This window comes from Variovorax monticola (assembly GCF_051216855.1).
Lineage (GTDB): Bacteria > Pseudomonadota > Gammaproteobacteria > Burkholderiales > Burkholderiaceae_C > Variovorax.
In genome coordinates, this window is the sequence record NZ_JBPJZP010000005.1 from 1 (window position 1) to 110,684 (window position 110,684).

108 protein-coding genes (1 of these 108 running past the window's edge) are annotated in these 110,684 nt (G+C 68.3%); 57 read left to right on the top strand and 51 right to left on the bottom strand.

Going from position 1 to position 110,684, the window contains the following annotated elements:
- The 9 genes from ACSFA5_RS17740 to ACSFA5_RS17780 all read right to left on the bottom strand — a co-directional run.
- Positions 1-150 (bottom strand): GTP-binding protein (locus ACSFA5_RS17740; protein ID WP_260685270.1); only part of this gene is annotated, 150 nt, incomplete at its 3' end.
- A 147-nt stretch (positions 151-297) separates the two neighbouring features.
- Positions 298-2,397 (bottom strand): elongation factor G, encoded by a 2,100-nt coding sequence (gene fusA, locus ACSFA5_RS17745; RefSeq protein ID WP_435445369.1) that lies wholly within the window; start codon positions 2,395-2,397, stop codon positions 298-300.
- Between the two features lie 95 nt (positions 2,398-2,492).
- Positions 2,493-2,966: a 30S ribosomal protein S7 gene (gene rpsG / locus ACSFA5_RS17750; RefSeq protein ID WP_093023827.1), complete on the bottom strand. Its 474-nt coding sequence runs from the start codon at positions 2,964-2,966 to the stop codon at positions 2,493-2,495.
- 149 nt (positions 2,967-3,115) lie between these two features.
- Positions 3,116-3,493, bottom strand: a complete 378-nt coding sequence (gene rpsL, locus ACSFA5_RS17755; protein WP_013543948.1) for a 30S ribosomal protein S12 — start codon at positions 3,491-3,493, stop codon at positions 3,116-3,118.
- 196 nt (positions 3,494-3,689) lie between these two features.
- A complete protein-coding gene (locus ACSFA5_RS17760) occupies positions 3,690-4,859 on the bottom strand; it encodes a D-alanyl-D-alanine carboxypeptidase family protein (RefSeq protein ID WP_435445370.1) in 1,170 nt (389 codons plus the stop codon).
- Between the two features lie 39 nt (positions 4,860-4,898).
- The gene (locus ACSFA5_RS17765) at positions 4,899-5,531 is read right to left on the bottom strand and encodes an alpha/beta hydrolase (protein WP_435445371.1); all 633 of its coding nucleotides are present in this window, start codon (positions 5,529-5,531) and stop codon (positions 4,899-4,901) included.
- A 45-nt stretch (positions 5,532-5,576) separates the two neighbouring features.
- Positions 5,577-5,930 (bottom strand): (2Fe-2S) ferredoxin domain-containing protein, encoded by a 354-nt coding sequence (locus ACSFA5_RS17770; protein WP_435437666.1) that lies wholly within the window; start codon positions 5,928-5,930, stop codon positions 5,577-5,579.
- 26 nt (positions 5,931-5,956) lie between these two features.
- Positions 5,957-7,084: a VanZ family protein gene (locus tag ACSFA5_RS17775; RefSeq protein WP_435445959.1), complete on the bottom strand. Its 1,128-nt coding sequence runs from the start codon at positions 7,082-7,084 to the stop codon at positions 5,957-5,959.
- A gap of 14 nt (positions 7,085-7,098) precedes the next feature.
- Positions 7,099-7,527, bottom strand: coding sequence for a CopD family protein (locus ACSFA5_RS17780; protein WP_435445372.1), 429 nt, complete (start codon positions 7,525-7,527; stop codon positions 7,099-7,101).
- A gap of 341 nt (positions 7,528-7,868) precedes the next feature.
- Here ACSFA5_RS17780 and hemB point away from each other — a divergent pair, with 341 nt between their 5' ends.
- Positions 7,869-8,882 (top strand): porphobilinogen synthase, encoded by a 1,014-nt coding sequence (hemB, locus tag ACSFA5_RS17785; protein ID WP_435445373.1) that lies wholly within the window; start codon positions 7,869-7,871, stop codon positions 8,880-8,882.
- Positions 8,883-8,900: 18 nt separating this feature from the next.
- Entirely contained in the window at positions 8,901-10,064 is a 1,164-nt protein-coding gene (locus ACSFA5_RS17790; protein WP_435445374.1) for a magnesium transporter CorA family protein, read from the top strand.
- A 93-nt stretch (positions 10,065-10,157) separates the two neighbouring features.
- Here the strand turns inward: ACSFA5_RS17790 and ACSFA5_RS17795 are convergent, their stop codons facing one another.
- The gene (locus tag ACSFA5_RS17795) at positions 10,158-10,526 is read right to left on the bottom strand and encodes a DUF4148 domain-containing protein (protein ID WP_435445375.1); all 369 of its coding nucleotides are present in this window, start codon (positions 10,524-10,526) and stop codon (positions 10,158-10,160) included.
- A 214-nt stretch (positions 10,527-10,740) separates the two neighbouring features.
- Positions 10,741-11,067: an alpha/beta hydrolase gene (locus tag ACSFA5_RS17800; RefSeq protein WP_435445376.1), complete on the bottom strand. Its 327-nt coding sequence runs from the start codon at positions 11,065-11,067 to the stop codon at positions 10,741-10,743.
- Between the two features lie 133 nt (positions 11,068-11,200).
- On the opposite strand from ACSFA5_RS17800, the gene ACSFA5_RS17805 reads away from it, so the two are divergent.
- Complete coding sequence (locus tag ACSFA5_RS17805) at positions 11,201-12,115, top strand: LysR family transcriptional regulator (RefSeq protein ID WP_435445377.1); 915 nt, start codon at positions 11,201-11,203, stop codon at positions 12,113-12,115.
- A 42-nt stretch (positions 12,116-12,157) separates the two neighbouring features.
- Here the strand turns inward: ACSFA5_RS17805 and ACSFA5_RS17810 are convergent, their stop codons facing one another.
- Positions 12,158-12,841: a dienelactone hydrolase family protein gene (locus ACSFA5_RS17810; RefSeq protein ID WP_435445378.1), complete on the bottom strand. Its 684-nt coding sequence runs from the start codon at positions 12,839-12,841 to the stop codon at positions 12,158-12,160.
- A 56-nt stretch (positions 12,842-12,897) separates the two neighbouring features.
- Positions 12,898-13,503 carry a 2-hydroxychromene-2-carboxylate isomerase gene (locus tag ACSFA5_RS17815; RefSeq protein ID WP_435445379.1) on the bottom strand — a complete coding sequence of 202 codons (606 nt, stop codon included), beginning with the start codon at positions 13,501-13,503 and terminating at the stop codon, positions 12,898-12,900.
- A gap of 73 nt (positions 13,504-13,576) precedes the next feature.
- Here ACSFA5_RS17815 and ACSFA5_RS17820 point away from each other — a divergent pair, with 73 nt between their 5' ends.
- The gene (locus ACSFA5_RS17820) at positions 13,577-14,323 is read left to right on the top strand and encodes an SDR family oxidoreductase (RefSeq protein ID WP_435445380.1); all 747 of its coding nucleotides are present in this window, start codon (positions 13,577-13,579) and stop codon (positions 14,321-14,323) included.
- A gap of 4 nt (positions 14,324-14,327) precedes the next feature.
- The gene (locus ACSFA5_RS17825; protein WP_435445381.1) at positions 14,328-14,981 is read left to right on the top strand and encodes a MarC family protein; all 654 of its coding nucleotides are present in this window, start codon (positions 14,328-14,330) and stop codon (positions 14,979-14,981) included.
- Between the two features lie 16 nt (positions 14,982-14,997).
- On the opposite strand, the gene ACSFA5_RS17830 is transcribed toward ACSFA5_RS17825, so the two are convergent.
- The 10 genes from ACSFA5_RS17830 to purT all read right to left on the bottom strand — a co-directional run bounded on the left by ACSFA5_RS17830 (position 14,998) and on the right by purT (position 25,706).
- The gene (locus ACSFA5_RS17830) at positions 14,998-15,471 is read right to left on the bottom strand and encodes an EVE domain-containing protein (protein WP_435445382.1); all 474 of its coding nucleotides are present in this window, start codon (positions 15,469-15,471) and stop codon (positions 14,998-15,000) included.
- A 7-nt stretch (positions 15,472-15,478) separates the two neighbouring features.
- A complete protein-coding gene (locus tag ACSFA5_RS17835; protein ID WP_435445383.1) occupies positions 15,479-16,645 on the bottom strand; it encodes an ABC transporter substrate-binding protein in 1,167 nt (388 codons plus the stop codon).
- Positions 16,646-16,688: 43 nt separating this feature from the next.
- A complete protein-coding gene (locus ACSFA5_RS17840; protein ID WP_435445384.1) occupies positions 16,689-18,545 on the bottom strand; it encodes an AMP-dependent synthetase/ligase in 1,857 nt (618 codons plus the stop codon).
- Positions 18,546-18,549: 4 nt separating this feature from the next.
- Positions 18,550-19,323 carry an ABC transporter ATP-binding protein gene (locus ACSFA5_RS17845; RefSeq protein WP_435445385.1) on the bottom strand — a complete coding sequence of 258 codons (774 nt, stop codon included), beginning with the start codon at positions 19,321-19,323 and terminating at the stop codon, positions 18,550-18,552.
- 286 nt (positions 19,324-19,609) lie between these two features.
- On the bottom strand, positions 19,610-20,428 hold the full coding sequence (locus ACSFA5_RS17850; RefSeq protein ID WP_435445386.1) for an ABC transporter ATP-binding protein: 819 nt from the start codon (positions 20,426-20,428) through the stop codon (positions 19,610-19,612).
- On the bottom strand, positions 20,425-21,501 hold the full coding sequence (locus tag ACSFA5_RS17855) for a branched-chain amino acid ABC transporter permease (protein WP_435445387.1): 1,077 nt from the start codon (positions 21,499-21,501) through the stop codon (positions 20,425-20,427). The genes ACSFA5_RS17850 and ACSFA5_RS17855 overlap by 4 nt, the downstream gene beginning before the upstream one ends.
- 92 nt (positions 21,502-21,593) lie before the next feature.
- On the bottom strand, positions 21,594-22,469 hold the full coding sequence (locus ACSFA5_RS17860) for a branched-chain amino acid ABC transporter permease (RefSeq protein ID WP_435445388.1): 876 nt from the start codon (positions 22,467-22,469) through the stop codon (positions 21,594-21,596).
- A gap of 19 nt (positions 22,470-22,488) precedes the next feature.
- Entirely contained in the window at positions 22,489-23,319 is an 831-nt protein-coding gene (locus ACSFA5_RS17865; protein ID WP_435445389.1) for a helix-turn-helix domain-containing protein, read from the bottom strand.
- Positions 23,320-23,428: 109 nt separating this feature from the next.
- The gene (locus ACSFA5_RS17870) at positions 23,429-24,370 is read right to left on the bottom strand and encodes an alpha/beta hydrolase (RefSeq protein ID WP_435445390.1); all 942 of its coding nucleotides are present in this window, start codon (positions 24,368-24,370) and stop codon (positions 23,429-23,431) included.
- Between the two features lie 133 nt (positions 24,371-24,503).
- Complete coding sequence (gene purT / locus ACSFA5_RS17875) at positions 24,504-25,706, bottom strand: formate-dependent phosphoribosylglycinamide formyltransferase (protein WP_435445391.1); 1,203 nt, start codon at positions 25,704-25,706, stop codon at positions 24,504-24,506.
- Positions 25,707-25,902: 196 nt separating this feature from the next.
- Between purT and ACSFA5_RS17880 the strand changes: the two genes are divergently transcribed.
- Genes ACSFA5_RS17880 through ACSFA5_RS17890 form a run of 3 tightly spaced genes read left to right on the top strand, consistent with a single transcriptional unit; the run spans position 25,903 to position 28,960 of the window.
- On the top strand, positions 25,903-26,751 hold the full coding sequence (locus ACSFA5_RS17880) for a 3-hydroxybutyryl-CoA dehydrogenase (RefSeq protein ID WP_435445392.1): 849 nt from the start codon (positions 25,903-25,905) through the stop codon (positions 26,749-26,751).
- A gap of 35 nt (positions 26,752-26,786) precedes the next feature.
- Complete coding sequence (locus ACSFA5_RS17885) at positions 26,787-27,602, top strand: crotonase/enoyl-CoA hydratase family protein (RefSeq protein WP_435445393.1); 816 nt, start codon at positions 26,787-26,789, stop codon at positions 27,600-27,602.
- Positions 27,603-27,622: 20 nt separating this feature from the next.
- Positions 27,623-28,960: a serine hydrolase domain-containing protein gene (locus ACSFA5_RS17890; protein ID WP_435445394.1), complete on the top strand. Its 1,338-nt coding sequence runs from the start codon at positions 27,623-27,625 to the stop codon at positions 28,958-28,960.
- A 15-nt stretch (positions 28,961-28,975) separates the two neighbouring features.
- Here the strand turns inward: ACSFA5_RS17890 and ACSFA5_RS17895 are convergent, their stop codons facing one another.
- The gene (locus ACSFA5_RS17895) at positions 28,976-29,761 is read right to left on the bottom strand and encodes a type III pantothenate kinase (RefSeq protein WP_435445395.1); all 786 of its coding nucleotides are present in this window, start codon (positions 29,759-29,761) and stop codon (positions 28,976-28,978) included.
- Between the two features lie 140 nt (positions 29,762-29,901).
- Between ACSFA5_RS17895 and lysM the strand changes: the two genes are divergently transcribed.
- On the top strand, positions 29,902-30,375 hold the full coding sequence (lysM, locus tag ACSFA5_RS17900; protein WP_435445396.1) for a peptidoglycan-binding protein LysM: 474 nt from the start codon (positions 29,902-29,904) through the stop codon (positions 30,373-30,375).
- Positions 30,376-30,441: 66 nt separating this feature from the next.
- Here the strand turns inward: lysM and ACSFA5_RS17905 are convergent, their stop codons facing one another.
- Positions 30,442-30,849 (bottom strand): rhodanese-like domain-containing protein, encoded by a 408-nt coding sequence (locus ACSFA5_RS17905; RefSeq protein WP_435445397.1) that lies wholly within the window; start codon positions 30,847-30,849, stop codon positions 30,442-30,444.
- 174 nt (positions 30,850-31,023) lie between these two features.
- On the opposite strand from ACSFA5_RS17905, the gene ACSFA5_RS17910 reads away from it, so the two are divergent.
- The 5 genes from ACSFA5_RS17910 (at position 31,024) to qhpR (ending at position 37,681) form a co-directional block, all read left to right on the top strand.
- Positions 31,024-32,133, top strand: coding sequence for a TRAP transporter substrate-binding protein (locus tag ACSFA5_RS17910; RefSeq protein ID WP_435445398.1), 1,110 nt, complete (start codon positions 31,024-31,026; stop codon positions 32,131-32,133).
- A 91-nt stretch (positions 32,134-32,224) separates the two neighbouring features.
- Positions 32,225-32,893 carry a TRAP transporter small permease subunit gene (locus tag ACSFA5_RS17915; RefSeq protein WP_435445399.1) on the top strand — a complete coding sequence of 223 codons (669 nt, stop codon included), beginning with the start codon at positions 32,225-32,227 and terminating at the stop codon, positions 32,891-32,893.
- A 61-nt stretch (positions 32,894-32,954) separates the two neighbouring features.
- Positions 32,955-34,865: a TRAP transporter large permease gene (locus ACSFA5_RS17920; RefSeq protein WP_435445400.1), complete on the top strand. Its 1,911-nt coding sequence runs from the start codon at positions 32,955-32,957 to the stop codon at positions 34,863-34,865.
- Between the two features lie 292 nt (positions 34,866-35,157).
- On the top strand, positions 35,158-36,519 hold the full coding sequence (gene gorA / locus ACSFA5_RS17925; protein ID WP_435445401.1) for a glutathione-disulfide reductase: 1,362 nt from the start codon (positions 35,158-35,160) through the stop codon (positions 36,517-36,519).
- Between the two features lie 100 nt (positions 36,520-36,619).
- Positions 36,620-37,681: an AraC-like transcriptional regulator QhpR gene (gene qhpR, locus ACSFA5_RS17930; protein WP_435445402.1), complete on the top strand. Its 1,062-nt coding sequence runs from the start codon at positions 36,620-36,622 to the stop codon at positions 37,679-37,681.
- 79 nt (positions 37,682-37,760) lie between these two features.
- Here the strand turns inward: qhpR and ACSFA5_RS17935 are convergent, their stop codons facing one another.
- From ACSFA5_RS17935 to fabG, 3 genes are read right to left on the bottom strand one after another with little or no spacing between them, the layout of a single operon-like run.
- On the bottom strand, positions 37,761-39,065 hold the full coding sequence (locus tag ACSFA5_RS17935) for an aspartate aminotransferase family protein (protein ID WP_435445403.1): 1,305 nt from the start codon (positions 39,063-39,065) through the stop codon (positions 37,761-37,763).
- 23 nt (positions 39,066-39,088) lie between these two features.
- Positions 39,089-40,645 carry an APC family permease gene (locus tag ACSFA5_RS17940; protein ID WP_435445404.1) on the bottom strand — a complete coding sequence of 519 codons (1,557 nt, stop codon included), beginning with the start codon at positions 40,643-40,645 and terminating at the stop codon, positions 39,089-39,091.
- A gap of 19 nt (positions 40,646-40,664) precedes the next feature.
- Positions 40,665-41,438, bottom strand: coding sequence for a 3-oxoacyl-ACP reductase FabG (gene fabG / locus ACSFA5_RS17945; protein WP_435445405.1), 774 nt, complete (start codon positions 41,436-41,438; stop codon positions 40,665-40,667).
- A 223-nt stretch (positions 41,439-41,661) separates the two neighbouring features.
- Here fabG and ACSFA5_RS17950 point away from each other — a divergent pair, with 223 nt between their 5' ends.
- Positions 41,662-42,678: a phosphotransferase enzyme family protein gene (locus tag ACSFA5_RS17950; protein ID WP_435445406.1), complete on the top strand. Its 1,017-nt coding sequence runs from the start codon at positions 41,662-41,664 to the stop codon at positions 42,676-42,678.
- 39 nt (positions 42,679-42,717) lie between these two features.
- Here ACSFA5_RS17950 and ACSFA5_RS17955 read toward each other — a convergent pair whose 3' ends face one another.
- Positions 42,718-43,626 (bottom strand): ketopantoate reductase family protein, encoded by a 909-nt coding sequence (locus ACSFA5_RS17955; protein WP_435445407.1) that lies wholly within the window; start codon positions 43,624-43,626, stop codon positions 42,718-42,720.
- Positions 43,627-43,654: 28 nt separating this feature from the next.
- Positions 43,655-44,569, bottom strand: a complete 915-nt coding sequence (locus ACSFA5_RS17960) for a LysR substrate-binding domain-containing protein (protein WP_435445408.1) — start codon at positions 44,567-44,569, stop codon at positions 43,655-43,657.
- A gap of 187 nt (positions 44,570-44,756) precedes the next feature.
- Between ACSFA5_RS17960 and ACSFA5_RS17965 the strand changes: the two genes are divergently transcribed.
- The 8 genes from ACSFA5_RS17965 (at position 44,757) to ACSFA5_RS18000 (ending at position 52,832) form a co-directional block, all read left to right on the top strand.
- The gene (locus tag ACSFA5_RS17965) at positions 44,757-45,524 is read left to right on the top strand and encodes an ABC transporter permease (protein ID WP_435445409.1); all 768 of its coding nucleotides are present in this window, start codon (positions 44,757-44,759) and stop codon (positions 45,522-45,524) included.
- Between the two features lie 7 nt (positions 45,525-45,531).
- Positions 45,532-46,560 carry an ABC transporter ATP-binding protein gene (locus ACSFA5_RS17970; protein ID WP_435445410.1) on the top strand — a complete coding sequence of 343 codons (1,029 nt, stop codon included), beginning with the start codon at positions 45,532-45,534 and terminating at the stop codon, positions 46,558-46,560.
- A 32-nt stretch (positions 46,561-46,592) separates the two neighbouring features.
- Positions 46,593-47,672, top strand: coding sequence for an extracellular solute-binding protein (locus ACSFA5_RS17975; protein ID WP_435445411.1), 1,080 nt, complete (start codon positions 46,593-46,595; stop codon positions 47,670-47,672).
- 16 nt (positions 47,673-47,688) lie between these two features.
- Entirely contained in the window at positions 47,689-48,510 is an 822-nt protein-coding gene (locus ACSFA5_RS17980; protein WP_435445960.1) for an ABC transporter permease, read from the top strand.
- Positions 48,461-49,009, top strand: coding sequence for a TIGR00725 family protein (locus ACSFA5_RS17985; RefSeq protein WP_435445412.1), 549 nt, complete (start codon positions 48,461-48,463; stop codon positions 49,007-49,009). Before ACSFA5_RS17980 ends, ACSFA5_RS17985 begins: the two co-directional genes overlap by 50 nt.
- A 34-nt stretch (positions 49,010-49,043) precedes the next feature.
- Complete coding sequence (locus tag ACSFA5_RS17990; protein WP_435445413.1) at positions 49,044-50,561, top strand: AMP nucleosidase; 1,518 nt, start codon at positions 49,044-49,046, stop codon at positions 50,559-50,561.
- A gap of 127 nt (positions 50,562-50,688) precedes the next feature.
- Positions 50,689-51,699, top strand: a complete 1,011-nt coding sequence (locus ACSFA5_RS17995) for a Bug family tripartite tricarboxylate transporter substrate binding protein (protein ID WP_435445414.1) — start codon at positions 50,689-50,691, stop codon at positions 51,697-51,699.
- Between the two features lie 137 nt (positions 51,700-51,836).
- Positions 51,837-52,832, top strand: coding sequence for a Bug family tripartite tricarboxylate transporter substrate binding protein (locus ACSFA5_RS18000; protein ID WP_435445415.1), 996 nt, complete (start codon positions 51,837-51,839; stop codon positions 52,830-52,832).
- 12 nt (positions 52,833-52,844) lie between these two features.
- On the opposite strand, the gene ACSFA5_RS18005 is transcribed toward ACSFA5_RS18000, so the two are convergent.
- Positions 52,845-53,540: an ArsR/SmtB family transcription factor gene (locus ACSFA5_RS18005; protein WP_435445416.1), complete on the bottom strand. Its 696-nt coding sequence runs from the start codon at positions 53,538-53,540 to the stop codon at positions 52,845-52,847.
- Between the two features lie 82 nt (positions 53,541-53,622).
- Between ACSFA5_RS18005 and ACSFA5_RS18010 the strand changes: the two genes are divergently transcribed.
- Positions 53,623-54,777, top strand: a complete 1,155-nt coding sequence (locus ACSFA5_RS18010; RefSeq protein ID WP_435445417.1) for a cytochrome P450 — start codon at positions 53,623-53,625, stop codon at positions 54,775-54,777.
- Here ACSFA5_RS18010 and ACSFA5_RS18015 read toward each other — a convergent pair.
- Positions 54,735-55,733, bottom strand: coding sequence for a flavin-nucleotide-binding protein (locus ACSFA5_RS18015; protein ID WP_435445418.1), 999 nt, complete (start codon positions 55,731-55,733; stop codon positions 54,735-54,737). The genes ACSFA5_RS18010 and ACSFA5_RS18015 overlap by 43 nt on opposite strands.
- Entirely contained in the window at positions 55,730-56,404 is a 675-nt protein-coding gene (locus ACSFA5_RS18020) for a glutathione S-transferase family protein (RefSeq protein ID WP_435445419.1), read from the bottom strand. Before ACSFA5_RS18020 ends, ACSFA5_RS18015 begins: the two co-directional genes overlap by 4 nt.
- Positions 56,405-56,516: 112 nt before the next feature.
- Between ACSFA5_RS18020 and ACSFA5_RS18025 the strand changes: the two genes are divergently transcribed.
- Positions 56,517-57,407 carry a LysR family transcriptional regulator gene (locus ACSFA5_RS18025; RefSeq protein WP_435445420.1) on the top strand — a complete coding sequence of 297 codons (891 nt, stop codon included), beginning with the start codon at positions 56,517-56,519 and terminating at the stop codon, positions 57,405-57,407.
- Here ACSFA5_RS18025 and ACSFA5_RS18030 read toward each other — a convergent pair.
- From ACSFA5_RS18030 to ACSFA5_RS18040, 3 genes are read right to left on the bottom strand one after another with little or no spacing between them, the layout of a single operon-like run.
- Positions 57,404-58,018 carry a hypothetical protein gene (locus ACSFA5_RS18030; RefSeq protein WP_435445421.1) on the bottom strand — a complete coding sequence of 205 codons (615 nt, stop codon included), beginning with the start codon at positions 58,016-58,018 and terminating at the stop codon, positions 57,404-57,406. The two genes, ACSFA5_RS18025 and ACSFA5_RS18030, sit on opposite strands and share 4 nt — an antisense overlap.
- Positions 58,015-58,713 (bottom strand): hypothetical protein, encoded by a 699-nt coding sequence (locus tag ACSFA5_RS18035; protein WP_435445422.1) that lies wholly within the window; start codon positions 58,711-58,713, stop codon positions 58,015-58,017. The genes ACSFA5_RS18030 and ACSFA5_RS18035 overlap by 4 nt, the downstream gene beginning before the upstream one ends.
- Positions 58,710-59,552: a hypothetical protein gene (locus ACSFA5_RS18040; protein WP_435445423.1), complete on the bottom strand. Its 843-nt coding sequence runs from the start codon at positions 59,550-59,552 to the stop codon at positions 58,710-58,712. Before ACSFA5_RS18040 ends, ACSFA5_RS18035 begins: the two co-directional genes overlap by 4 nt.
- 130 nt (positions 59,553-59,682) lie before the next feature.
- Here ACSFA5_RS18040 and ACSFA5_RS18045 point away from each other — a divergent pair, with 130 nt between their 5' ends.
- From ACSFA5_RS18045 to ACSFA5_RS18090, 10 genes are all read left to right on the top strand, one after another.
- Complete coding sequence (locus ACSFA5_RS18045; protein ID WP_435445424.1) at positions 59,683-60,648, top strand: ATP-binding cassette domain-containing protein; 966 nt, start codon at positions 59,683-59,685, stop codon at positions 60,646-60,648.
- Positions 60,649-60,651: 3 nt separating this feature from the next.
- The gene (locus ACSFA5_RS18050) at positions 60,652-61,482 is read left to right on the top strand and encodes an ABC transporter permease (protein WP_435445425.1); all 831 of its coding nucleotides are present in this window, start codon (positions 60,652-60,654) and stop codon (positions 61,480-61,482) included.
- Positions 61,483-61,594: 112 nt separating this feature from the next.
- Entirely contained in the window at positions 61,595-62,338 is a 744-nt protein-coding gene (locus ACSFA5_RS18055) for a DUF3348 domain-containing protein (protein WP_435445426.1), read from the top strand.
- Positions 62,335-64,905 carry a DUF802 domain-containing protein gene (locus ACSFA5_RS18060; RefSeq protein ID WP_435445427.1) on the top strand — a complete coding sequence of 857 codons (2,571 nt, stop codon included), beginning with the start codon at positions 62,335-62,337 and terminating at the stop codon, positions 64,903-64,905. Before ACSFA5_RS18055 ends, ACSFA5_RS18060 begins: the two co-directional genes overlap by 4 nt.
- A complete protein-coding gene (locus tag ACSFA5_RS18065) occupies positions 64,905-65,576 on the top strand; it encodes an OmpA family protein (RefSeq protein ID WP_435445428.1) in 672 nt (223 codons plus the stop codon). The genes ACSFA5_RS18060 and ACSFA5_RS18065 overlap by 1 nt, the downstream gene beginning before the upstream one ends.
- Positions 65,569-66,213 carry a DUF2894 domain-containing protein gene (locus tag ACSFA5_RS18070; RefSeq protein ID WP_435445429.1) on the top strand — a complete coding sequence of 215 codons (645 nt, stop codon included), beginning with the start codon at positions 65,569-65,571 and terminating at the stop codon, positions 66,211-66,213. Before ACSFA5_RS18065 ends, ACSFA5_RS18070 begins: the two co-directional genes overlap by 8 nt.
- A 78-nt stretch (positions 66,214-66,291) precedes the next feature.
- Positions 66,292-66,747 (top strand): MarR family winged helix-turn-helix transcriptional regulator, encoded by a 456-nt coding sequence (locus ACSFA5_RS18075; protein ID WP_435445430.1) that lies wholly within the window; start codon positions 66,292-66,294, stop codon positions 66,745-66,747.
- A 55-nt stretch (positions 66,748-66,802) separates the two neighbouring features.
- On the top strand, positions 66,803-67,228 hold the full coding sequence (locus ACSFA5_RS18080; protein WP_435445431.1) for an organic hydroperoxide resistance protein: 426 nt from the start codon (positions 66,803-66,805) through the stop codon (positions 67,226-67,228).
- Positions 67,229-67,493: 265 nt separating this feature from the next.
- Positions 67,494-68,609: a DUF2855 family protein gene (locus ACSFA5_RS18085; RefSeq protein ID WP_435445432.1), complete on the top strand. Its 1,116-nt coding sequence runs from the start codon at positions 67,494-67,496 to the stop codon at positions 68,607-68,609.
- A 33-nt stretch (positions 68,610-68,642) separates the two neighbouring features.
- Positions 68,643-69,677, top strand: coding sequence for a serine/threonine protein kinase (locus ACSFA5_RS18090; protein ID WP_435445433.1), 1,035 nt, complete (start codon positions 68,643-68,645; stop codon positions 69,675-69,677).
- On the opposite strand, the gene ACSFA5_RS18095 is transcribed toward ACSFA5_RS18090, so the two are convergent.
- Positions 69,668-70,570, bottom strand: a complete 903-nt coding sequence (locus ACSFA5_RS18095; RefSeq protein ID WP_435445434.1) for a LysR family transcriptional regulator — start codon at positions 70,568-70,570, stop codon at positions 69,668-69,670. The two genes, ACSFA5_RS18090 and ACSFA5_RS18095, sit on opposite strands and share 10 nt — an antisense overlap.
- Positions 70,571-70,662: 92 nt before the next feature.
- Between ACSFA5_RS18095 and ACSFA5_RS18100 the strand changes: the two genes are divergently transcribed.
- The 3 genes from ACSFA5_RS18100 to ACSFA5_RS18110 are packed head-to-tail and all read left to right on the top strand — an operon-like array spanning position 70,663 to position 74,591.
- A complete protein-coding gene (locus tag ACSFA5_RS18100; protein ID WP_435445435.1) occupies positions 70,663-72,399 on the top strand; it encodes an acyl-CoA dehydrogenase family protein in 1,737 nt (578 codons plus the stop codon).
- Between the two features lie 34 nt (positions 72,400-72,433).
- Positions 72,434-73,411 (top strand): Bug family tripartite tricarboxylate transporter substrate binding protein, encoded by a 978-nt coding sequence (locus ACSFA5_RS18105; RefSeq protein WP_435445436.1) that lies wholly within the window; start codon positions 72,434-72,436, stop codon positions 73,409-73,411.
- Positions 73,412-73,439: 28 nt separating this feature from the next.
- On the top strand, positions 73,440-74,591 hold the full coding sequence (locus ACSFA5_RS18110; protein WP_435445437.1) for a CaiB/BaiF CoA transferase family protein: 1,152 nt from the start codon (positions 73,440-73,442) through the stop codon (positions 74,589-74,591).
- Here ACSFA5_RS18110 and ACSFA5_RS18115 read toward each other — a convergent pair.
- Positions 74,577-75,917, bottom strand: a complete 1,341-nt coding sequence (locus tag ACSFA5_RS18115) for a UDP-glucose dehydrogenase family protein (RefSeq protein WP_435445438.1) — start codon at positions 75,915-75,917, stop codon at positions 74,577-74,579. The two genes, ACSFA5_RS18110 and ACSFA5_RS18115, sit on opposite strands and share 15 nt — an antisense overlap.
- A gap of 96 nt (positions 75,918-76,013) precedes the next feature.
- Here ACSFA5_RS18115 and ACSFA5_RS18120 point away from each other — a divergent pair, with 96 nt between their 5' ends.
- The 4 genes from ACSFA5_RS18120 to ACSFA5_RS18135 are packed head-to-tail and all read left to right on the top strand — an operon-like array spanning position 76,014 to position 80,005.
- A complete protein-coding gene (locus ACSFA5_RS18120) occupies positions 76,014-77,039 on the top strand; it encodes a glycosyltransferase family 2 protein (protein ID WP_435445439.1) in 1,026 nt (341 codons plus the stop codon).
- A gap of 40 nt (positions 77,040-77,079) precedes the next feature.
- Positions 77,080-78,123 carry a hypothetical protein gene (locus ACSFA5_RS18125; RefSeq protein WP_435445440.1) on the top strand — a complete coding sequence of 348 codons (1,044 nt, stop codon included), beginning with the start codon at positions 77,080-77,082 and terminating at the stop codon, positions 78,121-78,123.
- A complete protein-coding gene (locus ACSFA5_RS18130) occupies positions 78,113-78,874 on the top strand; it encodes a hypothetical protein (RefSeq protein ID WP_435445441.1) in 762 nt (253 codons plus the stop codon). Before ACSFA5_RS18125 ends, ACSFA5_RS18130 begins: the two co-directional genes overlap by 11 nt.
- 3 nt (positions 78,875-78,877) lie before the next feature.
- Complete coding sequence (locus ACSFA5_RS18135; protein ID WP_435445442.1) at positions 78,878-80,005, top strand: glycosyltransferase family protein; 1,128 nt, start codon at positions 78,878-78,880, stop codon at positions 80,003-80,005.
- A 27-nt stretch (positions 80,006-80,032) separates the two neighbouring features.
- On the opposite strand, the gene ACSFA5_RS18140 is transcribed toward ACSFA5_RS18135, so the two are convergent.
- From ACSFA5_RS18140 to htpG, 4 genes are all read right to left on the bottom strand, one after another.
- A complete protein-coding gene (locus ACSFA5_RS18140) occupies positions 80,033-81,700 on the bottom strand; it encodes a hypothetical protein (protein WP_435445443.1) in 1,668 nt (555 codons plus the stop codon).
- A gap of 149 nt (positions 81,701-81,849) precedes the next feature.
- Positions 81,850-82,836, bottom strand: a complete 987-nt coding sequence (locus ACSFA5_RS18145; protein ID WP_435445444.1) for a Bug family tripartite tricarboxylate transporter substrate binding protein — start codon at positions 82,834-82,836, stop codon at positions 81,850-81,852.
- A 73-nt stretch (positions 82,837-82,909) separates the two neighbouring features.
- The gene (locus ACSFA5_RS18150; protein ID WP_435445445.1) at positions 82,910-83,512 is read right to left on the bottom strand and encodes a hypothetical protein; all 603 of its coding nucleotides are present in this window, start codon (positions 83,510-83,512) and stop codon (positions 82,910-82,912) included.
- Positions 83,509-85,545 (bottom strand): molecular chaperone HtpG, encoded by a 2,037-nt coding sequence (gene htpG, locus ACSFA5_RS18155; protein ID WP_435445446.1) that lies wholly within the window; start codon positions 85,543-85,545, stop codon positions 83,509-83,511. The genes ACSFA5_RS18150 and htpG overlap by 4 nt, the downstream gene beginning before the upstream one ends.
- 454 nt (positions 85,546-85,999) lie before the next feature.
- On the opposite strand from htpG, the gene ACSFA5_RS18160 reads away from it, so the two are divergent.
- The 7 genes from ACSFA5_RS18160 (at position 86,000) to ACSFA5_RS18190 (ending at position 92,050) form a co-directional block, all read left to right on the top strand.
- Positions 86,000-88,120 (top strand): carboxypeptidase-like regulatory domain-containing protein, encoded by a 2,121-nt coding sequence (locus ACSFA5_RS18160; protein ID WP_435445447.1) that lies wholly within the window; start codon positions 86,000-86,002, stop codon positions 88,118-88,120.
- A gap of 45 nt (positions 88,121-88,165) precedes the next feature.
- A complete protein-coding gene (locus ACSFA5_RS18165) occupies positions 88,166-88,777 on the top strand; it encodes a hypothetical protein (protein WP_435445448.1) in 612 nt (203 codons plus the stop codon).
- Complete coding sequence (locus ACSFA5_RS18170; protein ID WP_435445449.1) at positions 88,770-89,363, top strand: hypothetical protein; 594 nt, start codon at positions 88,770-88,772, stop codon at positions 89,361-89,363. Before ACSFA5_RS18165 ends, ACSFA5_RS18170 begins: the two co-directional genes overlap by 8 nt.
- Positions 89,364-89,365: 2 nt before the next feature.
- Entirely contained in the window at positions 89,366-89,902 is a 537-nt protein-coding gene (locus ACSFA5_RS18175) for a hypothetical protein (protein WP_435445450.1), read from the top strand.
- Positions 89,899-90,735, top strand: coding sequence for a fimbrial biogenesis chaperone (locus ACSFA5_RS18180; RefSeq protein WP_435445451.1), 837 nt, complete (start codon positions 89,899-89,901; stop codon positions 90,733-90,735). The genes ACSFA5_RS18175 and ACSFA5_RS18180 overlap by 4 nt, the downstream gene beginning before the upstream one ends.
- Positions 90,736-90,812: 77 nt before the next feature.
- Positions 90,813-91,406 (top strand): hypothetical protein, encoded by a 594-nt coding sequence (locus tag ACSFA5_RS18185; protein ID WP_435445452.1) that lies wholly within the window; start codon positions 90,813-90,815, stop codon positions 91,404-91,406.
- Between the two features lie 119 nt (positions 91,407-91,525).
- Positions 91,526-92,050, top strand: coding sequence for a DUF3761 domain-containing protein (locus ACSFA5_RS18190; protein ID WP_435445453.1), 525 nt, complete (start codon positions 91,526-91,528; stop codon positions 92,048-92,050).
- Between the two features lie 108 nt (positions 92,051-92,158).
- Here the strand turns inward: ACSFA5_RS18190 and ACSFA5_RS18195 are convergent, their stop codons facing one another.
- From ACSFA5_RS18195 to ACSFA5_RS18220, 6 genes are all read right to left on the bottom strand, one after another.
- Complete coding sequence (locus ACSFA5_RS18195) at positions 92,159-93,196, bottom strand: ABC transporter substrate-binding protein (RefSeq protein ID WP_435445454.1); 1,038 nt, start codon at positions 93,194-93,196, stop codon at positions 92,159-92,161.
- A 67-nt stretch (positions 93,197-93,263) separates the two neighbouring features.
- Positions 93,264-93,602, bottom strand: coding sequence for a hypothetical protein (locus tag ACSFA5_RS18200; RefSeq protein ID WP_435445455.1), 339 nt, complete (start codon positions 93,600-93,602; stop codon positions 93,264-93,266).
- A gap of 154 nt (positions 93,603-93,756) precedes the next feature.
- Entirely contained in the window at positions 93,757-95,142 is a 1,386-nt protein-coding gene (locus tag ACSFA5_RS18205; protein WP_435445456.1) for a sensor histidine kinase, read from the bottom strand.
- Positions 95,139-95,795 (bottom strand): response regulator, encoded by a 657-nt coding sequence (locus tag ACSFA5_RS18210; RefSeq protein WP_435445457.1) that lies wholly within the window; start codon positions 95,793-95,795, stop codon positions 95,139-95,141. The genes ACSFA5_RS18205 and ACSFA5_RS18210 overlap by 4 nt, the downstream gene beginning before the upstream one ends.
- A 149-nt stretch (positions 95,796-95,944) precedes the next feature.
- Positions 95,945-96,778 (bottom strand): pseudouridine synthase, encoded by an 834-nt coding sequence (locus ACSFA5_RS18215; RefSeq protein ID WP_435445458.1) that lies wholly within the window; start codon positions 96,776-96,778, stop codon positions 95,945-95,947.
- Between the two features lie 128 nt (positions 96,779-96,906).
- Positions 96,907-98,100: a hypothetical protein gene (locus ACSFA5_RS18220; protein WP_435445459.1), complete on the bottom strand. Its 1,194-nt coding sequence runs from the start codon at positions 98,098-98,100 to the stop codon at positions 96,907-96,909.
- 284 nt (positions 98,101-98,384) lie between these two features.
- On the opposite strand from ACSFA5_RS18220, the gene ACSFA5_RS18225 reads away from it, so the two are divergent.
- From ACSFA5_RS18225 to ACSFA5_RS18250, 6 genes are all read left to right on the top strand, one after another.
- Positions 98,385-99,455: a bifunctional nicotinamide-nucleotide adenylyltransferase/Nudix hydroxylase gene (locus ACSFA5_RS18225; RefSeq protein ID WP_435445460.1), complete on the top strand. Its 1,071-nt coding sequence runs from the start codon at positions 98,385-98,387 to the stop codon at positions 99,453-99,455.
- Between the two features lie 65 nt (positions 99,456-99,520).
- On the top strand, positions 99,521-100,966 hold the full coding sequence (locus ACSFA5_RS18230) for a nicotinate phosphoribosyltransferase (protein ID WP_435445461.1): 1,446 nt from the start codon (positions 99,521-99,523) through the stop codon (positions 100,964-100,966).
- Positions 100,967-101,307: 341 nt separating this feature from the next.
- The gene (locus tag ACSFA5_RS18235) at positions 101,308-102,483 is read left to right on the top strand and encodes an MGDG synthase family glycosyltransferase (RefSeq protein WP_435445462.1); all 1,176 of its coding nucleotides are present in this window, start codon (positions 101,308-101,310) and stop codon (positions 102,481-102,483) included.
- Positions 102,480-102,983: a hypothetical protein gene (locus ACSFA5_RS18240; protein ID WP_435445463.1), complete on the top strand. Its 504-nt coding sequence runs from the start codon at positions 102,480-102,482 to the stop codon at positions 102,981-102,983. The genes ACSFA5_RS18235 and ACSFA5_RS18240 overlap by 4 nt, the downstream gene beginning before the upstream one ends.
- Entirely contained in the window at positions 102,980-103,540 is a 561-nt protein-coding gene (locus tag ACSFA5_RS18245; RefSeq protein WP_435445464.1) for a dual specificity protein phosphatase family protein, read from the top strand. Before ACSFA5_RS18240 ends, ACSFA5_RS18245 begins: the two co-directional genes overlap by 4 nt.
- An 86-nt stretch (positions 103,541-103,626) precedes the next feature.
- Positions 103,627-104,757: a zinc-binding dehydrogenase gene (locus ACSFA5_RS18250; RefSeq protein ID WP_435445465.1), complete on the top strand. Its 1,131-nt coding sequence runs from the start codon at positions 103,627-103,629 to the stop codon at positions 104,755-104,757.
- Positions 104,758-104,972: 215 nt separating this feature from the next.
- On the opposite strand, the gene eutC is transcribed toward ACSFA5_RS18250, so the two are convergent.
- The 3 genes from eutC to hisN all read right to left on the bottom strand — a co-directional run bounded on the left by eutC (position 104,973) and on the right by hisN (position 108,014).
- Entirely contained in the window at positions 104,973-105,749 is a 777-nt protein-coding gene (gene eutC, locus ACSFA5_RS18255) for an ethanolamine ammonia-lyase subunit EutC (RefSeq protein WP_435445466.1), read from the bottom strand.
- Positions 105,746-107,140: an ethanolamine ammonia-lyase subunit EutB gene (locus ACSFA5_RS18260; protein WP_435445467.1), complete on the bottom strand. Its 1,395-nt coding sequence runs from the start codon at positions 107,138-107,140 to the stop codon at positions 105,746-105,748. Before ACSFA5_RS18260 ends, eutC begins: the two co-directional genes overlap by 4 nt.
- Before the next feature lie 94 nt (positions 107,141-107,234).
- On the bottom strand, positions 107,235-108,014 hold the full coding sequence (hisN, locus tag ACSFA5_RS18265; RefSeq protein WP_435445468.1) for a histidinol-phosphatase: 780 nt from the start codon (positions 108,012-108,014) through the stop codon (positions 107,235-107,237).
- A 129-nt stretch (positions 108,015-108,143) separates the two neighbouring features.
- Between hisN and ACSFA5_RS18270 the strand changes: the two genes are divergently transcribed.
- Together ACSFA5_RS18270 and ACSFA5_RS18275 are read left to right on the top strand one after the other, a co-directional pair.
- A complete protein-coding gene (locus ACSFA5_RS18270; RefSeq protein ID WP_435445469.1) occupies positions 108,144-109,226 on the top strand; it encodes an ABC transporter substrate-binding protein in 1,083 nt (360 codons plus the stop codon).
- 181 nt (positions 109,227-109,407) lie between these two features.
- Positions 109,408-110,684, top strand: partial view of a LamG-like jellyroll fold domain-containing protein gene (locus ACSFA5_RS18275; RefSeq protein WP_435445470.1) — the 5' portion only. Its footprint extends 724 nt past the window's final position; the window shows 1,277 of its 2,001 coding nt (coding positions 1-1,277); it begins with the start codon at positions 109,408-109,410; the stop codon falls past the right edge of the window.

The window sequence follows — 110,684 nt, forward strand, 5'->3', positions numbered from 1 at the left end:
GATCTGGTCGTACGCCTTGGCTTCGCCGCCGAACTTGGCCGACAGCACCGTGGCGATCGCAGCCGTCAGCGTGGTCTTGCCGTGGTCGACGTGACCGATCGTGCCCACGTTCACGTGGGGCTTGGTGCGGGTGAACTTACCTTTTGCCATTTTTCAATCCTTGAAAGAGCACTGCCCGTGATGGGTTTAATGTCTGCATCGCATTGCTGGTTCCTTCGCCACGGGCAGCGAGGGGCACACGATCGCAGACAGATTCAGTCGGGACAAAGCAAGAACTTGCCTTGCCCCGCAAAGACCTTACTTGGCGCGAGCGGCCACGATGGCTTCAGCGACGTTACGGGGAGCTTCAGCGTAGTGCTTGAACTCCATCGTGTACGTGGCGCGGCCTTGCGACATCGAACGCAGCGTGGTCGAGTAGCCGAACATTTCCGACAGCGGCACTTCGGCCTTGATGGTCTTGCCGCCACCGATCATGTCTTCCATGCCCTGGACCATGCCGCGGCGCGAGGACAGGTCGCCCATCACGTTGCCGGCGTAGTCTTCAGGCGTTTCGACTTCCACGGCCATCATCGGCTCCAGGATCACGGGGCTGGCCTTGCGGGCGCCTTCCTTGAAACCGAAGATCGCGGCCATCTTGAACGCCATTTCGTTCGAGTCCACGTCGTGGTACGAGCCGAAGTGCAGCGTGACCTTGACGTCGACGACGGGGTAGCCCGCCAGAACGCCTTGGGTCAGCGCTTCTACAACGCCCTTTTCCACTGCGGGGATGTATTCGCGAGGAACCACACCGCCCTTGATGGCGTCGACGAATTCGAAGCCCTTGCCCGCTTCCTGCGGCTCGAGCTTCAGCACGACGTGGCCGTACTGGCCCTTGCCGCCCGACTGGCGAACGAACTTGCCTTCGGCATCTTCGACGGTCTTGCGGATCGTTTCGCGGTAGGCCACTTGCGGCTTGCCCACGTTGGCTTCCACGCCGAACTCGCGCTTCATGCGGTCCACGATGATTTCAAGGTGGAGCTCGCCCATGCCGGCGATGATGGTCTGGCCCGATTCTTCGTCGGTCTTGACGCGGAACGACGGGTCTTCCTGAGCGAGACGCTGCAGGGCGATGCCCATCTTTTCCTGGTCGACCTTGGTCTTGGGCTCGACGGCCTGCGAGATCACCGATTCCGGGAACACCATGCGCTCGAGCGTCAGGATGGCGGCGGGATCGCACAGGGTTTCGCCCGTGGTCACCTCCTTCAGGCCGATACAGGCAGCGATGTCGCCGGCGCGAATTTCGCTCACTTCGACGCGGTTGTTCGCGTGCATCTGCACGATCCGGCCGATGCGCTCTTTCTTGCCGCGCACCGGGTTGTAGACGCTGTCGCCCTTGGTCAGCACGCCGGAGTAGACGCGCACGAAGGTCAGCTGGCCGACGAACGGGTCGGTCATGAGCTTGAATGCGAGCGCGGAGAACTTCTCGTTGTCGTCGGCCTTGCGGGTCGTCGGCACTTCGTCTTCGTCCATGCCCTTGACCGGCGGAATGTCGGTCGGTGCGGGCATGTATTCGACGACGGCGTCGAGCATGGCCTGCACGCCCTTGTTCTTGAAGGCCGAGCCGCACAGCATCGGCTGGATTTCGCCGGCGATGGTGCGCTGGCGGATGCCCGCCTTGATTTCGACCTCGGTCAGCTCGTTGCCTTCGAGGTACTTGTTCATGAGCTCTTCGCTCGCTTCGGCAGCGGCTTCGACGAGCTTTTCGCGGTACTCGGCGCACACATCGGCCAGGTCGGCCGGGATTTCGCCGTACTTGAAGGTCACGCCCTTTTCTTCGTCCCAGATGATCGACTTCATCTTCACGAGGTCGACGATGCCCTGGAAGCGCTCTTCGGCGCCGATCGGGATCTGGATCACGACGGGGTTGGCCTTCAGGCGGTCCACCATCATCTGGCGCACGCGCAGGAAGTCGGCGCCGGTGCGGTCCATCTTGTTGACGAACGCGAGGCGCGGAACCTTGTACTTGTTGGCCTGGCGCCAAACGGTTTCGGACTGGGGCTGCACGCCGCCGACCGCGTCGTACACCATGACAGCGCCGTCCAGCACGCGCATCGAGCGCTCGACTTCAATGGTGAAGTCCACGTGGCCGGGGGTGTCGATGATGTTGATGCGGTGTTCGTCGAACGTGCCCGCCATGCCCTTCCAGAAACAGGTGGTGGCAGCCGACGTGATCGTGATGCCGCGCTCCTGCTCTTGCTCCATCCAGTCCATCGTGGCGGCACCGTCGTGCACTTCACCGATCTTGTGGTTCACACCGGTGTAGAACAAGATGCGTTCGGTCGTCGTGGTCTTGCCAGCGTCGATGTGCGCGGAGATGCCGATGTTGCGGTAGCGCTCGATGGGGGTCTTGCGAGACATGATTTACTTTCGGGTTAAATGCGTTGAGCGCTGGGCCCCGAGCACGGGCACAACGCCCGACACTCGACACCCAACGCCCAAGCGAAGTTTGATTTTTAGAAGCGGAAGTGGCTGAATGCGCGGTTGGCTTCTGCCATGCGGTGCACTTCATCGCGCTTCTTCATGGCGCCGCCACGGCCTTCCGTGGCTTCCATCAGTTCGTTGGCCAAACGCAGGGCCATCGACTTCTCACCGCGCTTGCGGGCAGCTTCCTTGATCCAGCGCATCGACAGGGCAAGACGACGCACAGGACGCACTTCGACCGGCACTTGATAGTTCGCACCGCCCACGCGGCGCGACTTCACTTCGACCATCGGCTTCACGTTGTTGATGGCAACGGTGAACGCTTCGAGAGGGTCCTTGTCCGGATTCTTCTTTTCGATGAACTCGAGGGCACCGTAGATGATGCGCTCGGCGATAGCCTTCTTGCCGCCTTCCATGATCACGTTCATGAACTTCGACAGCTCGACATTGCCGTACTTGGGATCCGGCAGGATTTCACGTTTGGGGACTTCGCGACGACGTGGCATTTTTTAACCTCTTTGCTTCAGTTGGCACCGTTTCCGGTACCGCGAGAGCCAGTTAGAACTCTCACTTACTCGACCCGATATTGGGTCACTTCGTTCGACAAGCCCGCCAAGGCCATCGAACACCGTTTGTTTTCTGACGACAGGAAGGCTTAAGCCTTCTTGGGACGCTTCGCGCCGTACTTGGAGCGCGACTGCTTGCGGTCTTTCACGCCTTGCAAGTCGAGCGAACCGCGCACGATGTGGTAACGAACACCGGGCAAGTCCTTGACACGACCGCCGCGAACCAGCACGACGCTGTGTTCCTGCAGGTTGTGGCCTTCGCCGCCGATGTAGGAGATGACTTCGAAGCCATTGGTCAGACGGACCTTGGCAACTTTACGAAGCGCCGAGTTGGGCTTCTTTGGCGTCGTGGTGTAGACGCGGGTGCAGACACCGCGACGTTGCGGCGAGTTCTGCATGGCAGGGCTCTTCGAATTGATCTTTTCGACCGTTCGACCCTGACGCACCAGTTGATTGATGGTTGGCATGAATGAATTAGTCCCAAAACAACCCGGCCCTGGTTGCAAAACCGTCCTTGGTCGTGACTCAAGGAAGCCGGGAATAACGAAAACGTGAAACCCTTCGGAAAATTCCGAAAAGCCCACGAGTATAGCAAACGTACCTGAAACGGCAACGTCCGCGGCAATCGGCGCGGGCTGGAGCGGCTTCAGCCGCCCTGCCGACTTACTTGATCCAGAGGCGCACGGCGTCCCAGGCGCGGCCGAAGATGCCCGCCTGCTCGACCCCTTCGAGGGCCACCAGCGGCACATCGGCCACCGGCTGGTCGTCCAGCGTGACCTTCAGCGAGCCGACGGCCTGGTACTTGGTGAAGGGCGCCACCAGCGGATCGGGGCGCGACACCTGCGTCTTGATCTTGCTGGCGCTGCCGGCGGGCACCGCCACCACGATGGCCTCGGGGCGACCCAGCTTCAGCGTGTTGGCCTTGCCCTTCCAGACCGCCGGGGTCGCGGCAGGCTGGCCGGCGTCGAACAGGCGAACAGCGTCGTAGGCGGTGTAGCCCCAGTTCAGCAGCTTCTGCGACTCGTTGGCGCGCACGGTCTCGCCGGTGGCGCCCAGCACGACCGACAACAGGCGGCGCCCGCCCGTCAGGTTGGGGAACTCGCGCTTGGCGGTGGCGATCATGCAGTAGCCGGCGGCTTCCGTATGCCCGGTCTTCAGGCCGTCGACGGTCGGGTCGCGGAACAGCAGCAGGTTGCGGTTGGTGTCGTTGGTCGAGGGCGTGCCCGGGTAGCGGTACTTCTTGATCGCGTAGTACTTGGCTTCTTCGGGGAAGTCGCGCACCAGGCGGGTCGCCAGGATGCCTAGGTCGCGGGCCGTGGTCGTGTGGCCGGGTGCGGTCAGGCCTTCGGGGTTCTTGTAGCTGGTGTTCTTCATGCCCAGCGCCTTGGCCTGGGCATTCATCAGTTCGACGAAGTGCTCCACGGTACCGCCCACGCCCTCGGCCAGCGCTACCGTGGCGTCGTTGCCCGACTGCACGATCAGCCCCTTGATCAGGTCCTCCACCGGCACCTGCATCTTGGGGTCGATGAACATGCGCGAGCCGGGCATCTTCCAGGCACGCGGGCTGACGGGCAGTGTCTGCGTCAGCGTGATCTTCCTGGCCCGCAGCGCGTCGAACACGATGTATGCCGACATCAACTTGGTCAGCGAGGCCGGCTCGACAGGGCTGTCGATGTCCTTCTGCGCCAGGATCTGGTTCGCGGTCACGTCCATCAGCAGGTAGCTGCGCGCGGCAATTTCAGGGGGCGCCGGCACTTGGGCTGCGGCGATCAGGCTGACGGATGCGACGACGGTAACGACCAGCACGCGGAGCGCACCAAGAAAACGAATCATGGGAGTTTGGAAAGAGACGGAAACAAGCCTGCAAGGCTTTCAGACAATGCCCGCGCGCAGATGGCGGACAACGAGACTTTTCAGCAGCGGCAATTGTCCGTGAAAGAAGTGACCGCCCCCGGGGACGACTGTCACAGGAAGTGACTGCGGGCGCGCCCAGTCCATCACGGCGGACAGCGGCACCGTGTCGTCGGCCTCGCCGTGGACCACCAGCGCGCGTTCGTGCGCTTCGGCCGGCAGCGCGGCCACCGTGTTGCGCGCCGCGGCCGTGCCGACCAGCACGATCTGCCGCAGGTCGCGCTCGCTCCAGAGCTGCTGGACCGCACCGCTCGCAACGAACGCGCCGAACGAAAAACCGGCAATCGCCAACGGGCCTTCGGGGGCCAACTGGCCAACGACATTCAGCATGTCTTCGAGCTCGCCGCGCCCTTCGTCGTGCACGCCCTCGCTGGCGCCCACGCCGCGAAAATTGAAGCGCACCGTGGCCCACCCGCAAGCGACGAAGGCACGCGCCAGGGTCTGCACGACCTTGTTGTCCATCGTGCCGCCGAACAGCGGATGCGGATGTGCGATCACGGCAATGCCGCGCGCGGCTTCGGCTGGCTGGTCGCGCTGGACCTCGATCGCGCCGGCGGCGCCCTGGAGGCTGAGTTTTTCGGTCTGGGAGTTCATTGGCACAAGGTACGCGCGGTACGAGCGGGGACGTATCGGAAAAGTTCAGCGGCCGACATCGGCCGGCAGCACCAGGCGCTCGACGACCTTGCCGTTCTTCAGGTGCGACTCGACGATCTCGTCGATGTCCTCGCCGTCGACGAAGGTGTACCAGACGGCCTCGGGATACACCACCGCCACCGGCCCGCCCGCGCAGCGGTCGAGGCAGCCGGCCTTGTTGACGCGCACCTTGCCGGGCCCCGACAAGCCCTCTGCCTTGACCTTCGCCTTGCAGCGGTCGAAGCCTTCCTGCGCGTTGTGCAAGGCGCAGGAGTCTTCGCCGTTCTTGCGCTCGTTGAGGCAGAAGAAGATGTGGCGGCCGTAGTAGCCGGACGGTGTGGCGGGGGTGGGGCTGGACATCGGCCGATTTTAGTGACTGAGGGCTTTCACGCCGCCGTCTCGCCGACCGGCTTGCTGCGCCGCGACAGCGCCGCCACCACGTACGCGAGCACCGCAAACGGCCACATCCATCCCAGCCACTGCGCGAGCCCGTGGAAGCGAATGAAGCGCCCCTGCTCCCACGTGGCCAGCGTCTGCGCGAAGTACGCGCTCTCGGGCGCCTGGTTCAGCAGGCTCAGTTGCAGCACGAGCCCCACCAGCAGCAAGGCCGCGCACAGGCGGCGCGGTGCCAACAGCAGCAGAACGCCGGCAAACAGCGCGGCCGCCATGCCGACCTGCACCGGCAGGTCGAGCCATGCCCAGGCATGGTCGGGCCCGTAGCTCAGCGCCGCGGAAAGCGCCGAGGCTGCAATGCCGCCCGACAGGATCAGCGGCAGCGCCACGGCGCGCTGCACCACCGAGCGCGCCACCAGGTAACCCAGCAGGCATGGCACCAGCGCGCCGAGCATCACGCACAGCAGCTCGACCGCCGGCACCAGCGGTTCGAGTTCGAACTGGCGCATGGGCAGCCAGTCGATGAAAGGCGTGTCGAGCAGCCACTCGGAGATGGCCACCTCGAGCCGCTCGAACACCTGCCCCAGCCCGAAAGTGACGGCCGCCGGAAACAGCAGCGCGAACGGCCAGAGCGCCAACAGCACCAGGCCGCCGCGTGCGTCCTCCACGAACCAATGCGAACGCGCCCGGCTCCAGTGCGCGACCGCGCCCATCCGCTCGAGCCCCGCGGCCAGCACCGCGCCCAGAACGGCGCCCGTGGTGTTCAGCCCCAGGTCCACGTTGGAAGGAATGCGCGCCGGCAGGTAGCTCTGCAGGGTCTCCATGGCAAAGGCGATGGCCGCACCCGCCGCGGTGGCGCGCAGCAACGCGCGCCACACGCCCGCGCCCGGGCGCGTGCGCAGCACCACCAGCGCGCACAGGAACCCGAAGGGCACGTAGCCCGCGACGTTGATCGCGAAGTCGAAGCCCGTCCAGTACTTGGGCCAGGGCGCCGACAGGTAAGCCCAGGGGGCGATCCCCTGGTCTCGCCAGTCGGCGAAGGGGTACAGGCTGGCGTAGACGATCAGCGCCGCATAGGCGAGCGCAAGGGGCAGTGCAGCGGACTTGTGCGGCCTCTCCACCGTGTGCACCGGGCTCAGAACGGCTTCACGACCACCAGAATCACGATCAGCAGCAGCAACACCACCGGCAGTTCGTTGAACCAGCGGTACCAGCGGTCGCTGCGCCGGTTCTGGCCCGCCGCGAAGCGGCGCAGCAGCACGCCGCAGCCGTGGTGGTAGCCGATGGCCACCAGCACCAGCGCCAGCTTGGCGTGCATCCATGCGTTGCCCGGCCCGCGGCCGATGCCGTAGCCCAGCCAGAGCCACAGGCCGAAGCCGATTGCGGGGACCGCCAGCATCGTGGTGAACCGCAGAAGCTTGCGCGCCATGAGCAGCAGCCGCTCGCGCTCGGCCACCGACTCGGGCGGCACCATGGCCAGGTTGACGAAGATCCGCGGCAGGTAGAACAGCCCCGCGAACCAGCTGGCGATGAAGACGATGTGGAGTGATTTGACCCAGAGCATGCGGGCCAGTTTAGTGGCGCACCCTCTGCGGCAACCCGGTAACACCCATGCCTGGCGGAACTTAGGCAAAAAAAAGCCCGACGTCTGCACGTCGGGCTGGGAAGCCCTTTTGCTGTCACACATCAAGGCACCCGCTCAGGGAGGAAAAGCGGGGAGCGGCAAGCCGCCCGATTCAGAATTTAACAAAGACGAAACAAGGTTTCAAGCGAATGAGGCATTTTCTTTAACATTTCAAACAAAAAAACGAGAACCTTGGTTCTACGAATTCCCGTGGTTGTCAGACAACTGGACGCTTGACGCAAAGTGCCCCGAAATGTGGCTTCAGGCACAATTTTGGGCATATGACGTCTTCCACTTCTCCCCTGGCCATGTTTCCCGCCGGTCGACCGCGGCGCCTGCGCCGCGACGCATTCACTCGAAACCTGGTGCGAGAGCATGCGCTCACTGCGCACGACCTGATCTATCCGGTGTTCGTGCAGGAAGGCGAAAGGCGCCGCGATGCGGTCACCTCGATGCCCGGCGTCGATCGCCTGAGCCTCGACCTGCTGCTGCCCGTGGCCGAGCAGTGCGTGGCAGCCGGCATCCCGGTGATGGCGCTGTTCCCTGTGATCGACGCCGGACTGAAGACCCCCCACGGCGACGAAGCCTTCAACCCCGACGGGCTGATTCCCCGCGTGGTGGCCGCCCTGAAGGCACGCTTTCCCGAACTGGGCGTGATGACCGACGTCGCGCTCGACCCGTATACCAGCCACGGCCAGGACGGCCTGCTCGACGACACCGGCTACATCCTCAACGAGCCGACCGTCGAGGTGCTGGTCAAACAGGCGCTCACGCAGTCGCAGGCCGGCGTGGACATCGTGGCGCCCAGCGACATGATGGACGGGCGCATCGGCGCCATCCGCACCGCGCTCGAAGCCCGCGGCGACGTTCACACGCGGATCATGGCCTACAGCGCCAAGTACGCCAGCGCCTTCTACGGCCCCTTCCGCGACGCCGTCGGCTCGGCCTCCACGCTGGGCAAGGCCGACAAGAAGGTCTACCAGATGGACCCCGGCAACAGCGACGAAGCCCTGCGCGAAGTGGCGCTCGACATCGCCGAAGGCGCAGACATGGTGATGGTGAAGCCCGGCATGCCCTACCTGGACATCGTGCGCCGCGTGAAGGACGAGTTCCATGTGCCAACCTTCGCCTACCAGGTGAGCGGCGAGTACGCCATGCTCAAGGCCGCCGCGCAGAACGGCTGGCTCGACCACGACGCCGTGGTGCTCGAAAGCCTGCTGGCCTTCAAGCGCGCGGGCGCCGACGGCGTGCTGACCTATTTCGCGCTCGACGCCGCCCGGCTGCTGCAGAAGTAACCGCGCGCTGGCACCGGCATGCGCATTTTCGAAATCGACCGCTCGCAGGTCAGCGAGCACCCTGCGCTGGCGCCGCTGAGCGTGCCGGGCGCGTGCGGCGCCGGCGGTTATCTATGGATCTCGCTCACCCGCGAGGAATTCCGCAGCTCGCTCGCCGAGGTGCAGCAGATCCTGCAGACGCTGTGCCTGACACAGCTGGTCGACCTGCATGTGGCCGACCTGCTCAACGACCAGCTGCCGTCGCACTACGACTACACCTCACTGTACGACGTGCTGGTGTTCCGGCGCCTGGCGAACGGCCAAGGCCAGAACCAGGCGGCGGGCAACGGTAACAACAACGGCAGCGAGACACGGTCGGGGCCGCCCCCGCCCCGCAGCGGACCGCCGGTGCTGCGCCGCGTGGACACCCGACCGGTCGGCTTCGCCGTGTTCGACCGGGTGCTGCTCTCGGTGCACCCGGAAGACGGCGCGGTGCGCGACGGCTTCGCCGCGCGGCTGCTGGCCGCCGGCTCGCCCGACGGCCGCGGCGCCCCGGCGCTGGACGTTCGCGCCACCTCGGCCCGCCTTCCGGCCAGCCCTTCGGACCTGATGCTGCGCGTCATCAACCAGATCGTCGACGGCTACCTCGACCTGCGGCGCGAGCTCACCAGGCAACTCGACCACTGGCAGACCGAGCTGATCGACCCGCGCAGCCGCTTCACCAACTGGGGGGCGCTGATGGAGGCGCGCCAGTCGCTGCACCACCTCGACGAGATCTGCGAGGACCAGCGCGCCGCCATGCAGGACTGGATCGACTCGCTCGAGACGCTGCCGCCGCCCAAGGGTGAAACCGAGCAGCGCGAGCGCGAGCTCATCCTGATCCGCAGCCGCGACGTGCTCGAGCACATCGAGCGCGTGGTGCACCACGTGCATCGGCTGGAGCAGAACGCGGAAACGGCGGTGCAGATGCACTTCAGCGTCCAGGGCCACCGCGCCAACGACATCATGCGGGTGCTGACGGTGCTCACCGCCGTGTTTCTGCCGCTCAACCTGATCGCCGGCATCTTCGGCATGAACTTCGAGTTCATCCCGCTGTTGCACAAGGCAGACGGCTTCTGGATCGCGATGACGTCGATGCTGGTCATCGCGGTGCTGCTGGTCCTGATCTTCTGGCGCAAGCGCTACCTGGCGCGCACGCGCTGACCGCACGCCGGCCGGCCGCCCCCAAAAAAAGAGGGCCACGCTTTCGCGTGGCCCTCTTTTGACTTCGGCGAAGCCCCGAAGGGCCTGCTTCAATTACTTGGCGACAGCGCCCGAACCTTGCTGGGCTTGAACGCGAGCGTCCAGCGGGTGCTGCATGGTCGAGACGACCTTGCTGTTCACACGCGAGCCCGAGCTCACGTTCTGGTCCGGTGCGTAGGCGGTGCGAACGGCTTCGGCTTCGACCAGGCTGCGGTCCTTCGACACGGCAACGGTTTCCGCGCCGCGCGAACCGCGGGTCACGTTCTGGTTCGGAGCCGATGCGGCGCGCACGCCTTCCGCGTTCACGTCGTCACGGCTCTTGGTCGAGACGGCGGTGTTCACGCCTTGGTACGTTTCAGCTTGGGCGCCGGTAGCGGCAAGCAGGGTCAGGGCGGCAGCGGCGATGATTTGCGAGGTCTTCATTGTCAGTTCTCCTAGTGTGTTCGGATGGTTCGTCCACCAGGCTTGCTGGTTCGCTTGCCTGTGCGGCGAGTTTCCGGGCGAACACGCGCAGCAGAACACGCCGTTCAGAGACACCGTGTTTCCTCTATTGAAACAATCGCGTCATGAAGGCATGCAAGCAACAAAAAGCCGGGCCCGGTTCGCACCGGCCCGGCCTGTCGAAGAGAGCTTGGGCTCAGGGCCTTGCGGCCTTGAACTGCGGCGGCACTTCGCTGTTGACGAAGGCGCGGCGGTCCAGGTTCTGGTTCGGCGCGTGGGCGGCGGCCACCGCCTCGGCCCTGATCGAGGCCCGGTCACGCGAACTCGGCCGCGACGTCAAGGGCGCCGCGACGACGTCGCCATAGACATTGCCACCACGGGCGGCGGCATCGGCACCCGCCAGGACATCGGTCCTGCTGGTCATGGCCGCCAGCGGCTGCACCGGGGCGAAGCCCTGGGCCCGCGCACCGGAGGCGGCGAGCAGCGACAGGACAGCGGCGGCAATGAGGTTCGAGGTCTTCATTTCAGTTCTTTCCAACAACCCGACCTGGCGGGCGTCGTCGGCGTGTAACCGAAGTGTCGCCTGAACCGGTCGGTAAAAACCCGGGAGAATCGAACCATCGCGTTCTCCAAACGGAAACAATGGGCCCATTCACATGGACAGTCTCGATCTGATCAGAACCTTCCGGGAAGTGGCCTCGCACGGCAGCTTTTCCCAGGCAGCCAAGAGGCTCGACATGTCGAAGGCCACCGTCAGCAAGTATGTGGCCGAGCTGGAAACCCGCTTCGGCGTGCGCCTTCTCAACCGCTCCACGCGCTCCGTGAGCCTGACCGACGCCGGCCAGCTTCTGCTGGAGCGCAGCACCCCGATGCTCGAGATGATCGAGCTCACCCAGTCCGAGCTGCAGGACCGCGCCAGCCAGCCCGGCGGGCGGCTGCGCATCTCGGCCCCGCACGGCATGGGCAGCGGCGAGTTCCCGAACCTGCTGGCCGACTTCATGCGCTACTACCCCGACGTGACGATCAGCCTCCAGCTGACCAACCGCACCGTCGACCTGGCCGAAGAAGGCATCGACGTCGAGCTGCGCAGCGGCCCGGTGGAAGACGCCAACCTCATCGTGCGCAAGCTTCGCCTCATGAACATGGTGGTGTGCGCCTCGCCGGTCTACTGGAAGAAGCACGGCAAGCCCGAGCATCCGCGCGACCTGGCCACCCACGAGGCACTGACTTTCTCGCTGCTGGGCCAGCAGCCGGTCTGGCGCTTCGACGACAACGGCACGCCGCTCGACGTGCCGGTGAAAAGCCGCATGGACTGCACCGAGGGTGCGCCGCTCATCCGCGTGGCCATGCACGGCTTCGGCGTGATCTACCTGCCGTCGATCCTGGTGCAGACGCACCTTGACCACGGCGAACTGGTGCCGGTGCTGCAGGACTACGCACGCAAGGACATGTGGCTGTCGGCCGCCTACCTGCAGCGGCGCCACAACAGCGCCGCGCTGCGCGCCCTGCTCGACTTCCTGCAGACCCGCGTGGGCCCGGGCAGCACGCCGCGCAAACCGAGCCATGCATGAAAAAACCCGGCGCTGCCGGGTTTTTTCATGGGGCCGCCGAAATCAGCCGACGTGCTTGGCGAAGAACGCCAGCGTGCGCTCGCGCGCCAGCCTGGCCGCTTCGGCATCGTACGAGCCGCGCTGGTCGCAGTTGAAGCCGTGGCCGACCGGGTACACGTGCACTTCCACTTCCGGATGCGCTTTCTTGAACGACTCGATGGTGTCCAGCGGAATCCAGTGATCCTGGTTGCCGAAGTGCGCCAGCACCGGCACCTTCGGCTCGCGCGCCGTTTCCTCCGGCGAGGTCATGCCGCCGCCGTAGTAGGGCGCCGCGGCCGCCAGGCCCGGCAGCAATGCGGCGGCGCGCCACACCAGCAGGCCGCCCCAGCAATAGCCCACGATGCCGACCTTGCCGGCCTTGGCCGCGTAGGCGATCGACGCCTCGATGTCCTGCAGCACGCCGGGCGCGGGCAGCGCCTCGACCGCGGTCTTCAGGCCGAAGCCGTTCTTCATGTCGTCGTCCGAGTAACCCAGCTCGACGCCGGGCTTCACGCGGTGGAAGGTGGCCAGCGCCACGGCCAGGTAGCCCTCGGCGGCATAGCCGTCGGCCACCGAGCGGATGTGCGAGTTCACGCCGAAGATTTCCTGCACCACGACCACCGCGCCGCGCGGCTTGCCCGCGGGTTCGGCCACGTAGGCGGGGAAAGTGAAGCCGTCCTTGGCCGTGAGATCGATGAATTGACCCATGTCGTCTTGCTCCTTGATGGCAAACAAATGAATGAATGAATGCCGGGGTTGCTGAATCAAGGGCGCAGCGCCCGCTCGACGAAGTCGAGCCGGTCCTGCCCCCAGAAGATTTCGCCGTCGATCACGTAGCTCGGCGCGCCGAACACCTGGATGTAGATGGCTTCCTGCGTGTAGGCCTCGTAGCGTTCCTGCACCGCCTGGCTCTGCGACTGCTCCGCGCGCTTGGCCGGCAGGCCGCATTCGGCCACCAGCGCTTCGAGCACCTTCGGGTCGCCGATGTTGCGCTCCTGCACCCACACGGCCGCGAACACCGCGGCGCACATGCGCAGCGCCGCCTCGGTGCCGTCGTGCAGGTCGACCGCGATGATGGCGCGGGCCGCGTCGTCGCCGGCCACCGGAAAGAACTTGGGCTTGGGGTTCAGCGGCAGGCCCAGGTGGCGCGAAAAGCGCGCCAGGTCGACCAGCCGGTAGGCCTGGCGCTGCGGCGCGCGCTTGCCCAGCGGCAGCCCGCCCGACACCGGGAACACGCTGCCCAGGTCGATCGGCCGCACGCGCACCGTGGCGCCGGCGGCCGCGGCAATCGCCGCGAAGCGGGAATGTCCCAGATAGGTCCATGGGCTCTGTGGCGCAAAGTAGTAGTCAACCGTCTTGCCGATGCTCATGCCCGTGTCCCCCGATGATGTAATCCAGCCGACGGTTTTAACTGACACGCAGTTTCTCTGCAGGAGGTAGGTTTTGGACCAGGTGCTCTTGATCACGGGCGGCGGGCGCGGCATCGGTGCCGCCACCGCCCTGCTCGCCGCGAAGCGCGGCTACGCGGTGGCCGTCAACTACGCCAGCAACTCGCTGGCCGCCGACGAGGTGGTGCGCACCATCCGCGCGGGCGGCGGCACCGCCATCGCCGTGCAGGCCGACGTGGGCGACGAGGCGCAGGTGCTCGCCATGTTCGAGAAGATCGACGCCAAGCTCGGCCGCCTCACCGCGCTGGTCAACAACGCCGGCGTGGTCGACATGCAGGCGCGCGTCGACGAGATGAGCGTGGCCCGGCTGGAGCGCATGTTCCGCATCAACGTGATCGGCAGCTTCGTCTGCGCGCGCGAGGCCGTGCGCCGCATGAGCACCCGGCACGGCGGCACGGGCGGCGCCATCGTCAACATCTCCAGCGGCGCGGCGCGCCTGGGCTCGCCGGGCCAGTACGTGGACTACGCGGCCAGCAAGGCCGCCATCGACACCTTCACCATCGGCCTGGCCAAGGAAGTGGCCGACGAAGGCATCCGCGTGAATGCGGTGCGCCCCGGCCTCATCGACACCGACATCCACGCCTCCGGCGGCATGCCCGACCGTGCCTTCGAGCTGGCGCCCAGCGTGCCCATGAAGCGGACCGGCACCGCCGACGAGATCGCGGGCGCCGTGCTGTGGCTGTTGTCGGCCGAGGCCAGCTACACCACCATGGCCCTGCTCGACGTCACCGGAGGACGGTAGCCCCATGAGCACCTCGATGGACCTCATCAAGCCGCTGGTCACGCTGGTGGCCATCGTCAACCCGCTGGCCATCGTGCCGTTCTTCATCCACTACACGCAGGGCTACAGCGACGCGCAGCGCCGCCACACCGTGCGCATGTCGGCGTTCAGCGCGTTCGTGGTCATCGCGGTGAGCGCGCTGCTCGGGCTGCAGCTGCTGTCGTTCTTCGGCATCTCGATCGCCAGCTTCCAGGTCGGCGGCGGCCTGCTGCTGCTCATGAGCTCGCTGTCGATGCTCAACGCCAAGCCGGCCGAGAGCAAGACCAACGTCGAGGAGCTGCGCGCCACCGAGGTCAAGGCCTCGATGGGTGCCTCCATCGCGGTGGTGCCGCTCACCATTCCGCTGCTGACCGGCCCGGCCACCATTTCCACCGTGGTGATCTACGCCGAAAAGACACAGCACCTGTGGGAGCTCGCGGTGCTGGTGGGCTACGGCGTGGTGGTGGCGCTGGCCACGGCGCTGGCCTTCTCGCTCGCGCAACCGATCGCGCGCGTGCTGGGCAAGACGGGAATCAACATCATGACGCGGCTGATGGGCCTGATCCTCGCGGCCCTCGCGGTCGAGGTGATGGCCGACGGGCTCGGCAAGCTGTTTCCGATCCTGACGCGAGCAGCCTGAGGCGCCCCCCGGAGGCTCAGCCCAGCATCTTCTCGATGATCTTCCAGTGCGCGGGCTCCACCGGCGTGATCGACAGCCGGTTGCCCTTGCGCAGCACCACCAGCTCGGCCAGTTCGGGCTTTTCGCGCAGCTCGGGCAAGGCCAGCAGGCGCGTCTTGCGCAGCGCCTGCACGTCCACCAGCAGCCAGCGCGGATCGTCGGGCTTCGACTTGGCGTCGTGGTACGGCGACTTCGCATCGAACTGCGTCGGGTCGGGCTTGATGCCCGAGGCCACGCGCGCGATGCCGGCGATGCCCGGCTCCGGGCAGCTCGAGTGATAGAACAGCACGCCGTCGCCGACGGCCATGCCGTCGCGCATGAAGTTGCGTGCCTGGTAGTTGCGCACGCCGGTCCACGCCACGGTGGCGCCGGGCGCGGCGAGCGCATCGTCGATCGAGACCTCGTCGGGCTCGGACTTCATCAACCAGTAGCGGGGGGAAGGGCTGGGCATGGTCCCGTCATGGTGTCACATAGTCCGACACCACCACCCACTTGCCGTCCTTGATCTGCGACAGCCGCGACTGGTCGTTGCCCAGGCGCTTGGTGGCGGTGTAGGTGCTCTTGGGGCTGCCGAACATGTCGGGCTCGAAGGTGATGCTGTCCATCGCCTTGATGAAGCTGTCGGTCGTGAGGTTGGGGCCGGCCTTGGTCGCCGCCTTGATGAACGAGTCGACGATCACGTAGCCGTACACCGAGAACACCGTCGGGTCTTCGTTGAACTTGGTCTTGTACTTGTTGGCCCAGAAGCGCAGCGGCTGCGACTGCTCGTCGGTGTAGGGGTTCTGCACCGTCATGGTGGCGTACACGCCGTCCATCGCCTTGCCGCCCAGCTTGTGAATGAGGTCGGTGTAGGCCGCGCTGGAGCCGATGAAGGTCGGGTTGAAGCCCGTCTTGCGCGCCTCGCCCACGGTGCCGATGGTCTCGCGGATGATGGTGCCCAGCACCACCAGGTCGCAGTTGGCGGCCTTCATCTTCGCGACCTGCGAGCTGAAGTCGGTGGCGCCGCGCTTGAACGATGTTTTCTCGGCCAGCTCCATGTTCGCGGCCTTCACACCGGCCTCCGCGCCGCGCTGCACCTCCAGGCCGAACTCGTCGTCCTGGTAGATGGTGCACACCTTCTTGGCGCCCTTGTCCTTGATCATCTTGGGCAGCGCCAGGCGGATCTGGTCGTAGTAGGTGGCCGCGAACGAGTACTTCAGCCGGTTCAGCGGCTCGTACATTTCGCGCGCCGCGGTGATGGGCATGTAGTTGACGATGTTCTTGTCGAACTGCACCGGCATCGCCGCCATGTTCTGCGCCGTGCCGATGTGGCCGGCCATGATGAAGATCTTTTCCTGGTTCACCAGCTTCTGCGCGGCCAGCACCGCCTTCTTCGGGTCGTAGCCCGAGTCTTCGACGAACAGCTTGAGCTTGCGCCCGTTCAGGGTGCCCTGCTCGTTGAGTTCGTCCACGCGCAGCTGCATGCCGTTGCGCGCCTGCTTGCCGAAGCCCGCGAGCGGCCCCGACAGGTCCTGGATGGTGCCGATGCGGATCTCGTCCTTGCTCACGCCCTGCTGCTGCTGCGCAAACGCGTGCGTCGCGACCAGGCCCCCCACGGCCAGCGTCGTCAGTGTCTTGAGCTTCATGCGGTTGTCTCCTCGGGTTGGCGAAAAAAACAGGCCGGCAATGTCACCGGTACATGGCTTCGATGCGCTCGGCGTACTTGGTCTGCACCAGCTTGCGCTTGAGCTTCATGGTGGGCGTGAGCTCCTCGTCCTCTGCGCTCAGCTGCGTCTCGAGCAGGAAGAACTTCTTGATCTGCTCCACGCGCGCGAACCTGGCGTTGACGCGGTCGATCTCGCCCTGGATCAGGTCCTGCACTTCCCGCGTGCGCGTCAGGCTCTCGTAGTTGCTGAACGGCACGTCGTTGTCCTGCGCGAACTTCTCGACGTTCTCCTGGTCGATCATGACGATCACCGTGAGGTAGGGCTTCTTGTCGCCGATGACCACCGCGTCGGTGATGTAGAGGCTGAACTTGAGCTCGTTCTCCAGCTCGCTGGGCGTCACGTTCTTTCCCCCCGCCGTGATGATGATGTCTTTCATCCGGTCGGTGATGCGGAAATACCCGTCCCCGTCCATCACGCCCACGTCGCCGGTGTGCAGCCAGCCCTCGGCGTCGATGGTCTCGGCGGTCTTCTCGGGCAGGTTGAGGTAGCCCATGAAGACATTGGGGCCGCGCACCAGGATCTCGCCGGTGCCCGCGTCGATGCGCACCTCGTTGTAGCCCGTGGCCGGGCCGATGGAGCCGGGCTTGATGCGGCTGGCCGGCACCGCGGTCGAGGCGCCGCACGACTCGGTCATGCCCCACACCTCCAGCATCGGCACGCCCAGGGCCAGGTACCACTTCACCAGCTCGGGCGAAATGGGCGCCGCGCCGGTCACCAGGAAGCGCGCACGGTGAATGCCGATGAGCTTGCGCGCGTTGTCCAGCGCCAGCACCCGCGCCAGCCTGAACTTCAACTTGAGCGCCGCGCCCACGGGCTCGCCCGCCAGCACGCGCGCGGCAATCGCCTCGCCCACGCCGATGCTCCACTTGTAGGCGGCCTGCTGCAGCGGGCTGGCCTCCTTCAGCGCGATCATCACGCCCGAATAGAACTTCTCCCACACGCGCGGCACGGCGGTGAACACGGTGGGAGCGATCTCGCGCACGTTCTCCGGCACCGTCTCGGGGTTCTCCACGAAGTTGAGGATGGAGCCGGTGTACATCGCGAAGTATTCGCCGCCCATGCGCTCAGCGATGTGGCACAGCGGCAAAAAGCACATGCGCTCGTCGGTCTCGTCCTGCGCAATGAGCGTGTTGTAGCCGCGCGCGGTGTACACCAGCCCGGCGTGGCTGTGCATCGCGCCCTTGGGCTTGCCGGTGGTGCCCGAGGTGTAGACCAGGATGGCCAGGTCTTCGGGCCGGCACGCCGCCACGGTGCGCTCCACGCACTGCGGGTCGGCGGCCAGGCGCGCGCGGCCGAGGGCGCGCAGCGCGTCCAGGCTCATCACGGCCGCATCGTCGAGCTCGCGCAGGCCTTCCATGTCGAACACCACGATGCGGCGCAGGCCCGGCAGGCCGGCGCGCACTTCGAGCGCCTTGTCGAGCTGCTCGTCGTCTTCCACGAAGAGCACGGTGGTGCGCGAGTCTTCGCACAGGTAGTGCACCTGCGAGGCCGCGTCGGTCGGGTAGATGCCGTTGGACACGCCGCCGCAGCTGAGCACGGCCAGGTCGGCGAGCACCCATTCGATGACGGTGTTCGACAAGATCGATGCGCACTCGGCGGGCACGAAGCCGATGGCCTGCAGCCCGGCCGCGATTTCGCGCACGGCGTTGGCCGTCTGGTGCCAGCTCCAGGTGCGCCAGATGCCCAGTTCCTTCTGCCGCATCCAGACGGTGTCGCCGCGTTGCTTCACGGCGTTCCAGAACATGGCGGAGAGGGTGTCGCCCGGCACGACGATGTCGAGCCGCGGGGCGAAGGTGTCGAGGTCCCAGAGTCCTTGCATGGCGCTATCTCCAGGTCTTCTTCTTTTTCCAGCGCCGCTCGCCGCGCACGCCGTCGTCCTTCACGCCGAGGTAGAACTCCTTGATGTCGTCCTTCTCCCTCAGGCGTTCGCAGGTGTCTTCCATCACGATGCGGCCGTTCTCCAGCACGTAGCCGTGGTCGGCGGCGTTGAGCGCCATGTTGGCGTTCTGCTCGACCAGCAGGATGGTGGTGCCGCGCTCGCGGTTGATGCGCACGACGATCTCGAAGATCTCCTTGGTCAGCTTCGGGCTCAGGCCGAGGCTGGGTTCGTCCAGAAGAATGAGATGCGGCGCGGCCATGATGGCGCGCGAAATGGCCAGCATCTGCTGCTGGCCACCCGACAGCAGCCCCGCGTCCTGCGTGGCCCGTTCGCGAAGAATGGGAAAGTAGGTGTAGACCGTCTCCATGTCGCGCGCCACGCCGTCGCGGTCCTTGCGGGTGTAGGCCCCCATCAGCAGGTTGTCTTTCACCGACAGCAGCGCAAACACCTCGCGGCCTTCGGGCACGTGGCTCAGGCCCTGCTGCACGATGTAGGCCGGGTCTTTGGCGGTGATGTCCTTGCCCTGGAATTCGATGCTGCCTTTGCGGGGGTCGATGATTCCGGAGATGGTCTTGAGGATCGTCGTCTTGCCTGCGCCGTTGGAGCCGAGCACGGTCGCGATCTCGCCTTGTCTTACTTTCAGGCTCACGCCTCGGATGGCCTTGATCGGGCCGTAGGCGCTTTCCACGTTCAGGAGCTGGAGGACTGCGTCGCTCATTTCGTCGTTCCAAAGGCAGTGGCAGAGGCCCTGACGCCGTAGACACGTACAGGGTGAACACTCCACCCCCGAGCCCGGTGCGCGGTGCGGGGTGGGCGCCCCCTCTGTGCCGCCGAGGAGCGCAGCGTTTCGCGGACAAGGGCTCGCAGCTGTTTGAGCGAAGCGAGTTCTGCGAGACCCCGCGAAACGCGAGCACCGCAGGGGAGCCGCGAAGCGGCCGGCACAGTGGGGGCGACCGCACCGCACCGCGCACCGGGCGCCTCCAAGGAAGTAACGAACAACGAACTCACGCCGCCACCCTCCTCAAGCTGCTCACGTCGTCCACGGTCCCCAGGTACGCCTCGACCACACGCGGATCGGCTTGCACCTCCCCAGGCGACCCGGTAGCCAGTACCTCGCCCATGTTCATCGCCAACACCCGGTCAGACACTTTGGAAACCAGCGACATGTCGTGCTCGACCATCAGCACCGACACCCCCAGTTCATGCTGGATGTCCTGAATCCAGAATGCCATGTCGGCGGTCTCTTCCACATTCAGTCCGGAAGAAGGTTCGTCGAGCAACAGCAACTTGGGCTCCGTGCACAAGGCACGTGCCAACTCGACCACCTTGCGCACGCCGTAAGGCAGGCCCGCCACCATCGAATCGCGGTGATGCTGCAGATCGAGCAGCTCGATCACCTGCTCCGCCTTCTCGCGCGCCGCCATCTCCGCACGCCGCGTGGCGGGCGTGAAGAACACCTCGCTCCAGAAGCCCGTCTGCCGGTGCGTGTGGCGCCCGATCAGCAGGTTGTGCAGCACCGTCGCATGCTCGAACAGCTCGATGTTCTGGAAGGTGCGCGCAATGCCCAGCGCGGCAATCGCATGCGGCGCTTGCTGCGTCAGCGCGATCGGCCCGCGCGCTTCGCCGTGCCATGTGATCTCGCCTGTCGTCGGCGTGTAGATGCGGCTGATCAGGTTGAACACCGTCGTCTTGCCCGCGCCGTTCGGACCGATCAGCGTGAACACCTCGCCGCGGCGAACGTCGAAGCTCACCTTGTTCACCGCCAGCACGCCGCCGAAGCGCACGCTCAGGTCCCTGGCCGAAAGAAGGATGTCGTCGCTCATCTCAGCCGGTCCGATTTGGCAAAGGACTTCTGCCGCTTGAACAGGCCCCTGCGGTAGAACGGAAAGAGCTGCAGCCAGGTGCGAATTTTCAGCCAGCGGCCGTACAGCCCCAGCGGCTCGAACAGCACGAACGCGATCAGCACCAGGCCGTACACCAGCCCCTGCAACCCCGGCGCCTGCCCGACGACCGCCGGCAGCCAGTCCTTGCCCATCGATATCAACTGCGGCATCGCGATCAGGAAAATCGCGCCCAGGAACGCGCCGTGCACCGAGCCGAGCCCGCCGATCACCACCATCAGCAGCAGGTCGATCGACTGCAGGATGCTGAACTGGTCCGGCGAAATGAAGCTCAGCTTGTGCGCGTACAGCGCACCGCCCAGCCCCGCGAGCGCCGCCGAAATCGCGAACGACATCGTCTTGTAGCGCGCCAGGTGAATGCCCATGCTCTGCGCCGAAATCTCCGAATCGCGAATGGCCACGAACGCGCGCCCCGTCGGCGAGCGCAGCAGGTTCAGGATGCCCAGCGTGCCGAGCACCGCCACCACCAGGCACAGAAAGTAGAAGCCGTCGCCCGAGCCCAGCGACCAGCCGAAGAGCTGCGGCGACTTCACGTGCAGCCCTGCGTTGCCGCCCGTCACGCTCTCCCACCGCGCGAACACCTCCTCGACGATGAAGCCGAACGACAGCGTCGCGATGCCCAGGTAGATGCCCTTCACGCGCAGCGCGGGCAACGCGACCACCACGCCCACCGCTGCCGACAAGGCAGCCGCGGCGATCAGCGCGAGCGGAAACGGCACGCCCATGTTCGTCAGCACGCCCTGCGTGTAGGCACCGGTGCCGAGGAACGCCGCATGCCCGATGGAGAACTGCCCCGTGAAGCCGGCCAGCAGCATCAGGCCCAAGCCGACGATGCCGTAGATCAGCACGAAGGTCAGTTGCGCCAGCCAGTACTCCTCGATGATCCACGGCGCGGCAATGAGGAACGCGACGAGCAGGCCGTACCAGAACACATGGCCGCCGTGCCGCGCGAGGCGGATGTCCTGGTCGTAGCTGGTCTTGAAGATGAAGCGCATATCAGGTCCGCCGCCGGGCCGCCCCAAGGCGGACCTGCGCCCCCTTGGGGGGCAGCGAGTACACGAAGTGACGAGCGTGGGGGCGCATGTTTCTAAACCTTCTTGCGCAGCTTTTCGCCGTAGAGACCGTTGGGCTTGATCATGAGCATCAGCAGCACCACGATGTACGGCGCCGTGTCCTTGAACCCGTCGGGCAGGTAGAAGCCCGCGAACGACTCGACGATGCCGATGACCAGACCGCCGACGATGGCGCCCGGCAGGCTGCCGAAGCCGCCCACCACCGCGGCCGGAAAGGCCTTCAGCCCGATGAAGCCCATGTTCGCGTGCACGAAGGTGATGGGCGCGAGCAGCATGCCGGCAATCGCGGCGACGGCGGCCGCCAGCCCCCACACCAGCCCGTTGAGCCGCTTCACCGGAATGCCCATGTAGTAGGCCGCCAGCTGGTTCTGCGACGACGCCTGCATCGCGATGCCCAGCTTGCTGTAGCGGAACATCGCGAACAGCAGGCCGCACAGGATGGCCGTGGCGACGATGATCGCCAGCTGCTCCAGGTTGACCACCAGTTCGCCCAGCTTCCAGATCTGGTCCTTGTAGGGCACGGCCAGCGTGTGGGTCTCGGTGCCGATGCCCGGCACCATGGTGATGAGGCCGCGTGCCACGTAGGCGATGCCGATGGTCAGCATCACGATGGTGAACTGCGGCTGCCCCAGGATCGGGCGGATCACCACCAGCTCCAGCAGCACGCCGAAAGCCGCCATCGCCACGATCGCCAGGATGGCCGCGAGCCAGAACGGCAGGCCGAACAGCGACATGCCCGCGAACGCGCCGAAGGCGCCGAGCATCATCAGGTCGCCCTGCGCGAAGCTCACGGTTTCGGTGGCCTTGTAGATGAGCACGAAGCCCAGCGCGATCAGCCCGTAGATGCAACCTTGCGCAATGCCCGAGAGCAGGAGTTGAAGGATCTGCATGGGGCCTTTCTTCCTGCGCTCAGTGCCTGAAGCCGCCGGCCGCGTCGTGCAACGCGAGTCGGCGCGAGCCGGCCAGGATGTCGCTGGGTTTCAGGCCGTACACCTGGCGAATCGAATGGCTGAAGTGCGTCGAGTCGGGGTAGCCCGTGTCCAGCGCGATGTCGGTCAGCGTGCCGGTCTGGCGCACGTAGCGCAGCAGGCTGCGCGCGCGCTTCCAGGCGCGAAACGCGCGAAAGGCCATGCCGGTTTCCTGCTTGAACAGGTGCAGGAAGCGCGAGAACGACAGGTGCACCGAAGCCGCGCAGTCCTCGGCCGACATGGGCGCGGCCGGGTCGTCGTTGATGGCCTCGGCCACCTTGCGGATGCGTGCATCGAGCGTGCGCGGCGCGAGGCTTTCGCCGAAGAACATCGCATCGAAATCGAAGCCCTCGAAGTCGGTGCCCCGGCCCGAAGCGGCCAGCAGGTGCGCATGCGCATCGCGCACACGCTGCACGAAGGCCGGTGCCTCGACCGGGCCGCAGTGCTGCAGAAAGGCCGGCATGCGCGCGGGGTCGACCGACTCCGACTCGATGAGCAGGCTGAAGATGAGCGGATGCGCGCTCTCCACCTGGTGCGGCACATGCGGGGGCACCACGATGAGCTCGCCCGTCTGCCAGGCCCCGCCGCCGATGCGGATGCGGTTGGGCGGCGCGCCGGCGGGCGACACGCACACGCCGTGGCCGCCCATGGTGCGCTCGGCCGCCGCGCCGAGCAGGCCGGCATAGAACACGCGGTGCGGCGTGAGCCACATCAGGCGTTCGCCCTGCCTTGCGGCGCCCCGCTCAGGCGGCGTCGTCCTCGTTCGCTGCATGGTTTGTCTCCTGCAATCGGTGGACTGCCACTCTGCGGTGGCGTCTGGGTTGGCTGGATCGTAGCGGCGAGGGCCGCTCGCGCGATATCGATTTGCGCGGGGACTTTCCCTAGGCCTGCGCGAACGCGCGGCGCAGTTCCGAGGCACACAGCGCGACCGCGGTGTTGGCCTCGTCGAGCACCTTGCCCATGGGGACGAAGCCATGGATCTGGCGCTCGAAGCACACGTACGCGGCGTGGTTGCCGGCGGCCGTGAGCGCCTGCGCATACGCCGCGCCTTCGTCGCGCAGCGGATCGTGGCCGGCGGTGATCACCAGCGCCGGCGGCAGCGCCGACAGGTCGGTGTGCAGCAGCGGCGAAGCGCGCCAGTCGAGGTCGTGCGCGGGGTCGGTGATGTAGTGGTCGTGAAAGTACGCCATGGTGTCGCGGGTCAGCAGGTAGCCCTGCCCGTTCGCCTGGTGCGACGGATGGCCGCGGCGCATGTCGGTGGCGGGGTAGATCAGCAGCTGGTAGGCAAGGGGCAGGTCGCCCGCGTCGCGCGCGGCGATGGCGACCACCGCCGCGAGGTTGCCGCCCGCGCTGTCGCCGCCCACGGCCATGCGGCTCGCGTCCAGCCCCAGCGTGGCGGCCTCGCGGCGCACCCAGCGGGTGGCGGCCAGCACGTCGTCCACCGCGGCGGGAAAGCGGTGCTCCGGGCCCATGCGGTAGTCGACCGCGACCACCGCGCAGCCTGCGCCGTTGGCCAGTTCGCGGCACAGCACGTCGTGCGTGTCGAGGTCGCCGATGACCCAGCCGCCGCCGTGGAAGTACACCAGCACCGGCAGCGGGCCGGCGCCCGAGCCCAGCGGCCGGTACATGCGCACCGGAATGGGGCCGTGCGGGCCGTCGGCCGCCAGGTCGCGCACCTCGGCCACTTCGGCGGGCAGCGGTTGCGTGGCGGTGCGGCGCTCGCGGTAGAAGGCCCGCGCATCGGCGGGCGACAGGGTGTGGGTCGGCGGAATGCCGCGCGCCTCGATGAAGTCGAGCAAGGCGCGCGCCTGGGGGTGCAGCATGGTGTCTCCGGGAGGGTCGAGTGGGTGTGTCTCGATCTTCCTGCACGATGCCCGCGCCGTGGCGGCGCGGCTTGCGAAAACTGGCTACCCGCCTGCGGAGCGCGGGTTCATCCTAGGCAACTTCAGGGCGCGATCAAGCCTTGCGCGGCTTCACGCGCGAAGCAGCTTCCTTGGCCAGCTTGCGCGCCGTATCGGTGTCGGCCGCATGCACCAGCGCCACGCCCATGCGGCGCTTGGTGAAGCTCTCGGGCTTGCCGAACAGGCGGATGTCGCTGCCGGGCACCTGCAGCGCCTCGGCCACGCCGTCGAAGGCGATGCCGGTGGCGTCCACGCCGCCGTAGATCACCGCGCTGGCACCCGGGCTCTTGAGCGTCGTGTCCACCGGCAGGCCGAGGATGGCGCGCGCATGCAGCTCGAACTCGTTCTGCCACTGCGTGGCCATGGTGACCATGCCGGTGTCGTGCGGGCGCGGGCTGACTTCGCTGAACCACACCTCGTCGCCCTTCACGAACAGTTCGACGCCGAACAGGCCCTGGCCGCCCAGGTCGGCCGTCACGGCCTGCGCAATCTCCTGCGCCTTCTGCAACGCGGCGGGCGCCATCGGGTGCGGCTGCCAGCTTTCCACGTAGTCGCCGCTCACCTGCACGTGGCCGATGGGGTCGCAGAACTTCGTTTCCACGGCGCCGGCCGCGTCCTTGGCGCGCACGGTCAGCAGCGTGATCTCGTAGTCGAAGTCGATGAAGCCCTCGACGATCACGCGGCCGTGGCTCACGCGGCCGCCGGCCATGGCGTAGTCCCAGGCCTTCTGCACGTCGGCCGGGCCGTCGATCTTGCTCTGGCCCTTGCCGGAGCTGCTCATCACGGGCTTGACGATGCAGGGGTAGCCGATGCCGGCATCGATGGCGGCCTGCAGCTCGGCCAGCGAGTCGCAGAACTTGTAGGGGCTGGTGGGCACGCCCAGCGTTTCGGCGGCCAGGCGGCGGATGCCTTCGCGGTCCATCGTGAGGCGGGCGGCGCGGGCGGTGGGAATGACGCGCACCACGCCGGCGTCTTCGAGCGCCTGCAGCGTCTGCGTGGCGATGGCCTCGATCTCGGGCACCACGAGGGTGGGCTTCTCGGCCTCGATCAGCGCCTTCAGCTGCGCGGGGTCGCTCATGGTGATGGTGCGCGCGTGGTGCGCCACCTGCTGGCCGGGGGCGTTCTCGTAGCGGTCCACCGCGATGGTCTCGACGCCGAGGCGCTGCAGGGCGATCAGCACCTCCTTGCCGAGTTCACCGGAGCCGAGCAGCATCACGCGGGTGGCGGAGGGGGAAAGGGGGGTGCCGAGGGTGGTCATGGTCGGAAGTCGCGAAGAGAGAGACAAAGAGAGAGGGAAAAAGCAACCGCAGGACTGTAAGCCACCCACGCGCCGGGCGTGTCACACGCGGCAACGGCGCGGCCGTGGGGCTGATTCACAATCGACGGCCTGCCGTGGCGCCAGCCACGTGCACCCCCGATTTCCCCCCTTTTTTGTTTCTTCAAGGAGTTCTCTCATGGCTATCCAGACTGTCGGCATCATCGGCGCCGGAACAATGGGCAACGGCATCGCGCAGGCCTGCGCGGTGGCCGGCGTGAAGGTGGTGATGGTCGACGTCGCCCAGGCGGCCGTCGACAAGGGCCTGGCCACCGTGTCGGGCAGCCTCGACCGCCTGATCAAGAAAGAAAAGCTCACAGCGGAGCAGAAGACCGCCGCGCTGGCGCTCATCACGGGCTCGACGAACTACGACGACCTGAAGGGCGCGCAACTGGTCATCGAGGCGGCCACCGAGAACCACGCGCTCAAGCTGAAGATCCTGAAGCAGGTCGACGCGCTGCTCGCGCCCGAGGTGATCATTGCCTCGAACACCTCGTCGATCTCCATCACGCAGCTGGCCGCCGCCACCTCGCGCCCCGACCGCTTCATCGGCATGCACTTCTTCAACCCGGTGCCGATGATGGCGCTGGTGGAGCTGATTCGCGGCTACCTCACGAGCGACGCCACGCACGACGCGGTGAAGGCGCTGGCCGTGACGCTGGGCAAGTCGCCCATCACGGTGAAGAACGCGCCGGGCTTCGTGGTCAACCGCATCCTGGTGCCGATGATCAACGAGGCCTTCTTCGTGCTGTCCGAAGGCATTGCCACGGCCGAAGACATCGACGCCGGCATGAAGCTGGGCTGCAACCAGCCCATCGGCCCGCTGGCACTGGCCGACATGATCGGCCTCGATGTGTGCCTGGCGGTGATGGAGGTGTACCTCGAGCAGTTCGGCGACTCCAAGTACCGCCCCTGCCCGCTGCTGAAGGAAATGGTCGCCGCCGGCCAGCTGGGCCGCAAGACCGGCCGCGGCGTCTACACCTACTGAGCCCCACGACAAAAACAACTCGGAGACAAAAACACATGACCGCCACCCCCAGCTCCCCGCCCGCCGAAGGCTGCATCGACACCCAGGTGCTCGACCACGTGCTGCTGATCGGCATCAACCGCCCGGCCAAGCGCAACGGCTGGACGCCGCCCATGTTCAAGCAGCTGGCCGAGGCCTACACTCGGCTGGACGACGACCCTGCCCTGCGCGTGGGCGTGCTACATGCCTTCGGCGACCACTTCACGGCGGGGCTGGACCTGCCGGCGGTCATGGAATACATGAAGCGCGGCGAGAAGGCCGTGCCCGCCGGGCTGGTGGAGCCGCACGACTTCGGCCTGCCCGACTACCGCCGCCGCACCAAGCCGATGGTGGTGGCCGTCAAGGGCATCTGCTTCACGGTGGGCATCGAGCTGATGCTGGGCGCCGACATCGTGGTGGCGGCCGACAACTGCCGCTTCTCGCAGATGGAGGTGCAGCGCGGCATCATGGCCACGGGCGGCGCCACGCTGCGCATGGCCGAGCGCGCCGGGCTGGGCAACGCGATGCTGCACCTGCTGACGGCCGACGAGTTCGACAGCGCCGAGGCCTACCGGCTCAACTTCGTGCAGAAGGTGGTGCCGGCCGGGCAGGAGCTCGACGCGGCGCTGGCCATTGCGCAGCGCATCGCGGCGCAGGCGCCGCTGGCGGTGGTGGCCACGCGGCTCAACGTGCTGAAGGCGATCGAGCACGGGCCGCTGTCTGCGGTGAGCGAGTTCATCGAGACGCAGAAGCGCCTGTCGAACAGCGAAGACGCCGCCGAGGGCGTGCGCTCCTTCGTCGAACGCCGTCCCGCGCGCTTCAGCGGCCGTTGATCTTTTTCATCGCTCCCACCATGTCCCTTTTCATTCGCACGGCGCTCGCCGCCGCTCTCACCCTGCTCGCAGTGAACACCACCTCCGCCCAGACGCCCGCGCCCGCCGCGCTGCCCGACCCCGCGGCCACCTCGGTCGACGCGCTGGGCTGGATGAAAGGCTTTCCGCCCCCGCCCGACAAGCTCATCACCTTCGACAACCCGGCCGGCGGCGTGTTTCCGCGCACGCGCTGGAGCTTCTCGCATGTGCGCGAGACCGTGCCCACGGCCAACGTGTGGCGCGGCAGCGGCGCGGCGAGCCCGCTGCCTTCGGCCACGTCGCCGGTGCAGATCGAGACCGTGACCTTCAAGCCCCTGGGGAGCACGAGCAGCGACCCGACGCTGAACTTCGCCCAGATGATCTCCGGCACCTACACCGATGGCGTCCTCGTGATGCACCGCGGCAAGGTGGTCTACGAGAAGTACTTCGGCGCGCTCACGCCCGAGCGCCCGCACATTGCCATGTCGGTCACCAAGTCCTTCGTCGGCACGCTGGCGGCCATCCTCGCGGACGAAGGCAAGCTCGACCCGGCCGCGCTGGTCACCACCTACATTCCCGAGCTGAAAGACACCGCTTACGGCGACGCCACCGTGCGCCAGGTGATGGACATGACGGTCGGCGTGCACTACTCCGAGAACTACGCCGACCCCAAGGCCGAGATCTGGGACTACGCCCGTGCCGGCGGCATGCTGGCGCAGGGCCCGGGCTACGCCGGCCCCAAGTCGTTCTACGAGTTCCTCGCCACGCTGAAGAAGGAAGGCGAGCACGGCGATGCCTTCGCCTACAAGACGGTCAACGCCGAGGTGCTGGCCTGGGCGCTGCGCCGCGTGAGCAACCAGTCGCTGGCCGAGCTGCTGAGCGAGAAGATCTGGCGGCGCATCGGCGCCGAGCAGGACGCCTACTTCATGGTCGACCGCATCGGCACCGAGTCGGGCGGCGGCGGCCTGAACACCGTGCTGCGCGACCTGGCGCGCTTCGGCGAGACCCTGCGCAACGGCGGGCGTGCCTCCAACGGGCAGCAGGCCATTGCGAAGGCGGTGGTGCAGGACATCCAGCGCGGCGGCGACCCGGCCAAGTTCGTCAAGGCCGGCTACCCGCTGCTGCAGGGCTGGAGCTACCGCGACATGTGGTGGGTGTCGCACAACCCGCACGGCGCATACATGGCGCGCGGCATCCACGGCCAGAGCATCTACGTCGACCCGAAGGCCGAGATGGTGATCGTGCGCTACGCGGCGCACCCGGTGGCGGCCAACGGCGCCAACGACGTGCTCACGCTGCCCGCGTTCCAGGCGATGGGCGAGGCGCTGATGCGGCCTTGAACCGCGGCGGGCTCTTCAGGCGGCCGCGCGTTCCCGGGCGATCACCAGCAGCCCGTCCATGATCAGACTCTCGACCAGCTCGAAGTGCCCGTTCATCACGGGCGCCATCTTCCAGCCCGCGCCGCCGGTCATGTAGCAGGCCGGCTCGGCGCCGCAGTGCGAGCGCACGTGCTGCACCATGCGCTCGACCGCGCCGGCAATGGCGTAGGTGCCGCCGCTGGTGAGCGCGTCGCTGGTGTTGGTGGGAAATTCGCGCACCTCGCCAGTCGGCACATGCAGCCCGGCCGTGCCCGACTCCAGCGCGCGCAGCATGATGCCGTGGCCCGGCAGGATCAGCCCGCCCAGGAACCTGCCTTCGGCATCGATGGCCTCGACGGTCACCGCGGTGCCGATCATCACCACCACCATCGGCAGCGGTTCGCGACCGGCACGCCCGGCCAGCATGCGGTGGCGCGCGCCGATCATGGCCACGAAGCGGTCGGCGCCCAGGCGCGTGGGGTGGTCGTAGCCGTTGACGATGCCGGCCTCGCCCGCGCTCGGCATCACCCAGCGGGGTGTGCAGTCGAAGCGCTCGTCGATCTGTTCTTCGGCGCGGCGGCGCACCGCGTCGCCGGCCACCACGCAGCCCAGCATGGACGCGGGCGCCGGCAGGTCGGCCCAGGGGCCGTCTGCCAGCCGTTCGATGTGGTCGAGAAATTCGGCGCCCTGCGCCTGCAACGCGGCACCGGGGCGGGCCGAGTCGTAGAGCGCCCATTTGAGGCGGGTGTTGCCGATGTCGATGGCGAGGAAGGGGGAGGACATGCGCGGGATTATTGCGACTTTGTGACCGGCCCTGTCAGCGGGCTGGTCGCATACGCGGCATGGGCCTACGACCGGGCACCGCGTTGCGCGCCTACATTTGCCCCTCGACCTTCCATCCACCACGGCACAAGGAGAACACCATGGGATTGCTCAGCTTCATCAAGGAGGCCGGTGAAAAACTGTTCGGCGGATCGTCGGCCCACGCCGCCACGCCGGACGCACCTGACGCAAACACGTCCGCAGCGGCCGCCATCAAGACCTACATCGAAACGCAGAATCTCGGCCTCACTGCGCTGGTGGTGACCTACACGGCCAGCACGGGCGTGGTCACGCTGGCGGGCAATGCACCATCGACGGAAGCCAGCGAGAAGGCTTCTCTCGCGGCAGGCAACGTGGCGAACGTGACCAGCGTCGACAACGACCTGGTGGCCCCGGCCGCGCCGCCTGCGCAGTACCACGACGTGGTGCGCGGCGACACGCTGTCGGCCATCTCGAAGAAGTACTACGGCGACGCCAACAAGTACAACGCGATCTTCGAGGCGAACAAGCCGATGCTGAGCAACCCGGACAAGATCTATCCGGGGCAGAAGCTGCGGATTCCGGCGCTGAACTGACGCCCGGTACGCGCTCTGTCGCGAAGGCCCGCCGAGGAATCGGCGGGCTTTTTGCATTGCAAGGCCTCAGTTCTGCTTCCACGGCAACCCGCGCTTGCGCCACCCACCGACCTGCCCCCGGTGCCCGCTCTCGTCCGGGTTGCCCTCGAACCCCTCGAGGATGTTGTAGGCCTCCACACCGAGTTCGGTCGCGCGCCTGGCAGCGGCCACGGAGCGCACGCCGCTGCGGCACAGCAGCACCACCTTCCTGCCGCCGGCAGCCGAGGCACGCACACCGTCGTCGAACGCGGGGTTCATCGCCATGCCCGGCCACTGCTTCCAGGCCAGCGGCACGCCACCCGGTACGTAGCCCACCCATTCGCGCTCGGCGTCGGTGCGCACGTCGACCAGCACGGCCTCGCCGCTGGCCATCCACTGGGCGGCCAGCTCGGGCATCACGTCGCCGGCATAGCCCTTGTTCTCGGGTTCAGTCATCTCTTTGCTTCCTTGCAGTGCGGGTTTTCAACTAGCGGAATTTTTCACCGCTTCGTGAAAACCCTGTTTGTCGCGTGTTCCAGCGCGCCAAAGATGGGGGCTTGGGCCTGTCAAACCATAACTCCAAGACGGCGGCCTGGGTTTTCCCAGTCAGAACCAATTGGAGAGAGACACATGTCAGACAGCAAACTGCCCCGCCGCCGCGGGCTGCTCAAGGGCGCCGCCGTGGCCGCGGGCGCCATGTCCGTGCCCATGATCAGCATGGCGCAAACCACTTCGCTGCGCTTCCAGAGCACCTGGCCGGCGAAAGACATCTTCCACGAGTACGCCAACGACTTCGCCAGGAAGGTCAACGACATGGCGGGCGGCCGCCTGAAGATCGAGGTGCTGCCCTCGGGGGCCGTGGTGCCCGCCTTCCAGCTGCTGGAGGCGGTGAACAAGGGCACGCTGGACGGCGGCCACGGCGTGGTGGCCTATCACTACGGCAAGAACTCGGCGCTCGCGCTGTGGGGTTCGGGCCCGGGCTTCGGCATGGACGCCAACACCGTGCTGGCCTGGCACAACTACGGCGGCGGCAAGGTGCTGCTCGAGGAGATCTACAAGAGCCTGAACATGGAGGTGGTGTCGTACCTCTACGGCCCCATGCCCACGCAGCCGCTGGGCTGGTTCAAGAAGCCGGTGGCCAAGGTCGAGGACATGAAGGGCCTGAAGTTCCGCACCGTCGGGCTGGCGGTCGACATGTTCACCGAGATGGGCACGGCGGTGAACCCGCTGCCCGGCGGCGAGATCGTGCCCGCGCTGGACCGCGGTCTGATCGACGCGGCCGAGTTCAACAACGCCTCGAGCGACCGCACGCTCGGCTTTCCCGACGTGGTGAAGAACTGCATGCTGCAGAGCTTTCACCAGTCGGGCGAGCAGTTCGAGGTGCTGTTCAACAAGGGCAAGTACGCCGCGATGCCGCAGGAGCTGCGCTCCATCATCGACTACGCCGTGCAGGCCGCCAGCGCCGACATGAGCTGGAAGGCGGTGCAGCGCAACTCGCAGGACTATGCCGACATGAAGAAGGCCGGCATCAAGTTCTACAAGACGCCCGACGCGGTGCTGCGCGCGCAGCTCGCGGCGTGGGACAAGACGGTGGAGAAGAAGGCCGGCGAGAACCCGCTGTTCAAGAAGGTGCTCGACTCGCAACGCGTGTTCGCCGAGCGTGCGCTGCAGTGGCAGAACGACTACAGCGTCGATTTCAAGATGGCCTACAACCACTACTTCAGTAAAAAGAAGGCCTGAAGGTTGTCTCGGTGACAGTTCGCGCCAGCCCTCCGAGACACTTCGGAGGGCTGGCTTTTCGATGCGTGCTTTTCTGCTTGCCCGGGCCTTCATGACCATCCAACGCTTTCTCCACGCCGTCGACCGGTTCAGCATGCTGGTGGGCAAGACCTTCTCGTGGCTCATCGTGGCGCTGATGCTGCTGGTGTGCGGCGAGGTGTTCAAGCGCTATGCGCTCAACGCGCCCACCGCCTGGATCTTCGACGCCAACAACATGCTCTACGGCACGCTCTTCATGATGGGCGGCGCGTACACGCTCTCGCAGGCCGGCCATGTGCGCGGCGATTTCTTCTACGGCAGCATGAAGCCGCGCACGCAGGCCGCGCTCGACCTGGTGCTGTTCGCGCTCTTCTTTTTGCCCGGCGTGGTGGCGCTCACCTGGTCGGGCTGGACCTACTTCGGCGAGTCGCTCGCAATGCGCGAGCAGACCTTCAATGCCGACCCGATACCGGTGTACCCGTTCAAGTTCGTGATTCCGCTGGCCGGTGCGGTGCTGCTGGTGCAGGGCATCGCGGAGATGGTGCGCTGCGCGCTGTGCCTGAAGACCGGCGTGTGGACGCCGCGCCTGAAGGACGCCGAAGAAATGGACGTGGTGGGCGAACAGCTCGCCGGCAGCAGCCATGTCGACGAGGCAGACAAGCGCGAGGTGATCGAGCGAGCCCGGTCCATCGAGCAGGCCGCGCAGCAGCGCAAGAGCGACACGACCGGAGGTGCGCAATGAGCGCCGCGCCGGGCCGCCCCAGGCAAGCTCGCACCGCAGTGCGCAGCACGGAGGTTTCGACATGAGCGAACCCGCACTGGGCATGCTGATGCTCGGGCTGATCGTCGTGGTGATCATGCTGGGCTTTCCCACGGCGTTCACGCTGATGGGCCTGGGCATGTTCTTCGGCTTCATCGCCTTCTACGACCCGGCCTCGCCGTGGCTGGACAACAAGGTCTTCGACCTGATGGTGCAGCGCGCCTTCGGGGCCATGACCAACGAGACGCTGCTGTCCATACCGCTCTTCGTGCTGATGGGCTATGTGATGGAGCGCGGCGCGCTGGTCGACAAGATGTTCCACAGCGTGCAGCTGGCGTTCCGCCGCGTGCCGGGCTCGCTCGCGGTGACCACGCTGATCGTCTGCACCTTCTGGGGCATCGCGAGCGGCCTGGTGGGCGCGGTGGTGGTGCTGATGGGCGTGATCGCGATGCGCCCGATGCTCAACGCCGGCTACGACACGCGGCTCGCAGCCGGCGTGATCACGGCCGGCGGCACTCTGGGCATCCTGATTCCGCCCTCGGTGATGATCATCGTGTACGCGGCCGTGGCCGGGCAGTCTGTGGTCAAGCTCTATGCGGCCGCCATGTTCCCGGGCTTCTTCCTCGCGTTTCTGTACCTGATCTACGTGATCGGCTGGGCCGTGCTGCAGCCGAAGGTCGCGCCCAGGCTGGCGCCCGAGAAGCAGCGCGCGCCGGTCACGCCGTGGGTCGCGCACATCGCGCAGAGCTACTCGCCGCGCATGCTGCCCGCGCTGTTCGCGGCCGTGGTGTCGCCGGGTCGCGCACTGCGCGGTGCGGCCGAAGGCGTGCGCATCACTTGGTGGATGTTGCTGCGCAGCCTGCTGAATGCGCTGGTGCCGCTGGCGCTCGCGGCGGCCACGCTGGGCTCGGTGTGGTGGTACGTGACGATCCACTCGCAGCAGGACAACAACGCGCCGGTCGCACAGCAGCAGGCAACGCAAAGGACAGAGGCCCCTGCAGCGGCCGCGGTCTTGCCCGAGGCCTCCGGCACCGGTCTCGCCGAGCCGCCGACCGACGACGCACCGAAGGAGTCCGGCGCGGAAGGCGGTCTGCAGGAGCCGCCCGGCGGCGACACCGCAGCGGCCGTTCCGGCGACGGAAAGCGGCCTGCAGCAGCTCGGCGATGCTGTCGACGCACCGAAGACCGCCGCGGTGCCCGAGGCCTTCTACACCGGCTTCCTGCTCGCGAGCCTGTTCACGCTCGCGCTGCTCGGCTGGTACTACTGGCACATGGACGCGGAGCAGTTCGAGATCCTGCGCATGCTGGTGTCCTCGGTGATGCCGCTGGCCACGCTCACGCTGGTGGTGCTGGGCGTGATTCTTTTCGGCATCACCACCGCCACCGAGTCGGCGGCGGTGGGTGCGGCCGGGGCGTTTCTCATGGCCTGGCAGGCCGGCACGCTGGACTTCAAGAAGACCAAGGAGGCCGTGTTCCTCACGCTCAAGACCACCTCGATGGTGTGCTGGCTGTTCGTGGGCTCGGCGCTGTTCTCGGCGGTGTTCGCGCTGCTGGGCGGACAACGCATCATCGAGGAATGGGTGCTGGGCATGAACCTGTCGCCGCTGCAGTTCCTGCTGCTGTCGCAGGCGATCATCTTCATCCTGGGCTGGCCGCTGGAGTGGACCGAGATCATCGTGATCTTCGTGCCCATCTTCCTGCCGCTGCTGGCGCACTTCCAGATCGATCCGCTGCTGTTCGGCGTGCTGGTGTTCGTGAACCTGCAGGCGGCGTTCCTCTCGCCGCCGGTGGCGATGTCGGCCTTCTACCTGAAAGGAGTTTCGCCGCCGCACGTGACGATCAACCAGATCTTCGCGGGGATGATGCCGTACATGCTGATCGTCATTCTGTGCATGGTGTTCATGTACATCTGGCCGGGGTTGACGCTGTGGCTGCCGCGGTACCTGTACGGGTGATGAAAGTTTTCCCTGAGCGGTGCTGCGTTGGCACGATGGGTGAGCGGCGATGACATCGCTGCGAGCCTAGGCCGATCGGCGATGAAGCGCCACGATAAAAATTTCATCCGAAACGTTCGACAGGCGGCAGGGCGCCGATGAAAAAACTATCCCCGCGGCAACACGCGCCTCCCGGGCCTCGGGGTTGAACACCGACGCCCAGACCTTCTTCACCGCCGCTTCGCACACAAGCCCCGCCGAAAACGCCGCCTTCGGCCCGCCGCTACAGTCGGCGGCCTAGGAGCAAGCTTTCATGCCCACATTCGACTTCGATCTCTTCGTCATCGGCGGCGGCAGCGGCGGCGTTCGCGCCGCGCGCATGGCCGCAAACACCGGCGCCCGCGTCGGCCTGGCCGAGGCCGCCGACCTGGGCGGCACCTGCGTCAACGTGGGCTGCATTCCCAAGAAGCTCTACAGCTATGCCGCCGGCTACGGCGAAGCCTTCGAGGAAGCCGCGGGCTACGGCTGGACGCTGCCCGAGGCGCCGAAGTTCGACTGGGCGCACCTGAAGCAGCAGCGCGCCAGGGAGATCGGCCGGCTCAACGGCATCTACGGCTCGCTGCTGAAGAACTCGGGCGTCACGCTCGTCACCGGCTGGGCACAGCTCATCGACGCCCACACCGTGGAAATCGACGGCAAGCGCCACACCGCGAAACACCTGCTGGTGGCCACCGGCGGCACGCCCTTCGTGCCCGACATTCCGGGCCGCGAGCACATCGTGACGTCGGACGCGATGTTCGACCTCGAGCCCTTCCCCAAGCGCCTGCTGGTGGTGGGCGGCGGCTACATCGCCTGCGAGTTCGCATCGATCTTCAACGGCCTGGGCGCCAAGGTGACGCAGCTGCACCGAAGGGCGCACCTGCTGACCGGCTTCGACGACGACGTGCGGCAGTTCCTGGCCAGCGAAATGGGCAAGGCCGGCGTCGACGTACGGCTGAACTGCGAGGCCGCATCGGTCGCGCGCAGTGCGCACGGCGCGCTCACCGTCACGCTGGCGCGCGGCGAGCAGGTGGAGGCCGACACGGTGCTCTTCGCCACCGGCCGCGTGCCCAACACCCAGGGCCTGGGCCTGGAGGCCGCGGGCGTGAAGCTGGACGACAAGGGTGCCATTGCGGTCAATGCGCACTACCGCACGTCGGTGCCGTCGATCTACGCGGTGGGCGACGTGTCCACGCGCGTGCAGCTCACGCCGGTGGCACTGGCCGAGGCGATGGTGGTGGTCGACGAGCTGTTCGGCAAAGGCAAGCGCCGCATGGACTACGAGTTCATTCCCACGGCCGTGTTCACCCATCCGAACATCGGCACCTGCGGCTACGGCGAGACCGAGGCGCGCGCGAAGTTCGGCGACATCACGGTGTTTTCGAGCGAGTTCAAGTCGCTGCGCCACACGCTGTCGGGCAGCAGCGAGCGCACCTTCATGAAGCTGGTGGTCGACAAGGCCAGCGACCGCGTGGTCGGCCTGCACATGGTGGGCGCGGACGCGGGCGAGGTGGTGCAGGGCTTCGCGGTGGCGATGCGCGCGGGGGCGACCAAGGCGATCTTCGACAGCACCATCGGCATCCACCCCACTGCAGCGGAAGAGTTCGTCACCATGCGCGAACCCATGCCTGGCTAGCGTGCAGCGGCGCGCAAACTGGAATACTTCTTGCGTGATGGCGATATCTTCTTCGGCGCATCTCGCACCCCACTGGGCTGGAATATCTGTCAAGGCGCACATGCATCCCCCCGAAACCCGATACCCCCTTGCGCGACGGGCCGGCGTGCTGACCAGCGCGGCCACCGGGCTGATCGATTTCATTCAGCGAAGGGGGGGCGATGCCGATTGCATCCTCGGGCGCGCGGGCATCGACCCTGAACATCTCCTGCACCCGACGCGCAGCCTCGACCTCCAGCGCTACTGCCTGGTGTTGGAAGAAGCCGCGGCACAAACCGGAGACGACAATTTCGGCCTGCGCTACGGCCACCAGTTCAAGCCTGATTCGCTGGGCCTTCTCGGCTACATAGGCATGAGTTCGGCCAGCCTGGGCGATGGGTTGCGCAACGTCGCGCAGGCGTTTCCGCGCCACCAGCAATGCAGCCTGCTGCGCTTTGTCGAGGACGGTGAGTTCTGCCGGCTCGACTACCAGGTCCAGCACGGCAGCATCGTGCGCAAGCGCCAGGACGCCGAACTGTCGCTGGGCATGTTCCTGAACTTGATGCGGCATGCGCTGGGCAGCCAGTGGGCGCCGGAGCATGTGCATTTCGAGCACCCCCGCCCGCCTTCGTGGCACGAGCACCGCAAGGCCTTCGAGGCGCCGGTCTTCTTTGGCCAGGCAATGAATTCACTGGTCTTGCGGCGCAACGTGCTGGACCGTCCGATGCCGACACGGGACAGCCGGCTGCTGGCGCTCCTGATCGACAACATGAAGTTGCTGGCCACGGCGAACGAGAGCCAAGCGACGCACGACATCGTCGATGAGGCCAAGACCCGGATCCAGCAGCTGCTGCCCACGGGCGCGCCGACCTTGGCGCAAGTGGCTAACGCGATGCATCTGCCCGCATGGACACTGCAGCGCCGCCTCGGCGAGCAGGGTCTGAGCTTTTCCACGCTGGTCGAACAGATGCGCCGCGAGCTTGCGGCCTATTACCTGCAGCAGTTCAGCCTGCCGCTGTCAGACGTGGCGCCGATGCTCGGCTACTCGGAGCTCAGCGCTTTCTCACGCGCATTTCGCCGCTGGTTCGGTGCCAGTCCGCGCCAGTGGCGGCAATCCTCGGTCGAGCGGCTCACCACGCACTGACGCCCGAACGCCTGACGACGACCGTGCACTCCGAGGACCACTCCGCCCGTCCAGGATGCCGGCCCCCGAAAGCACACCTTCAGAGCACATGCGCCAGCGCGTCCAGGAATGCCTCGGCATCCGATGGGGCCAGACAAAGCGGCGGCCTGATCTTGAGGATGTTGGCGTGTTGCCCCGAAGCGCCAATGAGCATGCCTTCCGCCCGCATGGCGTTGACCAGCCGGCGTGCGCCCGCGGTGTCCGGTGCGCCGGTGGCAGGGTCGATCACATCCACACCGATGAACAGGCCCGCGCCCCGCACCGCCCCGAGCGCCGGCTGCCGCGCAGCCAACGCCTCCAGCCCGCCCTTGATCGCCGCGCCGACGCGCGCGGCGTTGGCCTGAAGGTCTTCCTCCTCGAGGACCTCCAGCACTGCCAGCCCCGCAGCGGCCGACACCGGATTGCCGCCGAAGGTATTGAAGTACGCCGCCTGGCGGGCGAAACGTTCCAGCTGTCGAGGCCGTACCGCCACGCCGGCCAGCGGATGGCCGTTGCCCATCGGCTTGCCCATCGTGACGAGGTCCGGCACCAGCCCGTGGCGCTGGAAGCCCCAGAAATGGCCGCCCGTGCGGCCGAAGCCTGGCTGCACCTCGTCGGCGATGAACACGCCCCCCGCCTCGCGCACCGCATCCACAGCCTCGGTCAGGAAGCCAGGCGGGTCGGCAAACACGCCGTCGCTGGTGAACAGTGTGTCGACCAGCAGCGCTGCCGGCCGGATGCCGTGGCGCTGCATGTCCGCCAGCGCCTCGCGCACGTCCTGCGCAAAACGCGCGCCTACCTCGGCCGGGCGGCCCGGCAGATGCAGTGGCGGCGCCACCACGCGCGCATTGCGCGACACCTGCACATGGCCGCCCATCGCCGGTGACAGCTCAGCGATGGCGGCGGTGATGCCGTGGTACGCGTAGCGCGTCACGATCACGCCGCTGCCGCCCGTGTAGTCGCGCGCAATGCGCAACGCCAGGTCGTTGGCCTCGCTGCCCGTACAGGTGAACATGATCTGGCCCAGTTCGCAGGGCATGGTGGCGAGCAGCCGCTCGGCATAGTCGAGCACCGTCTCGTGGAGGTAGCGCGTGTGCGTATTGAGTTCGCCGGCCTGCCGCGCCAGCGCAGCCACTACCTTGGGGTGGCAATGGCCGACCGATGGCACGTTGTTGTACAAGTCCAGATAGCGTCGCCCGTCGCAGTCGAACACCTCGGCGCCGCGCCCTCGCACCAGGTGCAGCGGGGTGTCGTAGAACAGCTGGTAGGCCGGCCCCAGCAGGCGCTGTCGGCGCGCCACCAGCGCGCGTTCCTTCGCGGGCAGGCTACCGAGCGTGGCGGCCTCGAATGCATTGACTTTGAGCATGCCGGTTTCTTTCTTGAAGGCATTCAGCCGCGTTGCTCGTCCATGACGATGCGGCCGATGACCCGGTACTTGTCGGCGTCGAACACCTTGAAGTACAGCGCGATGCCCGCGCCCGCGGCAAAGCTCGCCAGCACGATGGCGGGAATGAGCTTGTAGAGCAGGGAGTCGACCGCGCCGCCGGCTGCAAAGCCCATGTGGGTCCACAGCAGGTAGACCACGTAGAGCATGCCCAGGCCACCGGTCAGCGGCGCCAGCAAGGTCTTGAACCAATGGGCGCGAGAGCGGTGTTCCGTACGGCCGTGGAAGTAGGCGACGACCGCGAATGCGCACAACGCCTGCACGATCATGATGCCCATGGTGCCGAGGATGGCCAGCAGGGTATACATGTCCGCGTAGGGATCCTTGCCCAGCGCCCAGAACGACAGCACGATGGTCGTGGCGATCAGGCTCTGCACAGTGGAGGCCACGTGCGGCGAACCGTAGCGCGGATGCGTGCGGCCGATCGTGCGGCCCAGCAATTCGAACAGGTTCTCGCGGCCCAGCGCGTAAAGGTAGCGCGAGGCGCAGTTGTGAAAGGCCATGCCGCAGGCGAACGACCCCGTCACCACCAGCAACTTGAAAAGCAGCACGGCCCATTCGCCCAACAGTTGGCGCGTGGGGCCATAAAAGAGCTCCGCGGCGGTGGCCGGGTCCTGCGCCAGGCGGATCGCCTGCGTCGGGCCGGTGGCGGCGATGACCATCCAGGACACGAAGACATAGAACACGCCGACGCCGACCACCGACAGCATGGTCGCCAGCGGAATGATGCGCTTGGGGTCGCGCGACTCCTCCCCGTACATGGCCGTGGACTCGAAGCCCACCCAGGACCAGAAGGCAAAGAACAGCCCGATGCCGGCACTGGCACCCGCCACGCCCTCTGCGGCGGTGAAGGCCTTGAGCGGGTTGATCACCTCGGGGTGCAGTCCTGTCGCGCCGCCACCGTGCAACAGCACGGCGAAGGCCGTGAGCCCCAGCATCAGGACCTCCAGGATCAGGCAGACGCTCAGCACCCGCGCCGTCAGCCCGAGGTCGAAGTAACACAGGATCGCGTTGGCCGCGAGCATCGCCAGCGCGAACACCACCCATTGCAGCCGCAAGCCCGTCGTGTCGGCCACCAATGCCTGGCAGAAGAAAGCGAAGATGCCCACCAGAGCCGCCTCGAAAACGACATAGGTCAAGGTCACGGTAGTGCCCGAAGCCATGCCGACGATGCGACCCAGGCCATGCGAGATGAAACCGTAGAAGGCGCCGGTGGCGGTGATGTACTTGGCCATCTGCGAGTAGCCCAGCGCGAACAGCGCCAGGATGACGGTGGCCACCAGATAGCCAGCCGGCGCGTTGTAGCCGTTGCCCGAGCCCACGGCGATCGGCACGTTGCCGAGCATGGCGGTGATCGGCGCGGCGGTCGCCACCGTCATGAACAGCACGCCGAACAGGCCGACGGCGTCCTTGCGCAGGCGCTGAACGCCGACAGTTGCGCACGCGGGCTGCGACCGGTCCTGGCCAGCGGCCTCGGCGGTGGCGTTGATCGGGGTGCTCATCGTGCTGTCTTTCAATGTGTCAGGCCAGAGCCTGGAAGGATTCGGGAAGGATCTGACCGCCATCGACTACCAGACTCTGCCCGGTGACGTAGCTCGCTTCGCGCGAGGCGAAGAACAATGCGGCGTTGGCGATGTCGTCTACCGTGCCCAGACGCTGCAGCGGAATCGCGGCGGCCGTAGCGGCCAGGTATGCCTCGCCCATGTCCTGCAGCCCCTCGGTGAGGATGTTGCCGGGCAGCACGGCGTTGACGGTGATACCGTCGCGCGCCAGTTCGATGGCCGCTGTGCGCATGAAGCCCAGCTGCGCCGCCTTGCTCGCGGCGTAGTGACTCCAGCCGGGATAGCCGGTGATCGGCCCGGTGATGGAAGAGGTGAGGATCACCCGGCCCTGCCCGGCCGCGCGCAGATGCGGCAACGCCGCCTGCACGCACAGGAAGGTGCCTTTGGCATTGGTGGCAAGCACGCGGTCCCAGTCCTCCTCGGCCAGCGTGTCGATGCGACCCGAAGGGAAGATGCCGGCATTGCAGCACAGCACGTCCAGCCCTCCCAGGGTGTCGGCGGTGAAAGCCAGCATGGCGCGCACGGACGCAGCATCGGCCACGTCGGCAGCCACGCCATGAACCTTTGCATCGCCCTCGCGCAGCCCGGTCACGGCCGCGTCGAGCTTGTCGGCCTGCCGACCGCTGATGACCACACGAGCTCCCTGACGGGCGAACCCGCGCGCAATGCCCAGGCCGATGCCGCTGCTCGCACCGGTTACCAACACGCGCTTGTCGCGCAGTGAGATGAACATGGGACCGACTCCATCCGTTGAACAGGTGGCCATCGTGCATGGGCCTTCGCGCCCTCACTTGACCGGCGGCAACAACCTGCGTGTCCGAACATCAAGTCATGCGGAGCCGCCGGCCACGTTGTCGCCGCCGGAGCGTTTCCTGCGGCGCACGGTCAAGCGCCGCGCCTGCCCCGACGCGATGCTGATGCTCTTGCCGAACCACCGGACTCACCGAACGCCCGCCATGACCGTCGCCACCGCAGCCGCCCTTGCCCGACCACCCACCCTCGACGACCTGGCTCAGGCGGCCCGGGCCGCTCTGGCCTGCTACGCCCCGCGCTACCACGGCAGCGTCCGGTTGCTCAGCCTCTCGGAGAACGCGACCTACGCCGTGCGAACGCCAACCGGTGAACGCTTCGTGCTGCGCCTGCATCGGCCCGGCTACCACAGCCCGGCCGCCGTGCGCAGCGAACTGGCCTGGCTCGCCGCGCTGCGGAAAGACGGCCTGGAAGTGCCGCGCGCCTTGCCGGGTGCCGACGACAAGCTGCTGCAGCAAGCCAGCGTGCCTGGCACACCGCCCCGCATGGCCGTGCTGTTCGACTGGATCGAAGGACAGGAGCCAGACTCGCGCCGGAACCTGCAATCCGCTTTCGAGCGCCTGGGCGCGATCAACGCACGGCTGCACGCGCAGGCCCGCCGCTGGAGCCCGCCGCCGGGTTTCGAGCGGCTCACCTGGGACCACGACACCATGCTCGGCACACGCGCCCATTGGGGCGACTGGCGGCAAGCGCCTCACCTGCCGCGCGGCGACGTGGCCATGATCGAGGAGACCATCGGCGCAATCGGCAGCCAGCTCGCGGCCTACGGGCGCGGCGCGCAGCGCTTCGGCCTCATCCATGCCGACCTGCGCCTGGCCAACCTGCTCGTCGACGAAGAGCACACACGCGTGATCGACTTCGACGACTGCGGCTTCGGTTGGTACCTGCACGACCTGGCATCTGCTTTGAGCTTCCACGAGCACCGCGCCAAGGTACACGTGTGGATCGCGCATTGGTTGCGCGGCTACACCCGCGTCGCCAGTCTCGAGCAGCCCGACCTCGACGTGATTGCGGCACTGCTCGTTCAGCGCCGCCTGCAGTTGCTGGCTTGGACCGGCACGCACGCCGAGACCCGGCTCACCCGCAGCCTCGGGCCGGACTGGGTGGCCCAGGCACTCCCGCTGTGCCGTGCCTACCTGAACGGCCGGCTGCGCTTCGGCTGAACGCGCGGCATTGCCGGGAGGCCCCGGCTCCACGTTCCGCTAAGCCAGGGACACCTGCCGTTTTCCTTCGAGCAGCTTCACCAGCACGAACAGCACGCGGTTGGCGGGCGTGGCCACACCCAGCGCCTCGCCGCGCCGCACCACCAGCCCGTTGAGGTGGTCGATTTCGCTGAGCTTGCCGCGCGCCAGGTCCTGCGCGGTCGATGAATATTGCGAAGGCATGGTCCGCGGAATGCCGCGCACGGCAGCGTCGGTGTCGCCGGCCACCTCGATGCCTTCGGCCTTGGCCACGGCCAGGCATTCGGCCACCACGTCGCGGACCACGTCGGTCACGCCGGTGCCCTCGATCAGCACGCCGTAGGGCATCTGGGCAATGGCCGAGAGCGCGTTGTAGGCGCAGTTGAGCGTGAGCTTGGCCCACAGCGCGCCGCGCACGTTGCCGGAAACCTCCGTGGGCACGCCGGCCGCGATCAGGTGCCCCGCCACTTCGTCGCTGCGCCGCGACGGCGCGATCACCAGCTCGCCGCGGCCGTGGTGCTTCACATGGCCCGGCCCCGCCATCTCGGTGGCCACGTAGACCACGGCGGCCGCCACCTCGTTCGACGCCAGCACCTGGCGCACGCGCGCGTCGTTGTCCACGCCGTTCTGCAGCGTGAGCACCAGCGCGTCGGGCGCGAGGTGCGGCGCGATCTGCGCGGCGGCGGCTTCGGTGTCGGTGGACTTCACGCAGAACAGCACCAGGTCGGCGCCCTGCACGGCGCCGGCCTCGGTGCTTGCGGCGAGCGGCACGTGCGCGTCGAAGGTCTTGGTCTCCAGCCGCAAGCCCTTCGCCTGGACGGCCGCCACATGCGACGCCCGCCCGACCAGCACCACCTCGTGGCCCGCGCGCGCCAGCATGGCGCCGTAGTAGCAGCCGACCGCGCCGGCACCCATCACTGCGACTTTCATCGGTTCGATTCCTTGGTGGTTGAAAAGATCATGCCTCGGCCTCCACGCCGCGCGAGGCCACGCCCTCGTCGAGCAGCCAGGCGCGAAACGCCGCGAAGGCCGGCAGGTCGAGCCGGTCGGGCCGGTAGCACAGGTAGTGCCCCTGGTTCACGTTCACCGGCGTGCCGCACGGGCTCAGCAGCGCGCCTTCGGCCAGCTCCTCCTGCACCAGCAGCTTGGGTACCAAGCCGATGCCCAGGCCGTTGAGCGCCGCCTGGATCAGCGCCGAGTACTGCGCGAAGCGCGGGCCGGCCACCGTCTGCACCTCGGGCACGCCGTGCTGCGCGGCCCACTGGCGCCAGGCGGTGGGCGCGCCCTCGTGGTGCAGCAGCGTGTGGCCCAGGATGTCGGCGGGCTGCGCGATGCGGTGGCGCCCCTCGACCAGCGTGCGCGCCACGATGAGCACGAACTCGCGCCCCGCGATGTATTCGGACACCACCCCCGGCCAGCCGTCGGGGCCGTAGCGGATGGCGGCGTCCACGCCGGCCGGAATGCCGTCGCTGGGCTCCAGGTGGCGGCTGAAGCTCAGCATCACATGACGGCTCTTCTGGCTGAAAGCCGGCAGGCGCGGAATGAGCCACTTGGTGAGGAAGGTGGGCACGCTCGCCAGCGTCAGCAGGCCGGCGCCGGCATCGCCCGAGCGCGCCTCGAAGGTCGCGGTCTCGATGGCGCGCAGGCCGCCCGAAATCTTCTGCCAGTACACACGGCCCTGGGGCGTGAGCTGCACGCCGCGTCCGTTCTTCTGCAGCAGCTCGCGGCCCAGGAAGGCCTCGAGCCCCGCGATCTGCTTGCTGACCGCGCTCACGGTGATGCACAGAGCGCCGGCCGCCAGCGTGATGCTCTGGTGCCGCGCCACGGCGTCGAAAGCCAGCAGCTCCTGGATGGTGGGGCAATCACGCTTCATGCGGCCTGGCCCCGGTGTGTGAAAGCTGCGTGAAAAACATTTTCCAATTGCTCAAGTGTCGTCATCCAACATTCACCCATGGGTGCCCATGTGCTTCCTAGAATTCGAGGCATTGCTGCGGCGCGCCCTGCGCAGACAGTAGCGCATCCGGAAAGTATGCCGGCTGCTCAAGACACTGGAGACAACCTTGGTTCGCGGCATTTCGCTCATCTACGGCCTGTACCTGCTGCTGCCCATCGCGCTGCTGATGATCGGCAGCCTGGGCGGCAACTGGACCAACACGCTGCTGCCCACGGGCATCACGGGGCAGTGGTATGTCGACCTGTGGCTCGACACCTCGTTCCGCAAGGCCTTCGTCAGCAGCCTGGTGGTGGCCATGTCGGCCTGCGCCATCAACACCGTGCTGGCGCTGCCGCTGGCCGTTGCGCTGTACCACGGCGCGCGGCGCGGCGGCAGCCTGGCGGCGCGCATCGTGAGCGCCACGCCGGTGGCGGTGCCGCCGATCACCATGGCCTTCGGCTACATGATCGTGTTCAACACCGACCTGGCGCCCTGGCTGGGCTCGATGCCGCTGCTGATCGCGGCGCACGCCATCCTCACGCTGCCCTACCTCACCCACACGCTGCTGGCCGACCTGCGCCACCTCGACCTCGGCCGGCTCGAACAGGCGGCCGCCACGCTCGGCGCCTCGGGCTGGCAGCAGTTCACCGGCATCGTGCTGCCCAGCGTGCGCCAGAGCCTGATCAGCGGGCTGGTGATGGTGGCGGCCATTTCGGTGGGCGAGTTCGGTGTGTCGAACCTGCTCACGAGCTTCCAGAACCGCACCTACCCGGTCGTGCTGCTGCAGGCCTTCTACGGCGCGACGGGCTTCGCGTGCGCGGCCACGGTCATTCTTCTTGTGCTGGCGAGCGCGTCGGCCCTCCTGTCTTCTTCTTTGGTGAAGCAACGCGCGTAACCCTGCCATGAGCCTCCTTCTGGACAACGTCAGCTACAACTACCCCGGCAGCACGCACGGCCTGCACGGCGTGTCGCTGGACGTGCGCACCGGCGAACTGGTCGCGGTGATCGGGCCCAGCGGTTCGGGCAAGTCGACGCTGCTCAAGCTGGTGGCGGGCCTGGAAACCGGCCACACCGGGCGCATTGCGCTGGGTGGAGACGACATGTCGCGCACGCCGGTGCACCAGCGCCACATCGGCATGGTGTTCCAGAGCTACGCACTGTTTCCGCACCTGAGCGTGCTCGACAACGTGGCCTACGGGCTCAAGCTGCGCAAGGTGGGCACGGCCGAGCGGCGCCAGCGCGCGCAGGACCTGCTCGACATCGTGGGGCTGGGCGACCACGCGCAGCGCGGCATTGCACAACTCTCCGGCGGGCAGCAGCAGCGCGTGGCACTGGCCCGCGCGCTGGCCATCGACCCGCGCGCCCTGCTGCTCGACGAGCCGCTGTCGGCGCTCGACGCCAGCGTGCGCGGCCACCTGCGCGACCAGATCCGCGCCATTCAGCAGCGCTTCAACGCCACCACGCTGCTGGTCACGCACGACCAGGAAGAAGCGCTGGTGATGGCCGACCGCGTGGCCATGCTGAAAGACGGCCGGCTGCTGCAGATCGCCACGCCGCGCGACATCTACGAGCACCCCGCGAGCCGCGCGGTGGCCGAGTTCGTCGGGCTCTCGACGATCCTGCCCGCGAAGGTGAGCGGCCCGGACCGCATCGACCTGGGCTTCGCCGAACTCGCCGCGCCCACCGGCACGCGGGCCTTCGGCGCGGCGGTGCATGTGCTGGTGCGCCCCGAGCACGTCCGCCCCGACCCGGCGCCCGGCAGCGTGAACCTGCTGGCGGGCCGCACCGGCGCGCAGCGCTACCTGGGCGCGCTCACACGCTACGACTTCGAGGTGCCGGGCGCGGGCAGGCCCTTCCTCGCCGAGTCGGCATTGCCCGCCGCGCAGGCCATTGCCATTGCGCCCGAACACCTTCGTTTGCTCGACCACTGATCTCTCTTCTCCCTTTCCTCCAAGGAGTCACCATGCAACGCAGACATCTGATCCAGGCCGCAGGCGCACTGTCGCTGGCCAGCCTCACGGCACGCACCGCCTTCGCCTTCGACGGCCCCGAGCTCTACGCGGGCGAGAAGGCGCTGTACGCCGAGGCGCAGAAGGAAGGCCTGTGCGTGTCCTTCGACACCGGCCCCGAGTGGGCCAACTGGAAGGCGCTGTTCCGCGACTTCAAGAAGCGCTACCCCGAGATCGAGCTGACCTACAACGACATCGGCTCCGCTGCCACCGTGGTCGCGCTGGAAAAGACCAAGCGCCGCCCGCAGGCCGACACCGCCTACTACTTTGCCGCTTCCGCCGTCGATGCGGCGAAGAAGGACGTGGTCGCGCCCTTCAAGCCCGTCAACTTCGACAAGTTGCCGCCCGTGTTCCGCGAGGCCGAGGGCCGCTGGTTCACCATCCACACGCTGAACATCGCCTTCCTGGTGAACAAGAAGCTGGTGAAGAACGTGCCCACGGGCTGGGCCGACCTGCTCAAGCCCGAGTTCAAGAACACGGTGGTCTACCTCGACCCGCGCTCCACCGGCATCGGCCAGGTGCTGACCTTTGCCGCGGCCTACGCCAACGGCGGCAGCGTGGACAACGTGCAGCCCGGCACCGACTACCTGGGCAAGCTGCACTCGGCCGGCAACGTGCTGCGCGTGGAAGGCACCACGCCGTACGCCAAGTTCCTGAAGGGCGAGATTCCGGTGTGGATCAGCTACGAGAACGACGGCCTGAAGGCCAAGCACGTCGACGGCATGGGCGACGCGGTCGAGGTCGTGATTCCGAAGGAAGCCAGCGTGGCCGCGCCCTACGCCATCAGCCTGGTGAAGAACGGCCCGAACCCCAACGCCGGCAAGCTGTGGCTGAACTTCGTCATGAGCGAGGCGGGCCAGACGCTGTTCGCGCAGGGCTTCGTGCGCCCCGCCGTGCCGGGCACGCCGCTGTCGGCCGACATCGCGGCCAGGATGCCCGCCGCCCCGCAGATCCGCCCGCTCGACGTGGTGAAGGCTTCGGAGCGCAAGGCCGAGGTCGACAAGCTCTGGGCGCTGGCCGCGCTGGGCAAGTAGGAAGAAGACCGTCGTGATGCAACGCTTTGGCGCCTGGCCCGCATGGGCCTTCATGGCGCTGTTCTTCGCGGTGCCGCTCGCGGCGCTGCTGCCCGAAGCCTTCGGCGAGGGCGGCAGCGCGTTCGGGCGGCTGTTCGGCAACCCGCTCTTCTTCGGGGCGCTGCGCAACACGCTGGGCCTGGGGCTGGCGGCGGGCGCGGTGTCGGCGCTGGTGGGCACCTGCATCGCCATCGAGCTGGCGCGCCAGCCCGAAGGCCGGCGCCAATGGATGATGACCTTGCTGGGCCTGCCGCTGGCGTTCTCGGGCCTGGTAATCGCCTACGGCTTCATCCTGGCCTTCGGGCGCGCGGGCTTCGTCACGCAGCTGCTGGCGGGGCTGGGCGCCGACCCGGCGGTGATCGGCAGCTGGATCTACAGCGTGGCCGGCCTGGGCTTTGCCTATGCCTACTACCTGATTCCGCGCGTGGCGCTGTCGCTGTACCCGGTGTTCGCCAACCTCGACCTGCGCCCGGCGCAGGCGGCGCGCACGCTGGGTGCGTCGAAGGCGCGCGCCTTCTGGGACACGGTGGTGCCCGAGGTGATGCCCTCGGTGCTGTCGAACGCCTGCATGGTGGCCGCGATCGCGATGGGCACCTACGGCACGGCGCTGGCGCTGGTGGGCACGCAGCTCAACATCCTGCCGCTGATGCTGCTGGCGCAGGTGGGCGACGGCGGTTCCGATTTCGCGGTGGCGGCGGCCTTGTCGCTGGTGCTGATGGTGGTGTGTGTGATCGTGATGGGAGTGGGCGATGTCTTTACGCGAAGGCGCGAGCGCGGTGCTGTCGGCGCCGGTCACTGAGGCGCTGACGCGCCTGGCGCAGCGGCAGTGGGGCCCTGCGCGCCACCGCCAGCCGGTGGCGATCCTGGGGCCGGGCGACGGCGGGCCGGCCGAGTGCGAGGCCGCCTATGCGGTGGCGCATGCGCTGGCCGGCGCGGGCATGGCGGTGGTCTGCGGCGGGCGCGGCGGCGTCATGGCCGCGGCCTCGCGCGGCGCCGTGGAGGCCGGCGGCATCGCGGTGGGCATCCTGCCCGAGGAAGACGACCGCAACGCCAACGAGTGGCTCAGCGTGGCCATCCCCACCGGCATGGGCGAGATGCGCAACGGCATCATCGCGCGCAGCGGCGTGTGCCTGATCGCCATCGGCGGCAACATGGGCACGCTGTCTGAAATGGCGATGGGGCTGAAGTGGGGCAAGCCTGTGTTCGTGATGCACGGGGATGTGGAACTGCCCGGTGCTGTTCAGGCTGTGGATGTGAACGACATGCTGGTGAAGGTGCTGGACTGCCTGCTGGACTGAGAGGCCGGCACGCGTGGCATTGCACAATGCCGTCATGCCCTACATGCCCACCTTCGTCGCCCCCGCCCGCTTCACCGACGCAGCCGCCGCGCTCGATCAGGTCAAGGCCATCTACCAGGGCGGCATCGCCCACCTGCGCGAGTCGATGCTGCGCTTCGTGGCCGGGGAGGCACTGCCCGGCCGGGTGCGGGCCTGCTACCCGTTCGTGCGGGTGCACACGCACACGGTGTCGCGCCACACGCCGCCGGCCAACGCAGGCCTGAGCTACGGCTTCGTGGCCGGGCCCGGGCGCTACGAAACCACGCTCACGCGGCCCGACCTGTTCTCGCGCTACTACCTCGACCAGTTCCGCCTGCTGCTGGAGAACCACCAGGTCGAGATCGAGGTGGGCACCAGCACGCAGCCCATTCCCATTCACTTCTCGTTCGCCGAGAACGACCACATCGAAGGCACCATGAGCAACGAGCGCCGCGCGCTCATGCGCGACGTGTTCGACCTGCCCGACCTGGGCGTGATGGACGACGGCATCGCCAACGGCACCTACGAGGCGCGCGACGGCGAGGCGCAGCCGCTGTCGCTGTTCACGGCGGCACGCGTCGACTACTCGCTGCACCGCCTGCGCCACTACACGGGCACGGCGCCCGAGTGGTTCCAGAACTTCGTGCTGTTCACCAACTACCAGTTCTACATCGACGAGTTCGTGCGCCTGGGCCACGAGGCCATGGCCGACGAGAACAGCGAGTACGTGGCCTTCATCGAGCCCGGCAACGTCATCACGCGCCGGCGCGGCCTGGCGCCCGGCCAGAGCGACACCTTCGCCCACCTGCTCGACGGCAGCCAGGGCACCGCCCCGCCGCGGCTGCCGCAGATGCCGGCCTACCACCTGGTGCGCGAGGACTACAGCGGCATCACCATGACCAACATCGGCGTGGGCCCGGCCAATGCCAAGACCATCACCGACCACATCGCCGTGCTGCGCCCGCACGCCTGGATGATGCTGGGCCACTGCGCGGGCCTGCGCAACACGCAGCAGTTGGGCGACTACGTGCTGGCCCACGCCTACGTGCGCGAGGACCACGTGCTCGACGAGGAGCTGCCGCTGTGGGTGCCGATTCCGGCGCTGTCGGAGATCCAGCTCGCGCTCGAGCAGGCGGTGGCCGACGTCACCCGCTACGAAGGCCCCGACCTGAAGAAGATCATGCGCACCGGCACCGTGGCCAGCACCGACAACCGCAACTGGGAGCTGCTGCCCGGCAACCAGCCGCAGCGCCGCTTCAGCCAGAGCCGGGCGGTGGCGCTCGACATGGAAAGCGCGACCATCGCGGCCAACGGCTTTCGCTTTCGGGTGCCCTACGGCACCCTGCTGTGCGTGAGCGACAAGCCGCTGCACGGCGAGATCAAGCTGCCCGGCATGGCCAACCACTTCTACCGCGAGCGCGTGGAGCAGCACCTGCGCATCGGCATGCGGGCCATCGAGATCCTGCGCGAAGAGGGCTCCACGCGGCTGCACAGCCGCAAGCTGCGCAGCTTTGCCGAGGTGGCGTTCCAGTAAAAACACCCCGCCGGCCTGTTGCCGCAGGGCGCGGGCGTCCATCGGGGTTTGTCCCCGCCCGCCGGGGTGGGGGATTGCGGTGTTTCACAGACATCATCCGGACTACCCACAGTCAACCGGAAAAAAGATGCCGCAGTCGCCTTCCGCTTTTGTCTCGCGCCGACACTTCTCGGCATGGATCGCGGCTTCGGCCGCTGTTGCCGGCACCGGGGGCGCCGCACTGTGGCCCGGCAGCGCCACCGCCGCCGACGCCCCGCTGAGCGCCAGGCTGCGCATCGTCATTCCCGCCGAACCAGGCGGCGGCTGGGACCAGACCGGCCGAGGGCTCGGCGCGGCCATGCTCGCCTCGGGCGCTGTCGGCAGCGTGGTGTACGACAACATTCCCGGCGTGGGCGGCACGATCGCCCTGGCGAAGTACGTCGAAAAGTACAACGCCGACCCCGACACGGTGCTGATGAGCGGCATGGTCATGGTCGGTGCGCTTGCGCTGCAAAAGCCCGCCGTCACGCTGGCCGACATGACCCCCATCGCCCGCCTCACCAGCGATTACGAGGTGGTGGCGGTGAGGGCCGACTCCCCCCTGAAGACCACCAGCGACCTGATCGCGCAGCTGCGCGCCGATGCCGCCGCCACCGTCATCGCGGGCGGCTCGGCCGGCGGCGTGGACCACATGTTCGCCGGCCTGCTGGCGCGCGCGGCGGGGGCCTCCGCGTCGCTGGTCTACCTGGCGCACGCCGGCGGCGCGCAGGTGGTCGAGGCGCTGGAGTCGGGCAAGGCTGCGGCCGGCATCTCGGGCCACAGCGAGTTCGCAGAAGGCTTCGCCAGCGGCAAGCTGCGCGCCATCGGGGTGTCGGCCAAGCGGCCGTTCCTGGGCATTGCGTCGGTGCGCGAACAGGGCGTGGACGCCGACCTCGCCAACTGGCGCGGCGTGTTCACCGGCAAGAAGGTGCCGCCGTACCGCAAGACCGCGCTGCTCGAGGTGGTGCGCCGGGCGACCGCCACCGATGTGTGGCAGAAAACCATCAAAGCCAACAACTGGGAAGCCTTCTGGCTGGAGGGCAAGGATTTCGAGAACTTCCTGGCGCTCGACACGGCGGCAGCCGGTCCCTTGATTCAGCAACTCAAGCTGAAAGCCTGAGCCGCCAGGCGCACCGGAGCTACCGCGCGAGGCCGCTGCGGCTCGGCGACCCGGGTTTTCCCTAGGCAAACAATGTGAAGGGCTGACGCGGTTCTCGGACATCATCCGGTTACTTTTATAGACAACTGGAAACAAAAATGCCGCAGTCCGTGCCCGTCGGCCTCTCTCGCCGCAGCCTCGCCGCATGGATGGCCGCAGGCGTGGTGCCCGCCGCGCTGTGGCCACGGATGTCGCGCGCGGCCGAGCCGCAGCTCGCACCCAAGCTGCGCATCGTCATTCCCGCCAACGAAGGCGGCGGCTGGGACCAGACCGGCCGCGCGCTCGGCGCGGCCATGGTGGCCGCGGGCGCGGTGGGCGAGGTCAACTACGAGAACATCGGCGGCAAGGGCGGCACCATCGGCCTGGCGAAGTACGTGCAGAAGTACGACTCCGACCCCGACACCCTGTTGATGAGCGGCATGGTCATGGTCGGCGCGGTCGCGCTGCAGAAGCCCGCCGTCACCCTGGCGCAGGTCGCGCCCGTGGCGCGGCTCACCAGCGACTACGAAGTGGTGGCGGTCAGGGCCGACTCGCCCATCAAGACCCCCAAGGACCTGATCGCGCAACTGCGCGCCGACGCCGCGAAGACGGTCATCGCGGGCGGCTCGGCCGGCGGCGTGGACCACATGTACGCCGGCATGCTGGCGCGCGTGGCGGGCAACGCGGGCTCGCTGGCCTACCAGGCGCACCCGGGCGGCGCGCAGGTGGTCGAGGCGCTTGAAACGGGCAAGGCCGCGGCCGGCATCTCGGGCTACAGCGAATTCGCGGACCACCTGGCCAACGGCAAGCTGCGCGCCATCGGCGTGTCGGCCAAGCGGCCGTTCCAGGGCATTCCATCGGTGCGCGAACAGGGCGTGGACGCCGACCTCGCCAACTGGCGCGGCGTGCTCACCGGCAAGAAAGTGCCCGCCGAGCGCCGCGCCGTGCTGCTCGAAGCGGTGCGCCGCGCCACCACCGCCGACCTCTGGCAAAAGACCATCAAGCGCAACAACTGGGACGCGTACTGGATGGCGGGCAAGGACTTCGAGAGCTTCCTGGACCTGGACACCGCCATGGCCGGCCCGCTGATCTATCTGCTCAAGCTGAAGGCCTGATCGCGCGCAGCTTCAGGCGAAGAGCTCCGGCATCTCACGCTGCGCCTTCGGCGTCAGCGTGAGCGCGCGCCCGTCGAGCGCCTGGCGCACCCAGCCCCGGCGCAGCGACAACTGCAGCCATGCGGCCCCCAGCGCGCCGCCCAGATGCGCGCGGCGCTCGCTCCAGTCCAGGCACGCGCAGGCGAAGCGGCGGCGCGAGCGGCGCACCGCATCGACGTCGACCCCCAGGCTCTGCAGCGCGATCGCGCCCTCGGGCGTGAGCTCGTAAGAGCCGCTCTGCAGGCCGCTGAGCCAGCCTTGCGCATGCAGCCGGTCGTGCAATGCCACGCCGGCCGTGCCCGCCATGTGGTCGTAGCAGGTGCGCGCGCTGCGCAGGCGGCTCGGCGTGCTGGGCTCGAACGCGGGTGCGCGCGGGGCGCCGGCCAGCACCATCAGGCTTTCGAGGGCGGCGGCGACGTCGTGGCCGGCCAGGCGAAAGTAGCGGTGCTTGCCCTGCACCAGCAGCTCGACCAACCGCTCGTCCTTCAGCCGCGCGAGGTGCGCGCTCGCGGTGGACGCGGCCACTTCGGCCACGGTGGCGAGTTCGGTGGCGGTGCGCGCGTGGCCGTCCATCAGGCAGCTCAGCATGCGGGCGCGCGCCGGCTCGGCGATGGCGCCGGCCAGGCGGGCCAGCTGGAAGTCGGCGGAAGGCGAAGCGGTGGTGTCCATGCGGCCATCGTAGAGCGACAGCACACGCCACACTTCGTTCGCGGGCGAAGTGTGATGGCGGCTTCGATCGCACACTGCGGCCATGAACCCCGACACTCCCGCCGACCCGGTCGCGGCCGCCACGCATGCCGACCCGTATCCGTACTACGCAACCCTGCGCGAAGGACCGCCGCTCGCATGGAACGATGCGCTGCGCGTGTGGGTCGCGAGCCGCGCGGACGTCATTGCGCAGGTGCTGCAGGCGCACGGTGCGCTGCGCGTGAGGCCCGCGGCGGAGCCGGTGCCGCGCGCCATCGCGGGCAGCGCCGCCGGCGAGGTGTTCGGCCATCTGGTGCGCATGAACGACGGCGCGGCGCACGCCGCGCACCGGCCCGCGCTGCAGCGGGCGCTGGCCGGGCTCGACCTGCACGCGGTGCGAGAAGCCGCCTTGCAGGTGGCGCGGCGCGTGCCTCGGCAGCAGCCGCTGTCGGACACGCTGTTCTCGGTGCCCGTGCAATCGGTGGCGCACCTGCTGGGCTTTGCCGACGACGCCTTGCCGCAGGTCGACCGGTGGATGCGCGACTTCGTCGCCTGCCTGTCGCCGCTGTCCACACCGGCGCATCTGCAACACGCCGGCACGGCGGCGGGCGCGCTGATGACACGCTTCGAAGCGCTGGTGGCCGGCACGCCGCCGCGGCACGGCACGCTGCTGCACGGCGTGCTGGCCGAGAGCGAAACGCCGTCACGCGCGCTGCTCGCGAACCTGGTCGGCCTGCTGTCGCAGACCTGCGACGCCACGGCGGGCCTGCTCGGCAACAGCCTGGTCGCCGTGATGCGCGAGCCTTCGCTGCGCGAAGCGGCACGCACGCGCGACGGGCTGCAGACCCTCGTGGAAGAGACGGCGCGGCACGATCCCTCCGTGCAGAACACGCGGCGCTTCGCGGTGGAACCTGTCGCCATCGCGGGCACCACGCTGGCCGCTGGCGACGTGGTGCTGGTGCTGCTGGCCTCGGCCCACCGCGACCCGCTGTTCAACCCCGAGCCCGACCGTTTCATGCCCGTGCGCGCCCAGCGCCGCATGCTCGGCTTCGGCCATGGCGTGCATGCCTGCCCGGGCCAGGCCCTGGCCTGCACGCTGGCGGCGGCCGGCCTCGAAGCGCTGCTGGCCCGCATGCCCGCAGCCGACCTTGCAGCGCAGCGCCTGCGCGGCTGGGGCTACCGGCCGTCGGCCAACGCGCGCATTCCGGTGTTCCACTGACCGGTTCCCGCGAGGTGCGGCGACAGTTGCGCGTCGCCCCAGCGCAGCGGCAACGCCGCCGGTCGGCGCAGCGCATGCGTCACATGAAAGCGCATCAGCCGCTCCGCGCCTTCGAAGGCCTCGACCTCGGGCCCGTTCCAAACGATCTCGGCCGTCGCCGCCACGTGCAGCAGGTCGCCGCTGTCGAAGTCGATGAACAGCAGCCCCGCGCGCGGGTGCGCGGCCAGGTTGCCCAGCGTGTTGAAGAAGCGGTTGCCGTTGAAGTCGGGCACGGTGAGCGTGTCGTCGCCGTCGATGCGCACGAAGCCCGGGCGCCCCCCACGGTGCGACACGTCGACGCCGTGCGAGCTCGCATCGGCCTCGTCGCCGGCCGCCGCTTCGTTCGGGTAGGCGGTGGCGATGAACAGCGTGTCGGCGCTGCCGATGAGGCGGTGCGCAGCCAGGTCGAGCTTGTCGAGCCATTGCGCCGGCTGCACGGGCGGCGCATGGCCCCGGTTCGAAGCCGGCACGGGCTCGCGCGCCTGGATGTAGCGCGGGCAGTTGCCGAAGCTCTGCTGCACCGCGACCGTGAAGCCCGCGGCGTCGAGCGCCTCGACCGTGCCGTTCATGCGGTTGCGCCGCCGCGTGTGCGGCTGGATGCCGAGCAGGCCGAGCGTCGCGCCTGGCGTCAACGCGCCGGCGAGCGGATCGCCCGCCGCAGGCAGCGCATCGACGCGCAGGTGCGTGGCGTCGGGCGAGTGCATGAAGCCGGCCGGCGCGGCCAGCACGCTGGCCCAGGGCTGCAGCTCGGCGTCGAGGCTGCCGACCACCAGGAACGGCAGCTGCGCAAAGAACGCGCGGTGCTGGTCGGGCATGTGGTCGCGGATGACGCGCGGGCCCGCGAACTCCATCTGCTCGCGCGAGCCACCCAGGGCCTGCATGGCCCGCTCGCCCGCATGAAACGGCGCGGCGATCATGCGACCGCCGCAGGCCCGACGGCCGTGCGCACCATCGGAACGAAGCCGGGCAAGGCTTCCACGCGCTCGAGCCAGCCGCGCACGTTCGGATAGGTGGCAAGCGACACGCTGCCTTCGGGCGCATGCGCCACATAGGCGTAGTTCGCGATGTCGGCCAGCGTGGCGGCCGGCCCCGCGAGAAAGGCCTGCTGCCGCAGGTGCAGTTCCATCACCGACAGCAGTGCATGCGAGCGCGTGACGGTGTCGGCGCGGTCGGTGGCCGGGTCGAACAGCGCCATGATCCGCGCCGCCGCCGGGCCGTAGGCCAGCGGGCCGGCGGCCACCGAGAACCAGCGCTGCACGCGCGCAGCGCCTACCGCGTCGCGCGGCATCCAGCGCGCGGGGTCGCTCGCATAGCGTTCGTTGAGGTAGACCAGGATCGCGTTGGAGTCTGCCAGCGTGAGCTCGCCGTCCTCGATCACCGGCACCTGGCCGAAGGGGTTGCGCGCGAGGAACTCGGGCGCGCGGTTTTCGCGCCGGGGCACGTCGATCTCGATGTTCTCGAAGGGCAGCCCGAGCAGGGTGAGGAACAGGCGCACGCGGTGCACGTGGCCCGACAGGGCGGAGCCAAAGAGCTTGATGGGCTTGATGGGCCGGGCGGGTGGTGCAGGGCGGGTGGCGGTGGTGTTCATGGCAAGGTCTTTCGGAAGTGGCGGGGCGTGGCGCCGATTCTTCTCTCTTGCGCTCGATGAATGAATAGCCATTCCTGTATTTGACTGCTGCGTTTTCCGGTTTAATCGGCCCATGGATCGCTTCAAGGCCATGCAGACCTTCGTTCAGATTGCCGACCAGGGCAGCATGACCCGCGCCGCCGAGGCAATGGGCACCTCGCTGCCCGCGGTGGTGCGCGCGCTGGCCGCGCTCGAGGCGCACCTGGGCGTGCGCCTGTTCCACCGCACCACGCGCCGGCTGTCGCTCACCGAAGAGGGCCGCCACTACCTGCCCAGCGCGCGCGACGTGCTGCTCGCGGCCGACGCCGCCGACCTGGCGCTCCGGGCCGAGGCCAGCGAGCCCGCAGGCCAGCTCACCATCACCGCGCCGGTGCTGTTCGGCCACATGTACGTGGCGCCCGCCATCGTGCGCTTCATGCAGCGCCACGAGAAGGTGCGCTGCAGCGTGCGGCTGTACGACCGCAGCGTGAACCTGCTGGAAGAAGGCATCGACGTGGGCATCCGCATCAGCCCGCTGGAAGACTCGTCGCTGGTGGCGCAGACGCTGGGCACCATCCGCCGCGTGGTGGCCGCGAGCCCGGCCTACCTGGCGCAGCACGGCGTGCCGCGGCATCCGCGCGACCTGGAAGGCGCGCCCTGCGTGCGCGGCCGGGTCGACATGCCGTCGCAGTGGCTGTTTCGCGAAGGCGGCAAGACCATCGGCGTCACGCCAGACCCGCGGCTGGAGTTCAACCACAACGCGCCCGCCATCGAGGCCTGCGCGGCGGGCATGGGCTTCGGCACCTTCTTCTCGTACCAGGTGATGCCGCACGTGGCGCAGGGGCGGCTCGCGCTGGTGCTCGAAGACTTCGAGCCGCCGCCGCGCCCGGTGAGCGTGATCTACCCGAACGCGCGGCTGCTGCCGGCGCGCACGCGGGCCTTCATCGCGTGGATGAAGACGGAGTTCAGCGGGCTCAGGCTTTAGCCGGGGCCGCCGGAGGCAGCGGATGGCAGCAGGAACGGCGCAAGCCAGTCTGGCTGGGGCGGCTCGCGGCTGTCGTGCAGGCAGATTTCGGCGTCCTGCTTCAGCAGCGGCCACCCGTCGCGCGCGAGCTGGCTGGTCAACGCCCGCACGCGCGCGCTGAACTCGGCCAGCGGCTCGCGGCTGCACAGCGTGACGAAGCAGGTGTCGGCGTCCTCGCGCAGGCTGTCGCGCGACAACCGCGCACCATGCACCTCGCACAGGCGCCGCAGGTCGGCCATGTCGTGCAGCTGCCGCAGCTTGCCGCGCCACTCGAAATACCGGCCCGGGTGGCCGAAGCGTTCGGAGTCCTGCACCGGGGCGTCGACCTTCACGTCCATCACGGCCATGCCCGCGCGCGCCAGCCACTGCGCCAGCGCCATCGCTTCGGCCCGGGCCTCCTCGAGATCGGCGCGCAGCCAGGCCGTGGCCGATGGTTGGCGTTGCTGCACGCCGTGGTGGTGGTCGATGAGCAGCGGCCGCAGCCCGACCTGCTCGCAGGTCGCGACAAAAAAGGGAATCTGGGAATCGGGCAGCGCGCCGCAGGTCAGGTGCAGCTCCAGCATGCCCTTCATCGCGCCACCGCCGGTTCGGGCAGCGGCTTGCCGTCGCACAGCGCGGCAGCGTCGAGGGCCATGCTGTGCACCGCCTCTTCGAGCCCGAGGTTCAGCACCGACATGAACTCGCCGTTGCCGCTGGCGAAGTTGGTGCGCGTGCCCATGCCGTGGTATTGCCGCACGGCCGTTGCTCCGCCGGGCAGGCGGTAGCTGACCTGGAGCACGACGTGCGAGACGAGGTTCAGGCCCGCCGACCATGCATGCGCCAGGCGCAACGCCACGTCCGCGGTGACCTGCCCCGAGGCGCCGTTCGCGGTGACCTGCACGGCTCCGCCGTTCGAGGCGGGGGCGCCCAGCACCGGCTGGAACCCGTAGCGGCGGGTCGACTGCAGCGCGCCGCGCGTCCACGCCGTGGCGTCGCCGCTGCGCAGCGACTGCACCGAGCGGGGCGTGGCATGCACCGTGGGCAGCATCACGGTGAGGTTGCCGGCGTTGGCCTTGTTGCTGCGCACGTCCTCGACGGCCGGCAGGTACAGCATGCAACCACGCACCAGCCGCGGCGTCACGACCGGCACGCCGTCGGGCCGCTCGGCCGGCTCCGACGAGGTCTCGAACACCATGGGCAACGGCTCGCTCTCGGTGACCGCATGCGACAGGCCCGGCAGGGCGCACAGCGCGGCCAGGGCCAAGGCGCCTCTTCGTCCGGCCGTCATGGCGCGGCGCTCCGCACCGAATACAAGGCGCCGTCCTGGTCGCGGAACAGCACGCGCCCCGGTTGCTCGTCGAAGCCGGCGCCGGCCAGCGTCACCCAGGAGCCGTTGACGTTGAAGCGCGCGGTCTTCACGCCGGCGGTGCGGGCGCCGGCAATGTCCATCGCCACGGCGTGCAGGGTCTGCACCACCGACTCGCGCATCACGCCGCGCAGCACCTGGCCGTCGCTGGCCGTGAGCCTGCGCAGGACAGCGGCGCGCGCGGTGCCGCCGATGGGTGTCTGGAAGATGACCGAGGTGCGGTAGCTCGGCTCGCTGGCCCCGTCCTGCCACAGCAAGGCGGTGGTGCGCGTGGTGAAGGCGCCCAGGCCGGGCTCCAGCGCGTACTGCAGCAACAGCACCATGTAGGCGGGCCCGGAGCGGGTGGCGGCGATGCGAGCCTCATGCTCGGGCTTGGGCGGCATGGCCGCGAGCACCTGCGAGGAGCGGACCTTCAGAGGAAACGCGGTCGGCTCGGCCAGCGCCGCATCGAGCGCCTTGCCGGCCTCGGCGCGGTAGTCGTAGTCCAGCAGCGGCCCGACGATGGCCTGCACCTCGGCGCTCATGTCCTTCTGGCGCGACTGCTGCACCGACGAGTCGATGATCGCGCCGATGAGCCCGCCGCCCGTGGCCGCGCTCACGCCGGGGGCCTGCGCGGAGAACATGAAGCTCTCCTGCGCGACGACCACGCGCAGGTCGACCGTCTGGACCTTGGCGCGGTCCGCGGCCGCCAGGGGCCGATGAAAGGGGGCACAGGCGCCGAGCAGCAGCAACACCGACAGCGCGAGCCAGAAACGCAGCATCGTTGGGCCTCCCCCCGCGAAATGCAAACTGGCGTCGATTGTGCCGCCGGCGAAGGGCCCGGGTTGCGTGACGTGTCCATCGATTGAAGCGAGGGGAACGGCTGTTGCGTGCCTGCGTCAGAATGGCCGCGTGCCGCCCTCTTCCTTCTCTTCCTCCCCTTCCCCCCTTTCCCCTCCCCCGCTCTTCCAGGTCAGCCACCTGCGCAAGCGCTACGGCGACACCACGGTCGTGGACGACCTGTCGTTCGAGATCGCGCCGGGCGAATGCCTGGGCGTGATCGGCCCGAACGGCGCGGGCAAGACCACCACCATCCGCATGTGCCTGGGTCTCACCGCGCCCGACGGCGGCGAGATCTCCGCGCTGGGCCTGCAGATGCCGCGCGACGCGCTGGCCATCAAGGCGCAGTTGGGCGTGGTCACGCAGTTCGACACGCTGGACCCCGACTTCAGCTGCGCCGAGAACCTGGTGGTGTACGGCCGCTACTTCGGCTTTGCCAAGGCGCAGGTGCGCGCCCGCGTACCGCAGCTGCTGGAGTTCGCGGCGCTTTCGCACAAGGCCGACGCGAAACCCGGCGAGCTGTCGGGCGGCATGCGCCGGCGCCTGTCGCTGGCGCGCGCGCTGGTGAACGACCCCAAGCTGCTGCTGCTCGACGAGCCCACCACCGGCCTCGACCCGCAGGCGCGCCACCTGATGTGGGAGCGGCTGCAGGTGCTGCTGCAGCAGGGCAAGTCGATCCTGCTGACCACGCACTTCATGGACGAGGCCGAGCGCCTGTGCTCGCGCCTGCTGGTGCTCGACCACGGCCGCAAGATCGCCGAGGGCAAGCCGCGCGACCTGATCGCCGAGCACCTGGAGCCCGACGTGGTCGAGGTGTACGGCAACGGCGCGGTGGCGCTCGCCGAGTCGCCCGAACTCAAGGCGATGGCGGCACGTGTCGAGGTGAGCGGGGAGACCGTGTTCTTCTACACGCAGGACGCGCGGCGCCTGCTGGATGCGCTCACGCAGCACGGCGGGCTGCGCACCTTTCACCGGCCCGCGAACCTGGAAGACCTTTTCCTGAAACTCACGGGTCGCCAGATTCGCGAGGACGGCTAAGCCATGAATACGACAACGACCACTCACTCCGCCACCGCCACGCCTTCGGTGTGGCGCGCGCCCGAGCTCTCCATGCGCTGGTGGCCCGTGTTCCTGCGCAACCTGCTGGTGTGGCGCAAGCTGGCCATTCCGAGCCTGATCGGCAACATCGCCGAGCCGCTGATCTGGCTGGTGGCCTTCGGCTACGGCATGGGCGCGCTGGTGGGCCAGGTGGCGGTGGACGGCGTGAAGGTGCCCTACATCCTGTTCCTGGCCAGCGGCTCGATCTGCATGAGCGCCATGAACGCGGCCAGCTTCGAGGCGCTGTATTCGGCCTTTTCGCGCATGCACGTGCAAAAGACCTGGGACGGCATCATGAACGCGCCGGTGGGCCTGGACGACATCGTGCTGGCCGAGATGCTGTGGGCGGCGTTCAAGTCGATCTTCACCGTCACGGCCATCCTGTTCGTGATGCTCGGGCTGGGCATCAGCCACAGCCCCAAGCTCGTCGTCGCGTGGCTGGTGCTCATCGGCGCGGGCATCACCTTCTCGTCGATCGCGCTGATCTTCAACGCGCTGGCCAAGGGCTACGACTTCTTCACCTACTACTTCACGCTGTTCATGACGCCCATGATGTTCCTGAGCGGCGTGTTCTTTCCGCTGGAACAACTGCCTTCGGCCGTGAAGGCGGTGGCGGCCTGGCTGCCGCTGACCAATGCGGTGGCGCTGGTGCGTCCGCTCTTCATGGACCAGTGGCCCACCGACTGGTGGCTGCACGCGGGCGTGCTGGCGGTGTATGGGGTGGCGGCTTTCTGGATTGCGCTGGCGCTCACGCGCAGGCGCTTCAGGGGCTGAAGGGTAGGCCAAACGGGCCGTCCCACCGGCGCGTCAGGGGCTGTAACCGGGGCGGCCGGCGCGGGTCTTCGGTGTAGACTGCCAGGTTTTTCGGACTGCGGTATCTGGCTGTATGGCGCAAGTTTCAGGGCGCACAGGATTCAACGGCTCGGCGCTCGTTCGCTTGCTTTCACGGCTGTCTGAAGTCGACGTTCGCGAACCCCGGCAAGTCACCGCCGACCGGCTGAGCCAATGGTTCGGCTGGACCGACGCCATCTCTCTTTCCGCCGCATTGAACGGCAACCCGGCGGCCTCGCCGTCCGGTGCACTCGCGTCCTCCGACGCAGAAGAAAACGAATGCAACCGCGTGCGGGCCGCGCTCACGAGCGCCATCGCGCAGGACAGCGCCTTCCTGCCGGCACCGGCCTCCGCGCAGTTCACGCAGTTCACCAAAGCCTCCCAGCCCAAGGACACCGCCATCGACACTCCGGTCGCCCCGATCGCCCCGATCGCTTTCGCGCCGTACCGCCAGCGCTACCTCGCCCGGCAACAGGCGATGGACGCGGCCGTAGTCCCGCTGCGCGGCCGGCTGCGTGCCAGGCTGGCGGGCACCTCGCCCGCCATGGCGCGGCTGGCCGGGGTCGACGTGGTCATGGAACAGGTGCTCGGCGCGCAGGAGCGCACCCTGCTGGCCAGCGTGCCCACGCTGCTCGAAAAGCATTTCAAGCGCCTGCGCGACGCCTCGCCCGACGGCTGGCTCGACACCTTCCACCAGGACGCACGCGACCTGCTGCTGGCCGAACTGGACTTCCGATTTCAACCGGTCGACGGGCTGCTCGAAGCCCTTCGCACCAGGCACAAAGACCTTCCTCCATGAACAGATTCCTCCATCACGCGGTCATTGCCGCAGGCCTGGCCATCGTGGTCTGGGCCGGCGCGGGCTACATCGGCTCGAACCCGCTGGCGCTGGGCGTGACAGTGCTCGTCGGCGCGTTCTACGTCATGGGCGCGCTGGAGCTGCACCGCTTTCACCAGGCCACGTCCACGCTGACGAAGGCCGTGGCCGACCTGTCCGCGCCGCCGCCCAACCTGGGCGCCTGGCTGGCCCAGCTGCACCCTTCGCTGCAGAACGCGGTGCGCCTGCGCGTGGAAGGCGAGCGCGTGGGCCTGCCCGGCCCGGCGATGACGCCGTACCTCGCGGGCTTCCTGGTGCTGCTGGGCATGCTGGGCACCTTCCTGGGCATGGTCGTCACGCTCAAGGGCACGGGCATCGCGCTGGAAAGCTCGACCGACCTGCAGTCCATTCGCGCCTCGCTGTCCGCCCCCGTGAAGGGCCTGGGCCTGGCGTTCGGCACCTCGGTGGCGGGCGTGGCCGCATCGGCCATGCTGGGCTTCGCCTCGGCGCTGAGCCGGCGTGAACGCATGCAGGCCGGGCAGTTGCTCGACAGCAAGATCGCGACCACCCTGCGGCCCTACTCGCAGGTGCACCAGCGCGAAGCGTCCTTCAAGCTGCTGCAGCGCCAGGCCGAGGCCATGCCCGAGCTGGTCGGCCAGCTGCAGGCCGTGATGGCCGCCATGGAGCGGCAGAGCCTGGCGCTCAACGAGCGCCTCGCCGCGGGGCAAGACAACTTCCACATCAGGACCGAGGCCGCCTATGTCGGGCTGGCCGCGTCGGTCGACAAGTCGCTGCAGCACAGCCTGACCGAAAGCGCGCGCATCGCGAGCGCGGCGATCCAGCCGGTGGTCGAGGCCACCATGGCGGGCATCGCGCGCGAGACGGCCTCGCTGCACGACACGCTCGCGCAGACCGTGCAGCAGCAGCTCGACGGCCTCTCCACCCGCTTCGAGGCCACCACCGGCCGCGTGGCCGACACCTGGAAACTCGCACTCGCCGAGCACCAGCGCACGACCGAGGCGCTGTCCAGCGATGTGCGCGGCGCGCACGACCGCCTGGCCGAGACCTTCGGCGAGCGTTCGGCCGCGCTGGTCGAGAGCGTGGCCGCGCGGCTCGAAGGCACCGTGGGCACCGTGTCCGACACCTGGGGCGGCGCGCTGGCGCAGCATCGGCTCACGAGCGAGCAGCTGTCCGCCGACACGCAGCAGGCGCTGACGGCGGCGGCCGCCACCTTCGCGCAGCACTCGGCCTCGCTGCTGGGCACCGTGGGCCAGGCGCACACCGACCTGCAGACAGAACTCGCGTCGCGCGACGAACAGCGGCTTGCCGCATGGACGCAGTCGCTGGCGTCGATGGCCGGCACGCTGCAACACGAATGGCAGCAGGCCGGCGCCCACACGCTGGGCCAGCAGCAGCAACTGCTGGACACCATGGCGCAGACCGCGCGCGACATGTCGGCCCGGACCGAAGCGCACGCGAAGAACACCACCGCAGAAATCGCCCAGCTGCTGCAGGCCGCCGCCGAGGCGCCCCGCGTCGCGGGCGAAGTGATGACCGCGCTGCGCCAGAAGCTCGCAGACAGCATGGACAGCTGGCAAGCCACGCTGGCCGAGCACCAGCGCACGACCGAGGCGCTGTCGGCCGATGTGCGCGGCGCGCACGACCGCCTGGCGCAGACCTTCGGCGAACGCTCGGGCGCGCTGGTCGACAGCGTTGCGGCGCGGCTCGAAAGCGCCGTGGGCAGCGTGGACCTGGCACACGCCGAGCTGCAGACCCAGCTGGCCTCGCACGACGAGCGGCGCCTGTCCGCATGGACGCAATCGCTCGCGTCGATGGCGCAGGCGCTGCAGCACGAATGGCAGCAGGCCGGCGCGAACACGCTGGGCCAGCAGCAGCAACTGCTGGACACCATGGCGCAGACTGCGCGCGACATGTCGGCACAGAACGACGCGCACGCCAAGACCACCACCGCCGAGATCGCCCAGCTGCTGCAGGCGGCTGCCGAGGCACCCCGCGTCGCGGCCGACGTGGTGGCCGAGCTGCGCCAGAAGCTGTCGGACAGCATGGCGCGCGACAACGTGATGCTCGAAGAACGCAGCCGCATCCTCGGCACGCTGTCCACGCTGCTGGACGCCGTGAACCATGCCTCCACCGAGCAGCGCGCGGCGGTCGATTCGCTGGTGGCCGCGTCGGCCGACGTGCTGGAGCGCGTGGGAAGCCGCTTCACCGAGAAGATCGACGAGGAAACCCACAAGATGTCGGCCGTGGCCGCGCAGATCACCGGCGGCGCCGTCGAGGTGGCCAGCATGGGCGAGGCCTTCGGGTTCGCGGTGCAGCTGTTCAGCGAATCGAACGACAAGATGGCCGCGCAGCTGCAGCGCATCGAAGGCGCGCTGGGCAAGTCGATCTCGCGCAGCGACGAGCAGCTGGCCTACTACGTGGCGCAGGCGCGCGAAGTGATAGACCTGAGCATCATGTCGCAGAAGCAGATCGTCGAAGACCTGCAGCGCATCGCCGACCGGCAGGCCGCCGTGGGCAGCGACGCGTGATGCAGGACGAGCTCGACGGCGGCACCGACAGCGTGGACGGCGCAGGGCCCGGCGTGCCGGTGTGGGCGGTGTTCGGCGACCTGATGTCGGGCCTGCTGGGCGCGTTCGTGCTCATCCTGGTGTGCGCGCTGGGCATGCAGCTCGAACTGGCCAGCAAGCTGGAGACCGAGGTGCAGCAGCGCCAGGCCGAGACCAAGCGCCGGCAGACGCTCGAAGAGGCGCTGGCGGCCCCGCTGGCCGCGGGCCGCGTGACGCTGAACGACGGGCGCATCGGCATCAGCGGCAACGTGCTGTTCGCCTTCAACTCCGCCGACCTGCAGCCCGAAGGCCGGCAGCTGCTCAAGAGCCTGGCGGGGCCGCTGGCGGCGTACCTGCGCTCGCGCGACGAAATTCTGATGGTGAGCGGCTTCACCGACGACCGGCAGATGCGCGACAACGCGCGCCAGTTCGCCGACAACTGGGAGCTGTCGGCGCAGCGCGCGCTGACGGTGACGCGCGCCTTGATCGAGTCCGGCGTGCCGTCGTCGTCCATCTTTGCTGCGGCCTTCGGTGCCGAGCAGGCGGTGGCCTCAAACGCCGACGCCGACGGCCGCTCGAAGAACCGGCGCGTGGAGATGGCGCCGACGCCCCGGCCCTCGCGCACCCACACGGGCACCAAGGTCCGTGAGTAGCGACGCCGCCCCCGACGCAGGCGCGGCGCTGGCCGCGTGGCGCGCGCGTGGCGACGACCGCGCCGACCCGGTGCGCTTTCGCTTCATCGAGGCGATGGCCCGCCGCGCCGACGCACACGACGGCGAGGCGCGGCGCATGCTCGACGAGCGGATCGGCCAGTTGCTCGCGGCGTACGGCGAGGCGCTTCGCCAGCGGCTTGGCGCGATCGCCCCGCCGGAAGAAGCACCATTGGCACGCAGCGCGCTCGCAGAGCTCATCGACCACCTTGCGGTGCTTGCGCCTGCTTCGGGCGAAGGCCTTGCAGCGAGCGGTGCCACGCCCGACCTGAAGGCCGTCACCTACTTCCGCAGCACCTGGTCCAAACTCAGCGCCGACCGGCGCCTGACGCAGTCGCTGGCCAAGGTGCCGGACAACGCCGGCCCGCTGAACTCGCACCACCTGGTGCACCGCGCGCTCATCCTCATGCGCGAACTCTCGCCGGAGTACCTGAACCGGTTCATGTCCTACGTCGATTCCCTGTTGTGGATCGACCAGGCCAATGGCAGCATGGCAGCCGCGGCGGCAGCGAGCGCGCCGCGCGCCGACAACACGAAGAAAACCGGTCGAGAGAAAACAGGCCGCGGCAAGCCGGCCTGAACGCCGCGGTGCTGCCGCTGAAACCGACACTTTCAATTTATATTGCACGCAATTCAATTGCTCACTACAATTCAACCCATGCGCTCCACCCCCGTCACCGCCGACGACATGCTCAAGCTGGACAACCAGCTGTGCTTTGCGGTCTATTCCGCCTCGCTGGCCATGACGCGCCTGTACAAGCCGCTGCTCGAAAAGCTGCAGCTCACCTACCCCCAATACCTGGTCATGCTCTCGCTGTGGGAGCAGGACGGCCACACGGTCTCCGCGCTCGGCGAGCGGCTGTCGCTCGACTCGGGCACGCTCACGCCGCTGCTCAAGCGCCTCGAAGCCAATGGCTACGTCAGCCGTGTGCGCGACGTGGCCGACGAGCGGCGCGTGCACATCACGCTCACCGCCGCGGGCCGCAGGCTGAAGACCAAGGCGGCCAACGTGCCGGCCTGCCTCCTGGCCGCCACCGAATGCTCGGTGCCGGAACTCATTGCGATCACGCAGCAGCTGCAAACGCTGCGCGACCGCATCAAGAAAGCCGCGTAGCCCTTCGCGCGGCCAACGTTCACCCTGTCCCTTCACTTCATCAAAGGAAATCACCATGACCACCAAGCTCGACAAAGTGCTCTACACCGCAGAAGCCCACACCGTCGGCGGCCGTGACGGCGCAGGCAAGTCCAGCGACGGCGCCATCGACGTCAAGCTGAGCTCGCCCGGCTCCGGCAAGCCCGGCACCAACCCCGAACAGCTGTTCGCGGTCGGCTACGCCGCCTGCTTCATCGGTGCGATGAAGGCCGTCGGCCCGAAGATCGGCGTGACGGTGCCTGACGACGTGTCCATCGACTCCAGCGTTTCCCTCGGCCCGACGAACGGCGGCGCGGCTTACGGCGTTTCCGTGAAGCTGGCGATCACGCTGCCGGGCCTGGACGCCGAAGCCAAGCAGAAGCTGGTCGACACCGCCCACCAGGTGTGCCCGTACTCGAACGCGACGCGCGGCAACATCGACGTCGAACTCACCATTGCCTGACCTGGGCTCGCCCCCAGGCTTCGCGCACTTCGTGTCGCTGCTCCTTCCCCCTACCGGGGGCAACACCTGAGGCCCGGCAAAGCCGGTTCCTCGGTGTTCCCTTGAAGGAGACTGTCCATTCCTTGAAAGCGATCCGGTCACAAGCCAGGTCGCTTTTTTTGTGCCCGCCGATGTCTCACGGGTGACGCCGAAACGCGCTGCACGCTAGCGCCTTTCATCCGGCTTGGCTAACGTCGCGGGCACATCCACTGCCGGAGCTTCACCCATGCGCACGACCAGCCTCCTGATTCGCAAAGACCAGCTCGCCACCACGCGCCTGCACACCGCCGACGACGAAGCCCTGGCCGACGGCCAGGTGCGCGTGCGCATCGACAACTTTGCGCTCACCTCGAACAACATCACCTACGCCGCCTTCGGCGATGCGATGAGCTACTGGCAGTTCTATCCGACCGGTGAAGAAGGCTGGGGCAGCATCCCCGTGTGGGGCTTCGCGAGCGTGGTGCAGTCGCTGCACCCGGGCGTGGCGGTGGGCGAGCGGCTGTACGGCTACTGGCCGATGGCCTCGGGCGCGGTGCTCAGCCCCGGGCGGCTGTCGGCCGAGCGCTTCGCCGACATGGCGGAGCACCGCGCAGCGCTGCCGGCCGTCTACAACCAGTACTTCCGTTGCGCGAGCGATGCGCTCTACACGGCCGACACCGAAGACATCCAGGCGCTGCTGCGCCCGCTGTTCATCACCTCGTGGCTGATCGACGACTTCATGGCCGACAACGACTTCTTCGGTGCGAAGACGATGCTGCTGTCGAGCGCGTCGAGCAAGACGGCCTATGGCACCGCATTTCAGTTGCACCAGCGCAAGGGCATCGAGGTGATCGGCCTCACGTCGCCCGCCAACGTCGCCTTCTGCGAAAGCCTGGGCTGCTACGACCGCGTGCTGACCTACGACGCGCTCGACAGCATCGCGGCCGACACGCCTTGCGTGTACGTCGACTTCGCGGGCAACGGGGCGCTGCGCAACGCGGTCCACGAACGCTTCATCCACCTGAAATACAGCAGCTCCATCGGCGGCACGCACGTCGAGCAGCTCGCGGCCAAGGGCGCGGGCAAGGACCTGGCCGGCCCGCGCGCCACGCTGTTCTTCGCGCCGGCGCAGATCAAGAAGCGCACGGCGGAGTGGGGCGCCGACGAATTCGGCAAGCGCATGGTCGCGGCCTGGCACGCATTCATCGCCGAGGTCACTGACGCGAAAAGCCCCTGGCTGCATGCCGAACACCACCACGGCGGCGACGCGGTGGCTGCCGCCTATGCGCAAGTGCTCGCGGGCAAGGGCGACCCGCGCAGCGGCCATGTCCTTTCTCTTTACAAACAACCTGTAGGCGCCTGAGACCGCCGCTCGCCGTGTGGCGACAATCGCCGCATGACTCTTTCCTCTGCAGCGCCCGCGAACACCCATCCTTACGAGAGCCTCACGCCCGACGTGGTGCTCGACGCGCTCGCAACGCTCGGCCTGTACGGCGACGGCCGGCTCACCGGCCTGAACTCCTATGAAAACCGGGTCTACCAGGTGTTCCTGGAAGACCGCAGCGCGGTGGTGGTCAAGTTCTACCGCCCCGGCCGCTGGACCGACGCCGAGATCCTCGAGGAGCACGGCTTCTCGCTCGAACTGGCGGCCGGCGAAGTGCCCGCCGTGGCGCCCCTGGCCTTCGACGGCAAGACCCTGCACCACCACGCCGGCTTCGCCTTCAGCGTGAGCCCGTACCGCGGCGGTCGCTCGCCGGAGCTCGACGACTTCGAGGTGCTCGAATGGGTGGGCCGCTTTCTGGCGCGCATCCACACCGTGGGCAGCGCGAGGCCATTCGAGGCCCGCCCCGCGCTCGACCTGCAGACCTTCGGCCTCGACTCGCGCGACTGGCTGCTGGAAAACGACAAGATTCCGCTCGACATGCAGCGCGAATGGGAAAAAACCTGCAACGAGGCGCTGGACATGGTGCGCGCAACCGCCCTCGCGCTGCAGCCGCCGGCCTCCGACTTCAAGCCGCGCAAGCTGCGCCTGCACGGCGACGTGCACCCAGGCAACATCTTGTGGACGCCCACCGACCGCCCCGGCGGCGGCCCGCACTTCGTCGACCTGGACGACGCGCGCACCGGCTTCGCGGTGCAGGACCTGTGGATGCTGCTGTCGGGCGACCGCGCGCAGCGCACCTCGCAGCTGTCGGGCCTGCTCGACGGCTACGAGCAGTTCCGCGAGTTCGACCGGCGCGAGCTGGCGCTGATCGAACCGCTGCGCACGCTGCGGCTCATTCACTACAGCGCGTGGCTGGCGCGGCGCTGGGAAGACCCGATCTTTCCGATCAACTTTCCGTGGTTCGGCTCCAGCGACTACTGGAAGGGCCAGATCCTCGTGCTCGAAGACCAGTGCGAGCAGATGGCGGAAGAGCCGCTCTACGCCTGAAGCCTGGCGGCGGCTTCGATGCTGTCCGCCACGCCTTGCAGCAGCCGCTCGACCAGCACATTGGCCGGCCCGTTGCGCCAGATGCCATAGGCCTCCGACTGCGCCACCTCCCGGTCGAGCGGGCGGAACACCGCGCCGCGCAGCGCCGAATGCCGCATCGCCTGCGGCACCAGCGCCACGCCCATGCCCTGCGACACCAGCGACACCACCGCCAGCCAATGGCGCACCTCGTGGCGCACCTCGGGCAAAAAGCCCGCGTCGGCGCAGATCGACAGGATGCGCTCGTGGTAATCGGGTGAAGCCTCGCGCGAGAACAGCACGAAAGGCTGGTCACGCAGGTCGGCCGGGGCCAGCACGCGCTTGCGCGCCAGCGCATGGCCAGAGGGCAGGCAGGCCACGAAAGGCTCCGACAGCAGCAGCCGGTGCTGCAGCTCCTGCGGCACGCGGCGCGTGTGGGCAAAACCCAGGTCGAGCCGGTCGTTCAGCAGCTCGGAAATCTGCACGCCGGAGTTGAGCTCGCTCAGCGTGATGCGCACCGCCGGGTGCTTCGCCTGGAATGCGCGCAGCGCCTGCGGCAGGCCCCGGTACAGCATGGCGCCGACGAAGCCGATGCGCAGCCGCCCCGCCGAGCCCAGCGCCACGTCGCGTGCCTCGATGGCGGCTTCTTCGGCCTGCAGCAGCACGCGACGCGCCGAGATGCGCAGCGCGTCTCCCGCGGGCGTGAGCCGCACCTCCTTGCTGTTGCGCTCGAACAGCCGCGCGCCCACCGACTCCTCGAGCTGCCGGATGGCCACCGACAGCGGCGGCTGCGAGATCGACAGGCGCCGCGCCGCGCGCCCGAAGTGCAGCTCGTCGGCAAGCACGGAGAAGTAGCGCAGGTGTCGAAGTTCCATGGATAGTCAGATCGAATAGAACAAGACCAAATCGATATTAGACACGGATCGTCGTGGCTTCAACAATGCGGCGAACCAGGAGACAAAAAGCCATGTCAGAGCAAGTTGCACACGCTGCCACCGCCGCGCCGCAAGGCGCGCGCCCCGATTTGCATCCCATTCCCGACCGCCACGGTCAGAACCTGTTCACCACCGACACAGAGCTGCACGCCCTGCTCGCGCTCTACCTGCCCGCCGACCTGCGCGCGCACATGCAGCCGCACTTCGAGCGGCTGGGCGGCATGGCGGGCGGCCTGCTCGACGAGCTGGCCGGCACCGCCGACCGCAACCCGCCCACGCTGAAGCAGCGCACGCGCACCGGGCTGGACGAGCAGAAGGTCGTCAAGCACCCGGCCTACGTGGAGATGGAGCGCCTGGCGCTCAGCGAGTTCGGCCTGGCCGCCATCTCGCACCGCGACGACACGCTGGGCTGGCAGGGCAAGATGCCGCCGCTCGTGAAATACGTGCTGACCTACCTGTTCGTGCAGGCCGAGTTCGGCCTGTGCTGCCCGGTGTCGATGACCGACTCGCTCACGCGCACGCTGAAGAAGTTCGGCACGCCCGAGCTGGTCGCCAAATACCTGCCACGCCTGACCTCGCTCGATTTCGACGAGCTGGCCCAGGGCGCGATGTTCATGACCGAGCAGGCCGCCGGCTCCGACATCGCCGCGACCGCCACGACCGCGCGGCAAGAGTCCGACGGAAGCTGGCGCATCACAGGCGACAAGTGGTTCTGCTCGAACCCCGATGCGGACTTCGCGATGGTGCTCGCGCGCGCCGAAGACGGTGCGCCAGGCATGAAGGGCGTGTCGCTTTTCCTGCTGCCGCGCCGGCTGGACGACGGCAGCCTGAACCACTACCGCATCATCCGTTTGAAAGACAAGCTGGGCACGCGCTCGATGGCCAGCGGCGAGATCCGCCTCGAAGGGGCGTTCGCGCACCTGGTGGGCGAGGCCGGCCGCGGCTTCGTGCAGATGGCCGACATGGTCAACAACTCGCGCCTGTCGAACGGCGTGCGCGCTGCGGGCCTGATGCGGCGCGCGGTGGCCGAGGCCGAGTTCATCGCTTCGCAGCGCCGCGCATTCGGCCGCACGCTGGAACAGATGCCGCTCATGCAGCGCCAGCTCGACAAGCTGCGCCTGCCGGCCGAGCAGGCACGCACGATGGTGTGCCAGACCGCCCTGGCGCTGGCCCGCTCCGATGCGGCCGAGCCCGATGCGTACGCGCTGCTGCGCATCCTCACGCCGCTCATCAAGTTCCGCGCCTGCCGCGACGCGCGCAAGGTGACGGGCGACGCAATGGAAGTGCGCGGGGGCTGCGGCTACATCGAGGAGTGGAGCGACGCGCGGCTGGTGCGCGATGCGCACCTGGGCTCGATCTGGGAAGGCACCAGCAACATCGTGGCGCTGGACGTGATTCGCGCGGTGAAGCGCGAAGGCTCGCTGCCGGTGCTGCGCGCGCACTGCGAGAAGCTGCTCGACGACGCGGCGCTCACTCCCGCTTTTTCAAAGGCCTTGCACGATGCGTTCGCACGCGCTGCCGCGCTGGCAGAAACCGCCGCGCGCGAAGGCGGCGACGTGCTCGCACGGCAAGCCGCCTCCGCGCTCTACCACTGCACCAGCGCCATCGCCATGGCCTGGGAGGCGGCGCACGGCGGCTCCGCCGCGCGCCTGCGCTGGTCGCAGCTGGTGCTGCTGCACCGCGTGCTGCCGCGCGACCCGCTCTCGCCCGACGCCATGCCCGCGGACTGGAACGGCGCCCACGTTCAACCCGCAAGCGCGCTCGCCTGAGCCACTGGTCCATTCACAAAAACGGAGACATCCCTTGAAACGCTCGACCTTCCTTCTGGCCGCCTGCGCCACGCTCTTCTCCGCATGGCCCGCCGCCCATGCCGCCGACGCCTTCCCCTCCAAGCCCCTGATGCTGGTCGTGCCCTTCCCGCCCGGCGGCCCGACCGACGCGATGGCGCGCACGCTCGCCGCCGAGATGAAAGACCGCCTCGGCCAGCCCATGATCGTGGAGAACCGCGCGGGCGCGGGCGGCAACATCGGCGCCGAATACGTGGCCCGTGCCGAAGCCGACGGCCACACGCTGATGTTCGGCACCTCGGGCCCGCTGGCCATCAACAAGAGCCTGTACCGCAAGATCAACTACGACCCGGTCAAGAGCTTCGCGCCCGTCATCCAGGTCGGCTACCTGCCCAACATCCTGGTGGTGAACCCTGCCCTGCCGGTGAAGACGGTGCCCGAACTGGTGGCCTATGCCAAGGCCAACCCGGGCAAGCTCAGCTATGCCTCGTCGGGCAACGGCGCATCGTCGCACCTGGCGGGTGTGCTCTTCAACTCCGTGGCCGGTACCGACCTGCAGCACATTCCGTACAAGGGCACGGGCCCGGCGCTGAACGACCTGCTGGGCAACCAGGTGAGCATGACTTTCACCGACATCCTCACGGCGCTGCCCTACGTCAAGGCCGGCAAGCTGCGTGCGCTGGGCGTGGCCACGCTCGCACGTTCGCAGGCGCTGCCCGACGTGCCCACCATTTCCGAGCAGGGCTACAAGGGCTATGACGTGAGCGTGTTCTTCGGCATCGTCGCGCCGGCCGGCACGCCGGTCGACCGCATCGCCAAGCTCAACCATGCGTTCGCGGAGGTGTTGAACTCGCCGAAGGTGAAGCAGATGTTCGCGTCCCAGGGTCTCGAGGCATCGGCCGATACGTCGCCGCAAAAGCTCGGGCAGTTCGTTGCCGCGGAGTCTGAAAAGTGGAAGAGCGTCGTTCTGAAATCAGGGGCGCAGCTCGATTGATTTGCGGTCGCTTGCACGGAACACCGAAATGACCCAAGCCCAAGGCGCCCTCGCAGGCATCCGCGTCCTCGACATCTCCCGCATCCTCGGCGGCCCGTACTGCGGCCAGATCCTCGGTGACCACGGTGCCGACGTGCTCAAGGTCGAGCCACCGCAGGGCGACGACACGCGCACCTGGGGCCCGCCCTTCAAGGAGGGCGTGGCCTCGTACTACCACGGCCTGAACCGCAACAAGCGCGTGCAGCACCTCGACTTCTCGACCGACGAAGGCCGCGACGCACTGCTCGCGCTGGTGGCCGAGGCCGACGTGCTGATCGAGAACTTCAAGACCGGCACCATGGAACGCTGGGGCATCGGCCACGAGACGCTGTCGCAGCGCTTTCCGCGCCTGGTGTGGTGCCGCGTGTCGGGCTTCGGCGCCGACGGCCCGCTGGGTGCGCTGCCGGGCTACGACGCCGCCGTGCAGGCCATGACCGGCATCATGAGCATCAACGGCGAGGCCGACGGCGGACCGCTGCGCGTGGGCCTGCCGGTGGTCGACATGGTGACCGGGCTCAACGCGGTGATCGGCGTGCTGCTCGCGCTGCAGGAACGCAACCGCAGCGGACGCGGGCAGTTCGTGGAGGCGGCGCTGTACGACAGCGGCCTGTCGCTGCTGCACCCGCATGCGGCCAACTGGTTCATGGACGGCACCGCGCCGCGCCGCACCGGCAACGCGCACCCCAACATCTACCCCTACGACGCGCTGGCCACCGGCACCGACCCCGTGTTCGTGGCCGTGGGCAACGACCGCCAGTTCGCCAGCCTGTGCCGCTGCATCGGCCTGCCCGCGCTGTCGGACGATCCGCTCTACCGCACGGCCGGCGCGCGCTCCGTGCACCGCGACGGGCTCAAGCAACAGCTCGAGGCCGCGATGGCCGCGTTCGACGGCCGCGCGCTGGTCGACCGGCTCATGGCCGCCGGCGTGCCCGCCGCGCCGGTGCTGACGGTGGACGCCGCGCTGCAGCATCCGCACACGCTGCACCGCGAGATGGTGGTCGAGATGCCGGGCGGCTACCGCGGCATCGGCGCGCCGGTGAAGCTAGGCCGCACGCCGGCGAGCTACCGGCATGCGCCGCTCACGCCCGGCAAGGCCTTCCTGCCCCTCGACACCGCAGCCGAAGACTCAGCGGAACATTGACGACCGGCCGCGGCCGATGCCGTAGTACGCGATGCCCGCGGACTCGGCCTGCGCCGCGTCGTAGAGGTTGCGGCCGTCGAAGAGGGCCGGCGTGCGCAGCGCCTGCGCGATGCGTGCGAAATCGGGTTGGCGAAACTCCGGCCATTCGGTGACCAGCGCCAGCGCATCGGCGCCCTGCAGCGCCTCGTCGGCCGTCGCGCACCAGCGCACGTCGCCGCGCTCGCCGACGATGCCGCGCGCGGCAGGCATCGCCGCCGGGTCGTACACCCGCGCGCGCGCACCGGCCGCCCACAGGCGCTCCAGCAGCACCAGGCTCGGTGCGTCGCGCATGTCGTCGGTGTCGGGCTTGAAGGCCAGCCCCCACACCGCGATGGTCTTGCCCGCGATACGGCCTTCGAAGTGGTGCGCCATCAGGTCGAACAGCCGGCCCTTCTGCGCGTGGTTGGTCGCCTCGACCGCCGAGAGAATGCGCAGCGTGTGCCCGTCGCGCTCGGCCATGCGCTGCAACGCCCGCACGTCCTTCGCGAGGCACGAGCCCCCGTAGCCCGCGCCCGCCTGCAGAAAGTCGGGCCCGATGCGGCGGTCCGCACCGATGCCGCGCCGCACGCTCTCGATGTCGGCGCCCGCCTGCTCGGCCACGCGCGCCATCTCGTTCATGAAGCTGATGCGCGTGGCCAGCATCGCGTTGGCCGCGTACTTGGTGAGCTCGGCCGAGCGGCGGTCCATCACCAGCAGCTGCTTCGGGTCTTGAATGAACGGTGCGTAGAGCCGGGTCAGCAGGGCGATGGCCCACGGGTCCTGGGAGCCGATCACGATGCGGTCGGGCTGGCGGCAGTCGCGCACCGCCGAGCCTTCGCGCAGGAACTCGGGGTTCACCGCCACCGCGATGCGATGGTGCGCGCCGCGCTGCGCCAGCTCGCCGGCCAGCACGGCCTCGACCTGGTCGGCAGTGCCCACGGGCGCGGTCGACTTGCACACGACCAGCGCCTCGCGGTCGCGGTGCCGCCCGATGCCGGCCGCCACGGCCATCACATGGCGCAGGTCGACGCGCCCCTGCGCATCGGCCGGCGTGTTGACCACGATGAAGATCACCTCGCCATGCAGGCAGGCCGCGTGCGCGTCGGCGGTGAAGCGCAGCGTGCCGGCGGCCAGGCCTGCCCCCACCAGCGCCTCCAGGCCGGGTTCGTGCAAGGGCATCAGGCCGCGCTGCAGGCCCTCGATGCGCGCCAGGTCCGCGTCCGCGCACAGCACCTCGTGGCCCGCCTCGGCCAGGCTGGCGGCGAAGCTCAGGCCCACGTAGCCGGCGCCGAAGAGACTGACCTTCATGGGCACGCCCTTGATGTGGCGCACTGGCCGCTGGCGCGGTTGTGCGATAAAAGCAGGATGGAAGCTTTCAAAACCATGTCCGGACAGGAAAATTCGATGATGCCCCATCAAGTTGCCGCGCGTTGCGCGCTGGTCCTGGAGACCAACAACCTGCGCGGCGGAGCGGACGCCGAAGCAAAGACGGCCACCAGCCTGCAGCGCCTGGTCGCCCTGCTGGCGAAGCAGAAGCTGCCGCTCACCGCGCTGGCGCAGGTGGTCGTCACGCACGACGGGCTGAGCCCCGCCACCTGCGAGGCCGTGAGCGCGCTCGCGGGCCGCCCGGTCGACTTCGTGCGCATCGACACCACCACCGGCTACTACGACGCCAAGAACGTCGGCTTCGAGGCCACCGATGCGCAGCGCTGCACCCACGTGGTGTTCGCCGACGCCGACTGCCTGCCCGACGACGACTGGCTGCTGCAGATGCTGCTGCCGTTCACGCAGGCCGATGCGCCCGCCGTGGTCGCCGGGCGCACCAGCTACGCGGCCAACGTGGTGGGCACCGCGCTGACGACCATCGACTTCATGTACTTTCCGAACGCAGACCACGCCGGCGCCACGAGCAACTTCTACGCGAACAACGTGGTCTTCCGCCGCGAGGTGTTCGCGCAGCACAGCTACCAGGCGCTGGACGGCGTGTACCGCGCGCACTGCCAGGTGCTGGGCATGCGGCTGAAGGCGGCCGGCGTGCCCATTCACTACGCTGCCAAGGCCCACACCGAGCACCGCCTGCCCGACACGCGTGCCGAGGCGCTCAAGCTGCGCTGGATGCGCGGGCAGGACACCTATTCGCTCACGCCGCACCTGCTGCGCAGCTATGTGTCGCCGCGCTGGCAATGGCTGGCCAGGAGCGGGCCGATCGGGCCGCTGGCCGTGCTGTTCACGCGGCTGGGTTTCAGCGTGAAGGCGCTGAACCGCCAAGACCTTCCACCGCTGCGCGGCGTGCGCTGGCTGGCGGGCGTGGCGCTCATCGTGGGTTTCTCGGCGGTCGACATGCTGGGCGCGTTCGCGCGCGGCATCGGCTGGCACACCACCGGGCGCACCCATGCGGACGCACAGGCGCTCTCCTATCACCGGCCCTGAGCGCGGCCCTTCTCCCGCACAAGAACAACAACACAAGACCATGCCCATCCGCTCTTCCTTCATCGCCCGGCCCACCGCCCGTGGTGCTGCCCGTCGTGCCGCGCTCGGCCTCGCGCTCGCGGGCGCCTTCTCGCTGGCCGGCGCCGCCGACTTCACCGGCCGCGGCGTCTTCAACTTCAGGTCCGACGCGGGCTGCCCCTTCGCCGCGCTGGCAGGCGTCGGCAACGACTGCAACCGCCTTGCGCTGGACGACCCCGACACCCGCGCCGCGCTCGACGGCGCGGCGCACACCATTCGCTTCACCAACACGCGCAGCTACGCCGAGAAGACCATCGTCGGCGACGTGCTGCTGCAGGGCTCCGGCCAGGCGCGCAGCGGCCAGCGCGTGCCGCTGACCTTCCATGCGCTGCTGAGCCGCTCGGGCACCGACTGGTCGGTGAGCAGCCATGCGCACTCGCCCGTGGGCGACGAGTTCAGCGACATCCGCATCGACCCGTTCCAAGTGGCGGTGAACGACGCCGGCGCCGAGCGCGTGGTGCTCAGCGCCGACCAGGTCGTCGCCGCGCTCGCCAGGCCCTCGCTCACCGCGCGGCTGGCCAACGTGCTGGTGCAGGTGGACGACAACCGCACCGACGGCGCGAAGGACGCCGACATCACCATCGGCCTGGGGCTGAGCAAGGCCTCGAAGTCGGTTGCGCGCGCGCGCTTTCGTGCGCCGGCCGCCAGCAGCCGCGCGCTGGCCGACGCGATGCAGCAAGGAAACTGGACGCTGGAGCTGCAGGCGCTGAGCGGCCAGATTCCGCGCCAGGTGGTGCAGCGCGACCTGTTCCTGTACGGGCTCGAATCGCAGTCGCTGCTGCAGCCGCTGTTGCAGCGCGGCTTCCACAAGAACGAGAAGCTGGTGCTCGGCGCGGCCAACGGCAAGGGCTATGTGCGCTACGACGGGCAGCAGCGCGAGTTCGCGGGCGCCGACGCGGCCGCGCGCGCGTTCCTGCAGGACAGCTTCATCGGGCTGGTGCTGGGCTGGCAGCAACAGCAGCAGCCACCCGTGCAGGCGGCGAAAGCGAAGGCCGATGGACGCTGAACCTGCCATCGCCGCACCGGGCTTCGACTGCCTCGCCCCGCCCGCGCTGCGCGGCTGGCCGGCGCTGCAGGCGCGGCTGGTGCACCACGTGAAGCGCGCCGCATTGCGCCAGCTGCACGCGAGCAACGCGGGCGAGATGCTGCTGCTGCGCTTCTACCTGGTGGGGGAAGAGTCTTCAGAGCAGGCGCTGCAGCGCGAGCTGCGCATCGCCCCGCCCGACTGGCTGGTGCGCCAGCTCGACCAGCACCTGGCCGACGAGCAACTGCACGCGCGCCTGTTCGCGCAGGCCATCGTCGAACGCGGCGGCCACGCGCAGGCCGCTGCATCGCCCGAAGAAGCGCCGCGGCCCGACTGGCTGAGCCGGCGCAAGCTGGCGCGCTGGCAGGCGCTCATTCGCCGCCATGCGCCGCACTTCGCGCACGGCGGGCTGGTGCCGGCCTATGCCATCGGCCTCGCGGCCGAGCAGATGGCCTCGCGCATCCTGCAGCGGCATTGCGCGCTGATTGGCGGGCAGCATGCGCTGCACCCGCTGCTGACACGCGTGCTGGCCGACGAAGACCGCCACATCCGCCTGTGCAGCCACACGCTGCAGCGCTGCGTGGCGCCGCACGAGCAGGCGCGCCTGGCGCAGCTGATGCGCGAGGTGCGCGACACCGAGCGCGGCTTCGGCATCACCGGCGCGCTGGGCATGTGGCTCTCAGGCGCGGCCCTGCGCCTGCGCCCCGGCGCGGCGCGGCCGATGCACGCCTGAGCGATGCCCGCGCGCATCGTCTACCTCGCGACCGCGGACGCGCGCGGCCACCTGATGCGCGCCCAGTTGCTCACGCACGCGCTGCGCGCGGCCGGCGTGCAGGTGCAGGTGCTCACCACGTCCGACGAGGGCGCGCGCTTTCTTGCCGGCTTCGGCATCGACGCGCCGGTGCTCTCGCGCCACTACGCGGTGCAATTCGACGCGCAGCAGAACATGCTGCGCCGCGAGACCGACCGCAACGTGGCGCACTACATGTTCCATCCCGGGCGCATGCTGCGCGACGTGTGGCGCCTGCGCGCGCATTTCCGCCATGCCGACCTGGTGGTGAACGACTCCTTCCATCCCGCGCTGCTGTGGATGGGCTGGCTGCCGTTCTGGCGGCGCAAGGTGGTGCATGTGTACGGCGCCAGCCTGCGGCACGCGCTGGAGACGAACTTCAAGGGGCGCATGCCGGGCCCCGTCGCCAAGCTGTTCGGCGGCATCGTGGCCTGGCAGATCGACCGAAGCCGCGCGCGCATCGAGCATGACTTCGCCTACGGCGAGCCGCAGCATGACGGCCGCGGCCGCCACCGGCTGGCCACGCCGGTCGCGGTTGTCGACGCGGTGGACCGCAGCGATGCGGCACGGCACGTGGCCGCCGTCTACCTCAATCCGCATTTCGAAGACCCGGCGCTGGCCGACGGCCTGGAGCAGGGCCTGGCCAGCGCGGGCGTGCCGGCGCACTTGGTCGGCGAGGGCTATGCGCAGCGCGCGCAATGGCATGCGCGCGACGAGCACTGGATCGAGGCGGCCGCGCACAGCGCCTTCATCGTTTCCGCGCCGGGCATGGCGGCGCTGTCGATCGCGTCGGTCTACCGCAAGCCCATCCTGCTGCTGCTGACGGACCAGCCCGAGCAAGCCATCAATGCGGGCCGCGCGGCACAACTGGGCCTGACGCACCGCGTGGTGGTGTGGCGCGGCGATGCGCCGAAGTTCGCGCGTGCGGTGGCCACGGCGGCTGGCGAGTTGCTGGCCTTGCCGCAGAGCGCAGGGAACGCTGACGAAGGCCGGCAGGGTGCCATCGACAGGCTCCGTAATTGGACGGCGCTGCTGTGCGCGCTGGCCACTTCGGGACGCTCGCCGCCGGGGTGAGTTCGGGGCGCGTTCACGGGCCGATGGCTACCCCACGACCCCGCGCGCCGAATCGACCACCGCACGAAATACGCGCGTCATCGCGCGCACCGGATGCATCTCGGACCACGGCTTCGAGCTCGTCTTCGGCGGCGCCGAAATCACGCCACGGCCCATGCGCAGCGACACCTGCAGTTTCTTGAGCGTGAACGCCGGCCGGGTCACGCCGCGCATCAGGCCACCGCGCACCGTTCCCGCAGCCACCACGAACTGCACCACCAGGCACTTGCGCCCCGCCGTGGGCTCGACCTCGAAGACCAGGCTGCGCCGCCGCGCGCCGGTGCCGCGCTGGCCCTGCAGCACCATGCCGTCGAACATGGCGTGCACGCTGGTGGCCTTGGCGTTGCTGCGGTAGTCGATGCGCACTTCCAGGCGGCAGGGCTGCTGGTGCGCCTGCGCGGGCGTGTGCGACAGCGAAGGCAGCGGAATCACCAGGCAGGCCAGCTCGCCCTCGCTGCGCGCGCCCTCCCCGTCGAAACCCGCCCAGCCGTGGCTGAGCCAGCCCATCGCGGGGCTGCCGGGGTGGAACAGGTAGGGGCGGTCGGTCTGCAGTTCGGCCGTATCGCACAGGCCGTGGGACTGGTCGTCGAGCCCCCAGCGCGTGAGAAAGGCCTTGTCGAGGGCCGCCGCCGGCCAGGCCGACGGGCCAGCGGCCGAGGGACCGTCATCGGCGCTGCACACCGCAGCCATGCAGTCCACCGACCCCAGCGCCGCGCCCATCGGTATCCAGCCCGAGCAAGCCCGCGGCAGCTGCGCCGGTGCGTTGCGGTCGGCGCGGATCAGCGCATGGGCGGGCTTGCGGAAGTAGCGCGCCTCGGTCAGCACGCTCGACGACAGGCTGGCCGCAAAGTGCACGTTGGTGGCCGACAGCAGCGCGTAGGTGTTCTCGCGCGTCCACGCCACGTTGGGAATGGCGCGCGCAATGGGCGCCAGGTCGTGCAGCGCGCTCTCGTAGGGGTGCGGCTTGACGACCAGCAGGTCGACGCCGCGGGCCAGCTCGCGCAGCGGCGCGATCACGCTGGCCGGGTGCATGGTGCGCCCGCCGCTCACCAGCGACAGGTCGACCAGGCTCTGGCCGAAGAACAGGCCTATGCGCAGGCGCGGGTCGAACAGCGCCTGCGCGCCGTGCCGCGCGAAACGCCCCTTGAGCGCGCTCGCGTGGTTCCAGAACAGCTCCTCGTCCACACGGCGCGCCAGCAGCGCGGCTTCGATGACCGGGTCGTTGGTGCGCGCGCAGAAGTGCAGGTGCTCGGTGAAGCGGCGCGGATCGATCTCGATGTCCAGGTAGCTCGCGCCGCCGCGGTCGATGCAGTGCTGCAGCGCGGGCGTCAGGCCCCAGCCGATGACCAGGCACCCGGGCTCGAACGCCGGCAGGCCCTCGCGCCCGGCGAGCGGCACCAGGTCGGCGGTGCAGGCACGCGCCCAGCCGGCCGGCGTGCAGGGCAGTTCCAGCCGGTCCATGAGGCGCGCCACGTCGATGCGCCCGCCTTCGGACAACGGCGCGATCTCGCCCATCGGCAGGTCGAGCCGGCCCAGCGCGGCGTCGAAGAAGGCGCGCAGGAATCGCCGGTTGGCGACGTGGTACTGCAACCCGTTGACGGGCGAGCGGAAGAAGTCGTCCGCAAAGACGACGTGGCGAAAACGGCGTGTGGTCATCGGTCTCGGGAGGACCGGGCTGCCGGTTGCAGACCGTCCCTCCGGCCTTTCCTGAGCGATGCGCCAATCTAGGCAGGCACTCTTAGCTACCAATGAGAACGGCGCGGGCGGTGCGCAAAGTTGCCGTAAAGGCCCCGGGCCGCGCCGATTCAGTCGAGCACCAGATTCAGCTCGCGGATCAGCGGATGCCAGCGCGCCGACTCGCCCTGCAGCAACGCCGCGAACTGGCTGGGCGCATCGCCCACGGGCTGCACGCCGAACTCGGCCAGCTTGCGCTGCACCACGGGGTTGTGGATGGCATCGGCCACCGACTGCTGCAGCCGCGTGACCAGCTCGCCCGGCGTGCTGGCGGGCACCACCAGGCCCATGAGCGCGGCCGCCTCCACCCGGGGCATGCCGAGCTCGGCGAAGCTGGGCACGCCCGGCAGCTCCTTCAGCCGCTGGGGGTGCGCCACCGCCAGCGCGCGCAGCTTGCCGCTCTGGATGAAGCGGCGCGACGCGGCCAGGTCGCACATCATCACGGGCAACTGGCCGCCGGCCACGTCGGCCAGCGCGGGCGCGGCGCCGCGGTAGGGCACGTGCACCATCTCCAGCCCGGCCTCGCGCTCGAGCAGCTCCATCGCCAGGTGCTGCGGGCTGCCGGTGCCGGCCGAGGCGAAGCTCACCTTGCCGGGGAAGGCGCGCGCATCCTCGATGAAAGCCCGCGCGTCCTTCTGGCCGCTGGACGGACCGACCAGCAGCACCATCGGCAGCCGGCCCAGAAGGGTGACGGGCGCGAAGTCGCGCGACGGGTTGTAGCTGAGGTTGCGGTACAGCGCGGGGTTGAACACCAGCATGCCGTTGTCGGCCGACAGCAGCGTGTAGCCGTCGGCGGCCGCGCGCGCGGCCTCGATGGCGCCCAGCGCGGTGTTGCCGCCGGCGCGGTTCTCGATAAGCACGGGCTGGCCCGCGTCGACGGACAGCTGCGCGGCGATGGTGCGCGCGACGATGTCGGCGCCGGCACCGGCCGGGTACGGCACGATCCATCGGATGGGCTTGGCGGGGTAGCCGAACTGGGCCTTCGCCGCGCGGGGCAGCGCCGTGGCAGCCAGCGCGGCCAGGACCAGGAGTCGCAGCAGCAGCGGTCGGCGGGTCATGGTGCGTCGGTCTCCGAAGGAGATACAGGCGCCATGTTAGGCCGGGTTGCCTGTTCGCGTCAGGCGGCCGCGCTCAGGGCGCGACGGGGTTGCCGGGCGTGCCGACGTCGCGGGCCGGCGCCGCAGCCGCGCCCGGCGTGCGGTAGCTGACGTTCACCGCAGGCACCGGGGGCTCCGGCGGCGGACGCGTGATCTTGACGAGGGGCGCCCTGGCCGGCAAGGCGGCAGGCGCCGGGGCGCCGGTGGCCATCGGCGTGAAAGGGTCGGCGGGCGTGGAATAGCGCACCGGGGCGGCCGGCGCCGGCGCCACCGGAGCGACGGCAGCGACGGGGGTCGCCGAAGCCACCGCGCCGGCCGGCACGGCCGGTGCGGCTTTCGGGTCGTAGAGCACCGCGCCCTTGCCGACCCCGGTGGCCACCGGCCCCACGCCCACACCCACGCCGGCCGTGCCGGACACCAGCCCGCCGTTGTTCACGGCCACGCCGGCGCCGAGCGGGCCGAAACCGGTGTTCAGGCCCACCGAGAAATTGCCGTCCTTGGTGGCGCCCAGCCCCAGCGAGAGCCCGGGCACCAGCGGAATGCCGATGCGGTAGTGCGAACAGCCGCCCGCCATCAGCAGCAGCAACCCCGCCGAAGCGATGGCTGCGCCACGAACGACGCGCGGCCGGCCGGTCACACCAGCAGCGCGTTGACGCGCCTCACATAGGCCGCGGGGTCGGCCGGCAGGCCGCCTTCGGCCAACAGCGCCTGGTCGAACAGGATGTTCGCCAGGTCGTCGAAATGCGCGGAGCTTTCGAGCTTCTTCACCAGCGGATGCTCGGCGTTCACCTCGAGCACGGGCTTCAGTTCGGGCGCGGGCTGGCCGGCCTGCTTGAGCATGCGCGCGAGCTGCGTGCTCATGCCGCCGTCCTGCACCACCAGGCAGGCGGGCGAGTCGACCAGGCGGGTGGTCACGCGCACGTCGTCGGCCTTGTCCTTGAGCGCTGCCTTCAGCCGCTCGAGCAGCGGCTTGAACGACTCGGCGGCTTCCTCGGCGGCCTTCTTCTCGTCTTCGTCCTGCAGCTTGCCCAGGTCGACCGCGCCCTTGGCCACGCTCTGCAGCGGCGTGCCGTCGAACTCGTTGAGGTAGTTCAGCGCCCACTCGTCGACGCGGTCGGTCATCAGCAGCACCTCGATGCCCTTCTTCTTGAAGACCTCGAGCTGCGGGCTGTTCTTCGCGCCGGCCAGGGTGTCGGCCGTGATGTAGTAGATCGCGTCCTGGCCGTCCTTCATGCGCGCCTTGTAGTCGGCGAAGCTCACGCTCACCGTGTCGGTGGTCGTGGAGGCGTAGCGCAGCAGCTTGGCGATGCGGTCGCGGTTGCCCATGTCCTCGCCCAGGCCTTCTTTCAGCACCGCGCCGAACTCGGCGTAGAACTTGGCGTACTTGCCCGATTCGTCGGCGGCCGCGGCGGCCGCTTCAGCGGCGGTGGGCGCGTTCTTGTCGACCACGTCGGTCACGGCTTCGGTCGGCTCCGGCGCGGGCACCGATTCGCCCGAGCTCACGTCGATCAGGCCTTCGCCGCTCTCGGGGCCGGTCTTCTGCTTCTTCGCCAGGTCTTCGAGCATGCCGAGCACGCGCTTGGTGCTGCCCTCGCGGATGGCCTTCACGTCGCGGCTTTCCTGCAGCAGCTCGCGGCTCACGTTCAGCGGCAGGTCGGCCGAGTCGATCACGCCCTTCACGAAGCGCAGGTAGCTGGGCATCAGCGCCTCGGCGTCGTCCATGATGAAGACGCGCTTGACGTACAGCTTCACGCCCGCGCTCTTCTCGCGGTTCCACAGGTCAAAGGGCGCCTTGGCCGGAATGTAGAGCAGCTGCGTGTACTCGGTGCTGCCTTCCACGCGGTTGTGGCTCCAGGCGAGCGGGGCCTCGTGGTCGTGGCTGATGCTCTTGTAGAACTCTTCGTACTGCTCGGTGGAAATGTCTTTCTTCGGGCGGCTCCACAGGGCGTTGGCCTTGTTGATGGTTTCCCATTCGCCGGTCTTCACCATGTCGCCGGGCTGGTCGTTCTCGCCCTCTTTCCACTCTTCCTTTTCCATCAGGATGGGCAGCGAGATGTGGTCGGAGTACTTGCCCACGACCTGCTTGATCTTCCAGGCGTTGAGGTATTCGTCGGCATCGTCGCGCAGGTGCAGCGTGATGCTGGTGCCGCGCGCCGCGCGCGTGATGTCGGCCACGTCGAAGTCGCCGGCGCCGCCGCTGGCCCAGCGCACGCCCTGCTCGGGCGGCACGCCCGCGCGGCGCGATTCGACCGAGATGCGGTCGGCCACGATGAAGCCCGAATAGAAGCCCACGCCGAACTGGCCGATGAGCTGGGCGTCGGCCTTCTGGTCGCCGCTCAGCTTGCTCATGAAGTCCTTGGTGCCGCTCTTGGCGATGGTGCCCAGGTTGTCGATCGCTTCCTGGCGCGACAGGCCGATGCCCTTGTCGGTGATGGTGAGCGTGCGCGCTGCCTTGTCGAACGAGATGCGCACGTCGAGTTCGGGCTGGTCTTCGTACAGGTCGGGCTGGTCGAGCGCCTCGAAGCGCAGCTTGTCGCACGCGTCCGACGCGTTGGAGATCAGCTCGCGAAGAAAGATTTCCTTGTTCGAGTAGAGCGCATGCGTGACGAGGTGCAGCAGTTGCGCGACTTCGGCCTGGAAGGGGAGTTTGGTGTTGGAGGAATCAGCCATGGAAAAAAGAAGTGTCGAGTCCGAAAAATTCTAAGCCGGCAGGCGCCTGCGAAGTGACGTTGCGCCAGCCTCTCAAGTGGGGAGGTCCTTCGACTTCATCAAGGCGGCGATGAGGTCGAAAGGCCCATTTTGCGCATTCCCGAAGAACAAAAACCAACGCTTCGCAAGGTGGAAACCCGTGTTGTCATGAAAAGTTACCGTAGATAACATTTTTAGAAATATCCTGTTCTTGGCTCCACAACAGGGCGGCAGCGCCCCGGGAAAACAGGGATGTCGTTTGATGATTCGAGTGGCACTGCGGACTGCGGTCGGTCCCGCCGGCGCACGCCGACGCCCGGCCTGCCCCCCTGTGTGGACAGTCTGCGCAGCGGCGCTGGCAGGGCTGTCATGCGCCCACGGGCAGACCGCCCCACCCCCGAAGAGCAGCGGCGCGGCGACGCCAGCCGCACCCGACGTGGCTGACGCGCGCATCGAACCCATCGACCGTGCGCAGGCGGAGCAGGCGCGTTTGCGCGCGCTCATCGAGTCCGCGCCCAAGGCCTACGAAGACCGCTTCATGAACACCGCCGAACCCGTGGCGACCGAGGGCGCCGCCGAGGCCGAGCCGCCGCAGGGCTTTCGCGCCTGGCTGGTGGAAAGCCGCATCGGCCTGGGCGACGCCACCGGCACCGGCTACAGCCGCCAGCGCGCCACCGAGTTCGGCCAGCGCCTGGAATACCGGCGCGAAACGCTCAACTACGGCGAGTTCGTGCTGCAGGCCGACGCCCGCCATCTGAGCGGCGACAGCTTCCTGGGCGGCGGGGGCATCGGCTCGCTGGGCTATGCACGCGACGCCACCAGCGGGCGCTTCACGCTGCGCAACCTCGGTTTTCCGCTGACCACGCAGACCTTCGCCGACAGCGCGGTGGGCGACATCTACAGCGAACTCACCGACGGGCTGGCGCGCAACTACCGGCTGTCGCTGGGCTCGACCACCGTGCGCGGCGCATCGACGCGCATCTTCAGCTCCGACCTCGACGTGCGCGCGGGCTTCGGCGAGCGCGGCAACCTCGCGGGCGGCCCGTACCCCGGTTTCGAGAAGAGCCAGGGCACGCTCGGCTGGCTCGGGCTCACCCGGCGGCTGGGCGACCCGTGGTTCGCGTCGTTCCAGCTCGACCAGGCGCGCAACATTCCGGCGTACTACTTCGACCCGGTCACGGCGCAAGGCTTCGGCCGCAAGGACGTCGACAGCTGGGCCACGTCGATCGGCTATGGCAGCGAATTGCTGCGCGACGGCGACCTGCGGGCGCGCGCCACGCTGGTGGGCAGCCGCACCACGTCGCCGACGCCGGGCGTGGCCACGGGCGCTTCCCAGGGGCTGTTCGTGGAGGCGAGCGCGCGCACCGGCGCCTACCGGCACGAGCTGGGCGCCTACACGGCGCGGCCCAACCTGTACTTCGGCGACTACCCGCTGGCCACCGGCACGCGCGGCGCGTACTGGCGCATCGACCGCAGCGACAACCGCCTGAACTGGGGCGCCGGGCTGGACCTGGAGCGCGCCGCGCCGAACGACAGCTTCAACCTCTTCGGCTACCGCCGCGCCGGCGCGAGCGGCAACTTCCAGTACCTGCTGGACCGCAACACCTCGTTCGGCGGCAGCGTGAACCTGATGCAGACGCGCTACGAAAACGAAGGCACGGGCAGCGCGGGCGCCACCTCGGGGCAGGACAACCGCTTTCGCAGTCTCTACGCCAACGCCTTCTACCAGACGCGGTTTTTCGACTGGCCGCGCAGCCGCTTCAACCTGGCGGTGCGGCGCAACGAGGCCATCGTGCTGGGCGACGGCACGGCCACCGGGCAGGAGCTGCAGTGGGAGCAGGACTGGATCGGCGGGCGCTACGAGACCCTGCGCCCCGAGCTCACCACCACGCTGGGCTACGCACGCGACGAGAGCAGCGGCGACGTGCGCCACTACCCCACGGCGGGCGCGCAGTTCCGCTTCTGGGTGGCCAGCGGCGTCAGCATGACGGGCAACCTGCGCTACACCTCGCAGCACGGCGGCCTGTACACCAGCCGCGGGCTGTCGGGCACGCTCGGTGCCGAGAAAGACCTGGCGCCCGGCTGGCGAGTGGGCATTTCCGCCAACCTGAACCAGGCGCGCGCCACCACGGTGCCGGTGGCGCTGAACACGCCTGCGCTCTTTCGCACCACCGACAAGACGGTGTACGTCTACCTGCGCTGGGAAGGCTCCGCGGGCACCGCCTACCAGGCCGCGGGCGCCCGCAACGGCAGCGCCGGCGGCGGCAGCGTGACGGGGCGCGTGTTCTTCGATACCAACAACGACGGGCAGCCGCAGATCGGCGAAGGCGGCGTCGCCAACGTCGAGGTGCTGCTCGACGGCCGCTACCGCGCCACCACCGACCGCGACGGCCGGTTCGAATTTCCGCTGGTGACCACCGGGCGCCACCAGCTCACTCTCACGCCCGAGACCGTGCCGCTGCCCTGGGGGCCGGCGCGGGACGCGGGCGCGAGCGTCGATGTTCCGCTGCGTGGCCAGGCCAGCACCTCGATCCCCGTGGTCAAGGTCGGGCAGTAGCCACCTTTTTCTTGTTTGTTCCACCGCAACGCAAAGGAAACCGAGATGAGACACCACCCGAGACTGCTCACCGTGGCCGCCGGCGCGGCCCTGGCGCTGGCCGCCGGCATGGCCCTGGCCGAAAGCCAGTACGGCTACGGCACCGGCGTGCCCGCCGTCACGGCCCAGGCCCACCTCAACCTGAGCGTGACGGTGCCCAAGCTGATCCTGCTGCGCGTAGGCACGCAAACCGGCAGCGGCGACACACTGAGCTGGACCGCGCCGATCACCTGGGCCACCGCGCCCACCATCACGGCCGGCAACAACCAGGCGGCCAACTGGGACGGCACCGCGCCCACGCTGGGCACGGTGACCAACCCGGCGGCGGTGCCGGTGTCGGCGTGGACCAACAGCAGCGGCGGCGGATCGCTCACCTACACGGCGGCCGCCTTCGCGCCCACCGGCGGCCCCCTGCTCACCAACATCGGCGTGAGCTCCGGCGCGGGCCTGGCGCACCCCGGCGGCGCGACGCTGGTGGCCTCCGGCGCGGCGGCGAGCACCTTCGTGCCGTCCACCGTCGCCACCGGCACCTGGACCTTCTCGCTGACCGGCACCGCCCTGACCTGGACGCCGGGCACCTACACGACCGTCATCACCTACACCGCCACCAGTGTCTGAGCCGCTGCGCGCAGCGGTGGCCCTCGCGCTCCTCGCCGGCATGGCGCCGCGCGCGGACGCGGTCTTCACCTACGCACCCACCGATTCTCCCTACGGCATCACGCTGCAGGTGGGCTCGGCGGCGGCCATCGACGAGGTGGTGTTCAACGCGACCGGCACCAACGCGGGCCTGGCGACGGGCACCGCCATCGCCGGCTCGCAGTCGATCACCATCCGCATCAGCCCGGCACGCCCGGCCAGGCTGCTGGCCGAGACGCGGCCGGTGACGCTCACCGCCACGGTGCCGGCGGCGCTCACCTGCACCACCTCGGCCAGCTGCGGCGCCAACCTCATTCCGTTCAGCACCATCAGCTGGGTGTCGACCAATGCGACCAGCCCCACCGAGGGCGACATCCAGAACGGCAGCTTCGTGGCCGGCTCGACGCAGACGCTGGCCAGCTTCAACGCGGCGACGGCCACCGTGCTGCTGGTCAACAGCGACACCCGCTTCATGTCGAACACCCTGACCTTCAAGTACGCCAACACCACGGTGTACCCCGCGGGCAGCTACAGCGGCACGGTGCGCTTCACCGCCACCATGCTCTGACCATGCACGCCCCCGCCCCCCGCACACGCCGGTCGGCCACGGCCACCCGCCTGGCTGGCCTGGCCTTGCTGGCCTGGCTCGCCGGCGTGCCGGGCGCGGCCCACGCGCGGGTCGAGCGGCTGGACGACTCGAGCTCGCCGAGCGCGCAGGTGCGCGCCCCGGCGGACGACTCCCCCGTCGTCGCGCCCGGCGCGGGCGCCTCGCCCATTGCGCGCATCGCTTTCGGGCGGGTGCACTACCGGCTGGCCACCGCGCGCTACGTGGGCCGCCAGGCGCGCATCTACTACGTGCTGCCGATGGCGGTGCCGGGCCTGCGCTCGCCCGCCGGCCTGCAGGTGAGCTGGCGCACCAACGGTTTTTTCGCCAGCGGCAGCGGGCGGCCCGGCGACCGCGTGCCGGTGTGGAACGGCGTGGTGCGCGACGCGTGGATCACCGAGGCGCTCGACCTGGTGTGGCAGCTCGACGTGCGCCAGGTGCGGCTGTCGCGCGGCATGCCGCTGGGCTTCGAGGCTTATTTCGAAATCGAGACATCGCCATGACACAACCGCTTTCGACGGTGCTTTCCCGCCGCGCCACCTTCGCGCTTTGCGCTGTTGTCGCGCTGTGTGCCGTGCCGCCCGCCTGGGCCGCCCCGTTCGAGATCGCGATCATGCCGTCGCGCTTCGAACTGTCGGCCAAGAGCGGCACACGGCTGGGCCAGTCGCTGGACATCCACAACGTGAGCGCCGCCGCCGCCGAGCTGTCGGTGCGCACGCTCGACTGGAGCTACTCGCCCGAGGGCGAGATCGCGTACCTCGACCCGCTGCAGCCCGGCAGTTGCCGGCCGTGGGTGCTGCTGGAGCGCAAGACGTTGAGGGTGCCAGCGCGCGGCAAGGCGTCGTTCCGCTTCCAGATCGAGCCGCCGGCCGATGCGCCGCGCGGCGAATGCCGCTTCATGCTGGCCATCGAGGGCGTGGAGCCGGCCTACCGCGCCGCCATCGGGCAGGGCGGCGCCAGCCTGAGCCTGCCGGTCACAGGGCGCATCGCGGTGGCGGTGTATGTGCTGATCAACGGTGCCGAGCCCAGGCTGGCGCTGAGCCAGGTCGGCATGCGCGAGGTGCACGGCCAGCGCACGCCCTATGTCACGGTGAGCAACACCGGCGACGCGCACGGCCGCCTGGACGGCAGCCTGGACGCGACCGACGCCGCCGGCAAGCGCTTCGAGCTGGTGCCCGAGGGCACGCCGGTGCTGCCGGGCCAGACGCGCCAGCTTCCGCTGACACCCAAGCCCGAAGGCGACGGCAAGGCGGCCGCGCCGGTGTACCCGCTGAAGGCCGCCGGCACGCTCGACTGGGAGAAAGGCGGCTTCAAGGTGAACGCGGAGTTCCGCTGATGCGGGGCACCGGCCCGCGCTGCCGGGCTTGTCGGATCGGCCGGGCCTGTGCGGCGGCCCTGTGCGCCGCCGGGGCCATGGCCGCCGGCCCCGCGCGTGCCGACACGGCCACCACCCTGGGCCTGGGCACGCCGGCTTTCGTCGACCTGAAGTTCACCGTCAACATCGACAAGTTCGTGTTCTTCCGGCTCGGCACCGGCGCCTGGCCCGCGACCAGCGGCACCGTCGACGGCGCGGCCTTCACGCTCACGCCCACCATTCCCGGCGGGCCGACCACGCCGGTTGTGGGCAACAACACCGCGGCCAACTGGAGCGGCGCGGCGCCGGCCTTCGCGGTGACGCCCGCGGCGGGCGTCACGCTGGCGGTCGAGGTGCGCAGCAACGGCGGCCAGGTCAGCCTGCGCGCCACCGCGAGCACGCCGCTCACCAGCACCACCAGCGCGAACACCATTCCCATGTCGGAGATCACGGTGGCCAGCGACGACGCCACGCTGCCCGCGCCGGCCATTCCCAACGCCGGCACGGGCGGGGCCGTGAACGTGACGCCCACCGCCTTCGGCACCCTGGTGACGCAGCGCGCCGCGAACTGGACCTTCTCGTACGCCAACCTCACGAGCCGCCCGGCCGGGGTCTACCTCGGGCAGGTCACGTTCACCGCCAGTTCGCCCTGAAGCCCGCCAAGACGCCCTGAACGCCCTGAACGCCTTTGCCCGCGCCAAGTCAGGTGGCGCTGGGATCGATCCCCAAAGCTCCGACGTGGATCTTTCCCTCACCCTTTCAGGAGCTTTGCATGAACAAGAACCCCCGGATGACCTGGATCGCCGCCTGCCTCGGCCTGGCCGCGCTGGCCGCCCAGATGCAGGCCCAGGCGCAGGTGCCCGCCGGTGCGCCCGCCGGCACCACCGTGCAATGCAAGGACGACAGCTATGCCTCGCCCGACACCAAGTCGGGCGCCTGCCGCGGCCACAAGGGCATCAAGACCTGGTACGGCAAGGACGGCAAGGGCGCCGGCGCCGCGGCGGCGCCCGTGGCGGCGGCACCGGCGGTCGAAACGCAGTCGGCCAGCGTCGACAAGACCGGCGTGGCCCCCAGCACCGGCACGGCCACCCGCACACCCGGCGCGCCCGACCTCACCAAGATGGCGGCCGCGCCCGGCGGCGGCGCGGGCAAGGTGTGGGCCAACGACGAGACCAAGGTCTACCACTGCATGGGCGACCGCTACTACGGCAAGACCAAGAAGGGCGAGTACCTGAGCGAAGCCGACGCCAAGACCAAAGGCATGCACGCCTCGCACAACAAGACCTGCACGTCCTGAAGGGCTCGTTCCAGGAACACCGCGGAACCGGCTTCGCCGGGCCGCAGGTGTTGCCCCCGGTAGGGGGAAGGAGAAGCGACACGAAGTGCGCGCAGCCTGGGGGCGAGCCTATTTTTGCGATTCGACCTCTCGGGTCCAGCGGTCGATGAGGCGCTTGCGCTCCTGCGCCTTGCCGTACTTCTCGAAGTCGTACTTGATGAGCTTCACGTCGGCCATCGACGGAATGCGCGGGTCGGGCCTGAAGGTCTTGTTGGCCGGCGACTGCAGGCTGCCGACCTTCCCGCCGATGGACTGGCCCGCGGGGCTCATGAGCCAGTCGTAGTAGCGCTTCGCGTTCGCCTGGTTGCGCGCGCCCTTCACCAGCGCGATGCCGCCGATCTCGTAGCCCGTGCCTTCGCAGGGCGCGGCGGTCTTGACCGGGAATTTGTCGTAGCGCCACTTCTCGAAGCCGAAGATGAAGCTCACGCCGATGGCCACCTCGCCCTTGGCCACGTCGGGCGCCTGCGCCTGGCCGCTGCGGGTGTAGCTGGTGACGTTGCGGTGCAGCTTCTTCAGGTAGTCGAAGGCCGCGTCTTCGCCCATCTGCTGCACGAGGCCCGCGATGATGGTGTAGGCCGTGCCGCTGGAGGCCGGGTGGGAAATTTCGATCTCGCCCTTGTATTCGGGCTTGACGAGGTCGGCCCAGCACTTCGGCTCGGGCAGCTTCTTTTTCTTCAGCAGCTCGGTGTTGAAGCCGAAGCCCATCGCGCTCGTGTAGAAGCCGCCCACCATGTTCTGCGACATCGCGTACTGGCGCACCGACCAGTCGTGCAGGTCGTTGATGTAGGCCGGCCGGTAGGGCTCCAGCAGGCCCTGCTCGGCGGCCTGCAGGAACGGGTCGCCGGTGCCGCCCCACCAGATGTCGGTCTTGGGGTTGGCGGCCTCGGCGCGCAGCTGGGCGCCGATTTCGCCCGTGCCCTTGTGGGCCTGCAGCACCCGGATGCCGGTCTCGCGCGTGAAGGCCGTGGCAGCCGCCTCGCACCAGCCCGCATCGGTGCTGCACAGCGCGTTGACGGTGCCCTGCGCGGCGGCGTTCGATGCCGAAAGAAGTGCCACCGTGGCCACGCAGGCGACGGTGGCGATGTGCCGAATGGCGAAGCTTGGCATGCGCGGCCCTCCTCGTTGCTGGAGGCCGCAGGATAGCGCCCGGTGGGGCGCGCCGCCAACAACGCCGTCAGCTGCCGCTGCCGGACTTCACCATCGGCAGCGACGTCGACTGCCCGATCGGCTCGGTGCCGGTCGGGTGCGAGGCCGCATAGGCGCCGGCCTGGATGTCGGCCACGGGCAGCGTCGAGTTCATCGCGGGTGCGCTGGTCGACTGGCCCATGGGTTCGGTGCCGGTGGGGCGGGCCGCGGCCATGGCGCCGGCCTGCACGTCGGGGCGTTCGGGCGAATTCATCTGCAGCGGATGAAAGTCGGAGCCGTCCATGGTTTCGGCCGAGGCCTGGACCGTGCCCAAGGCTGCCAGCGCAGCGAAGGAACCGACGGCAAGAAGCTTGAAGGAAGTGCGCATGATGTGTGTTCTCCTGGGTTCAGGTTGTCTCCGGTCGCGTGCCATCGAGCGAACTGCGCGTGACAGGACCTGAAAGCACTCTAGGCACGCAGACTGATGGGACGGTGAGCGAAGACTTAGCGGCGTGTGAGTGACGCAGCCGTCCGAGCCCACTCTACGTTGGCAAGAACGGCAGGTGAACCCGCGCCATCAGCCCCGGCCCGTCGTCGCGGTTGCGCAGCTCGATGCGCAGGCCGTGCCGCTCTGCCGCGGTGCGCGCGATCGCCAGGCCCAGCCCGCTGCCGCCCGCCGCCGAGCCCGGCACGCGAAAGAAGCGGTCGAACACGCGGCCGATGATGGCTTGCGGAATGCCGGGGCCGTTGTCGAGCACGTCGACCACCGCATGCCCGTCGACCTGGCGCAGCTTCACGTCGACCACGCCGCCTTCGGGGGCATAGCGCAGCGCGTTGTCGATCAGGTTGTCGAACACGCTGCGCAATTCGGCCGCGGGTGCGAACACCACGGCGGCGATGCGGCCTTCGTTCTCGAAGCCGATGTCCACGCGCCGCGCATCGGCCAGCACCATCAGCTGGCTCACGCTCTCGCGCAGCAGCACCTCGATGTCGACGCGCTCGCGCGCGTTGCCGCTTTGCGGCGCGTCCTGGCGCGACAGGTGCAGCAGTTGCTCGATCAGGTGCTGCGCGCGCGTGACGCCCGCTTCGAGCTGGTTGAAGCGCTCGGTGGCCTCGCCGGCCGGCACGTGCGCGCGCAGGTTCTCGATCTGCAGGCCGATGGCGGCCATCGGCGTGCGCAGTTCGTGCGCGGCGTCCTGCACGAAACGCCGCTGCGTGGCGAAGGCGCTGCGCACGCGCGACAGCAGGTTGTTGAAGGCGCCCACCAGCGGCGCGATCTCGTCGGGCACGCGCGCCAACGACAGCTCGGTCGGGCTGCGCTCGTCCTGCGAGGCGACGTCGCGCGCCACCGCACGCAGCGAGCGCGAGGCCGCCGACACGATGATCCACAAGATCATCAACGCCAGCGGCAGCAGCAGCGTGATCGGCAGGCCTTCGAGCAGCGCGCGGCGCAGTGCGCGGCGGCGGCGGTAGTCCTCGTTCTGCAGCACCTGCACGCGCGGCTGGTCGGCGCGCGGGCCGGGCTCGGCGGTGAACACGCGCCAGCTCGAACCGGCCCGCGTGCCCGTGGTCACGTCGCTGAAGCCCGGCCCCGGCTGCAGCGGCACCGACAGCACGGGCCACGACGTGGCGCGCAAGGTGTGCCCGTCGGCGTTCCAGATCTGCACGATGAAGGCGCCGCGCGAGAACGCGGCCTCGCCGTCCATCGGCTTCGGCAGCTTCTGCGGGTCGCTGCCCGCGTACGACTCGGCCACCAGCCGCATCTGGTCGTCCAGCGCGTTGTGCACCAGGTTGCCGTAGGCCACGAAGGAGAACCATGCCGTGAGCACGGCCGCCCCCAGGTGCAGCGTGATGAGCCACAACAGCAGTTGCGTGCGCAGCGAACCCGGCCGCCACCAGCGGCCGCCGCCGCGCATCGCACGGGTCATGCGGCCACGCGCCAGCCCAGGCCGCGCACGTTGCGGATGGAATCGGCGCCCAGCTTGCGGCGCATGCCGTGAATGAGCACGTCGATGGCGTTGCTGGTCACTTCCTCGCCCCAGCCGTAGATGCGGTTCTCGAGCTGCTCGCGCGAGAGGATGGCGCCGGGGCGCTCCAGCAGCGCATGCAGCAGCGCGAACTCGCGCGCGGTGAGCGCCTCGCGCGCGCCGTTGACCAGCACCTCGCGCGTGGTCAGGTCGAGCTGCAGCGCGCCGCCACCGACCAGCGAATGCGCCGCGCCGTCGCGCCGGCGCACCACGGCGCGCATGCGCGCGAGCAGCTCGCGAAACTCGAAGGGCTTGAGCAGGTAGTCGTCGGCGCCAAGGTCGAGGCTGTGGATGCGGTCGTCCAGGCCGTCGCGCGCGGTCAGCACCAGCACGGGGGTGGCGTCGCCGCGCTCGCGGGCCCGTCGCAGCACCTCGGTGCCGTCCTGCCTGGGCAGGCCGAGGTCGAGCAGCACGCAGGTGTAGCCGCCGTCGCCCAGCGCGCTTTGCGCCAGCTCGCCGTCGCGCACCCAGTCGGCGGACCAGCCCGCGCCTTCGAGCGCCTGCTTCAGGCTGCGCCCGATCATTTCATCGTCTTCCACCAACAGTACGCGCATGGCGGCGTCTCCTTCGGCCGCAAGGTAGCACGCGAACGGGATGATCGAAAGTGCCTGCGCCGGGGCGCAGCGTAAGGGGGCAGAGTTAAGCGGGGCTTAAAGGCACTGAGTTGCTCCCTCTCCCCTTGGGGAGAGGGAGCAACACCGCCTCAGAACTTCTCGTGCGGCCCCAGGTAGCGCCATTGCCCGACCGGCAGGTTGCCCAGCATCACCTTGCCGATGCGCACGCGCTTCAGGCCCACCACCTTCAGGCCGACCAGCTCGCACATGCGGCGGATCTGGCGCTTCTTGCCCTCGGTGAGCACGAAGCGCAGCTGCTCGGGGTTCTGCCATTCGACCCGCGCCGGCTTCAGCGCCTGGCCGTCCAGGCTCAGGCCGTGGCGCAGCCGGGCCAGCATGGCCGGCGGAAACACCGCCTGCACGTTGCTGGTGATGGGGTCGTCGTCGTCCATGCGCACCAGCTGGCCGGGGGGCGCGGGCTGGTCCAGGCCGTGGTAGGCCACGCGCACCAGGTATTCCTTGTCCATCACCGAGTCTTCGCCGATGAGCTGGCGCGCGATGCGCCCGTCCTGCGTCATCACCAGCAGGCCGATGGAATCGATGTCGAGCCGGCCGCACGGCGCCAGGCCGCGCAGCTGGTGCGGGTGGAAGAAGAAGCGCGTGTTGTCTTCCGCCCAGCGGTTCTGCGGCGTGAACAGCGACACCGCCGGCTCGTGTCCGTCCTCGGCCTGCGCGCTCACGTAGCCGATGGGCTTGTTGATGAGGATGGTGACCTGGTTGGCCTGCTGCCCCTTGGCCGCCTTGTCGATCTCGACGCGGTCCGACGGCGTGACCTTCACGCCCATCTCGGCCGGCTTGCCGTTCACCTTCACCCAGCCGTTGGCGATCCATTCGTCGGCCTCGCGGCGCGAGCACATCTTGAGTTCGGCCATGCGCTTGTTCAGGCGCACGGGAGCATTGGGGGGCGTGGAGGGCTCGGTCATCGGGGGCAGATCCTAGCAAACCGCTTCTTCATGGTGTCTTGCCATTTCGATCCCGACACCCGCTTGCTGCGCGGGCTCCAGCACCCCGGCACCGCCCTCGTGATGCCGGGGTGCCATCGATCAACGCATCATTCGTCGGCGGATGCGGCCTCCTTGCCTTGTTTTTTGCGGATGTCCTCGAATCTTTGGGCTGCTTCGTCGCCCTTGAGCGCGCCCACGCGCCCTCGCACGATGGCATCCGTGTATTGCTTGGCGAAGTCGTCGGACATGGCCCAGCCCCCGCCTTGCTTCACGAGATCAAAATCGCCTTGAGCAACCTGCGTGTCCGACTCGCCAAGAACCGCCATGACGCGATCGATGTACTGAAGCTGCACCCGGCAGGTGTATTTCTTGTCCGGCTCGACGACCAGGCAATCTGCCAGCGGCTCCACGGACTGGATTGTTTTCCTGTCGGCGTCGATGCCGCGGCGACGATCCATTTCCTTGAGCGCCGTTGCATTGACGGAGGCAGTTCTTTTCTCGAACGCTTCGACGCCGCTTGCAAATGCTGCGGCCAGTTGCGCCTTGCCGATCGGCGCGCCGAACTCGGGCAGGGTGCCGTCTTTGTTGGCACGGCCATATTTGGCCTTGATCACCCGCTGGTTGCCGCCGCGCACCATGATCTCGCTGCTCCCGCGTTCAGGCCCCACGGTGAAGGCCATCGGGACGGAGGTGTCGCCCATATTGAGCATGGCCGAACAACCGCGTGAGCGCTCCGCCTTGATGTAGCCAATCTCCTTGATATCGGTGAATTTTGCCAACAGCGGATTGGGCCGATCCTTTGCCGTGCCGAACCATGGCTTGCCGGAGTCTCCAAACGCGACATCGATCAGCGCACTGCTGAGAGCCCTTGCAACACGCTTGTCGTCGCACGCAGGCGTGGCATCCGGCGCCAGGAAGAACCAACCGGCAAACACGACGGCAGCGGCGCCGCCCGTCCACCAGGCCCAGCGGGGCCCGGGAAACACGCTCGACCAGAACTTCCGGTCGAACTCTGCAAACTGCAGTGCCGATTGGTGGGCGGCGTACCCGGCCACGGCCTGCTTGCAGATGGCATCGGCGGCAGAAGCTCCCTCGTGCGCTTGGACGAAGAGGGCCTCGATCGCTTCGAGAGACAAGAGGCTGTTTTCGACCAACCAGAACAATCCGGTGCCCAGCGTGTGAAACGGCTCTTGAGGCAACGCAAGGTCGTTGAGCTTTTGCCTCGCGGCTTCATGGACGGTCTGTTCAATGAGGTGGCCGGCGAACAATTGATCGAGAACAGGTGTGATGTTGGTCGACATGATGGCGAAGCGTCGGGCGTGTGGAAGTCGAACTGAAGAGCGCCTGGTACGTGCATCGGGGAGTCGACGCACAGCGAGCAGAAAGTCTGCGGCACGCGGGGTCCTGGCTTTGCAAACAACGGTCAAACGGCCGCTGCTTCTCGCAATCAGTTGGGCCGTGTGCGGAAAAATTCGCGAGCGCAAACACAATCTGCGTGCCTCGGAAAGACTTGATCGATATGCAGGCCCGGTGCTATGCTGAAACCAAGCGAGAGTTGATCTCGCCTTTTTTGGGGGATTCCCAAGTGAGCACACGAAAATTTCAATACGCCATCGTCATCGGGCGTTTCCAGCCCGTTCATTTCGGCCACCAGCGGCTCATCGAAGAAGGCCTTCGCGCCGCCGAGCGGGTCATCGTGGTGGTCGGCTCCGACCGCAAGCCCCGCAGCGTCAAGAACCCCTTCACTTTCGACGAACGCGAACGCATGGTGCGCGCCTGCCTGCGCGGCACCGAGCAGATGCGCGTGAGCGTGGTCGGCGTGGGCGACTCGCCCTACAACGACCAGCTCTGGATCGCGTCGATCCAGTCCGCCGTCGAGCGGCTCATCGTGCAGGACGGCCACGTGCCGGCCCAGGCCAGGGTGGCGCTGGTGGGCCACCTGAAGGACGCGTCGAGCTACTACCTCAAGCTCTTCCCGCACTGGGAATTCGTCGGCCACCAGAACGTGGAGAGCCTGAACGCCACCGACGTGCGCAGCCTCTACTTCGACCCCCAGAACCGCGGCCAGCTGGCACGCGCCGACCTGCCCGACGGCACGGCCGCCTTTCTCGACCAGTTCACCCGCACCGCCGACTACGCCGAGCTCTGCGAAGAGCGCGCCTTCCTGGCCGATTACCGCGACAAGTACCGCTACGCGGGCAGCAGCTTTCCGCCGATCTACACCACGGTCGATGCCATCGTGGTCGAGGCCGGCCACATCCTGCTGGTGCAGCGCAAGTTCCATCCGGGCAAGGGCACCTGGGCGCTGCCCGGCGGCTTCGTCGGCCAGCACGAGCGGCTGCAGGACGCGGCCATTCGCGAGCTGAAGGAAGAGACCCGGCTCAAGGTGCCCGTGCCCGTGCTGAACGGCAGCATGAAGGCCAGCCATGTGTTCGACGCGCCCGACCGCTCGCAGCGCGGACGCACCATCACGCACGGCTTTTTCTTCGAGCTGGCGCACAACCAGTGGGCGGGGCTGTCGGACGTGCGCGCCGACGACGACGCGGCCGAGGTGCGCTGGGTGCCGATCACCGAGTTCCTGGACATGCAGGACCGCATCTACGAAGACCACTTCTTCATCGCGAATCATTTTTTGGGTGGCCTGGGCAAGAACTGAACGACCAGGCTTTGTCAGCAAGAACGGCCCCGGTTGACGGGGCCCACGTGAAAGGAGCTTTCACAATGAACCGCAACCTCACCTCCTCGCCTCTAGGCTCCAACCTGCTGCTTCGCACCGACTCCTACAAGGTGTCGCACTGGATGCAGTACCCGCCGGGCACGCAGACGGTGTACAGCTACATCGAGTCGCGCGGCGGCATCTTCAGCCACTCGCTGTTCTTCGGCCTGCAGGCCTACCTGCGCGAATACCTGCAGACGCCGGTGACGCTGGCCGATGTCGACGAAGCCGGCGCGCTCATGGCGGTGCACGGCGAGCCCTTCAACCGCGAAGGGTGGCTGCGGCTGATCGAGAAGCACGGCGGGCTGATGCCGGTGCGCATCCGCGCGGTGCCCGAGGGCAGCGTGACGCCGGTGCACAACGTGCTCGCGACCATCGAGAACACCGATCCCGAGTTCTTCTGGGTCACGAGCTTCCTGGAGACCGAGCTGCTGCGCGCCATCTGGTACCCGACCACGGTGGCCACGCTGTCGGCCGCGGCGCGCACCACGCTGCTGCGCTACCTGGAAGCCACCTGCGACGACCCGCAAGGGCAGATCGCGTTCAGGCTGCACGACTTCGGCGCGCGCGGCGTGTCGAGCCTGGAATCGGCCGCGCTGGGCGGCATGGCCCACCTGGTCAACTTCATGGGCACGGACACGCTGGCGGCCTTAATGGCGGCGCGCCGGTACTACGACTGCGACGTGGCGGGCTTCTCGATTCCCGCGGCCGAGCACAGCACCATCACGGGCTGGGGCCGCGACCATGAGGCCGACGCTTACAGCAACATGGTCGACCAGTTCGGCAAGCCGGGCGCGACCTTCGCGGTGGTGAGCGACAGCTACGACATCTTCAATGCCTGCGCGCGCATCTGGGGCGGCGAGCTGAAGGCGAAGGTGGTGGCCTCGGGGGCTACGCTGGTGGTGCGACCCGACTCGGGCGACCCGGCGGAAACGACGCTGAAGGTGGCGCAGATCCTGGCCGAGCGTTTCGGCACGACGACGAATGCCAAGGGTTTCAGGGTGCTGAACAACGTGCGCATCATCCAGGGCGACGGGGTGAATCTGGATTCGCTGCGGTTGTGCCTGTCGAACTTTTTCCACAACGGTTTTTCTACCGAGAACATTTCCTTCGGCATGGGCGGCGGGTTGCTGCAACAGGTCAATCGCGACACGATGCAGTGGGCGATGAAGTGCTCGGCGATGCAGGTGAACGGCGAGTGGCGCGATGTGTACAAGTCGCCGGTGGGGGACGTGAGCAAGGCGTCGAAGAAGGGGCGGCTTGCGCTGGTGCGTGGTTCAAGTGGTGTCGAGACCACGGTGCGTGAAGAGACGCTGGCTGCGGGGCAGAGCGACCTGCTGCAAACCGTGTTCGAGAACGGGCGCATAGTGGAGAACACCACATTCGAGGCCATTCGCGAAAGGGCTGCCGCAGGGGTGAGTCAGTTCGTCACCTCGCGCGCGCCGCTCTGAGGAGAGCTTGCGTCATTCAGGGGCGTGTGAACAGGCCGCCGGGTACTCCCCTCCGCGAATGTCCCCCGGGGCTGCGCCCCTCCTCCTTTATTTCGCTGCGGGGAGCACCCGACGCCCTGTTCACCTGGGCACGCTGTCGGTTTGCAGCCGATCAACAAGCGCTGCTGACAACGGTCACGCCGATGCGGTGCCCCTTTTCGCGAAATAAAGGAGGAGGCCGCAGGCCGGGGGACATTCGAGAAAAGGGGTACCGCGTCGGCGTGACCGCGCCATGAACGACGACATCGGACCAAGCCCCGTGCCACACGGCATCGCCATAATCCGCGCAGCTCTTAGATTTCATGACCAAACTCCTGATCCTCAGCGTGAGCGCCGGCAACGGCCATGTGCGTGCAGCACAGGCGCTCGCCGCCACCGCCCAGACCCTTTCCCCGCCCTGCACGGCGGTCCACATCGACGCCATGGCCCACGTGGCCGGCGGCTTTCGCAAGGTGTACACGGACTGGTACATCCAGCTCGTGAACCGCGCGCCCGACCTCTGGTCGTACCTGCACCAGCGCACCGACAGCACGCCGCACCACGCGCCCTCGCAGCGCCTGCGCCGTGGCATCGAGCGGCTCAGCACCGGGGCGCTGGTGAAGGAAATTCGCCGCGAGCAACCCGACGCCGTCATCTGCACGCACTTTCTGCCGGCCGAACTGCTGATGCGCGAACGCAACCGCGGGCGCATCGACTACCCGGTGTGGTTGCAGATCACCGACTACGACCTGCACAACATGTGGCTGGTGCCGGGCATGACGGGCTACCTTGCAGCGACCGAAGAGGTCGCGTTTCGCCTGCGGGCACGCGGCATTCCGGCGGACCGCATCCATGTGACGGGCATTCCGGTGATGCCCGCGTTCGCCGAGCCCGATGTGCCGGCGCTGGCGCGCAACGCCTGCGTGAGCGAACTCGGCCTGGACCCCGCGCGGCCGGTGCTGCTGATGGCGTCGGGCGGCGCGGGCGTGGGCGATCTGGCGAGCATGGTCGAGCGCGTGCTCGGCCTGGGCGGCAAGGACGGCCATGGCGGGAAAGAAGGCAACTTCCAGGTGATCGCGGTGGCGGGCCGCAACGTGGACACCCACGCCAGGCTCGAAGCGCTGGCCAAACGCTTCCCGGGCCGCATGGTGGCCATCGGCTTCACCAACGAGATGCACAAGCTCATGGCCGCGGCCGACCTGGTGGTCACCAAGCCCGGCGGGCTCACGGTGTCCGAATGCCTGGCGCTGGGCAAGCCGATGCTGCTGATCTCGCCCATTCCCGGGCAGGAAGAACACAACGCCGGCTTCCTGATGGAAGAAGGCGCGGCCTGGCTCGCGTACGACGCCATCGGGCTGGACTACAAGGTCGCGCGCCTGATGGCCGATGCGGCCAAGCTCGCGACCATGGCCGCGCGCAGCCGCGCGCTGGGCAAGCCGCAGGCCGCGCGCGCGGTGCTGCAGCACGTGCTGGGCGCAACGACGGAAACCGCGGCATGAGCGGCCGCACGAACGTCGTCACCGAAAAGACCGGCATCGCCCGCACGCTCGGCTATCTCGCGTGGGTGGTCGTCATGGCCTTCTTCTTCGCCAACGCCGAGATCCAGATCGAAGGCGGCGCGGGCTGGGCCACGTCGCTGCCGACCTGGCGCATCGAGAACAGCATCTGGCTCGACCTGTTCTGGGGCGGCCGCGCCATGACCGGCTACCACGCGTGGGTGTTCACCTTCATGGCGCTGGTGTTCTTCTCGCCGCTGGCCTTCAACGGCCACTGGACGTGGCGCAACGTGGGGCTGGCGGTGGCCGGCCTCATCGTGTTCTGGGTCTGCGAAGACTTTCTGTGGTTTCTCATCAACCCGGCCTTCGGCTGGGCGCGCTTCAACCCGGTCGATGCGTTCTGGCACAAGCACTGGCTGTGGGGCGCACCGGTCGACTACTGGGGCGGGCTTGCTGTGGCGCTGCTGATACTGGTCGTGCGGCACTGGCGGCGCAAGCCATGAGCAGGACACGCAAGCCGGACGACAAGCAACCCATGGCCCCGCGCCCCGGCCACTGGGCCGACGCGCTGGACGAACTGCAGGTCGAGAACCTGCACCGCATCACGCCCACGCTGTACCGCAGCGCGCAGCCTCGGCGCGCCGACATGGCAGCGCTGCAGCAGCTCGGCATTCGCACGGTGGTGAGCCTGCGCTCGTTCAACGACGACAAGAAGGTGTTCGCAGGCTCGGGCATCCGGCTGGTGCGCGTGCCGATCAACACCTGGTCCATCGACGACGCCAAGGTGCTGCGCGCGCTCAGCGCCATTCGCGACGCCGAGAAGCACGGCCCGGTGCTCATCCACTGCATGCACGGCGCCGACCGCACCGGCGTGGTGGCGGCGGTGTACCGCATGGCGGTGCAGGACTGGGACAAGGAGAGCGCACGCCAAGAGATGCTGCGCGGCGGCTACGGCTACCACACGCTGTGGCGCAACATTCCGCGCTACATCGAGCGGCTCGACCCTGTGAAGATGCGCCATGCGCTGGCGCATGCCCCGGCGGTTCCGGTGCTGTCCTGAAGGCGCCTGCAGCTTTCGCACCCCGCTCCTATACTGGCCGCCCCGTGGCCCCAGGCCATCTCCGAACCCCTGCGAAGGCTTCCTCCATGGCACTGCAAATCCGCTCCCTCGTTCGCGCCAACGGCGAACTCGAACTCTCGCTGCACGACGACCCGATTCCCGAACCGCAGGCCCATGAAGTGGTGATCCGCGTGGAGGCGTCGCCGCTCAATCCGTCCGACCTGGGCCTGCTGTTCGGCGCGGCCGACATGGGCACCGCCAAGGCCTCGGGCACGCCCGACCGCCCGGTCGTGACCGCCACCGTGCCCGAACGCGCCCGGCCCGCCATGGCCGCGCGGCTCGACGAGTCGATGCCCGTGGGCAACGAGGGCGCGGGCGTGGTGGTGAAGGCCGGCTCGTCGCCGGCCGCGCAGGCGCTGCTGGGCAAGACCGTGGCGGCCATCGGCGGCGCGATGTACGCGCAGTACCGCAGCCTTGCCGCCGCGCAATGCATGGTGTTGCCCGAGGGCACCACGCCGGCCGAAGGCGCTTCGTGCTTCGTCAACCCGCTCACGTCGCTGAGCATGGTGGAGACGATGCGCATGGAGGGCCACAAGGCGCTGGTGCACACGGCGGCCGCGTCCAACCTGGGGCAGATGCTCAACAAGATCTGCCAGAAGGACGGCATTGCGCTGGTGAACATCGTGCGCAAGCAGGAGCAGGAAGACCTGCTGCGCGGGATGGGTGCGAAGTACGTGTGCAACGCAAGCTCGCCCACGTTCATCGAAGACCTGACGCAGGCGCTGGTGGAGACCGGCGCCACGCTGGCCTTCGACGCCACCGGCGGCGGCAAGCTGGCGGGGCAGATCCTCGGCTGCATGGAAGCGGCCATCAACCGCACCGCCAAGGAATACAGCCGCTACGGCTCGACCACGCACAAGCAGGTGTACATCTACGGCGGCCTGGACCGCAGCCCGACGGAGTTCGTGCGCAACTTCGGCATGGCGTGGGGCATGGGCGGGTGGCTGCTGTTCCCGTTTCTCGGCAAGCTCGGCGATGAAGGCACGCAGCGTTTGAAGGCGCGCGTGGTGGCCGAACTGAAGACGACGTTCGCCAGCAAGTACACGCGCGAGGTGTCGCTGGTCGAGATGCTGCAGCTCGACGCGATCGGGGTGTATGGCAAGCAGGCGACGGGGGAGAAGTTCTTGCTGAATCCGAACAAGGGGTTGGCTGGCTGAGGCTCTGGCCTCTGGCCTCTGGCCTCTGGCCTCTGGCCTCTGGCCTCTGGCCTCTGGGCTCTGGGCTCTGGGCTCTGGCCTACAGGGAAGGCGCCCGGTATGCGGGCGAACAAGCGCAGCGCATTTCTTCCAGGTCGCCTGCGCTCGGCGCGAAGACAGCGCACGCGCAGGAGTGAGCGAGTGAGAAACGACAGAGGTGATCGTTTCCTTGAGCGTCAGACGCTTAGGTGCGAGGCACGCGATTCGAGCACCGCAAGGTCGCTCTCGTCCTTGAGCGCTACGCCTGTCAACCCGCGGCGCAATGACTCGCGCATCAGCCACGCGAGCTTGAACGCGGCGGCCTCGTAAGGCAGGCCTTCGGGCCGCACGTTCGAGATGCAGTTGCGTACAGCGTCGTTCAGGCCGCGCTTCGGCGAGTAGGTCAGATAGATACCCAGACTGTCTGGCGAACTCAAGCCCGGCCGCTCGCCGATCAGCATGACCGACAGCATGGCGCCGAACAGTTCGCCCACCTCGTCCGCCAGCGCGACGCGCGCCTGCGTGGCGATGACCACGGGCGCGTAGCGCGTGTCCGCTGGCAGCTGCGAGCGCAGCGCGGCCAGCAGCGGTGCGGAATGCCTTGCCACCGCCAGCGAGGAGAGGCCGTCGCCGATGACGATGCAAACGTCGCAGCCATAGCGCCGCATATCGCGCAGGCGCTCGCTGTCCATTGCGTCAAGTTGGCGGCCCAGATCGGGCCGGCGCAAATAGCTGGTGCGGTCCTGCGCTTGGCTGCGTGCGCGTGCCACCTGCCAGTGCTGTGCGGTCAGCGCGGCGTGGAGCGCATCGACGTCCAGCGCCACATGGATGGCATCGCGCGCCATCGCATGGGCCCAGCCGAAGCGCAGCGTTTCGTCGGTCGGCATGCCGGCGCCGGCGAGGCCCAGCGCCAGCCGCGCGGGCGTGGCCGAGCGCCATTGCGCCCAGGGGTCGGGTGTGACGGCATCGCTCATGGTGCGAGGGCTGCGAGCCCGTTCATGCCGGCCAGCAGCCGGTTGGACGAAGGCGGCGCTAGCTGGCCCGCACCGTCGGTGATCTGCATGCGCTGCAGCCAGGCCTCGAACTCGGGCGCGCGCTTCAGGCCCAGCGTCTCGCGCATGAACAGCGCGTCGTGGAACGAGGTGCTCTGGTAGTTGAGCATCACGTCGTCAGCCCCCGGAATGCCCATGATGAAGTTGATGCCCGCCGTGCCCAGCAACACGAGCAGCGTGTCCATGTCGTCCTGGTCGGCCTCGGCGTGGTTGGTGTAGCAGATGTCGCAGCCGATGGGCAGGCCCAGCAGCTTGCCGCAGAAATGATCTTCCAGGCCCGCGCGAATGATCTGCTTGCCGTCGTACAGATACTCCGGCCCGATGAATCCCACCACCGTGTTGATGAGGAAGGGCTTGTAGCGCCGCGCCAGCGCATAGGCGCGCACCTCGCAGGTCTGCTGGTCGACGCCGAAGTTGGCATTGGCCGAGAGCGCACTGCCTTGTCCTGTCTCGAAGTACATGACGTTGTTGCCGATGGTGCCGCGCTTCAGGGACAGCGCCGCCGCATAGGCCTCGTCGAGCAGCTCGGGCGTCACGCCGAAAGAAAGGTTGGCCTTCTCTGTGCCTGCGATCGACTGGAACACCAGGTCCACCGGCGCGCCGGCTTCCGCGAGTTTGAGCGTGTTGGTCACGTGCGTGAGCACGCAGCTCTGCGTGGGAATCTCGAAGCGCTGGATCACCTCGTCGAGCATGTGCAGCAACTGGCCCAGCACCGGCATGCTGTCCGAAGCGGGGTTCAGGCCGATCACCGCATCGCCCGCGCCGTAGAGCAGGCCGTCGAGCGTGGAGGCGGCCACGCCGCGCAGGTCGTCGGTCGGGTGGTTGGGCTGCAGGCGCACGGCCAGGTGGCCCCGCAGGCCGATGGTGTCGCGAAAGCGGGTGACGACCGTGCACTTCTTCGCGACCGACACCAGGTCCTGGTTGCGCATCAGCTTGGACACGGCCGCCACCATCTCGGGCGTGAGGCCGGGTGCGAGCGCGGTGAGCGTGGCGGTGGTCGCTTGGTCTGACAGCAGCCAGTTGCGAAAGTCGCCGACCGTGAGGTGCGACACCGGCGCGAAGGCCTGCGCATCGTGGCTGTCGATGATGAGACGGGTGATGTTGTCGCTCTCGTAGGGAACGAGCGCTTCCGTCAGGAACTGCTTGAGCGGCGTGTCGGCCAGCACATGGCGCGCGGCCATGCGCTGCTGCGCGGTGGCCGCGCCCACGCCCGCGAGGTAGTCGCCCGAACGCGCGGGGCTGGCCACGGCCATGACCTGCCTGAGGTCGTCGAAGGCGAAGACCTGCCCGGCAATGGTGGTGCGATAGCGCATTTTCAAATGGTTGTTAACAGTCATGCCTTGCGTCTGTAGCGAGGCGGTCGATGACGCGGCTTGTCTGTGCGCGTCACAGGCTCCGGCGTGTGCTTTACGCCCCGCTCGCCAGCACCTCGAGGGCCTGCGCATGCAGAGCCCGCGTTGCGGCAGCCAGCACCCGACCGTCGGACCCGAAGCCAAGTGCACGTCCCTCCCAGTCGGTGATCACGCCACCGGCCGCTTCGACGACGCCGACCAGCGCCATGTAGTCATAAGGCTGGAGCCCGCACTCGGCAACCAGATCGATGTGTCCGCCCGCAAGTTGTGCATAGCCGTAGCAGTCGCCGCCGAAACGGCGCATCGCGCAACGCTTGCTCAGACGCTCGAAGTCGTCCCACTGCGAAGAAGAAAAGCTGTCGGGCGATGTCGTGAGAAGACGTGCCTGCGCCAATTGCGTGCACTGTCGCGTGCGCACGGCCATGCCGTTGCGACGCGCCCCCTCTCCTTTCTGTCCGGTCCAGCGCTCGCCCAGCATCGGCATGTCCACGAGGCCGAGCGTGGGCTCGCCCCGGTGCACGAGGGCAATCAAGGTGCCCCACAACGGAGATCCGGTGATGAAACTCTTCGTGCCGTCGATGGGGTCCAGAACCCATACGTGCTCGGCGTCCAGACGCTCGCGGCCGTACTCCTCTCCGAGGATGCCGTGGTCCGGCACCTCCCTTCCCAACAGCTCGCGCATCGCCGCTTCGGCAGCACGGTCCGCCATCGTCACCGGGCTCGCATCGTCCTTGAATTCGATGTCCAGCGATGTACGGAAGTTCGGTACGGAATGCGCCGCGGCGAGATCGGCGAGGCGGCAGGCAAGGGACAGATAGTCGGTGCGATCGATCATGAAGCGTGGTCTTGGAGAGGATTGGAAACACAACCGCGAGCGCGGCTTTAACTCGGGCACGAATGGTGCTTGCGTGGATTCTTGCAAATAACAGGAACTTCCACAATCACCCAAACAAGCACATTTCTGGTGAAGCCATTCCCACACATCGCCTCAATTCCGTTCACCGCAAATCAAGGAGCTCACATGTTTACATCGACTTATCGCACCGGTCGCAAAGGCTTGTCTCTCGCCCTCCTGATGGCGAGTTTTGTTTTCGGCGCCGCGCATGCCGGCATGGTCACTGTCTATTCCGCATTGGAAGAAGACGAGATCAAGGACTACCTGGCGGCAGCGAAGAAGGACATGCCCGACATCGACGTGAAGGTGCTGCGGCTGTCCACCGGCGACCTGGGCGCGCGCATTCTTGCGGAGTCGGCCAATCCGCAGCACGACGTGATCTGGGGCTGGGCCCTCACCAATCTGCTGGACCCGCGCGTCACCGCACTGCTCGAGCCTTACCCCGCCAAGGGGAGCGAAAAACTCGCGCCCGCCAACAAGGCGGCAGACGCCAAATGGTTTGCAACGACCGGCTATGCCGCCGCCTTCTGCGTCAATACCGAAGTGCTCAAGGCAAAGAATCTTCCGATGCCAACAAGTTGGAAAGATTTGACAAACCCTGTTTACAAAGGCGAGGTCGTCATGCCCAACCCGGTGTCTTCGGGCACTGGTTATCTGCAGATTGCCGCACTGCTGCAATCCAAAGGCAAGGACGAAGGCTGGAAGTTCCTCAAGGCGCTCGACGGCAATGTGGCCCAGTACATCAAATCGGGTTCGCGTCCGTGCAAGGCGGCCCGCGCGGGAGAGTTCGCCATCGGCACGTCGCTCGCCTTCGCTGCCATGCAGTCGATCGAAGAGGGCTATCCGGTGAAGATGGTGATTCCCGGCGACGGCGCGGGCTACGAGCTCGAAGCCTCCGGCCTGATGGCCAAGTCGAAGAACAAGACCGATGCCAAGCGCTTCCTGGACTGGACCCTTTCCGCCAACGCAACCTCGCTCTACGCGAAGTACAAGGAAATCGTCACCACGCCCGGCTCGGTGCCATCGAAGGCGGCCAGGAATGCAGGCCTTCCGGCGGACCTGAGCAAGGTGCTCTACCCCATGGACTTCGCGCGCTCCGCCAACGAGCGCGAAGACATCTTGTCGACCTGGCAAAAAGCCATCGGCCGCTGACCGTTGGTTCTTCCACCGCGTCGCTCATTCACATGAGCGATGGCGCGCATACCTATAAATATTTCAGGGAAGCAACATCATGAGAACCAGAATCGGAGCTGCCTTCGGGGCGGTCGCATGGCTGTGCTTGTTGGCAGCGTGCGGGGGCGGCGGGGGGAACGACAGCTCACCTCTCCCGCTCTTGAACGCGCCACTCGCGAGCAATGGCGGCAATGGCCCGACCGCTGCCGACAGCAGCGGCACCACACCGACAGCCAACCAAGGCAAGAGCGGCCCCAAGGCGCTCGTCATCGAGATCGACGGCCTCACGCATGCGGCACTGCGCGACGCCATCGCGCAGAACAAGGCGCCCGCCCTGCAATCGCTGCGCATCGCACCCGCCTGGACCGGCGGCGCCAACGGCACGTCGAGCGAACAGCGCACCACCGAGGCCCCGGGCTGGGCCACGCTGCTCACGGGCACCTGGGCACAGCGCCACGGCGTGCGCTGGGACACCGAGGATCAACGCATCGACGCCAAGCTCTCGCCCTCTGTCTTTGCTTTTGCGAAGCAGAAGAAAGACGCCGACTACAAGACCGCGTCGATCACGGCCACCCCGCTGTACGCGTCCCTGCTCGCCAGCGAGACTGGCACGCTGGACAGCGCCATCGACTGTGCCGGCGCCGACGCCTGCGTGACCGAGCGAACGGTGCAGCTCATCGACGCCGGCTACGACCTGCTGGTTGCACAGTACGGCGCACCGGTTTCGGCGGCCCGCAACGGCCTGAAGAGCGACGCCTACCAGCGCGCGGTCGCCGACACTTCAGCCGCTGTGGGGCAACTGCTCGCGCGCATTGCGCAACGCACGGCCAACGATGCCAAGGAAGACTGGCTCGTCATCGTCACCACCGGCTATGGACTCGATGAATTCGGCAGTGCCTCGGGCACGCAGTTCATCGGCAACAAGACCGTCTTCATCGCCAGCAACAAGGCGCTGATGGCATTGCCCGGCGCGGACAATGCCGCGCCGGCGGACACCGCGCTGTTGCAGCTCGCCGCGGCGACCGACATCGCGCCGACCGTGCTGCGGCACCTGAACGCGCTTGCGGCACCGGAGGCGTACAACTTCAACGGACAGGCGCTGCAAGCCGCAACGTCGCTGCGCGAACTCTCCGCCGAGGCGGGTGCCGACAAAGCCAGCATCGAACTTTCGTGGACGCTCTCGGGCGGGGCGACAGCGCCGGTGCAGGTGCTGCGCAACGGCAAGCTGGTGGCCACGCTGCCGGCCGATGCGACCTCCTATGCCGACCCCATCGTCGCCGCCGCCGACGGGGTCTACACCTTCCCCTACACCGTCGTCGCAGGCGAGGCCAGCGTGGCCATCACTGCGCGGCTTGCCTACGTGAAGCCCGTCCCGCTCGAACCCACGCTGGCCATCGGTCTGGTGAACTACTACCCGCTCGACACACTGCCGGCCGT

What these genes read in the sequence shown, in the direction of transcription:
- ACSFA5_RS17760 (WP_435445370.1), bottom strand. Translation starts at nt 4,859, where the DNA reads ATGATTCGTTTTCTTGGTGCGCTCCGCGTGCTGGTCGTTACCGTCGTC.
- ACSFA5_RS17890 (WP_435445394.1), top strand. Translation starts at nt 27,623, where the DNA reads ATGTCCCTTTTCATTCGCACGGCGCTCGCCGCCGCTCTCACCCTGCTC.
- ACSFA5_RS18140 (WP_435445443.1), bottom strand. Translation starts at nt 81,700, where the DNA reads ATGACCACACGCCGTTTTCGCCACGTCGTCTTTGCGGACGACTTCTTC.
- ACSFA5_RS17980 (WP_435445960.1), top strand. Translation starts at nt 47,689, where the DNA reads ATGCAACGCTTTGGCGCCTGGCCCGCATGGGCCTTCATGGCGCTGTTC.
- ACSFA5_RS17955 (WP_435445407.1), bottom strand. Translation starts at nt 43,626, where the DNA reads ATGAAAGTCGCAGTGATGGGTGCCGGCGCGGTCGGCTGCTACTACGGC.
- ACSFA5_RS18180 (WP_435445451.1), top strand. Translation starts at nt 89,899, where the DNA reads ATGACACAACCGCTTTCGACGGTGCTTTCCCGCCGCGCCACCTTCGCG.
- ACSFA5_RS17770 (WP_435437666.1), bottom strand. Translation starts at nt 5,930, where the DNA reads ATGTCCAGCCCCACCCCCGCCACACCGTCCGGCTACTACGGCCGCCAC.
- ACSFA5_RS18235 (WP_435445462.1), top strand. Translation starts at nt 101,308, where the DNA reads ATGACCAAACTCCTGATCCTCAGCGTGAGCGCCGGCAACGGCCATGTG.
- ACSFA5_RS17915 (WP_435445399.1), top strand. Translation starts at nt 32,225, where the DNA reads ATGACCATCCAACGCTTTCTCCACGCCGTCGACCGGTTCAGCATGCTG.
- ACSFA5_RS18110 (WP_435445437.1), top strand. Translation starts at nt 73,440, where the DNA reads ATGACCCAAGCCCAAGGCGCCCTCGCAGGCATCCGCGTCCTCGACATC.
- ACSFA5_RS17940 (WP_435445404.1), bottom strand. Translation starts at nt 40,645, where the DNA reads ATGAGCACCCCGATCAACGCCACCGCCGAGGCCGCTGGCCAGGACCGG.
- ACSFA5_RS18095 (WP_435445434.1), bottom strand. Translation starts at nt 70,570, where the DNA reads ATGGAACTTCGACACCTGCGCTACTTCTCCGTGCTTGCCGACGAGCTG.
- ACSFA5_RS17935 (WP_435445403.1), bottom strand. Translation starts at nt 39,065, where the DNA reads ATGCTCAAAGTCAATGCATTCGAGGCCGCCACGCTCGGTAGCCTGCCC.
- ACSFA5_RS17765 (WP_435445371.1), bottom strand. Translation starts at nt 5,531, where the DNA reads ATGAACTCCCAGACCGAAAAACTCAGCCTCCAGGGCGCCGCCGGCGCG.
- ACSFA5_RS18100 (WP_435445435.1), top strand. Translation starts at nt 70,663, where the DNA reads ATGTCAGAGCAAGTTGCACACGCTGCCACCGCCGCGCCGCAAGGCGCG.
- ACSFA5_RS18240 (WP_435445463.1), top strand. Translation starts at nt 102,480, where the DNA reads ATGAGCGGCCGCACGAACGTCGTCACCGAAAAGACCGGCATCGCCCGC.
- ACSFA5_RS18195 (WP_435445454.1), bottom strand. Translation starts at nt 93,196, where the DNA reads ATGCCAAGCTTCGCCATTCGGCACATCGCCACCGTCGCCTGCGTGGCC.
- ACSFA5_RS17960 (WP_435445408.1), bottom strand. Translation starts at nt 44,569, where the DNA reads ATGAAGCGTGATTGCCCCACCATCCAGGAGCTGCTGGCTTTCGACGCC.
- ACSFA5_RS17870 (WP_435445390.1), bottom strand. Translation starts at nt 24,370, where the DNA reads ATGCTGCACCCCCAGGCGCGCGCCTTGCTCGACTTCATCGAGGCGCGC.
- ACSFA5_RS17825 (WP_435445381.1), top strand. Translation starts at nt 14,328, where the DNA reads ATGAGCACCTCGATGGACCTCATCAAGCCGCTGGTCACGCTGGTGGCC.
- ACSFA5_RS17880 (WP_435445392.1), top strand. Translation starts at nt 25,903, where the DNA reads ATGGCTATCCAGACTGTCGGCATCATCGGCGCCGGAACAATGGGCAAC.
- ACSFA5_RS18200 (WP_435445455.1), bottom strand. Translation starts at nt 93,602, where the DNA reads ATGCGCACTTCCTTCAAGCTTCTTGCCGTCGGTTCCTTCGCTGCGCTG.
- ACSFA5_RS17810 (WP_435445378.1), bottom strand. Translation starts at nt 12,841, where the DNA reads ATGGGTCAATTCATCGATCTCACGGCCAAGGACGGCTTCACTTTCCCC.
- ACSFA5_RS18185 (WP_435445452.1), top strand. Translation starts at nt 90,813, where the DNA reads ATGGCCGCCGGCCCCGCGCGTGCCGACACGGCCACCACCCTGGGCCTG.
- ACSFA5_RS18080 (WP_435445431.1), top strand. Translation starts at nt 66,803, where the DNA reads ATGACCACCAAGCTCGACAAAGTGCTCTACACCGCAGAAGCCCACACC.
- ACSFA5_RS17850 (WP_435445386.1), bottom strand. Translation starts at nt 20,428, where the DNA reads ATGAGCGACGACATCCTTCTTTCGGCCAGGGACCTGAGCGTGCGCTTC.
- ACSFA5_RS17905 (WP_435445397.1), bottom strand. Translation starts at nt 30,849, where the DNA reads ATGACTGAACCCGAGAACAAGGGCTATGCCGGCGACGTGATGCCCGAG.
- ACSFA5_RS17920 (WP_435445400.1), top strand. Translation starts at nt 32,955, where the DNA reads ATGAGCGAACCCGCACTGGGCATGCTGATGCTCGGGCTGATCGTCGTG.
- gorA (WP_435445401.1), top strand. Translation starts at nt 35,158, where the DNA reads ATGCCCACATTCGACTTCGATCTCTTCGTCATCGGCGGCGGCAGCGGC.
- ACSFA5_RS17910 (WP_435445398.1), top strand. Translation starts at nt 31,024, where the DNA reads ATGTCAGACAGCAAACTGCCCCGCCGCCGCGGGCTGCTCAAGGGCGCC.
- ACSFA5_RS18075 (WP_435445430.1), top strand. Translation starts at nt 66,292, where the DNA reads ATGCGCTCCACCCCCGTCACCGCCGACGACATGCTCAAGCTGGACAAC.
- ACSFA5_RS18085 (WP_435445432.1), top strand. Translation starts at nt 67,494, where the DNA reads ATGCGCACGACCAGCCTCCTGATTCGCAAAGACCAGCTCGCCACCACG.
- fabG (WP_435445405.1), bottom strand. Translation starts at nt 41,438, where the DNA reads ATGTTCATCTCACTGCGCGACAAGCGCGTGTTGGTAACCGGTGCGAGC.
- ACSFA5_RS18030 (WP_435445421.1), bottom strand. Translation starts at nt 58,018, where the DNA reads ATGAAGGGCATGCTGGAGCTGCACCTGACCTGCGGCGCGCTGCCCGAT.
- ACSFA5_RS18060 (WP_435445427.1), top strand. Translation starts at nt 62,335, where the DNA reads ATGAACAGATTCCTCCATCACGCGGTCATTGCCGCAGGCCTGGCCATC.
- ACSFA5_RS17995 (WP_435445414.1), top strand. Translation starts at nt 50,689, where the DNA reads ATGCCGCAGTCGCCTTCCGCTTTTGTCTCGCGCCGACACTTCTCGGCA.
- lysM (WP_435445396.1), top strand. Translation starts at nt 29,902, where the DNA reads ATGGGATTGCTCAGCTTCATCAAGGAGGCCGGTGAAAAACTGTTCGGC.
- purT (WP_435445391.1), bottom strand. Translation starts at nt 25,706, where the DNA reads ATGACCACCCTCGGCACCCCCCTTTCCCCCTCCGCCACCCGCGTGATG.
- ACSFA5_RS18130 (WP_435445441.1), top strand. Translation starts at nt 78,113, where the DNA reads ATGGACGCTGAACCTGCCATCGCCGCACCGGGCTTCGACTGCCTCGCC.
- ACSFA5_RS17970 (WP_435445410.1), top strand. Translation starts at nt 45,532, where the DNA reads ATGAGCCTCCTTCTGGACAACGTCAGCTACAACTACCCCGGCAGCACG.
- rpsG (WP_093023827.1), bottom strand. Translation starts at nt 2,966, where the DNA reads ATGCCACGTCGTCGCGAAGTCCCCAAACGTGAAATCCTGCCGGATCCC.
- ACSFA5_RS17885 (WP_435445393.1), top strand. Translation starts at nt 26,787, where the DNA reads ATGACCGCCACCCCCAGCTCCCCGCCCGCCGAAGGCTGCATCGACACC.
- ACSFA5_RS18055 (WP_435445426.1), top strand. Translation starts at nt 61,595, where the DNA reads ATGGCGCAAGTTTCAGGGCGCACAGGATTCAACGGCTCGGCGCTCGTT.
- ACSFA5_RS17795 (WP_435445375.1), bottom strand. Translation starts at nt 10,526, where the DNA reads ATGAAGACCTCGCAAATCATCGCCGCTGCCGCCCTGACCCTGCTTGCC.
- ACSFA5_RS18145 (WP_435445444.1), bottom strand. Translation starts at nt 82,836, where the DNA reads ATGACCCGCCGACCGCTGCTGCTGCGACTCCTGGTCCTGGCCGCGCTG.
- ACSFA5_RS17790 (WP_435445374.1), top strand. Translation starts at nt 8,901, where the DNA reads ATGCGCATTTTCGAAATCGACCGCTCGCAGGTCAGCGAGCACCCTGCG.
- ACSFA5_RS18230 (WP_435445461.1), top strand. Translation starts at nt 99,521, where the DNA reads ATGAACCGCAACCTCACCTCCTCGCCTCTAGGCTCCAACCTGCTGCTT.
- ACSFA5_RS18040 (WP_435445423.1), bottom strand. Translation starts at nt 59,552, where the DNA reads ATGCTGCGTTTCTGGCTCGCGCTGTCGGTGTTGCTGCTGCTCGGCGCC.
- ACSFA5_RS18035 (WP_435445422.1), bottom strand. Translation starts at nt 58,713, where the DNA reads ATGACGGCCGGACGAAGAGGCGCCTTGGCCCTGGCCGCGCTGTGCGCC.
- ACSFA5_RS17800 (WP_435445376.1), bottom strand. Translation starts at nt 11,067, where the DNA reads ATGAAGACCTCGAACCTCATTGCCGCCGCTGTCCTGTCGCTGCTCGCC.
- ACSFA5_RS18025 (WP_435445420.1), top strand. Translation starts at nt 56,517, where the DNA reads ATGGATCGCTTCAAGGCCATGCAGACCTTCGTTCAGATTGCCGACCAG.
- ACSFA5_RS18010 (WP_435445417.1), top strand. Translation starts at nt 53,623, where the DNA reads ATGAACCCCGACACTCCCGCCGACCCGGTCGCGGCCGCCACGCATGCC.
- ACSFA5_RS17830 (WP_435445382.1), bottom strand. Translation starts at nt 15,471, where the DNA reads ATGCCCAGCCCTTCCCCCCGCTACTGGTTGATGAAGTCCGAGCCCGAC.
- ACSFA5_RS17860 (WP_435445388.1), bottom strand. Translation starts at nt 22,469, where the DNA reads ATGCAGATCCTTCAACTCCTGCTCTCGGGCATTGCGCAAGGTTGCATC.
- ACSFA5_RS17990 (WP_435445413.1), top strand. Translation starts at nt 49,044, where the DNA reads ATGCCCTACATGCCCACCTTCGTCGCCCCCGCCCGCTTCACCGACGCA.
- ACSFA5_RS18175 (WP_435445450.1), top strand. Translation starts at nt 89,366, where the DNA reads ATGCACGCCCCCGCCCCCCGCACACGCCGGTCGGCCACGGCCACCCGC.
- ACSFA5_RS17815 (WP_435445379.1), bottom strand. Translation starts at nt 13,503, where the DNA reads ATGAGCATCGGCAAGACGGTTGACTACTACTTTGCGCCACAGAGCCCA.
- ACSFA5_RS18260 (WP_435445467.1), bottom strand. Translation starts at nt 107,140, where the DNA reads ATGCGCTATCGCACCACCATTGCCGGGCAGGTCTTCGCCTTCGACGAC.
- ACSFA5_RS18220 (WP_435445459.1), bottom strand. Translation starts at nt 98,100, where the DNA reads ATGTCGACCAACATCACACCTGTTCTCGATCAATTGTTCGCCGGCCAC.
- ACSFA5_RS18125 (WP_435445440.1), top strand. Translation starts at nt 77,080, where the DNA reads ATGCCCATCCGCTCTTCCTTCATCGCCCGGCCCACCGCCCGTGGTGCT.
- ACSFA5_RS18020 (WP_435445419.1), bottom strand. Translation starts at nt 56,404, where the DNA reads ATGAACACCACCGCCACCCGCCCTGCACCACCCGCCCGGCCCATCAAG.
- ACSFA5_RS17845 (WP_435445385.1), bottom strand. Translation starts at nt 19,323, where the DNA reads ATGAGCGACGCAGTCCTCCAGCTCCTGAACGTGGAAAGCGCCTACGGC.
- ACSFA5_RS17835 (WP_435445383.1), bottom strand. Translation starts at nt 16,645, where the DNA reads ATGAAGCTCAAGACACTGACGACGCTGGCCGTGGGGGGCCTGGTCGCG.
- ACSFA5_RS18065 (WP_435445428.1), top strand. Translation starts at nt 64,905, where the DNA reads ATGCAGGACGAGCTCGACGGCGGCACCGACAGCGTGGACGGCGCAGGG.
- ACSFA5_RS18120 (WP_435445439.1), top strand. Translation starts at nt 76,014, where the DNA reads ATGATGCCCCATCAAGTTGCCGCGCGTTGCGCGCTGGTCCTGGAGACC.
- ACSFA5_RS18250 (WP_435445465.1), top strand. Translation starts at nt 103,627, where the DNA reads ATGGCACTGCAAATCCGCTCCCTCGTTCGCGCCAACGGCGAACTCGAA.
- ACSFA5_RS18050 (WP_435445425.1), top strand. Translation starts at nt 60,652, where the DNA reads ATGAATACGACAACGACCACTCACTCCGCCACCGCCACGCCTTCGGTG.
- qhpR (WP_435445402.1), top strand. Translation starts at nt 36,620, where the DNA reads ATGCATCCCCCCGAAACCCGATACCCCCTTGCGCGACGGGCCGGCGTG.
- ACSFA5_RS17855 (WP_435445387.1), bottom strand. Translation starts at nt 21,501, where the DNA reads ATGCGCTTCATCTTCAAGACCAGCTACGACCAGGACATCCGCCTCGCG.
- ACSFA5_RS18165 (WP_435445448.1), top strand. Translation starts at nt 88,166, where the DNA reads ATGAGACACCACCCGAGACTGCTCACCGTGGCCGCCGGCGCGGCCCTG.
- hemB (WP_435445373.1), top strand. Translation starts at nt 7,869, where the DNA reads ATGACGTCTTCCACTTCTCCCCTGGCCATGTTTCCCGCCGGTCGACCG.
- ACSFA5_RS18210 (WP_435445457.1), bottom strand. Translation starts at nt 95,795, where the DNA reads ATGCGCGTACTGTTGGTGGAAGACGATGAAATGATCGGGCGCAGCCTG.
- ACSFA5_RS17950 (WP_435445406.1), top strand. Translation starts at nt 41,662, where the DNA reads ATGACCGTCGCCACCGCAGCCGCCCTTGCCCGACCACCCACCCTCGAC.
- ACSFA5_RS18205 (WP_435445456.1), bottom strand. Translation starts at nt 95,142, where the DNA reads ATGACCCGTGCGATGCGCGGCGGCGGCCGCTGGTGGCGGCCGGGTTCG.
- ACSFA5_RS18190 (WP_435445453.1), top strand. Translation starts at nt 91,526, where the DNA reads ATGAACAAGAACCCCCGGATGACCTGGATCGCCGCCTGCCTCGGCCTG.
- ACSFA5_RS17780 (WP_435445372.1), bottom strand. Translation starts at nt 7,527, where the DNA reads ATGCTCTGGGTCAAATCACTCCACATCGTCTTCATCGCCAGCTGGTTC.
- ACSFA5_RS18215 (WP_435445458.1), bottom strand. Translation starts at nt 96,778, where the DNA reads ATGACCGAGCCCTCCACGCCCCCCAATGCTCCCGTGCGCCTGAACAAG.
- ACSFA5_RS18005 (WP_435445416.1), bottom strand. Translation starts at nt 53,540, where the DNA reads ATGGACACCACCGCTTCGCCTTCCGCCGACTTCCAGCTGGCCCGCCTG.
- fusA (WP_435445369.1), bottom strand. Translation starts at nt 2,397, where the DNA reads ATGTCTCGCAAGACCCCCATCGAGCGCTACCGCAACATCGGCATCTCC.
- ACSFA5_RS18090 (WP_435445433.1), top strand. Translation starts at nt 68,643, where the DNA reads ATGACTCTTTCCTCTGCAGCGCCCGCGAACACCCATCCTTACGAGAGC.
- ACSFA5_RS18015 (WP_435445418.1), bottom strand. Translation starts at nt 55,733, where the DNA reads ATGATCGCCGCGCCGTTTCATGCGGGCGAGCGGGCCATGCAGGCCCTG.
- ACSFA5_RS17895 (WP_435445395.1), bottom strand. Translation starts at nt 29,761, where the DNA reads ATGTCCTCCCCCTTCCTCGCCATCGACATCGGCAACACCCGCCTCAAA.
- ACSFA5_RS17865 (WP_435445389.1), bottom strand. Translation starts at nt 23,319, where the DNA reads ATGCAGCGAACGAGGACGACGCCGCCTGAGCGGGGCGCCGCAAGGCAG.
- hisN (WP_435445468.1), bottom strand. Translation starts at nt 108,014, where the DNA reads ATGATCGATCGCACCGACTATCTGTCCCTTGCCTGCCGCCTCGCCGAT.
- ACSFA5_RS17840 (WP_435445384.1), bottom strand. Translation starts at nt 18,545, where the DNA reads ATGCAAGGACTCTGGGACCTCGACACCTTCGCCCCGCGGCTCGACATC.
- ACSFA5_RS18000 (WP_435445415.1), top strand. Translation starts at nt 51,837, where the DNA reads ATGCCGCAGTCCGTGCCCGTCGGCCTCTCTCGCCGCAGCCTCGCCGCA.
- ACSFA5_RS17985 (WP_435445412.1), top strand. Translation starts at nt 48,461, where the DNA reads ATGTCTTTACGCGAAGGCGCGAGCGCGGTGCTGTCGGCGCCGGTCACT.
- ACSFA5_RS18135 (WP_435445442.1), top strand. Translation starts at nt 78,878, where the DNA reads ATGCCCGCGCGCATCGTCTACCTCGCGACCGCGGACGCGCGCGGCCAC.
- ACSFA5_RS18115 (WP_435445438.1), bottom strand. Translation starts at nt 75,917, where the DNA reads ATGAAGGTCAGTCTCTTCGGCGCCGGCTACGTGGGCCTGAGCTTCGCC.
- htpG (WP_435445446.1), bottom strand. Translation starts at nt 85,545, where the DNA reads ATGGCTGATTCCTCCAACACCAAACTCCCCTTCCAGGCCGAAGTCGCG.
- eutC (WP_435445466.1), bottom strand. Translation starts at nt 105,749, where the DNA reads ATGAGCGATGCCGTCACACCCGACCCCTGGGCGCAATGGCGCTCGGCC.
- ACSFA5_RS17975 (WP_435445411.1), top strand. Translation starts at nt 46,593, where the DNA reads ATGCAACGCAGACATCTGATCCAGGCCGCAGGCGCACTGTCGCTGGCC.
- ACSFA5_RS18245 (WP_435445464.1), top strand. Translation starts at nt 102,980, where the DNA reads ATGAGCAGGACACGCAAGCCGGACGACAAGCAACCCATGGCCCCGCGC.
- ACSFA5_RS17805 (WP_435445377.1), top strand. Translation starts at nt 11,201, where the DNA reads ATGGACAGTCTCGATCTGATCAGAACCTTCCGGGAAGTGGCCTCGCAC.
- rpsL (WP_013543948.1), bottom strand. Translation starts at nt 3,493, where the DNA reads ATGCCAACCATCAATCAACTGGTGCGTCAGGGTCGAACGGTCGAAAAG.